The following is a 95,260-nucleotide window of genomic DNA, read 5'->3' as shown; positions in this document are numbered from 1 at the left end:
CCCCACCCCCCCCCCCCCCCCCCCCCCCCCCCCACCCCCACCCCCCACACCCCCCCACCCACCACTCAACCCCCAAAACTCACAACCCAAAAGTGAAAAGTGAAAAGTGAAAAGTGAAAAGTAAGAGGGGTAATCTAAAATAAGGGTTGATTAATATAATAAGCCCTACTAATGACTAGGGCTTAATAATTAAAGTAACAGCATGTTATCTTTTCTTTTTCTTCATACCTTGAACGGCTTTGAAGCGAGGGTTTGTTTTACAAATTACGAACACTCGGCCTCGACGTTTGACAATTTGGCATCCTGGTCGATTTTTTGCACTCTTTAAAGAGCTCAATACTTTCATAAATTTTCCTTTTATTTTTTGCTTGCAAGATTTTTGAAGCGACGATTGAACTGAGCAACACGACCATCAGAAGCAGTAATTTTCTGTTTGCCTGTGTAGAAAGGGTGAGATTCACTTGAGACGTCAATCGGCACATATGGGTATGTCACGCCATCAAGTTCTACAGTTCTATCTGTTTTAATTGTAGAGCCAACAATGAAGTATTTATCAATTGATGTATCGTGAAATGCTACTTGTTCGTAATCAGGGTGAATATTAGGTTTCATAAAACGCCTATTTGTTTTGTTATAATATCTCGAATCTTATTCTAAATGAAAACCATTTGCAAATGGGTTTTGGGTAAATTTGTCTATTTTGATGGTTTGTTGTGCAAACAAACGACTTGTCTCTAGCTATTCGTTGTAGGCCTGTTATAAATAAGGTGAAAGTTTTAAAGGGAAGCAATAATGGAAGAGCTAAATAATAACTTGGACAATACCGTGATCGACTCGCTTAAAAATAAAGATCACACTGGCATTAACAAACAGCTCGATCAATTAAGTTGTTCACATAGCGACATCATTGAGTTACTTGCTGAGTATGTAGTGTTAGCTGAGCAAGACGATGATAGCTTTGATGCTTGGTATGACGGCCTTTGTGAAGACAAATTAAAAGTATTGAAGGCATTTGAAATTATGAGAGCTCATTTAGAGTCGTGAGCTCATTTAACTGATAAATCATATTGCTTTATCAAGCGTTCAATATAACGATCTCTAATAAGCTGTTTTGGCAATAGTGGGTTGTCTAATGCAACTGAATTATTAAGTTCTCTGAGTGCAATATGGAGCACTTTACGTGTCTCTTCATCGAGTATGTCTAAGCTAAAATCTTCAGTTAAAAAAGAAATAACATACTTAAATAAATCTACAGCAACGATTTCTTCAATCTTTCCTGTTGAGCAGATGGCACCATATTTTCCTACTAAGAAATATTGCCAACTCGATTGAATGGACTCTTCTAGGTCTTCTGTAAATGAGGCGACAAGCACTTCAGGCATGCCATGCACTAACTGAGTTAAGATTTGCTGATACATATTGCCAAAATACATGTATGCCTGTGTTGAAGACTCTACACTATGCTTTATAAGTATTTGAGCCCAAGCTAAATACCCTCTCGGGTAATATTCAATCAGCTCTGTATGCTCTGTTATCCCTAAGTAAGAATTGACTTGAAGTTTATTTTCTATAACAAAACTACTAGCAGGGAACAAACCTGTTTCTTGCCACTTAAATAAGATGTCTTCATTGATTCTTGTAGACTGGCACAATTCTATAGCTTGATAAAAATTCTCATTAAAGTGGTTAAGTAAACTCATAACTTTACTGGTTAAATATACAGTGCTTGTATTTAATCAGTTATACAACCAATTTACAAGTCATTCAGTCTAAAGAAAGCTCGGAACTGTTATTGTTTTATGTAAGAATATTGGCAATTGAAATAAGAAAACTTCTAAACATGCAGATTAACGAAAAACTAAAACAAGCAAGCTTGATCACCGCGATAAAAACCCCTTATTTAGAAACTGGCGAAATTGATTTAGTAGCCTATGACAAATTAGTCGAGCTTCAAATCGAAGCGGGGGTTGACGGTATCATCGTAGGCGGTACAACCGGTGAAGGCCAATTAATGAATTGGGAAGAGCACCTAATGTTAATTGCGCACACTGTAAGTAAATACAAGCATCAAATTTTAGTTATCGGTAATACGGGTAGTAATAATACTCGTGAAGCGGTCAAAGCAACGGAATATGGCTTTGCAACGGGAATGGATGCCGCATTACAGATAAATCCTTACTATGGTCGAACTTCAGTTGAAGGTGTAGTAAAACATTTTGAGAAAGTGCTCGAGATTGGTCCAGCATTTATTTACAACGTACCAGGCAGAACAGGACAGGACTTAACCCCAGATATTATTGAGCAACTTTCGAAACATGAAAACTTTATCGGTGTTAAAGAATGTGCAGGTAATGAGCGTATTGCTCACTACGAACTACAAGGTATTGCATGCTGGTCGGGTAATGACGATGAAGCACACGATGCAAGACATTTACATGGTGCGCATGGTGTCATTTCAGTTACTTCTAATATTGTACCTAAGCAGTTTAGAAGTTTGATGAATGAATGTAATGACGATCTGAACCAGTCATTGCAGCCACTTATATGTTGGTTATTCTGTGAACCTAACCCGATCGCAATAAACACTGCACTTATGATGACAGGTGCTGTAAAACCAGTGTTTAGATTACCTTACGTATCATTAAGTAGATCTCAACAACAACAAGGCAAGCAATTAATCTCTGAGCTTTCTTCTGGTAGTTATGTAGGAAACCCGCCAGCTTTACTAGAACCAGAGTCAATTATTCTTTGTTAGAACTCACTAATTGACGTATAATCTGCGGCCTTTTAATGATTGGCCGCAGGTTTATGTTATGAATTTCAAATCTTTTAGTTTTTCTCCGCTTATTCAGCAAGCACTAGACGAATTAGAATTTCACACCCTTACTCCAATTCAACAAGCTGCTATTCCTGTTGTAAGAAAAGGGCATGATGTACTTGCTACAGCTCAAACTGGTACAGGTAAAACAGCCGCTTTTAGTTTGCCAATCATACAGAACATTTTTGAACACGCTGAGCAACATCCTAGAGCTTTGATCATAGCACCAACCCGTGAGTTAGCAGAACAAATTGCAAATAACTGCAAACAGTTCGCTAAATATACTGACCTTAATGTGGTTGCTTTATTTGGTGGTGTGAATACTGCTGGTCAAGAAGAGAAATTGAACGTCGGCTGTGATATTTTGGTTGCAACACCAGGTAGGCTTCTTGATCACTTACGTTTGGGCAGTGTAAACCTGTCTCAGGTAAAGCATTTAGTGTTAGATGAAGCTGACAGGCTTCTCGATATGGGCTTTATTACTGACATCCAAAAAGTAATAGAGCTATGTCATGAAGATAAACAACAATTATTCTTCTCGGCAACTTTCCCAACGGCAATGAAACAGTTTGCACGTCAAGTTTTAAAGCACCCTAAGTTTGTTCAAGTTACACCTGAAAACACGACAGCAGAAACGGTAAGGCATATTGTTTATCCCGTTGAGCAAGGCAGAAAGCAAGAGCTGCTTTCTGAGTTGATTGGTAAGAAGAATTGGCAACAAGTGCTTGTATTTGTGAACATGAAAGATGTTGCTGACGACATTGTTAAAGAGCTAAACCTTGATGGTATTCCTGCCACTGTGTGTCATGGCGATAAAAAGCAAGGGGCTAGACGTCGTGCTTTACGTGAGTTCAAAGAAGGCAAGGTTCGCGTGTTAGTTGCCACTGAAGTTGCTGCTCGAGGAATTGATATTGAAGGTCTGCCTCGCGTGGTTAACTATGATCTACCTTATCTTGCAGAAGATTACGTACACCGTATTGGTAGAACCGGTCGTGCGGGTCAGCAGGGCCAAGCAATTTCATTTGTTGCTCGTGAGGAAGAGCAAGTATTACTGCATATTGAAGAGTTAATTGGCCAACAAATTAAGCGCTATTATTTACCTGGTTATGAAGTAAGCAGTCGTGAAAGTCTGATTAAAAACTTAACTAAAAAACCTTCACATCAACGTAGAAAGCCAAAAACTAACCGCCCTAGTAATCAGGCAAGTGGTGAAGCGAGAGCGAAAAACAGAGCGCGTATTGCAAATGTGAGAAAACAGATTAAAGGAAAGTCTTTAAAGTTGAGTAAATAAGTTACTTTCTAATAAATTTAATAAAAAGGTTGCCAGGTGCAACCTTTTTTAATTTTTTAGAGTCTGTAATTAAATGGCATAAGCTGCTAGGCTAATTTCTTCAATTTTACAAGCTTGTTGAATTGCTTCATCCCTCGCCATGGTTTTTAAATATCTATTTAGATTATTGAAACTCAAAGGTGGGTGCTGTATTTCATCTGCCCAAATACACAGCATAAATAAAAAGTAATCACAGACAGTGATTGAGTCACCAACCAAATAGGTATTGTCATCAAGTTGTTTGTCAATGATTTGCAATATATCTTTTAACCTTGCTTGTTGCGTTCTGACAATATCATCATAAATCAAGGCATTTTGCGTATGTCTTTCAGGGTAGAAATACGTCATTAGCTCTGTCTGTAAGGTACTTGTTAAATACATTAGCCACTGATTAAAAGTCGCTTTTTGCTTTGAATCATGTGGAATAAGTGATGCTTCAGGGTGTTTTTCTGCAAGGTATAAACAAATCGCAGCGCTCTCAAATAGAATAAAATCATCATCAACCAAAGTCGGGATCCGTCCTGTTGGGTTGAGTGATAAATATTGGGCTGACTTTTGAGCCAGTTTTTTTCTGTCTACAAGTTCTAGTTGATAGGGGACATTAATTGCTTTTAAAACAAAATGAGGGGCAAGACTGGCATTACAAGGATAGTAAAACAGAGTATACATACTTCACCTATATAGTTAGAGTTTTTCGATAGCAGTGTCCTTTCAGTTAAATGGTACTTGAAAAACGTAGGTGAGATAACCAGTTTAATCAAGAAATTACTTCACTTTATAAACAAAAACGGCAACGTGAGTTGCCGTTTAATAGCTTTAAAATGCTGATTTAGTTACTGACTAAGGTGTATAGTAAATCGGCGAGTTAGGGCCTACTGGTAAGCCAAAACCAAATACCCAAACATAAAACAGAGCAACCCAACCAACAAAGAAGAACATACTGTAAGGAAGCATGGTTGCCACTAGCGTACCAATACCCATATCTTTTTTGTATTTAGTTGCAACTGCGAGTATGAGACCGAAATAACTCATCATAGGTGTGATCAAGTTAGTTACTGAGTCACCAATACGATATGCCGCTTGGATTGTTTCTGGCGCATAACCTATTAGCATCAACATAGGTACAAATATTGGCGCAGTCACAGCCCATTGAGCAGACGATGATCCTAGGCTTAAGTTCACTAATGCACACATAAAGATAAACAGTACAAAGACCTCTGGGCCAGTTAGATTTAGCGCTTGAAGAAGTGCTGCGCCATTAATTGCTAAAATAGTACCAAGGTTAGTCCATTTAAAGAAAGCAACGAACTGAGCCGCAAAGAACACAAGCACGATGTACATGCCCATAGAGCCCATAGATTTACTCATGGCATCAATGACATCGCGGTCATTCTTCATGGTACCGACAACACGACCATATACGAAGCCAGGGATCGCAAAGGTAACAAAAATGAATACTACGATACCTTTTAAGAAAGGGGAACCTGCAACTGCACCCGTTTCAGGGTGACGCAAAATCCCATTCTCAGGGACAATTGTAAGCGCTAATAGCGAAGCAACAACCAGCAATGAAACACCTGCCCACCTTAAACCAGATTTTTCTTTAGTGGTAAGTTTTTCAATATTGTTTTCACTCAGATCTATACTTGCCTCATCTGGGTTATATTTACCGAGTCGTGGCTCAACGATTTTTTCTGTAACTAAAGTACCAACAATGGCAATTAGGAATACTGAGATCATCATGAAGTACCAGTTCGCCTCAGGGCCGACTTCATAAGTTGGGTCAATCATCTGAGCTGCAGGTGTTGTAATACCAGCTAATAGTGGGTCGATAGTACCAAGTAAAAGGTTTGCACTATAACCACCAGATACACCAGCAAAAGCTGCAGCAAGACCAGCAAGTGGGTGACGACCTAAACTATGGAAGATCATTGCAGCTAACGGAATTAGAACAACATAACCTAATTCAGATGCTGTATTTGATAAGATTGCGGCGAAAACAACCATGAATGTAACTAGGCGCTTTGAAGCACCCATCACCATACCGCGCATCGCTGCAGAAAGCATACCTGAGTGCTCAGCAACACTTACACCCAGGAGTGCAACCAACACAGTTCCTAATGGTGCGAAGCCTGTGAAGTTAGTTACAAGCCCTGTAACGATACGCTGTAGACCTTCAGCGCTTAAAAGGCTGACTACCTCGATGACCCCATCAGGATCTCGTCCTTTAGCGCCTTCAGGGCGAGGGTCAATGGCGCTTAAACCAAACCAATCTGCTATACCACTGAAAATAACGATGGCAATACAAAACATAGCAAATAGCGTGATAGGGTGGGGTAACAAATTACCTAAAAATTCAACAGTTGCTAAAAAGCGATTAAACAAACCCTGTGGTTTTTGTTCTGTTGATTGTTGATTTTCAGGCTTTGTCTCAACTGCGTTCGACATAATGAAAAATACTCAATACCAAAATTGCCGCATAACCTACCACTTTTTTAATTTGAAATCATTTTTTTACTGTTAATTCACAGTAAAAACAGGACAAACACCATGACGAAAACCTGACAATTTGGCAATATAAAGCGAACTTGACATTTACTTTATTTGATATGCACATTCACTTTCTCGGCACTTCATCAGGTGTACCTAGCCAAACTAGAAATACATCGTCCACAGCAATTTCATTCGATAAAACAAAATCATGGATTATGGTTGATTGTGGCGAGGCAACACAGCATCAACTACTAAAATTTCCTCTGTCTTTTTTTCATTTAGATGCGATCTGTATTAGCCATGTACATGGAGACCACTGTTATGGTTTGCCTGGGTTATTGTCGTCTATGTCGATGAATGGAAAAAAATCAGCTGTTCACCTAATTGCGCCCAAAGAAGTAATTGCATGGTTGCACGCAACTTTTCATATGTCTGATACCAGACTCTCCTTCGATTTAATCACGCATGATATTAGTGAAATGAAAGATTCAGCTGATTTCAATTTTTGTTCTATTGAAGTCATACCCTTAAAGCACAGAGTTCCCAGCTTTGGATTTAAGGTTTCTGAAAAACTGATCCCAAAAAAGCTCAAAATTGAAAAGCTAGCAAAAGCCGGCATTAAAAGTGGCCCTCATTACAATAAATTGCAAAAAGGAGAAGATGTTTTATTTGGTTCAGAGCATCTTTTAAGTAAAGACTACACATATCAAAGCTGGCAAACGCGTCGAGTCATCGTTTGTGGAGATAATGAAAAACCGGCGCTTGTTTCTGGTTGGTGTTTTGACATTGACGTGCTAGTGCATGAATCAACGTTTACTCACAACGATCTTTATAAAGTGGGTTTTCATACTGGCCATTCAGATGCTAAAAGAGTTGCAGAATTTGCTCAGTTGCAGCAAATCCCAACATTAATTCTAAGTCATTTTAGTGTCCGGTATCATGGAGAACATGGACTTGAAAATCTAAGGCGTGAAGCTGCACACTACTATTCGGGTAACCTATTCCTCGCTGAAGACTGTTTTACTTTCTCTATAGAAAAACGAAAGTTGCATATAGCGCACTAATTTTATCTGAAAAATAGCGCATCCTTGACTTTGATATATGCTTAATGCAGATGCAATTTTGTTCAGTGAATATGCCTACTTTAAATATCAAAACACGTATTTTACTGTTTGGGGTAATTTTGAAATATTGGCATATTCGTCAATGGTACTTTTTAGTAACGTTTACTACAGCAGCGCGTTATCTAATGTCAAAGAACAAGAAATCATTCAAATCTTCAAATCTAGCGCTAATAAAATTGACCACACAATCACATTGATGGAACAAAGCGCCTACAATCTAGCACAACACGGCCTTTCTCTTTATCTTGAATACAATAAATCGAATTTTGAAAAGTCAGAGCTAAAAAAGAAGTTTAGTGCCATTTTAGAACAGCACTTTTCTTTTTTTGAACTTGCCTTAGGTGGTGGTGTTTGGTTTGAACCTATGCAAATGTTCAAAGATACAAAATATTTCGGACCTTATGTATATAGAGATGATAAACGTATACTATTTAGCTGGGAGTTAAGTGGTGAGCAGTATGATTATCATAGCCAAGATTGGTATCAGTTAGGCAAACAAGCTGCAGAAAACGTGCTTCCAGTTGTTTGGACACATCCTTATGTTGACGAAGCGGGTAGCTTGGCTCCGATGATGACAGTCGACGCGCCTATTATTTTAACCAATGGCGATATGATTGGTATGGCAACAGTAGATTGGTCATTGGCTGCACTTACTGCATTTTTAGAAACAGTGAAGATTACTAATAACTCTTCACCACTGTTAATCCATAAAGCATCAAATAGAATTATCAGCTTTCCCTTAAAATCAGAGTTGGTGATGCAAACGACACCTGATGAAGCATGGGTTAAGCCACTGTATAGCAGCTCATCAAATACTAAGTTAAATACTTCTAAAAGCTTACCTATAAACGGTAAGCTTTATGACTTGTATTTTCTAGGGACAAAAAGCGGTTTTATATTGGGTTTCTTCAGCCCGCATAAAGACATCGATAAAGAAGTGAGGGCGGTATCTCAAGTCACTTTATTGGGAGGTGCAATTATCGGTATAACTTTCGTTGTCTTAATTATTTTTATCATGAAGCATCTTTTTAAACCTTTTGACCTAGTACTTAGCCAAATTAAAGGCTCAATCAAACACAGTGCAAGATAAAGTAACCGTTCAAAACATCTTCTTATGAAGAACAAAACGAATTCACGCCAATTATTACTGAGTTAAATTTTGTCTATCAGCAAGTCAACACACATATAGCAGAAATTTATCAAGCTAACACAGCGCTTACTAAGACACAAAGTGAGTTAGATAAGCTCAACCTTGACCTAGAGCTTAAAGTCGAAACGCGTATAGATGAACTTAATTACAAAACTGAAGAAGCGTTAAAGGCACTTTCTGATTTGCAAACTATACAAAAAAAATTGCTTGAACAAGAAAAGCATTCGTCACTCGGACGATTGATTGCTGGGATAGCGCATGAAATTAATACTCCTGTTGGCGTTGCCATCACAGCTGCATCATTTGTTGAAGATGAAGTGATACATCTAGAAGAAAAGCTGCAATCATGTCAGTTAACTAAACATCAATTGGTTAAAGTCATTTCTGATTTTAAAGAAGGCTGCTTTATTCTTAAAAGTAATTTACATAGAACTGCTGAATTGGTAGCCAGCTTTAAACAAGTCTCTGTGGACCAATCTTCAGAGTTGCAAAGATTGATAGAGCTAATACTTATTTAGAAGATGTGATCCGTAAATTAAAACCAAGGTTTAAAAGCTCATCTCATAAGGTTTACCTTGAACCTAACCCAGTTGAAATTAAAGTACTTTGTAGCCCAGGTGCAATTTCACAAGTTATAACAAATATAATAGAAAATGCGCTAGTTCATGCATTTGGAAAACACGAGTCTGGTGAAGTTAATGTTTTACTGTCTCAATCAGGCAATGAAGTCAGTATTTTGATTTCAGACAATGGAAAAGGTATGCCTAGTGATGTGCTAGAGTGTATTTTTAATCCGTTTTTTACTACGAATAGAGATAATGGTGGAAGTAGTTTAGGTATGCACTTGGTCTATAACATTATTTCTCAGCAATTAAACGGGACGATTAATTGTTCGAGTATTGTTGGCAAGGGAACTCAATTTATCATCAAGTTCCCAATAAACTAAACGAATTAACGAGCGTTTGTGCTTTCGAAGATTTTGTCAGCAGACGCCGCAACAAATCCAGTATAGATTTTACCATCTGGTTTGTTGTAACGCAGTGCAAACTCATAGAAACAGCTTGGAATTGCAAACTCACCATCAGAGAATACAACATTTGCGTGATCGGCCAATGTAGATGATTGCTCTAATAGCACTTCTGGTGACCCTTTGATTTCACCACCTGAAGCATTCAATTCAAAACCAGCATCTTTTAAAGATGTATTTACCGCTTCGATAGTCTCAAAGTTCGCGAGGTGATTAATGCTTACAGTGAAGTGATTAGCACGGTATCCCCATGCAGACATCCAAGCAGCATATTCACTTTCTTCAAGTAAAGCTTTGTAGGTTTCATTACTTACTTGCCAATGCGTGCCTGAGTATAAGAAATTATCTGCAGTTACAGCACCTTCATCAATTTGATCGACCATTTCTTTAACAATTTTCTGTAAAGACTCAGAGCACTTTTCAACAAGTAATTCAGAGATGAATACTTTAGGTTTAGTTGGATCTGAATGCTCGAAGTGTTTTGCGTATAGTTTTTTTGCTTCGAAATGGTATTCACCACATTCTTTGTAACCAACCGCTAGAAAATGCGCAGCAAGCTTTTCTAAGCCTACTTTTTCTATGTTAAAAGTACGAAGTGCAATATGATCGTTAATAACGTCAGACTGCTGCGTAGAGCCTAGTAGCTCATGAACTTTAATTGCTGAAGGTGTAACTTCTAAATAGTTAGACCAAAGGTTATCAAATAGTGTGTCAACATTGTTGTGCATAATGGTTCCTTAATTTGACGGCTTAGCCGCTCAGTTTATGTATCGATTAAGCACGACACATAATCTCATACCAATTTTAATTAGTTATTTGCGTCTTAAAGTGCAAAAATTCTTACTGTATCGCCATTTTTTAGGCTAAGTGCTTCAGCTTCTTCACGAGCAATTGTGAGTAGTAACTCTTTTTTGTCTAACAGTACGTTATCTGTGAACACGGCTTTAAAATCAGAGAGCTTTTGATTCGAAATGGCATAGGTTTGTTCACAGTTGACAGAGTCGACTATTTTCACAGGAACAATATAAGACTCTTGAACGGTTCTGATATTGTCTAGTTTTGCTTCTATTGTTGGGCCAGCGTCAAATAAATCTACATAACCTCTATGCTCAAACCCTTCTTTTTGAAGGAGTCTAAGTGCAGGCTTAGTTTTTTCATGTACATGACCGATAACTGCTTGAGCCTCATCACTTAGTAAGTTCGCGTAAATAGGGTACTTAGGCATTAGTTCGCTGATAAATACCTTGTCACCTAAACCAACCAAATGGTCTGCTTGAGGAAATTCAATTGAAAAGAAGTGCTCTTGCAACCATTGCCAAAAAGGAGAATGGCCTTGAGCGTCACTTACTCCGCGCATTTCTGCAATTACAGTATCACTAAAACGACTACTTTGATCTGCCATAAAAGCAAAACGAATACGGCTTAAAAACCGACCAGCAAGACCTTTGCGGTATTGTTCGCGTAAAAACAAAGTACAGATTTCTGAGCAACCCGTATAGTCATTACACATACTCAATATTTCAACAGTGTTATACACGTTTAATGTACTTGAATGGTGAACCGTTTTACCTAAGTGATAGTGGTAAAGTGGAACTTGTGTTCCAACTGCAGCTTCAATCGCAGTTGTGCCAACAATTTCATTAGTCTTTGTATCTTCTAATACAAACAAATATCCTTCATCAAAAGGTGTCTCAACATGTTTTGAGAAACTATTTTCAGAACGTGAAATTTTATCTTGTAGTAGGTTGTCATCAACAGGCAAAGACGTGAAGCCATGACCAGACTCTATTGCTATTTGCTTTAAAGCCGCAAAGTCAGTGTTTTTTATTGGTCTTAAGATTTGCATATTAAAATGAGGGGCCAATAGACCCCAATCCTATTTTAGCCGTTTACAACATCTGCAACTGCAAGCTCAAAACGAGCAAGACCTGCTTTAATATCGTCTTCTTCGATCACAAGTGAAGGCGTGAAGCGAACGACATTAGTACCAGCTACAAGTGTCATTAGTCCATGTTTCATACTCGCAACTAAGAAGTCACGTGCACGACCTTCAAACTGCTCATTTAAAACCGCACCTAACAGTAAACCTTTACCACGGATTTCACTGAATACATTGTATTTTGTGTTAATGGCTTCTAGCAGTTCACGGAACATTGCTTCTTTTTGCTGAACACCAGCTAGAACAGACTCGGTATTTACTGTATCAAATGCAGCTTCAGCGACAGCACATGCTAATGGGTTACCGCCATAGGTTGAACCGTGAGTACCAATTTTAAGGTGTTTAGCAATATCAGTTGTTGTGATCATTGCACCTATTGGAAAACCACCGCCAAGTGCTTTGGCTGTTGTTAAAATATCAGGCGTTACATTTAAGCCTTGGTATGCATACAGATGACCCGTACGTCCTACGCCAGTTTGCACTTCATCAAAAATTAGCAATGCATTGTGCTGATCACATAATGCTCTTACACCTTCAGCAAATTCTTGCGTCGGAGAGATAATACCGCCTTCACCTTGAAGCGGTTCCATCATAACTGCACATGTATTGTCATCAATCAGTGACTTTAATGTTTCTAAATCGTTGTAATCACAATGAACGATATCAGCAGGTTTAGGGCCAAAGCCGTCAGAGTAAGCAGCTTGACCACCTACAGTAACAGTGAAGAAAGTACGACCGTGGAAGCCTTTGTTGAAAGCAATAATTTTCGACTTGTGCTCACCAAAGTTATCAAGTGCAAAACGGCGAGCAAGTTTAAGTGCGGCTTCGTTTGCTTCTGCGCCTGAGTTTGCAAAATAAACTTTATCAGCGAATGTTGCATCAGTGATTTTTTTTGCAAGTCTAAGCGCAGGTTCATTAGTCATTACATTTGATAAATGCCAAATTTTTTCACCTTGCTCTTTCAAAGCATTCACAAGGTTAGGGTGACTATGACCTAAACAGTTCACAGCGATGCCACCTGCGAAATCGATGTACTCATCACCTTTTTGATCCCACACTCGTGATCCTTTACCTTTTACAGGGATAATTTCTGAAGGGTTATAGTTTGGCACCATGACGTGGTCAAAAAGTTCGCGGTTTACTTGCATAATACTGCCTCTAATGAATCTGTTTAATAATTCTTCTTTGACTTTAAAGTCGTTGTTTTAAACATTATGTATCTCATTTATGTAAATTTGCAGTGTAAAGATTTTCAAATTGATAGATAATTAAGTCAAATCAACCTGGAAATTGGTCATTATGATTAAAACACAAGATGAAAAACTCATAGCTTTGTTACGAAAGAATGCGCGAATTAGTATTTCAGATTTAGCTAGAGAGCTAGGACTATCTCGATCAACTGTACAGAATAGACTTTTAAGATTGGAGCATAGCGGGATAATTCAGGGTTATAGTGTCGAGTTTGGAGAGCAATATTTAGCTGGCCTTGTAGCGGCGCATGTTTCAATCAAAGTTAAACAAAAACTAACAACACAGACGACAGTAGCATTAAAACATCATAATAATGTGACATCACTATATGCAATAAGTGGAGAATACGACATGATTGCAATTGTTGAAGCCCAGAGTTTACAACAGTTAAGTAGCATTCTTGATGATATAGGTGATTTAGACGGAGTAGAACGTACGAACTCTTCCGTTATTTTAGAGACAAAATTTAAACGCTAGGTTTTTTGCCCTTCAGGTAACCAAACACTCGTTCCAGTTGTTGCAATATGGTTTACATTACCGGTCAGAACTTTTGAGCCTACATTATATGATGTTTCAGGCCGGCTGACCAAATAGCCTTGTACGCAACGGATCCCAAGGTCTTTTACAAGTTCAAATTGCTCTAATTGTTCCACGCCCTCAGCAACTATTTTAAGACCAAGCTGATGGCCCAATTCACTAATTGAATTCAATATTTTTAAATATTTCGGATTCTCATTAGCCTGAGTGATAAACAGTCTGTCTATTTTGATGACATCAATGGGTAAGTCAGCTAGCGTACTAAGAGAGCTAAAGCCAGTACCAAAATCATCTATTGCAATACTGATCCCTGCTTTACGACAGGTTTCTAATTGTTGGATAATTTCTTCACTGGCTGTAATAAGTGTAGACTCGGTGATTTCTAGCATTAAAGCCGTAGGTGGTAGCCCCGTTTTATTCAAGGCTGCAATTACCCAGTTATATATATCTCTATGCTTTAATTGAATACCAGAAACATTTACAGAGATTTTAACTTTTTTCATACCAGCATTATGCCATGCGGTCATTTGCCGGCATGATTCAAGTAAAATCCAATCTCCAAGTTCTAAGATTAAGTTCGACTCTTCAGCAATTGGTATAAACTCTGATGGGGGTATTAACCCTTCAATTGGGTGTTGCCAACGTATTAAGGCTTCAAAGTAATCAATGGCACAATCTTCTACATGCACAATCGGTTGAAAAGACATATTAAAACTATTTGATGTAATGGCTAACCTTAACTCTTCGAGTAAATAGTGATATCTACGAATTTTATTCCCCATCTCAGGTGAGTAAACTCTGAAAATACCTCGACCATCTGTTTTAGCTCTATACATGGCTACATCTGACATCTGTAATAGTGCATGGGGCTGCGATGCGCTTTCTGGGTAAGAAGCGATACCGATACTGGCCCCGATTTTGACTAGCTTATTCCCAAGCACGAAATCTCGTTCAATTTCAGCTAATATGGCTTGGGCTAATTCAGTGCAAAAAGCAGGGTCACGAATATCAGGTACGAAGATAGAAAACTCATCTCCACCTAGTCGTGAAAGGTTTTGTTCAATACCATTGTGAGGGTGCGAATCTTGTATTTTAAATTGTCGAACAATATCTTTAAGTCGATTAGCAACTTGTATGAGGATTTCATCACCAAAGCTATGCCCAAACGAATCATTAACTTGTTTAAAGCCATCTAAATCAATAAATAATAAACCACATCTAAGCTTATTTTGCTCTGCGAGTTTTAACTGCTTCTCTATATGTTCTATATATGCATGGCGATCAATTAGTTGTGTAAGTTTATCCTGGTAGACATGATGATCAGATTGTTGTTGAATTTGGCCTATTTGTTCATTAATCAAACTGAGAGATTGGCTGATTTGAGCAGCAGTTGAGGCATAATTTAGGGCTTTTGTTTCAATATTGAAGCGAAGTAATAATTCGTTAATCTCAGAATTTATGCTGTCTAATGTCTGTTTTTGTCTGTGTTTTTCTTTTTGATTTCTGGCAAAGCTACTAATGACTATTATCGAAAGTAGGATTGTGATAAGCGCATAAGGAGACAAAATACTTTCTATAAATGCTTTTTTTGTATCTATCACATATAGAGTGTTATTTCGCTTAACTAATACTGAAGTCCCTGTGTCTGTCTCTATAAATTCTTGAGAAGGTAAAATGAAACGAAACCAAGGATAGCTTGGCTTTAAAATGCTTGTTTCTGATAGGGGTACCTTGCTGTCGCTATTATTAGAAATATCAATTAGAGATTTAGTGAAAAGCAGATTGAATACAAACCCAAAAATTATCACACTAAGTATAATGAGTCCTTGTAATTTAAGCTTTTTTAACATAAATGTTAGTTCCAGCAATTCCCGTGCAAAGAATCGATATTAAGCATAAATTTTATCACAATTATGGCATTTTTAAAAATAACATTTTAAAAATTTTATTTAAGTAAGCAAAACTGAATAAAATTTGATTAGTTATTTAAGAATATTCACTTTACACCTTTTGATTGATGGTCTAATTTTAAATTCTCTCTCACACATACCGCTCAACTTTAAGTTGAATTTGTTTAACACGCGCATTTTCTTGCGCAATTTAGGCTGGATTTGTCACATAAGATAAACATTCAGTTGATTTAATAAGCAAATTAGTCAACAACCTGAAATGCAGTTTATTTCAGAAGCAAGAACTTATGCGTAAATCCTTTAGGAATAAGGCAAGGCAATGCTAAATAAGCGATTTTTCAAGACAAAAGAAGAAGCTGAAATAACCTTCGAGTGTGATTATAAAGATGCAGATAAAATAGAACTTGTTGCGGAGTTCAATGACTGGCGACCTGTTGAGATGCAATTTATAAAATCTCGCCAAATATTTAAAAGTAAATGTCGGCTTCCAACAAACAAAGAATTTCAATTCCGCTACTTAGTTAACGGTGTCATTTGGGAGAATGATAATCAAGCTGATGGATATACAAAAAACGGATTTGGGTCAGAGAATAGTTTAGTGTCTACCATAAAGGAATTTGGTAAACAGAATGAATGCATTTGAACAGCTTTGCTACCTTTACGGTATAGGTGCAGAGTTTACAAAATATACCGGCGAAACAGTTCGATTTTCTAAAGAGACAAGAGAGTCGGCATTAAAAGCTTGTAATGTTGACTTTTCTTCTGATCAAAAGATCTCTTCTTTAAATTATCAGTTAGATGTAAAACCATGGCAGTCAATTGTTCAAGAAGTGAGTATTTTGAATGAAATAGATCCATGTTTGACTGTCAGGATAGCCGACGTTGATATTAGTTTCTTCGTACAATTGCAAATTAAAGAGTTTGATATCGCAATAGAGTTATCATTGAGTGATGGTGAAATCTCAGGTGAATATATTGATGACTCTGTAAGATATATAGAATTGCAGCTAAAATTAAATCTAAAACTACCTGTTGGTTATCACAAGGCATCTATTCAATTTAAAGGTAATTGCTTTACTACTGAAATATGGGTAACACCAAATAAAGCTAAGCCATTTAATGATGCTAAGCAAACAGGGTTAAATGTTCAATTATACACCTTATCATCAGAGCAAAATTATGGCATTGGTGATTTTGGTGATTTAAAGACCTTAATTAAATCGTCCGCAAGCTCAGATTTTGACTTTATACTGCTCAATCCACTTCACCTACTTTTTGAGAATGAACCTCAAAGGGCAAGCCCATATAGTCCAAGTCATCGAGGCTTAATTAACCCGCTATACATTTCAATTTTTGAATGCACTAAACAGGCTGCATTCTCAAAAATTAATAGTGAGCACATTTCTGCTCTTGAAATATTGAAGCAAGAAAAACAACAGCAATTCATTAATTATCAATTGGTATCTGAAACCAAATATAAACTCCTCAAATCGTTATATAGGCATTTTAAACATTATGCTGATGCCGAACTGCAGAGAAAGTTTCGTCTTTACTGTCAAGTTAATAGTAATTTGCTTAGCTGCTTAAAAGATGATGAAAGGGCTAAATTCTGGCAATGGGTAGCTAATATGCAATTAGCTAGTTGTCAGCAGCTGTGCTTACAGTCAGGTATGACAATTGGCCTTATCAATGATTTAGCCGTTGGCTGTGCAAAAGATGGTTTAGAATTTCAGTCAAACGAAGGTATGTTCACTCAAGATGCCGAAATAGGTGCTCCACCGGATCCATGGGCTGAAGCTGGTCAAAATTGGGGACTACCTTCATTAGACCCCAAAAAAGTATCGAAAGATAACTTTGCATATTTCAAACATCTTATTAAAGCGAATATGCAAAAATTCGGCGCTTTACGTATTGATCATGTAATGAACATAAGACGTCTTTGGTGGTGCTTTAAAGTCAATGAATCACCAAGTGGTTGTTATGTTTATTATCCATTTGAGCATCTTTTGGCTGTGTTGAAAATTGAGTCGCACCTAAATAACTGTAGCTTAATAGGTGAAGATTTAGGTGTTGTTCCCCCTGAGGTAACTTTGGCACTTGAGCAATCTGATATTTATGGAAATACCTTATTTTATTTTGAAAAATCTTGCTCTGGTGATTTTAAACATGGAAATGAATATCGTAATTCCTGCATGCTGATGCTTTCTAACCATGATGTACCCCCATTTAAAGCATGGTGGAATTATGATGATATTGAACTCAAAAATCGGTTAAAACTTAATGAGAACAATGATGTTAACACTCTAAAATCTGAACGAAATATCGAAAAACATAGAGTCATAGAGTGGGTTAATAAATCTAATATTTCATTCAATTCTTCGGCTGAAAAGGTTTACATAGAACTCGTTAAAACGCTAGCTCAAACACCACCCAAGTTATTTAGTTTGAATTATGATGATTTGGCATTTCAAACTTTCCCAGTAAATATTCCTGGTACTAATACTGAATATTCTAATTGGCGGCGAAGAGTCCTTTCGCCAATAGATGCTGTTCTTTCGCAACAAAAAGACTTGTTGAGCGAAATAAACGATTTAAGGAAATACAATGATTGATTCCATCACTTACTCTCAGTCTAATTATTCTTCAGAGGTTGAAGCTTTAAATAAAGGTCGCTTTAGCGACCCATTCTCATTTTTAGGTCCTCACTTACTTGATGATAATCAATATATTGTTAGAGCTTATGTTCATGGAGCAAGTCAATTAACTCTAAAACTAGGTCTCAAAAGTTATGTATTAGAAAAAGTATCTGATTCTTATCTTTTCACTACCATTATAAAAAAAACAGAGTTAAATGTTCCTTATACATTAAGTTCAATTTATGAAGACGGAACGCTTGGTGAGTTCATCGACCCTTATCAGTTCCCATCCTTACTTAACAGCCAAGATATGTACCTATTTAATGAAGGGACTTTAGAAAGAGCATATACTTTACTTGGGGCACACTTTATTGATTATAATGGCGTTACAGGTGTTCGATTTAGCGTATGGGCGCCGAATGCGCAATCAGTTTCTGTGATTGGTGAATTTAACCATTGGATGGCAAATCAATATTTTATGCGCAAGCATCCATCCAGCGGGATCTGGGAGATTTTTATTCCAGATTTACACGCAGACCAATGCTATAAATATGCAATTTTTGACTGCCATGGAAACAAGATAGAAAAAGCGGATCCTTTTGCATTCAAAACACAACAATCTCCAGGCACTTCTTCTGTAATTCAGGCTAAGATCCCTAAAGTTGAAATTTTAAATAATTCACAACATTCGACTATTAACCGTGTAGATGCCCCAATCACAATTTATGAGGTGCATCTTGGCTCATGGAAACGAAGAGCTGAAGAGGATGAGCGTTACCTTACTTACAGAGAGCTTGCAGATGATTTAGTTTCGCACGTAAAAGTATTAGGCTTTTCTCATATACAATTAATGCCAATTAGTGAATATCCATTTGATGGTTCTTGGGGTTATCAACCCGTTGGTTTGTTTTCACCTTCTAGCCGTTTCGGCTCAATCGATGACTTTGTCTATTTTATAGAGGCTTGTAAACAAGCAGGCTTAGGTATTTTGTTAGATTGGGTACCTGGTCACTTTCCTTCTGATCCACATGGACTGCATTGCTTTGATGGTACCCATTTATATGAGCATGCAGACACTAGACAAGGCTTTCACCCTGATTGGAATACCTATATTTATAATTATAGTCGACCTGAAGTACAGTCATATTTATTGTCTAATGCAATCTACTGGTTAGAGCAATATCAATTAGATGGTTTGAGAGTAGATGCCGTTGCTTCAATGCTTTATCTAGACTACAGCCGCGAAGAAGGGCAATGGGTGCCTAACCATTTAGGTGGGCGAGAAAATTTTGATGCAATAAACCTTTTACAAAAAGTTAATACCCGTAGTTATGCTAAAAATGACCGTATTATGATGGTTGCCGAAGAATCTACAGCTTGGCCTGGAGTAACCAATACAGTTGACCAAAATGGTCTAGGCTTTGGTTTTAAGTGGAATATGGGGTGGATGAATGACACGTTAAATTTCATGAAGCGCGAACCTGTTCATAGGCAATTCCATCATCATGAAATGACATTTTCGATGGCTTATGCATATTCAGAAAACTACATTTTACCATTAAGCCATGATGAAGTCGTACATGGAAAAGGCTCTTTACTTTCTAAAATGCCAGGTGATGACTGGCAGCAATTTGCCAATTTAAGAGCTTATTATGCATTTATGTATGCCCACCCTGGAAAAAAATTGCTCTTTATGGGGTCTGAGTTGGCACCAAGGGATGAATGGGATCATAATAAAGGATTAGATTGGTCGCTTTTAAACTCAGAAGCACATTCCGGTATTTATAAGTCAATCAAGTCTCTTAACCATATTTACAAGTCTACTCCTGCATTATATGAACTGGATCAAGATCCAAGCGGGTTTAGATGGATTGATAGTGATAACAGTAAACAAAGCATTCTTAGCTTCATCCGATATGCCGAGCAAAGCAAAAGCCATCTAGTCGTAATTGCGCACTTTACTGAGCATGTGCATCATCAATTTAGAGTGGGTGTTCCTGAAAGAGGTGTTTACCAAGTTATTTTAAATACGGATGATAATGAATACTGGGGTAGTGGTGTCTCTGCAGTTGCTCACTTGCAGCAACTCATCGAAACTCAAAATAAGCCTAGTCATGGTTTTGAACAAAGTATCGAAATCACAATCCCTCCACTTTCGACTCTTTACCTTAGCTACGTAACAGGTTAACTATGTTAAAAGTCTCTAAGGGAAGTGCCTTACCATTAGGCAGCGAAGCTTTAGGCACTGGTGTTAACTTTTCTGTTTATGCGCCTGACGCTTCAGCCGTTTTACTATGTATATATGATGAATCGGGTTATACAGAAACTGATCGTGTAGCTATGTATAAATGTGAAGGCGGAATTTGGTCTTTATATGTTGAAGGCATCTCAAAAGGAGCATTATACGGTTATCGTGTAGACGGTGATTATGATTTAAATTCAGGTAAGCTTCATAATATTAATAAGCTTCTTTTAGATCCTTATGCAAAGGACTTCAATGGCGAGTTTGTTTGGAGTGAGAGGCATTTCTGCCATTTACCAGCAGGCACTTTAAATGTAGCTGACAATGCCTTTGATATTCCTAAATCAAAAGTTGCTAATCTATCAAAATATAATGGTAAAAGACCCTTTATTCCCTGGCAGGACACGCTTATATATGAATGCCATGTAAAAGGTAGTACTTATTTAAATAACAATATATCAAAGGAACATAGGGGGAAATTTCTAGGTATTTGTTCTCCCGAATTTATCAAGCACTTAAAAAAATTAGGTGTAACCACAGTTGAACTACTACCTGTTCAAAGTTTTATAAGTGAGCAATTTCTTACTACTAAGGGGTTAAAAAACTATTGGGGTTACAATACTTTTAATTTCTTTGTTCCTCACAAAGACTACCTTGTAAATAACGATGTCTCAGAGTTTCAACAGATGGTTGAAATACTTCATAAATCTGATATCGAGGTCATCTTAGATGTTGTTTTTAACCATACAGCTGAAGCAGGGGTAGAGGGGCCGACATTATCACTGAAAGGCTTCAACAATCCAGGATACTATCGCTTAGTCGATGGCACGAGCGAATACATCAATGATACTGGCTGCGGTAACACTATAAACATTGATGACCCATTTTGTTTGAAACTTATATTAGATAGCTTAAGGCATTGGGTAGATTATTACGGTGTCGATGGGTTTAGGTTTGATCTAGCAAGTATTTTGGGAAGGACAAAAGGTGGGTTTACGCAATTTCATAGTTTTTTCCAAGCTATTCATCAGGACCCAATCTTAAGTCGTTGTAAACTTATAGCTGAGCCGTGGGATATAGGGCCTGGAGGGTATCAATTAGGTGCGTTTCCACCTCCATGGAGAGAGTGGAATGATAAATTTCGCGACATAGTAAGACAATTTTGGCAAGGTGAATATCACGTACTACCTGAATTAGCAAGACGAATACATGGCTCTAATGATTTGTTTGAACATAATCGCCGTGGCCCACTTAACTCTGTTAATTTTATTACTAGCCATGACGGGTTCACTTTATATGATTGGGTCAGCTATGAAGCCAAGAGTAACTTCCAAAATGGAGAAAATAATCAGGATGGTCATAACGAAAACTATAGCTTTAATTGTGGTTGTGAAGGCCTGACTGATAGCTCAAAAATAAATGCGCTAAGGTTAAAAAATCAAAAAAACGCACTGATAACACAATTTTTTTCTTGCGGATTACCCATGTTATGTGGGGGGACCGAACTGTCTCACTCACAATCAGGAAATAATAACGCATATTGTCAAGATAATGAGATCAGCTGGTTAAACTGGGAAAAACCTGAAGCCAAGGTTTTAACCCAATTCATATCTAATTTAGTCAAGATCCGAAACAAATTTGCAATCTATAAACATCCTTATTTTGTCCATCAGGATGATAATCATTTTGCAATTAATTGGTTCGATGAAAATGCACATCCTATGGACCCAACTAAATGGCATGACAGTAATTCTCAATTTTTAATGTGTAAATTAGATGATTACAGTCAAAAAGATTCGTTACTTTTAATACTAAATGCCAACAAAACATCTATTAATGTGACTTTACCTATTAGTACATATCCTTGGACATTAGAAATAACTTCAGAACCATCGATTAAACCAATCCAACCTGAACAATCAATTGAGATATCGGCCCAATCCAGTTGGGTATTTTCTATCAACTTTGAAGGATTAGAAAATGAGTAATAAATCAACAAAGATTCACAAGTCTGAGCCAAAAAACACTTTGCTAACTGATTTAAATGATGACCTGAACCGTCATTTTTATTACACACTGGGCAGGGATAAAACTGAAGGGTCACGGTTGTATCTTTACCATGCTCTCGCATTAACCATTAGAGATAGACTTGTCGCTAAGTGCCGAACAACAAATGAACAGCGGGCTAAACAGAAAACTAAAAAAGCGGCTTATATTTCACTTGAATTTTTAATGGGGCGAGCATTAGGTAACGCCATTCTCAATTTAGATCTAGAGCAAGAAGTAAATAAAGCGCTTAAACAGTATAGTGTAGAACTTGAAAACGTGAGTAATGCTGAACACGACGCAGGCCTAGGTAATGGTGGTTTGGGACGTTTGGCAGCTTGTTTTCTTGATAGCTGTGCAAGTTTATCTTTACCTGTAGTTGGATATGGTATTCGTTACGAATATGGCATGTTTAATCAATCTATACAAAACGGCTATCAAATTGAGCAACCAGATAACTGGTTACGAGAAGGACACCCTTGGGAATTAAGTGCGCCAGAGCAGTCCAAGCGTGTAAAGTTTTTCGGCCATGTTGAGTCGTACACAGATAAAGCAGGTCGAAATCATCGAGTGTGGGTAAATACACAGGATGTGCTCGCTGTTCCTTATGATGTGCCAATTCCAGGCTATAAAAATGACGTAGTTAATACATTGAGACTATGGAAATCAGAAGCAACTGATGAATTCAATCTAAGGGAATTTAATGAAGGTAGTTATTCGGATGCGGTAGCGCAAAAAAATCTTGCAGAGCAAATTTCAATGGTACTTTATCCAAATGATAGTAGTGAAAATGGTAAAGAACTAAGACTAAGGCAACAATACTTTTTAACCAGTGCTAGTTTACAAGATATTATCGATAATTGGATTGCTGAGCATGGAGAAAATTTCGAAGAGTTTTCAGATTTCAATGTGTTCCAATTAAATGATACGCACCCAAGTATTGCCGTGGCTGAATTAATGAGATTACTTGTTGATGATCATGAAATGGAATGGGATAAAGCCTGGGAAATCACAACCTCCACGATGGCATACACTAATCATACACTGCTACCAGAAGCATTAGAGAGATGGTCAGTGCCCCTTTTTGAGCGATTATTACCACGCTTATTAGAAATTATTTATGAGATCAACGCCCGATTTTTGGGTGAAGTTGCAACAAAGTGGCCTGGAGACAGCGATAAACAAAGAGAGCTGTCTTTAATTGAAGAGGGAGACGTGCCACAGATCAGAATGGCATATTTGGCCATTGTGGGTAGCTTCTCGGTAAACGGCGTCGCTGCACTACATACTGAACTACTTAAAAGTGGCTTGTTTAATACCTTTTATAAATTATGGCCTGAGAAATTCAATAACAAAACAAACGGCGTTACACCGCGAAGGTGGCTAGCGCATTGTAATCCTAATCTAAAATCCTTGATTTCAAACTATATAGGAACAAAGTGGGTTTCAAACTTTGACAATATAAAATCTTTAAGACGTTTTTATGATGATAAAGAATTTCAAGACAAGTGGTATGCAGTAAAAAAATCAAATAAAGAGCAACTTGTAGATTTAGTAAAGCAGCATTGTGATGTCGAGTTCGATACTAACATGCTATTCGATGTTCAAGTTAAACGTATTCATGAATATAAACGTCAATTGCTTAATATTTTACATGTCATCCATCTCTACATTCAAATTTGTAAAGGCAATACTGAGAATATGACTCCTCGTTGTGTGTTGATTGGTGGTAAAGCTGCACCGGGTTATCACATGGCTAAACAAATTATTAAATTAATCAATAATGTTGCAGAAGTAATAAATAAAGATGACAGAGCTAAGCCCTACTTAAGGGTTGCCTTTTTGCCGAATTATAATGTCACTGCAATGGAAACAATCTGTCCAGCAACAGACCTATCTGAACAAATATCTACTGCTGGTAAAGAAGCTTCTGGCACAGGGAATATGAAGTTCATGATGAATGGTGCAATTACCATAGGTACTTTAGACGGTGCAAATATAGAAATTCTAGAAAGCGTAGGTAAAGATAACTTTTTCTTATTTGGTGCTACAACAGAAGAGATTCATAGTATCCGTAATAATTATGACCCTATTAGTATTATTAATAACAGTGAAAACTTATCAGCAGTATTCAAACTTATTGAAAGTGGTCATTTTAATTTATTTGAGCCCCATATTTTCGATGACATTATAAACGCCGTGAAGTGTCCATCAGACCCTTGGTTAACAGCCTATGATTTTGATAGTTACTGTGATGCACAATCATTAGTATCTAATGCATATCAAGATAAAAAACAATGGTTAAGAATGAGCATATTAAACACGGCTTCCAGTGGAAAATTTTCGAGTGATAGAACAATCGCACAATATAGTGATGAAATCTGGCAATTAAAGTCAGATGCTAAAAAGATTACAGACAAGGAAAAATTGGAGAAGCAACATGCCTAGTTATGAAAATCGTTATATTAGTAATTTAACCAGAGAAACTTACGCTTTAATTTTAGCTGGAGGACGAGGTTCTCGTTTACATGAGCTGACTAACTGGCGAGCTAAACCAGCAGTATACTTTGGTGGTAAACATAGGATCATTGATTTTCCTTTATCAAATTGCATTAATTCAGGGATCAGAAGAGTCGGTATTGCAACTCAATATAAATCTCACTCACTAATTCGTCATGTAAATAGAGCGTGGGGTCACTTTAAAAAAGAGTTAGGCGAATCTGTTGAAATTCTACCAGCGTCACAACGCTATGGTGACGAGTGGTACTGTGGTACAGCGGACGCTGTATTTCAAAATATGGATATTATTCGTCACGAACTGCCTAAGTACGTAATGATCCTTTCAGGTGACCATGTATATAGAATGGACTATGGTGCACTATTAGCTGAACATGTAGAAACGGGTGCTGATATGACAGTATGCTGTATTGAAGTACCATGTGAAGAAGCAGCAAATACATTTGGCGTTATGACTGTTGACGATAATAATCGTGTCAGAAGGTTCGATGAAAAACCCGCTGAGCCTTCGTCAATTCCTGGAAAGGACGGTACATGCTTAGCCTCTATGGGTAACTATGTGTTTAATACTGAATTTTTGTTTGAGCAATTAAGTCGTGATGCTCAAAGAGAAGGGTCAGGTCGAGATTTTGGTCATGACATCATTCCTGCAATTATTGAAGAACACAATGTATTTGCCTTCCCTTTCAGAGAGCCTAATCAAAAAGGGCAAGCTTACTGGAGAGATGTTGGTACGATAGATTCATTTTGGGAAGCCAATATGGAGCTTGTATCGCCAGAACCACAGTTAGATTTATACGACCCAAGTTGGCCTATTTGGACTTATCAAGAACAGTTACCTCCAGCCAAGTTTATATTTGATGATGACACAAGACGTGGAATGGCTGTTGACTCTACTGTTTCTGGTGGTTGCATTATATCAGGCTCAGTTGTACGAAAATCCTTGTTATTCTCAAACGTGCATGTTCATTCTTACTGCACAATTGAAGGGGCTGTGATTTTACCAGGCGTTACAATTGAAAGAAATTGTAAGATCCGTAATGCGATTATTGACAGGAGTTGTCATGTCCCTGAAGGAATAGAAATCGGTTATGACATAAAACAAGATGAAGCCAATGGATTTAGAGTCTCTAAAAAGGGTATTGTTTTAGTGACTAGGGATATGCTTGCTGCATATAAAGAAAAGCAGAAAAAAGATATTGAAAGTAAAAAACTCTCAGTCGTTTAGAAGGCGCTTTATGCATATTTTAATGGTCGGGGCTGAAAATGACCGACTTCCAAACTGTAAAGTAGGGGGCGTTGCGGATGTAATCCGTGACATTCCTTACGCATTAAATGAACTTGGTTTAAATACCTCAGTAATTGTTCCAGATTATGGGCAAGAAAGTTTAAATAGGGAATTTGTAGCAGATATAGCAGTACCTTTTCGTCAACATCTAGAAACTGCGAGTTTATGGCTGGTTGAGCGACATGGTGGTGTAAGTCAGTATGTCGTTTCTCATTCGTTGTTTTCGGAAAATGGTGGTAAAATATACAGTGATGATGGGGCGCATCGTCCTTTTGCAACCGATGCAACTAAGTTTGCTTTTTTCAGTGCTGTTGTTTGTGAAATTATAGAACATCACCTGATTAAAGGGATCGATGTTATTCACCTGCATGATTGGCATGCAGCGGGAGTCGCTGTTTTAGCTAAGTTTAGTCCTCGATTTGTTCATCTTAAAACATTAAAACTTGTTTACACAGTTCACAATTTAGCGCTTCAAGGTATTCGCCCCTTTAATCATGATGATTCGAGTCTAGAGGCTTGGTTTCCAACTTTGAATTATGATGGACATTTAATCTGTGATCATCGTCATCCTCATTGCTATAACCCAATGAGGAGTGCTCTAGTATTGTGCGATGTAATTCATGTTGTTTCACCGACATATAAGCTTGAAGTACAAGAGCCTAGTCGCCCAGATGAGGGGTTTTTCGGAGGCGAAGGTTTAGATCATGATATGCATCAAGCTGCAGAGCAAGGGCGATTATTTGGAATTTTAAACGGCTGCGATTATTCACATAACCAGAAAAAATCTAGCAGTTATGAAGAGTATTTAAATGAAGCTGAAAATTGCCTATTTAAGTGGATGTCAAAATCATTTCAGCTAGAGACAAAACACTATATTGCTCATCAAAGAATAAATTCATGGCGTAATTCTCCCCCTAAACCATTAATTACCAGTATCGGTCGGATCACAAGTCAAAAAGTATTGCTGTTAATTCAAAAATCAAATAACGGTATTGTGTTAGATGACTTGGCGATTAAAGCAGCTGAATATAACAGCAATATTATTATATTAGGCTCAGGTGATTCTTATATAGAATCAAAATTTATGCAGGTAATGGCTCGAAGGGAAAATGTCTTGTTTCTTAATGGTTATGATACGTTACTCGGTGACGAACTATACCCGTTAGGTGATTTGTTTCTTATGCCGAGTTCATTTGAACCCTGTGGGATTAGTCAAATGTTGTCTATGCGTGCCGGTCAACCTTGTTTGGTTCATGGTGTTGGTGGTTTAAAAGATACAGTGGTTCATAACGAATCAGGGTTTATATTTAATGGGAATTCGTTACCAGAACAAGTAAATGCATTGCTTGAAACTTTTGATGATGCTATTAATTTACTATGTAATTCACCGGAACAGTACAAAAAAATCTCTTCTAATTCGTATGAGCAAAGGTTTGAATGGCATCAAATCGCTCAGCAATATCTAGAAAAGCTTTATCAAGTTTAAACCAATTGGCTGTTGTAAGTTAATTTTACATCAGCCAATTGAAGCTATCTTTGCTATAATTTTAGTAAATACTATATTTTTTAGTGCTTTGGTGTGGTTTTATAACTCACTTTTAATGCTATTATATTAGGCGCGAGGCTAAGGTTGATTATAGTAAAGGAGCTTATGCTTGAAAGTTTTTGTTGCAAGACAAGCTATTTTTAATAGGAAGAAGCAAGTTGTGGCGTATGAGCTTCTTTTTAGAGATGGCTCAAGTAATAGTTTTCCTAATATCGCTGAAGATAAAGCAACTGCAAAGCTAATAATAGATAACCAGCTTAACTTAGGTACAAGATACCTTACTTCTGGTAAGAAAGCGCTTATCAATATCGGTCCTGATTCACTAAAGCAAGAGCTCGCAACATTTTTACCTGCCAAAGATGTGATTTTAGAATTGCTAGAAACTATTGAACCGAGTAAAGAGAATTATGAACGAGTGCGCCAGCTTTTCCACCAAAACTATAAACTCGCTTTAGATGACTTTGTCTATGACGATGCTTGGAAACCATTTTTAAAGTTAGTACGGTTGATCAAATTTGATGTTATGCAAAGTCCACTTAATACACTCGGACCTATAATCAACGAGCTAAAAGAAAATAAAAACTTAAAGTTATTAGCAGAAAAAATTGAAACAGAAGAAGAGTATGAAGAAGCTAAAAAAATGGGGTTTCACTTCTTCCAAGGTTATTTTTTCGCAAAACCTCGAGTCATTGAAGAGAGTGATGTAGAGTTTAATTACACTATCGTTATGTTAATTTACACTGAAGTACTTAAACCTAACTTAAATATTTCTAAAATTGCCCAACTATTTTCACAAGATACGGCTCTTGCTTATAAATTATTGCGCTTAATTAATTCTGGTGTGTTTCCAATAAAAAGCAAAATAGAATCTATCAAACAAGCGTTAGTCTATTTAGGGTATGAGCGAACTAAAAAGTTTGTAGGCTTAATCATGACCGCGCATGTAGCAAAAGGTAAACCTACAGAATTAACACGTATGAGTATTGTTCGAGCTCGTTTTTGCGAGTTAATTGGAAACCAAGTAAAACCAAATTCGGGTTCTTCCTGTTTTATGGTTGGTTTATTTTCTTTGTTAGATGCAATACTGGATCGACCTATGGAAAAAGTAGTTGATAAGCTTCCTTTTCCTGAAGAATTGCAAAATGCATTATTAGGTGAAGCAAACTTTCACTTTTATGTTTTAAACATAGTGAAAGCATACGAGACTGGAAGCTGGTGGAAACTTCAAAAAGCTTGTCAATACCTTAATATCTCAGACGACTCTTTACCAGAGTTTCATGCGTCTGCAATTTTATGGGCAGATATGTATAAGGATAAGGCTTTTTAGCTCAAGAGTAACAAGTAATTTGAAGAAAGTTTTAAAGTAATATGTTTCTTTTTAGTTCTTATATCTCATGATAGTTTTGCGATAAAGCAGACAGTTTTGTTTGTTAACCCCTATGTTGTCGACGATCCTTTTTGGCAGAAGGTCCAATCAATTAGTCAACATGCTGCGGAACAATTAGGTTTTGAGATGCAGGTTATTTATGGGGAAGGTAACTGGCATATACAAATTATAGAACTGAAAAAGTATCTTTAGTACCAAAAACAACCTGATTTTGCCATACTTATTCTTTATCCTGGTGGCGCATTTGATACACTTGATACATTAGAAAGGTTTCAAGTTCCTTCTCTCACCTGAGAGCAAATCGTTTCCTGCGAAGAGAAATTACTGATTTCTGAACCTGGCATCAAATTCAAGCATTGGTTAGGTGAGATCTATCACTATAATTATAAGGCTTGTTATTCTCTCGCTAAAGCACTCCATGAAAAAAGCCCATAGCAAAAAATGCACAAAGCAGTCTTGATAAATGGTCATTACGCGGTTCTGAATCGGACATGCGCGCCAAAGGGCATTGGATTACTTCAGAGCTAACAATATAGAAGTTGCTCAGCAGGTTTATGCTTCATGGTCAAAGGAGCAAGCAACTGAGCAAACTAAAGGTTTAATAAATCGTCATAGCAATATATCTATAATTTGGGCTGCATCTGATTTAATGGCGATCAGCGCTCAAGATGCTTGTAATTTTTATTGTTCAGAAAACCAAAAAGTATCTATAGAAAGGTTTGATTGGCTATCACTGAGTTTAGAAAAAATTGCCAGCGGTGAGTTAAATGCCAGTGTTGGCGGGCACTTTATGATGGGGGCTTGGGCATTAGTCAGTCTCTATGACTATCAAAATAAATCCCCTTATTGGTTAAAGCACAAAAATTTATTAATTCCCATGGGGGTTATTAATCAAGATAACGTTAAAAGTTATCAGTGGATGAAAGAAGATCCTAACTGGCGTGTAATAAATTACAAAGTAACAAGCTTAGTCTTAAATAAACAAGATGAATACCAATTAGATTTAATTCCAAAAATTTGGAAGAAAAGCTAGAGTGAAGTTGTCTTATTAATTTAAAATAACATCAATACACAAATATAGAGATGTTATTTTGTCTACAACACGTTTAAATAAATACATTAGTGAAACCGGCTTTTGCTCAAGACGAGAAGCAGATAAACTTATTGATGATGGCCGAATTAAAGTTAATGGTAAAACCCCTGAAATGGGGCTTAAAGTCTCTGATTCTGACGATATTCTTATTGATAACAAACCCTTAAAAGCTAAGCCCAAACGTGTTTATATAGCCTACAATAAGCCGGTAGGAGTAACTTGTACGACAGAGAAGAAAATAAAAAGCAATATCGTAAGCGCTATCAATTATCCTGAACGTATTTTTCCTATCGGGCGCCTAGATAGGCCGTCCGAAGGCCTAATATTCCTCACAAATGAAGGTGATATTGTTAATAAAATCCTTCGGGCTGGCAATAATCATGAAAAAGAATACATTGTTACTGTAGATAAGAGCATTAACAAACGTTTTGTAGATAGAATGGCGGGTGGCCTGCCAATTTTAGATACGGTCACTAAAAAGTGTTTTGTAAAACAAACAGGCGATAAAAAATTTACGATTGTTTTAACACAAGGGTTAAATAGACAGATCCGTAGGATGTGTGAATATCTTGGTTACGAAGTAACCGCTTTAAAACGAGTTCGAATTATGAACGTCAACCTTAACGGTCTAAGACCAGGACAATGGCGTCATTTGTCTGATAAAGAAATGTCTGAAATTAATAAAGCCATTAAAGGTTCAGCTAAAACAGAAGAGGGCTCAATTGACTTAAATAAAAAAGACAAGAGCGTTAATGTAAGACGAAATGTTGCCAGAGATGCAAAGATGAAAAAAGTAGGTCAAAGAAAACAGGGTACCTTATCCCTTAACAAGCGTAAATAATCATTAAAAATGTATTTCTAATACAGCCTTCTTAAGGAAACATAGAGCTAATAAATTATTTGCTTAAATAAATATGTCAGTTGAATTTGAAACACTCGTTTTTACAATAATAGGTTCTATACCAAAAGGTAAAGTAGCGACATATGGGCAAATCGCAGATATGGCAGGTAAGCCTAATTATGCCAGAAAAGTAGGGTTTACTTTGAAATCCTTACCTAGTAACACTAAATTGCCTTGGTATCGTGTTATTAATTCTCAAGGAAAAATCTCATTTCCTATAGACAGTGATAAATATTTAGATCAGAAAAAACGATTGGAAAATGAAGGTGTGGCTTTTCTAAAAAATAGAATTAAGTTAGAAGATTTCCAATGGAATGCCTAGAAATTACTCTTAAATAGCTCGCAACGCCTTTAAATTCGCTATTTTATGAGTTTTTTAATTAAATTTGATAGTAAATAGTTGCACTGAACGGAAAAATGCATAAACATAGGTTTTGCTTAGGCAAAATTACAATAAATAGGAATTAAAAAATGAATAAAGCTCAACTAGTTGAAAAGATGGCAGCTGATGCTGAAATTTCTAAAGCCGCTGCAGCAAGAGCGCTTGAATCATTTACTGGTGCTGTAACAAACTCTCTTAAAGAAGGTAATTCAGTCGCACTGGTTGGTTTTGGTACTTTCTCGGTAAAAGAGCGTGCAGCTCGTACTGGCCGTAACCCTCAGACAGGTGCTGAAATCCAAATCGCAGCTGCAAACATTCCTAGCTTCAAAGCAGGTAAAGGTCTTAAAGATACAGTAAATCAGTAAGGTTTATTTATTTGCGAATTATATTAAAAAGGGGCATCAGCCCCTTTTTTTCCAACTTTTACTTATGCCCTTAGAGCTTTATCGCCCCTTCCAATACCGACAGCCCCAGAACGTACCAGTTCGATGATGTCACTCTCATGGCGTAACAAATCCAAGAAAGACTCAATTTTTTCTGAGCTACTAAGCAATTGCAACGTATAACTTTGTTTTCCCATATCAATAATAGAACCTTGGTAGACATCAGCAATACGAGTAATAGCCGCTCTCATGTTTTCATCACGAGCGTAAACTTTGACTAGTAGCAACTCTCGTTCAATGTGTTGTACTTCTGTTAAATCTTGTACTTTTAACACATCTACAAGTTTATTAACTTGTTTTGTGATTTGTTCAACGACTCTATCATCTCCATGTGTCGTAATGGTGATCCTTGATAAAGTTTGATCATCAGTTGTGCCTACAGTCAAACTGTCAATGTTATATGCACGTTGAGAAAATAGCCCTACTATTCTAGATAACGCACCAGGCTCATTTTCTAACAAGATACTTAATATTCTTCTCATTATGCTTTTACTCCCTTTTTGAGCCACATTTCATCTATTGCACCTAATTTAATCTGCATTGGATATACGTGTTCTTTTTCGTCAACTCTAATATCTAAAAAGACTAATCTATCTTTAATTGAAAATGCTTTTTCAAGTGCTGCATCTAATTCACTAGGCTTATCAACTTTTATTCCAATATGACCGTAGCTTTCGGCGAGCGCGATAAAGTCTGGTAGCGATTCCATGTAAGAACTAGAATGGCGGCCGCCATATTGCATATCTTGCCATTGGCGAACCATACCAAGAGAGCGATTATTAAGGGAAATCACTTTAACGGCAAGACCATACTGTAAGCACGTTGATAGCTCTTGAATATTCATCTGTATAGAGCCGTCACCAGTAACACAAAGAACTTCACTCTGAGGAAACGCCATTTTGACACCCATTGATGCAGGCAAACCAAAACCCATAGTGCCAAGACCTCCTGAGTTAATCCATTGTCTAGGTTTTTTGAATGGATAGTGTTGTGCCGCAAACATTTGATGCTGACCTACATCTGAGCATACATAGGCATCTCCATTTGTAATTTCATAAACTTTTTCGATTACCTTTTGTGGTTTTAAGACTTCAGAGCTGCTTTCATAAGCTAAACACTTTTGTTCTCTCCACTTTGTAATCTCTTCCCACCAGACTTCTTGTGCTGCTCGATCAATCTTTTCGGGGCTGGCGTTAATAGCAGTTAGCAATTGGTCGAAAACAGTAGAAAGACAACCTACAACAGGAATATGTGCTTTGATGGTTTTTGAAATAGATGTGGGGTCTACGTCGACATGTACGATAGTTGCATTTGGGCAGAACTTGTTAACGTTATTAGTTACTCGGTCATCGAATCGTGCACCTAATGCTAAAATAACATCCGCATTAGCCATTGCTTTATTCGCTTCTACATTACCGTGCATACCAAGCATACCGATAAAATTAGGGTGAGTACCGCTAATTCCACCTAACCCCATAAGTGTGTTAGTAATTGGGGCGTTTAAGGTTTCTACGAGTTCTTTAAGTTGCTCTGAAGTGTCAGATAACACAACACCACCACCAGAATAGATCACTAATCGTTTTGCATTTAAGATAGCCTCAACCGCTTTTTTTATCTGCTTGCCATGCCCTTTAACGCTTGGGTTGTAAGTACGCATATTAATTTGAGACGGCATTTTAAATTCAAATTTTAATTTCGGATTTAATATATCTTTAGGCAGTTCTACTACAACAGGACCTGGACGTCCTGTATTTGCTAAATAGAATGCCTTCGCTAACACAGTTGGGATATCTTCAGCATTTCTGCAGTTAAAACTATGCTTCACAATAGGGCGGGAACAACCGACTATATCTGTCTCTTGGAAAGCATCATCGCCAATTAAGTTCGAAGGCACCTGGCCAGATAATACAACCATTGGAATAGAATCCATGTATGCGGTTGCAATACCTGTTACACAGTTTGTCGCCCCTGGCCCTGAAGTGGCTAAAACGACACCAACTTCTCCTGTTGCTCGAGAGTAACCATCTGCCATATGGGTTGCTGCTTGTTCGTGCCTAACGAGTATGTGCTCAATATCACTTTGTTGGAACAGTGCATCATAAAGGTCAAGAACAGAACCCCCAGGATAACCAAAAATATATTCTACTTTTAAAGCTTGCAAAGCTTTTACGACTAACTCAGAGCCATTAAATTGCGTTTGTACCATCCTCATTCCTCGGTGCAATCGTTAAAAATAAACAAAAAAAAACCCCGCAATTGCGGGGTTTTTTCGTAATTCAAGTTAATACGTCCCCGCTGAGCTTTTTTGAAAGACCAGTACGAGTACGACATTTACAATTAATTTTAAATTCATAACTTGATATATAAAACTTTACTAAATTTGAACAAAAACATTAAAGGATTTTTATATGCATAAGTCAAGTTGCTTAGTACTAAAGTTGAATTATTTTTTCATTTATAGAAATAAAAAATGAATGAATTGCTTCTTTGCACTATTTTAAAAGAGTATTTTGAATAAAATAGTTGTGCTTTTTCTCTGTGTGAACATAGAGACTATATTCAATACAAATGATAATATTTTGTTTTAATTGATGTTTTGGTGCCTCTATGAAGTTAACATTATTTTTCCTATTAGTAACTTTTACACATTTCTTAAGTTTCACTTCTTATGCTATGCCAGATAAATTACGAATGGATGACGAGCGAATTATTTATTGGCAAGAAAAAAAGTTGGGAAGAAAGTTAAGTACATATGAGAAAAGCCAGCTTTTGAATTCATACATAGTTAATAGTGGAAAACTGAAGTCTGTTCCTTCTGTTTCAGTTTTTAATCAACCAAGAAGAATAAACCACTCGCATAGTAAAATATCCAGCTTTCAGAGCGTAAATGATACTTTATCAAAAGTTAATATTTTAGCCATTCTAGTTGACTTTCCGGACCTAAAATCAAGCTCGCCGGGTCTAGAGCCTGAAGATACAGATATGTTCTACGACAACTATTCTTTAGACCATTATAAAAATTTACTTTTTTCGACATCAGGTTACTTAGGACCAAATAACGAAAACTTAATGACTGCAAGGCAATATTATCAGAAGGTAACAGGGGATTATTTTGATCTAAACGGTGATGTTTATGGCTGGATAACTGTCAGTAAAAATGCCGAATACTATGGCAATCGAAATGGTACTGAGAGAGATGCTAATGTTAGCGAATTAGTTATTGAAGCCGTTGAATCACTAGTTAGACAAGGTGTTGATCTCTCTCCTTATGATCAAACTGATTTAAATGATGTAGATGGTGATGGCGTTATTAATGAACCTGACGGTGTTATCGACCACATTTTGTTATTCCACTCGAGTATAGGAGAAGAAGCGGGCGGTGGCGTGTTAGGCCAAAATGCAATTTGGTCACATCGTTTTTTTGTCACTGAGAATAACCAACCTAAGCAAATCACAGGGTCTGATCTGAAAGCATTTAATTATACAATTAATCCAATTGATGCAGGTATTGGTGTTGTTGTTCATGAATTTGGCCATGATTTGGGATTACCAGATGAATATGATTTAAAAGACATTAGTATTGGTGAACCTGTTGCTAATTGGTCTGTGATGTCCAGTGGTAGTTGGATGGGAGAATTACGCGGTTCAAAGCCTGTAATGTTTAGTCCTAAAAATCTAGATTTTCTACAAAACCGCTTTGGTGGCAAATGGGTAAACCAAACTAGCGTAAATTTAACCTCGCTTAATACATCTACAAGATTCGATTTAGCACATAGAGGCGTGCATACGGGAGAAAATAATCAAATTAAAATTAGCTTACCGAGCTCATTAGAAGATTTCATTAAACCAAACTCAGGTAATTTTCAGTATTATTCAGGAGAGGGTAATAAAATTAACAACCAGATGTCATTTTCTTTGACTTTGCCAGAAGCGAGTACGATTTCACTTCAAATGTTGAGCCAATTTAGTATTGAGTCAGATTACGATATTTTTCAAGTCTATGTTAATTCAAATCCTGTAGCTGGTAACGCGACAAAAGATAGTCACCCAACTTATCCTAATATACGTCATTACCTAGATGGAAACTCTTTTGCTGGTGATAAAGTGAGTGGTGAATTTGTTAACCTCAGTTACGATTTAAGCCAATTTTCAGGTCAACAAGCTACTATCACTTTTTTGTATCAAAGCGATGAAGCTGTTTCTTATTTTGGTATCGTCATAGACGATATAAAAGTAACCGCAGATAATAACGTCATCTATATAGATGCAGCTGAAAACAATGATACAGTTCAATTAAATGGTTTCAGAAAAATAGGGCAGTATAAATCTGGTGCTGAGCATGCCTATTATTTACAGTTAAGAAGTCATCAAGGCATTGACGAAGGCTTAAAACTGTCTCAATATCCTGCAGGTTTAACGCTTTGGTATTCTAACGAAAACTATGACAATAATAATACCTCTGAACACCCTGGGTATGGAGATTTACTTCTAATAGATACAGATCAAAGGCCTATATATAAAACAGATGGAGTTTCTCCAGCAATATCGGCAATTCAAGTCCGAGATGCTGCTTTAAGATTAATAGATCAAACAGCTGGTTTAGGTGATGATAACTTATCTCCATCAACTTCTTTTTCTGATAGAAAAGATTATAGTTTTTCTATTCAAGCCGAGTCTGGTGTGAATTTACCTCAATATGGCATTAATGTTGAACTCATCGATGTATCAGAAGATTTTGACAAAGCGCAAATTCAAATTGGCTACGACAGAACATATTCAATATCTTTTAAGGCATCAAATAAAACTGTGTTATTTAGCCCAAATGGTTTTGTGTTGGAAGAGTCTGATAGCTTTGAGTGGACGTTTTCAGATGGTCAGCAAAGTAAAGAGTTATACCCTGAAATTGAATTTGAAAGTTATAAAACTTATGACGTAACTTTTAAGCAAATTAAATTGTCAGGTGAAATTAATGAAGTTGAGTTAAGCATTAACTTAACCCGGCCACTCACAATAACTAACTTTAACGTGAGTCATGCAAACGGTGTATTAACTGGGACTGTTGATGTCGAGGCTGGTCTTGAACCATATTCAATTGAATGGGATTTTGGTGATGGTAATAAATCAACAGGTGCATCTATTACGCATACCTATGAAGTAAGTGGTACTTATACAGTAAGTGTAAAAATTACTGATGAAAATGGTGAAACAGTTACTCAAAGTAAACAATTCACTCTGACGGTTCCTTTGTCAATTGAGCCAAATCTTAGTTCATACTCTTTGACCTTGACTGCAAACGCTAAAGTGTCAGGCGGAAGTGGTAAATATCAGGTAGATTGGGATTATGGAGATGGTAACTCTGGAGAGGGTTTATCTATATCACATACTTATAATTCTGCAGGAACTTATAATGTCAGTGTGATAGTAACAGATACAGACACTAACCAAACTGAGTCAAAATCGGAGCAAATCACTATTTCATTACCGCAATCGCAAGGTTCAAGTTCAGGCGGAAGCATATATTATTTGCTACTTCTAGGTTTTGTCGCAATAAGAAGAGCTGCTAAATAGCAGCTCTAAAAATATCCAGTACAAAAGTCTCGGCAATACTCAAGCCGAGATCTTTAATGTATTACAAACGGTCGATAACAGCTTGTGTGAAATCAGTAGTACCATGGCTACCACCTAAATCACGAGTAGTTCTATCGCCCGTTTTAATTACATCAGCCACTGCATTACGGATGCGATCTGCAGTCTCACCCATTTCTAGGTACTCAAGCATTTGAATTGACGCTAAAATTACAGATGTTGGGTTTGCAAGGTTTTTGCCTGCAATATCTGGAGCACTACCGTGAACAGCTTCAAAGATTGCTGCGTTTTCACCAATGTTTGCACCAGGTGCCATACCTAAACCACCTACTAGGCCAGCACATAAGTCAGATAAAATATCACCAAATAAGTTAGTTGTAACAACTACATCGAATTCTTCAGGTGTCATAACTAACTTCATACATGTTGCATCAACAATCATCTCTGCTGATTCAATATCAGGGTAACGTTCACCAACTTCACGAGCAACTTTTAAGAATAACCCTGAAGTTGATTTAAGAATGTTTGCTTTATGAACGGCAGTTACCTTCTTACGGCCTTCACGCTGAGCAAGTTCGTATGCAAAAGTAACGATTTTTTCTGCGCCTTCACGAGTGATCTTAGACATTGCTTCAGCTTCATTGCCATCGTCTGAAACAACTTGACCTAAGCCCGAGTACATACCCTGTGTGTTTTCACGAACAGTAATAATATCTATGTCATCGTAACGCGCTTTAGTGCCTGCAAATGACTTAACAGGGCGAACGTTTGCATATAAGCCAAATTGTTTACGTAGCGTTACATTGATAGAAGTGAAACCCTCACCAACTGGTGTAGTTAAAGGACCTTTTAAAGTGATCTTATTTTTTTCGATTACTTCTAGTGTTTCTTTTGGTAGAAGCTCACCTGTTTTTTCTAACGCAGTTAGGCCTGCATCAACAAATTCGTAATCAAAATCACAGCCTGCAGCGTTAAGGATCTCTATTGCTGAGTCAATGATGCTAGGACCGATTCCATCGCCTTTAATTACAGTGATAGTTTGCTTTGCCATTGTGGTTTCCTTTATCAATATATTTTGTCACACCAAGCCAAAAGGCTACTAAATAAACATTGTAGTAAACAAAGATGTCTGGTGTGCGTTCGCTTGAAAAATTAAGCGCGTTTTATAACAATTTATACAAGCTTATGCCAGTTAGGAATGGATATTTCATATAGATTTGAATTATGTTTGCAATTGATTTCATTTATAGAATAAATATTACTCGATAACACATTGTGGGGATAACTCTAATAATGCTAATTCAAACTCTGTAGTATCTTTCCAATCAAATAAATGCAAAACGTTTTCGGTAATCTGTTTTTGCCAAGATGTCTCTATGTGAACATTGAACAAAGTTGAGATGGTTAGAAACTTTATAGCTAAAAATTCTTTATCTACATTACTTAATTGGCTTTTAGTTTTTGTTTCGGTATTCAGTAATGCTTTATGTGAAAATGACTCTGAAAAGTAACTTTTCACATAAGATTCTAAAGAATCATTCTGGCACTCTTTGAGTCCGAATAATTGGGCTATTGATATCGGTTTACTCGAAAATTCATCCTGTTCTAAATGAATAAAGCGCATTAGTTTTTCTGGATGCTGTTGCAATAAGAAGTAGATAAATGCTGTAAAAGGACATAAATAAAATTCGAACTTCTCAGCATGTTTCTTACTTATTAATAAATTGATGACCTTAGTTATGTGGGAGTATTTGCAAGCAATATCGCTTGCAAAAGGATGTGCAATATTAGTTATCATAGTTTCTAGTAGTACACGCTGACATAATAATGCGGCTGTATCTAACCCAACCATAGTAAGGCTGTGTCTTATGCTTCCAGCTTTTTGTCCTTGTCTATTGTATTGCTTTGAAGCTGAACGTAATGCAGTTTCAAGATGCTCAAAATGAGTTAGTGCTTTCTCTATCTGTTTAAAGTCAGGATATTTTGTGTTGCCAAGTTTAGAGATGGTATCCAGTTGAATGAGATTATTTTCTCGTTTTTTTTCTACCTGAGGTAACTGTTCATTAAACCAAATCTTATAAAGTAGAATGGGGTCATTAATAATCCTAGTTTTATATTTACCATGTAAAGGCTGAGAGGTTTTAATTATTTGGCGTGCTTGGTTGTCAATTAATAGAGCATAGAAGTTAACATTGTTTTGCTTAGCCAATACTAGACAATCTTCGCCTTTATATGAAACTGAAAGCCCTGCAGGATAATTGACCAGTTGTTGTGCTAAGTCGCTGAGAGCATTTTGTGCAAATTCGTTATAACAGCTTAAATAAAGAGATTTGATTGCTTGGTTTATTGAAAATGTTTTTATTTTTCGTCTAGGTGTAATTGCTTTAGCAATTCTCATAGCAATCGCTACAATGATGCTTGGATTGTCATAAAGTGGGGTAGGGTTTACACCTGTAATAGCTGTAGAATATTTCTCCAATCGAGCTAATATCCTTTGCACTTGTCCCGTTGGAACATTGCCCTTATTTAACATTTTTACTGCTAGTGCATGTCGGTTAATCACTAAACGTTCAGCTTGCTCAGATAATGATTGTCCAGCGGCGAGTTTATTAGTTTCATTACTCGTACAAATTTGGTCAGCGATAGCTGAAATAACCAAGGTTTCGGTTAATTCTTTATTAAAACGCAACGACTCACATATTGCGGTTACCAAAATAGCCTGGTTAACAACTAGGTTTGTTGTATAACCTTGTTCTTTAGCAAAAATATGTAGATGTGCATGAAATGTATTTGGTTGCTGTCTATAACATTGCACAAACCTTTCAGCTAATTGCGTAATGCTAGGATAAATAACAGTCCATTTGTCTTTATTATAATAAAGTCTTAAAACTTGGTGTGTATGTTCAAAGATCTTCTTTAATTGAGTTGGGGTAACTTTTAAGCTCACGTTAGTCCTTGCTTACTTTGTCATATTCCAATGTTGCATTATCACCCCACACCAGTAGCAATCCATTTTTAAATAAAAGACCTGTACACTCGTCTTGAGTAGTAATGCCATCAGATTTTACAAGTTGAGTTCTGTAATAAATTATCTGAAAAATGTCTTCTTTTTCTTGCGACACGTAAGTGAGATCAGGGCTACCAAGCGTTTCTAAAACGTCTTCAATTGGTACTATTGTTTTTTCATCAAGTTTGGAAATGAAACGATTATTAAAAGCTTCTCTGTCCTGCCAAATCATGGCTTGAGGATCATCTTTATAAAAATTGATCACTAGCATCACAATACTGGCATAGACAGCTAAGCCAAGAATGATATAACGAAGTATTTTTTTTATCATGATCAATCCAAGAGTGTAAACATGGCAAGTATATCAAATTAAACTCGAGTTAAAACGCCACGATTTTTTAACGATTTAATCTTAAGTTTTTTAAATTAAAACCTAGATGAATATCCGTTCTGAGGGTAACTAAGTTTTTGCTGATCACATAATCATCAAGACCCAAAGACAACTTTTTCTTTTCTGTTGGTTTAAGGTCGTTTGATTCCAAAACTTTACTAAAAGTGAAATATTCATTTAACAACTTTTGTGCAGTTTTCACACCAACACCAGAAATCCCGGGTATATCATTGGTTTTATCTCCAGCCATTGCCCAAAGTTCGGTTAGCTGTGCTTGTTCAACTAAAAACTTTTCTTTAATCTGACGCTTATCTAGCCATGTTTTTTTAAAATAGTCATAAATATCGATGTTTTGATCTAGGTGAGGTAAAAACCCCTTATCTGTAGAAATTATTTTAACTTTTATATCCGCTTTACTTGCCTTGCTGGCAAGCGTTGCGATTATGTCATCTGCTTCATCTTGCTCTGGACGGTATACTGGTATCCCAGAAGATTCGAATGCTTGCTCTATCATCAACATATTTTTAGATAACTGAGCTGGCATTGGTTTTCTGGTTGATTTGTATTGTTTGTAATAATGATAACGCCAACTTGCGGCGCCATCGAACACAGCAATTGCATGTGTTGCTGAAGTTAAATTTAAGATTTTTTGTGTTGCTGCTGAAACTCTTTGAGCTGTATTTTGGACTGCAGCTAGATTTTCTTGATTAGGTTCAATTGAAAAGATGCGCCGAACTAAGTTTAGCGCATCAATTAGTACTAAAGTATTGCTCATTTGTTCACTACATAACAAGGCGTATATTTACTGCCAGGTAATTTCATACGGCCTTGTTCTACAAATGCCTGTAATAGGGTGTCCATTTTTTCCATTAGTGATGTTTCACCATGAAGCTGGTAAGGTCCATGCTTTTTGATTTCTCTAATACCTTCATCCTTAACATTACCGGCGACAATACCTGAAAATGCTCTACGTAAATCAGCTGCAAGAAGCTCCTTATTTTGATTTAAGGATAAGTTCAAATTCGCCATGTTTTCATGAGTTGGGTCAAATGGCATTTGGAACTGGTGCTCAATTTTTAGCGTCCAGTTAAAGTAATATGCATCGCCCTGAGATTTTCTATACTCTCTAACCTTAGGCATAGTTTGCTTTAGAGTGACAGCCACTTTTTGTGGATCGCCAACAATCACTTCAAGCTTACTTAAAGCTTCTTCACCTAGTGTATCTTCAACAAATTGGCAGATTTCTTTGAAATAATCAGCTGAGGACTCTGGGCCAGTTAAAATAACGGGCAGGCATTGTTTCTGGTTATCAGGGTGCAACAATATCCCTAATAAATATAGAAGCTCTTCAGCAGTACCTGCACCACCTGGGAAGATAATAATGCCGTGGGCTGCACGAACAAATGCCTCTAAACGTTTTTCGATATCGGGTAATATTACAAGCTCATTAACAATGGGGTTCGGTGGCTCAGCTGCGATAATACTTGGCTCAGTCAGCCCCAAATAACGGTTGCTTGTAATCCGCTGCTTTGCATGGCCAATTGTTGCACCTTTCATTGGACCCTTCATGGCTCCAGGTCCACAACCTGTACAAATATTAAGCCCGCGTAAGCCTAGCTCATAACCAACTTCTTTGGTGTATTTGTACTCGACTTCACTGATTGAGTGACCGCCCCAACAAACAATCATGTTCGGGTCGGTGTTAACTGGTAATGCTGATGCATTTCTGAGCATATCAAAAACCATATGTGTAATTTGTTGCTCGTCTTCAGTAGGCTCGTGGCGTTGATAAATAAATAACAAATCACGGATAACAGAAAAGATATGTTCGTGGATACCTGTGATAATCTTTTCATCTACAAAGGCAGTTTCAGGGGGGTTGTCTAACTCAATTTTTATGCCGCGCTCTCTGGCAATGAGCTTTACATCAAAATCTTGGTATTTGTCGTAGATTTCACTGCTAGAATCAGTATGACTACCGACGTTTAATACTGCTAATACGCAGTTTCTGAAAAGTTTATACCTTTCTGTGCTTGAAGAGGCTTGTAAAAGATCAACCTCTAATTTAGAGAGTAAATTAAGTACACCAGTTGGGTTTAATTGGACTTGCATAGGCATTCTCCTTGTTAATTACGAATGCAAAGGCGGTCTCTACCATTATTCTTTGCTTCGTAGAGTGCGTCATCAGCTCTATCAAAGGCTGCTAGAGGTGTGTCACCTTTTTTAAACTGTGTCGCTCCTAAAGATACGGTTATTTGTACTTGTTTATTCTTAAATTTAAACGGAATTGCTTTGATTGTATTTCTGACTTTTTCCAGTGGTGCTTTTGCATGACTAATCGGCATGCCAGACATAATGAGTACAAACTCTTCTCCACCATACCTTGCGATAAAGTCTGCTTTTCTAATTGCTTTTTTAAGTGCTCTAGCGATAACTTGTAAGGTTTTATCTCCTGCACTGTGACCATATTGATCATTAATAGATTTGAAATAATCAACATCAATGACCACTAATGTAATGTCACCACCATGCTGTTCAAACATATGAAACTCTTGATTGAACCTATCGTCAAAAGCAGCCCGGTTGGGTAACTTTGTCAAACCATCTAGTAAGCTTTTAAATTGTTGTTCAGAAAGTCTTTTCTTATATTTATTAACTTTAGTCTCTAAAACACCAATACGTGTATTTATCTGTTCAAAACTATCAAGTAATGCAGCCTTGTCTTGTTGCTCAAGCTGTTCTCTTTTAACTAAATCTTGTCTTAATAGTTTTAATTCACCATCTACTAATTCTTTTAAATCTGAAATTGAAGTTGCTTTTTGTGTTTGTTCATTAAGTAGCTTTATTTTAGTTTCTATCTGTTTGTTTAAACCGGATAACTCCTCACTCATATGCTTAGTTGAGTTAGTGGTATTGATGATAGAAGCATGAAGTTCTTCTAACGTTTGATTTAATGAAACTAAGAACCCCTGAGCTGACTGCCTTTCACGGGCTATGCTGTTGGCAATAATTTGAATAATTGCAATTGAACAATCTAACAAGACATCGATTTCTGCAGATTGCGATAGCGTTGTTTTTATGTCAGTAACTTCTTTTGCTACATCATCTTCAAAAGTAATTTCATTCGTTAAAGTAAGAAGTTCACTGGCCAATTCAGGTTTTGACGTTGTTGCATTATCACCATCTAAACTTACTTTAGATGATAAAACCTTTTTATAAATTGTTATGAGTTTTTCAAATACAGGTAAAAACTCATAACTTACATTAACCTCTGGCAACTCTGTATCTAACAAATAACGTAGTTTACGTCGGGTATCATCAGGGATACCTTTTAATTTTTGTAATTGTTTACCAGCTTCAGAAATGGTTACAGAAAGTTTTGAATGATTTTCAGCGTTAACGATTTCTTGATTTTTAAGTGCTTTTGTTATGTTGTTGATTAGTGGTGCAAGATCATCAAAACTGACCCCTTTTGTTAGCGCTTGTCGAAATTTAGCCAGCTGATTATCAAGCGCGACATCTTGACCTTTACAACTAACCGCTAACCTAGCAGCAAAATTACTAAACGTTGTGATTTGATCTTTGTGCGCATCTTCGAGCGCAGCTCGAGCTTTGACTGCTTGTTGTAGTTTTTTTTCAATTAGCGCATCTTTATCGGTCACAAATAATCAGCCATCTATAAATTCATTAACGCTATAAGTTTACAACAATTATTCAATTTTTGAAGGCAATTTGTTTGTTACATAACATCACAAGCCTTTGTTACTGCAATTTATCTCTTTTTTTCTGTTTCATACAGATAGTTTGATATTCTCGACTCATGCCTTTGGATGATTAATAAATTTATGAATAAAATTACACTTTCTTTTCTGGCTGCTTTTGCAGCTCTTCCTGCATTTGCTGATGTGGAATATAAATTATCGATACACGAGCCTGCGCATCATCTAGGTGATGTTAAAGTTACTTTTCCGAAAACAGCTCAAGCGCATTTAGATGTACATCTCCCAGATTGGCGAACAGGTCGCTATGAAATTTTAGACCTTGCCAATGGTATTCGTTTTTTTGGTGCAAAAAGTGAAAACGGAGAGAATCTTCAATGGAAAAAGATTGATAAAAATACATGGCGTGTACATTTAAATGAGCCAACAGAAGTCAACATTTCATACCAAGTTTATGCGAATCAATTGGGCATGCGTTCTCGTCATATTGATGATAGCCACGCATTTATTGATGCATCAGGCTTCTTTATGTTCAGTGATTCATTTAGACAAGAGCCAGTAACTGTAGACCTAGATGTGCCAAAAGGGTGGCGTTCGGTCTCAGGGATGGATTTCGCTGATGACAAGCATAGTTTTAAAGCGGATAACTACGATATTTTATTAGATTCTCCAATCGAAACAGGTATCAATGACTTATATAAATTTGAAGTTGATGGTCGTAAATATGAACTCGTTATTTGGGGCGAGGGTAATTACGATGTTGGATTAATGCTTTCTGACCTCAAAAAGCTTGTTAAAACAGGCAGCCTAATTTGGCATGACTACCCGTATGAGCGTTATGTATTTATGGTACATGCGACCAGCGGTGCTCGCGGTGCGACTGAGCATTTAAACTCTACAATAATCCAAAGGCATAGAGATTCGTTTGCTAAGCGTGATGATTATATTGGTTTCATTGCAACGGCTGCGCACGAATTTATCCATACGTGGAATGTAAAAAACTACCGTCCAGCAGGCTTAGTGCCATACGATTACATTGCACCTAATTATTCTGATTTGTTGTGGTTGTCTGAAGGTTCAACCAGTTATTTAGAAAATTACTTACTATTGAGTGCTGGCATAACAACCAATGAAGAGTTTTATAAAGATCTGAATAAAACAATTTCACGTCATTTGAAAACGCCGGGTAGAGAAGTGCAGTCTGCTGCTGAAACCAGTTTTGATAAGTGGATCAACGCAGGTGGCGACCATGGGCGTAACTTCAGTACTAATATTTACTCAGAAGGGTCATTAGTGTCACTAGCACTAGATATTGACTTATTAGATAAAAGTGAAGGTAAAGTAAGTTATAGAGATGTGCATTCAGAGCTATATAAACAGTTTAAATTACCTAAAAGTTTCAATAGCCAAGATGTTCAGAATATTTTAAAGCAAATTTCAGGTCGGGATTATTCAAACTGGTGGAAAGATAATGTTGAATCACCGATCAGCATTGACTTTGATGCGCTGCTTGCAACTGTTGGCTTAGAATATACACGCCCAGACAATAGCAAAGCCGTTGCTGGTTTGGATGTGATGGCAAAATCTAATGGCGAGCTACTTATTTTAAATCATGTAGCGAGAGAAAGTTCTGCATGGCAAGGTGGTTTAACAGCCGGAGATAAGTTAGTTGCTTTAGATGGACGTCAAGTACGTAAGTCATTAAAAGAGACGCTGGCTTTGTTTGAGCCAGAGCAAGAAGTTACTGCAAGCTTTATTAGACGTCATCAACTTATGACGACAAAAGTAAAGCTTACATCTGACTTTGATAAACCTAAAAAGGTGAAAGCAGTTAATGCCCCGACTGAACGTCAGGCTAAATTGTATAAAGCATGGACGGGTGTAGAACATCCAAATGCGTTCTAATTTTCACTTTTAAAATAATAAAAAAGCCCAAGTTATTTTTTAATAACTTGGGCTTTTTATTTTTAGATGATAATTAACCAAAACCAAGGTTAATTACTTGTGACGCTGCTCAAGCGTATTAATTACATCTTTTAGATTTAGCTCGCAGCGCTGCAATAAAACCGTTAGGTGATAAAGCAAGTCTGCAGACTCATTAAGCAATTCTTCTTTATCGTTTTTCATTGCGGCTAGTGCGACTTCAACACCTTCCTCGCCCACTTTTTGACAACTACGGCTCAAGTCTTTTGCAAACAATGATGCTGTATAGCTTGATGCTGGATCTGCATCTTTGCGTTCAAAAATCACATTTTCAAGCGTAGCTAAAAAAGCCAAATCAGGTTTTGCGTCACCAAAGCAACTTGTAGTGCCTAAATGACATGTTGGTCCTTTAGGCGTTGCTAATACTAAAATAGAGTCATAATCACAGTCTGTATGGGCTTCAACGAGTTCTAGATAGTTTTCTGACGTTTCACCTTTTGTCCATAAACGCTGCTTTGAACGAGAATAGAAGGTAACTAGCCCTTTTTCGAAAGTCATTGCAATGGCCGCTTCATCCATAAAACCTTGCATTAAAATTTGCCCAGTTGATGCATCTTGGATAATTGCAGGCAGCATATCGGACTTTTTAAAATTAAGTTTTGATAAGTTATCTTTGGTTAGTTGCATAATCTAGCTGCGACCCCATTGTTTGTTAGGAATTGTTTAAGTTCGTTTATGTCTATGACGTTTTTGTGGAATACACTGGCAGCGAGTGCACCGTCTACTTGGCTCTGCTTAAATACATCAACAAAGTCTTGCATGGTACCTGCACCACCTGATGCAATAAACGGCACGTCACAAATGGTTCTTATCTCTGATAGCTGTTTGTTGTCATAGCCTTTTCGTACACCGTCTTGATTCATGCAGTTTAATACAATTTCACCAGCGCCCAAGTCTTGCACGCGTTTCACCCAGTCTTGTGTTTTATATCGAGTTCTAGATGACGCATTTGGATCGCCAGTAAGCTGATAAACAAGATATTGATCTGTTTGAGCGTCATAAAAACTGTCGATACCGACGACAACACATTGTTTACCAAATTCATCGTGCAATTCTTTAATAAGTTCAGGTCTGTGTATTGCGGGGCTATTGATACTTATTTTATCAGCACCACTTTCAAGTACTTTTGCTGCATCTGCAACAGACTTTATACCACCAGCGACACAAAACGGAATGTCGATGTGACGGGCGATTTGCTCTACCCAAGTGACATCTAATAAACGTTTTTCTACACTGGCAGAAATTTCATAGAACACCAGCTCATCAGCACCTGCCTTACTGTAAAGCTCAGCGAGTTCTAGAATGTCACCGACAACTTCGTGACCTTTAAATTTGACGCCTTTTACTACTTGACCATTTTTCACATCAAGGCAAGGAATTATGCGTTTTGATAACATGCAAGTGCCTCCTCAACTGTAAAAGCAGCATCAAGAAGTGATTTACCTAATATGACACCGCCTACACCAATTTCAGCGAGTCGTTTAATGTCTTCCAAAGAGCTTACCCCACCAGAGGCTTGTACTTTTATGTTGTTATTGTGTGCAACGATTTCTTCATATAGGGCAAAAGAGGGGCCAGTCATTGTGCCGTCTTTACTGATGTCCGTGCATAAAAAGTCAACAACTCCTAATTCCACATAAAAGTCGAGTAGGGTGAATAGGTCCTTGTCGGCATCGCTTAACCAACCGTGTGTTGCAGGTGCCCAACCAGATTCTGTTTTGTTCACATCCAGTGCAATGACAAATTTTTCAGGGCCAAACTCTTTGATCCACTCTGCAACTTGCGTTTGTTGATCTACGGCCATTGACCCAATAACAACTTGAGCCGCGCCAGCTTCAATCCATTGTTTCACATCTTCATAGCGGCGTACGCCGCCACCGACTTGGTAAGGAACGTTTAATGCTTTTGTTGCTGCTTGAATTTGTTGCCACTGTTTCTTTTGCGGATCACGAGCGCCTTCTAAATCTACTAAATGTAATTTTTCTGCGCCTGAATTCTGATAGGCAAGCAGACGCTCACCTAATTCAAATGGATAGAACTGGGCTGTGTCGTATTTACCTTGGTAAAGGCGAACAATTTGATTTTGTAGTACATCTAAAGCTGGAATTATCATGTTAACCTCTGCCTATACATTCCAATTTAAAAAGTTTGTTAAAAGCTTTGCGCCGACTTGTGCACTTTTTTCAGGGTGAAATTGCATACCTGCGTAGTTGTCTTTACAGACGATGGCAGAAAATGTTTGACCATATGCACCAGATGCTAAGGTGTAGTCGTTTACACTGTGCGCAAAGCTATGCACAAAGTAGACTTGATCTTGTGCAGTGATCCCTTGTGTCAACGCGTGAGGTTTTTCAATACTCAAATTATTCCAGCCCATATGCGGTGCAGTTAAATTGCCTACTTCGAGCTCAGTTACAGCGCCCGGAATTTTGTTTAAGCAGTCAACGTCACCTTCAGAGGTTTTCTCACACAAAAGCTGCATACCTAAACATATGCCCATCAAGGGATTTTCATATTCATCGATGGCTTGCTGCCAACCATTATCAAGCAAACGTTTCATGGCAACTGACGCATGGCCAACACCAGGAAGTATTGCTCTATCAAATTGTGCTAATTGTTCAGGAGCAGTAATAATTTCAGGGTTAGCACCTAATCGGTCAAATGCAAAACGTACAGAGTTTATATTGGCACAGCCGGTGTTTATAATGGCTATCATAAACACCCCTTAGAACTTGCCGTTAATTGGCTCGTATCTTTATGGATTGCCACACGTAATGCTCTTGAGAAAGCTTTAAATAACCCTTCTACTTGGTGGTGACAATTACCCTCAGAAACAGATAAGATCAAACTCACAGCTGCATTATCTGAGAAAGACTTAAAGAAGTGCTCGACCATTTGCACATCTAAATCTCCCACTTTTTCACGAGAGAAATCAGCATTAAGTACAAATGAGGCGCGGCCCGATAAATCAATCTGACATTCTGCTTTACATTCATCCATGGGCAGTGCAAAGCCATAACGGTTAATTTGCGTTTTTGTACCAAGGGCTTGTTTTACAACTTGGCCAAGAGCAATACCAATATCTTCAACTAAGTGGTGCTCGTCGATGTGTAAGTCACCATAGGCTTTAATATTTAAATAAATATTGGCGTGTGTTCTAATTTGATCCAACATGTGATCAAAAAAACCTAAACCGGTAGAAATTTCACCGCTAACACCTCGGTCAAGATTAACCGCAACATCAATTTGAGTTTCTTTGGTGTTGCGTGTTACTGATGCTTCACGATTTTGAGTGGTTAACTGAGTCACTATTTGCGGCCAATCACCTTCGTACAGAATACCTTGAATACACAAGTTATCAGCAAGGCCTAAATCAGTTTGACGGTCGCCAATTACATAAGATTTAGCAAGGTCGACTTTACCTGAACGCATTAATTCTGTAAGCAAGCCTGTTTTAGGTTTTCGACAATTACAGTTATCTTCATCAAAGTGTGGGCAGATCAACACGTCATCGAACTTGATCCCTTGTGATGAAAATATTTCCATCATCTTGTCTTGTGCAATATCGAAGTCTGCGGTTGGAAAGCTATCAGTACCCAAACCATCTTGGTTTGACACCATGACTAAACGATAACCCGCAGCTTGAAGTTGTAATAGTGCAGGAATAACATTTGGCAGTAGTACTAGCTTTTCTAGACTGTCGACTTGTTTATCCGTGATTGGTTCATCAATTAAGGTGCCGTCTCGGTCGATAAATAGATATGGTTGAATCATTTTTATTCCTTACTACTTAGAGGCCATTCAGCCAGTCGGTGACTTGTTGTAATTCTTGCTCTGTGCCAATAGAGATTCTGATCCAATCATCTTGATCGAATAATACAAATGGGCGCATTATCAAACCAGATTGCATGGCAACATCAATGGCTGCTTTGTCTTTTAAACGGATAGTCACAAAGTTTGCATAGCTGTCTAAAACAGTGATTACTTGCTTATTGTTTTTAAGCGCTAACGAAAGCTCAGCTTTCGCTGCGTTTAAAATTTGCACTTGGCGTTTTACTTGGGTGATGGCATCTTTACTTAATGCTTGTGCTGCAATCGCAGCAACCACAGTCGAAACTGGGTAAGGTGCGATGACCTTTCTGACAACATTCAATAATTCGCTGTTAGAAAGCATGAAGCCCGTTCTTAAACCCGCTAAGGCAAACGCTTTAGAAAGAGTTCTCAAGACAACCACATTATTGAAATCTTGTAACAGACTTACAGAAGAATATGCTTCGCAAAATTCAATATAGGCTTCATCTACAACAACAATGGCCTTATCAGACAATTCATCCGCAATTTCAGCAATTTTCTCTACAGGTAAAATTGCGCCGGTTGGATTATTTGGATTACAAATAAAAACCAGTTTTGATTGCGCACACGCTTCACTAATTGCAGTTTTATCGTCATTAATGAGTTGCTCTTGGCTCAATACATTTAATGCGACATTGTGTGTATCAGCCGTGACTTTATACATGCCGTAAGTTGGTGCAAAAATGCTGATTGAATCTTTGCCCGGCTCGCAGAAAGTTCTAACTAAAAGCTCAATTCCTTCGTCAGCACCGCGTGTCATTAATACATTTTCTTCGCTTACACCTGCATAATCAGCGTATGCATCAATCACTGCTTGCGGTTGTGGATCAGGATAACGATTCAAGTTATCTAGACTTACGTCAAAAGTTTTAGCATAAGGGCTTTCATTGGCATTTAACCAAGTCGAGCCCGTTAGTTTCATACTTTTAGCTGAGCTATACGCTTTTAGCTCATTGATGTTCTTTGGTAACAGCGTGGTGATCACATCACTCATTTACAAATTCTCCAAACGCACTTTAACAGCATTGGCGTGTGCGTCTAATCCTTCTGCATCAGCAAGCGGCAAAATCGCTTTGCTTAAATTTTCTAAACCCGAAGGGGTAATACTTTGCACAGTATATGTTCTATAGAAGTCCATTAAATTAAGACTTGAGTAGACTTTACTGTAGCCATAAGTTGGTAATACGTGATTTGTGCCAGACGCATAGTCCCCCGCAGATTCGGGCGTATAATCACCAACAAACACTGAGCCTGCATTTTTAACTAACCCGACATATTGGTCGGCTTGGTCAATTTGTAGAATAAGATGTTCAGGACCATATTTGGTAGAAACGTCAAATGCCTGTACCATGTCATCGACTAATATCAAGGCACTGTTCTCTAGCGCCGCACGTGCGATATCAGCACGCGATAAGCTTTCAAGCTGAAGCTCAATTTGCTGCTGTGTTAGGGCAATGATTTCTTCAGAGTTACACACAAGTAGAACTTGAGAGTCTCGTCCGTGCTCTGCCTGAGAGAGTAAATCAGCGGCGATAAAAGCTGGGTTTGCACGCTCATCAGCAATGACCATAACTTCAGAAGGGCCTGCAGGCATATCAATCGCAAACCCAGGTACAGACTGACTCAGCAGTTGTTTTGCCATGGTCACATAGCTGTTACCCGGGCCAAATATTTTGTTTACTTTAGGAACCGACTCGGTGCCATAAGCCATAGCAGCGATAACACCAGCGCCGCCACTTTCAACGATAGTGGTGATCCCGCAAAGCTTAGCTGCATATAAAATGGCAGGGTGGATGCGCTCATTACCATTCACTGGCGTTGCTAATACCACAGTTGTGGCGCCTGATAGCTGTGCACACACGCCTTGCATTAAAACAGAGGAAGGCAGTGGCGCACTGCCACCTGGTACATAAAGACCAATAGCATCGATGGCTTCAAATTTTAATTCACACACCACGCCCGGTGCGGTTTCAATCTTTTTAGACACCGGTTGTTGCTGTTGGTGAAACGCTTTGATGTTGCTATAAGCTAAATCAATGGCTTGTTTTAAAGATGGTTCAAGCAAGCCTTCACTTTGCATTATTTCTTCGCTCGGCACACGTAAACGAGGTTGTTCACGTTTGTCGAACTTTTTAGCAAACTCAAGTAATGCGTTGTCACCGTTAGCAATGACATCATCAATAATCGCTTGTGTTTGCTTCTCAATCAACTCACTGGCTGTAACAGCAGGTCTTTCTAAAATAGCAGCTTGTGCTGATTGAGAACCCTCATTCCAATTAAACACAGTCGTTACTCCATCATTTTTTCAATTGGCATGACGAGGATAGAGTTTGCACCAAGTGCTTTTAGCTCTTCCATGGTTTCCCAGAATAGTGTTTCGCTGCTAACCATGTGTAGCGCCACATAATCGTCGGAGCCAGCCAGGGATAATAGGGTAGGTTGACCTGTTCCTGGCAGTAGTTCACACACTTCGGTTAGTTTTGCTTTAGGTGCGTGTAGCATGATGTACTTACTTTCTTTGGCTTGCTTAACACCTTTTAAGCGCGGCATTAATTTATTGATAAGTGCCAGCTTAGCTTCATCGTTCAGTTTTGGATTTTGAATCAGACATGCATTTGATTCAAGAATAGTATCACCTTGCATTAAGCCGTTTGCTTCAAGTGTTGCGCCAGTAGAGACAAGGTCGCAAATTGCATCAGCAAGACCAGCACGAGGAGCGACTTCTACAGAGCCAGTTAGCATTACCGCGCTCGCATTGATACCTTCTCGTTTTAGGTAGCCTTTTAGAATTTCAGGGTATGTTGTTGCAATGCGTTTGCCTTCAAACCATGACTTATCTTGTGGACCAAGTTCTTGTGGCCATGCAAGTGCAAGGCGGCAATAACCAAAATCTAACTTAGACAGTTTTAGTACTTCAGAATATTGGTTTAGACTCTGACGTTCAGCTTGTGTTTCTTCAAGTACGTTTTCGCCAACAATACCTAGGTCACATACGCCGTCCATAACAAGACCTGGAATATCGTCATCGCGTACACGTAAAACGTCGATAGGCATATTGGTTGAGTGAGCAATTAGGCGTTGTTCACGTAGGTTTAATTTAACACCTAGTTGCTTGAGAAGTTCTTGGCAATCTTTTGAAAGTCTGCCTGATTTTTGAATTGCGATTCTTAAACGGTTGTTAGTACTCATAATTTATATCCTTTGTTCTAAAACGAAAAACCCCGAGGGAACCTCGGGGCGATATAAATTCTGAGTTGATTCGCCGGGAGGTTCCTTTTAGGAATAACCCACCAGCGAAATACCTGACAGGCTATTCGGGTGTATGATGGTGATGATGAATAGTTGTCAGTGTAATAAACATGTAAATTCTCTTAATCAATTTTGGTAACGTAATTAGAAAAACATATTTTACGGTTTCAGTGCAACTAAAATTTTGAATTTTTTAAAGTATAAATTATAACGGTCGATAATAAGGAGTAGGTACAAGCTTGCAGGAGGATATAATGGATGCATTTAAACCTTTGTTAAATAACATAATTAGGCTTGAAGTGTCGCATAAGCCCACCTTTTATGTGGCAGGTGTCATAGATAACAAAGTTGAAAAAATAAAACTCGATAGAGCCAAAAAAGAAGATGCGAAAAGAAAACTTAATGAGCAATCACAAAACAAAAAGCAAAAAGAAAATGAAAACGACAAGGAAGATGGCAAGCATTTAGATGTATGGGCGTAACATCTTAATCAAGTTTATGTGCTCTCGGTTGCTCATCCAAGCACTAAGCCGTACAATTGAAAAAAACTCTGCTGTAGTCACTTCTTGCAAATTAAAACGCTTTTTTCTGAAACAGGTCCTTTAGCTCTAAATATTCCTGGTTATAAACCAAGACAGCCACAAATTGATATGGCTGAGATGGTCTATGCCGCAATAGAAAATAAATCTCAGTGTGTGGTAGAAGCAGGAACTGGTACGGGAAAAACATTCGCGTATTTAATTCCTGTGTTACTTAGCGATAAGAAATCGATCATTACAACAGGGTCTAAAGCACTACAAGAACAGCTTTATCATCGAGACTTACCGCAACTTGCAAAAATACTGAATAAGGGTAGAAAAGTAGCCCTGCTAAAAGGCCGAGCAAACTATCTATGCACCTATCGGCTTGAACAGCATGTTGCCCATGTACCAACCGACGACCCTGACGTGATGCATCAACTTGCCATGGTTGCAAAGTTTGCCTCTCAAACCAATACAGGCGATTTAGCCGATTGTGTTGGCATTGAAGAAGATGCCAAGGTGCTACCTTATGTAAACTCAACGGCGGATAATTGTTTAGGTAAAGAGTGTCCTGATTACGCCGAATGCTACATTAGAAAAGCACGTATTAAAGCCATGGAAGCAGATATTGTTGTGATTAATCATCACTTATTTTTTGCTGATATGGCGGTGAAAGATTCTGGCTTTGCTGAGCTTATGCCTGACGCCGATAATTATATTTTTGATGAAGCGCACCAAGTTCCAGAAATTGCCAGTGATTATTTTGGTGACAGCATAAGCACCAAACAGCTGGTAGCTTTGATAAACGATCTGCGTTTAATCTACCGCTCTGATATTCCAGACATGTTGCAATTGGGTAATACACTCAATAAGTTAGAAACGGCAGTTGCCGATCTTCGACTCGCTTTTGCTGGTGAGAGTTCACGGGGAGATTGGCGAGAATCTTTAACTAGCAAAACCATTTGTGATGCGTTGCACCGTGTCATTTCAGATTTAGATTTCTTGTATAAAGTCTTAAAACTTTGCCTGGATAGAAGCGATAAAATTGAACACTCATTTGAAAAGGTGTTGCAGTTCAAAAACCAATTAGAGCGCGCATTTGACACTACACAGAAGGGTTACAGCTATTGGTACGAAACAACGCGACGTTTCTTAACGATCAATATCACACCTTTAAACGTCGCAAATAAATTCAAAGAAATTATAGAGCGTACCCAAGCGAGTTTTACTTTTGCATCTGCGACTCTATCAGTAAATGACTCGTTAGATCATTTTAATAAGAGCTTAGGTTTAAAGCCGAAGCATCAATTATTGGTAGAAAGTCCGTTTGATTATGAAAATCAGGCGGTGTTATGTATGCCTAGATATTTGCCGGAAACCAGTGATGATATGATGCCGCATAGCTTGGTAAAACTCGCCAAAGAGCTTATAAAGGCAGCAAAAGGACGGACATTTTTACTTTTCACCAGTTACCGAGTCATGCACTTAGTTTACGAGGGGTTAAGTACTGCTACTGAATATCCCGTGTTTATGCAGGGACAATCGTCTAAGCGGATCATTCTTGAACAGTTTATTCGCCACGGCAACGCGGTATTAATGGGCACGGCTTCTTTTTGGGAAGGAGTTGATGTACGTGGTGATGCGCTCAGTTGTGTGTTAATTGATAAACTGCCTTTTACATCACCTGACGACCCATTATTACAAGCTAGAATGAAAGATTGTGAATTAACCGGTGGTGAGCCTTTTGAAGACATTCAATTACCCCAAGCAATCATTAACCTTAAACAAGGTGTCGGTCGCTTAATTCGAGATCACAGTGATAAAGGTGTACTTGTCATTTGCGATAACCGACTAGTTACGCGAAAATATGGGCAGACATTTTTACAAAGCTTACCTAACATGCGCCGCACAAGAGATTTTCAAAGCGCATTACAGTTTTTAGAGAACATAGAATAATATGACTTATAACCTTTTAGCGTTAGATGCTTCAACTGAAGCGCTTAGCATTGCCATTCAATTTAATGGACAAACAGTTAAACATTTTGAAGTTTGTCCTCAGCAACATAGCCAAAAAGTGTTGCCTTTAGTTTCTGAGTTATTAGACAAAGCAGGCTGTAAGTTACAAGATTTAGATGGCATTGTATTTGGTCGCGGACCGGGCAGTTTTACTGGTGTACGGATTAGTGTTGCCATTGCACAGGGCCTGGCGTACGGTGCAAATTTACCGCTGGTGGGGGTCTCAACATTACAGGCAATGGCACAGCAAGCGATTGAAGAAAAAGGGCTAGATTCAGTCATCACGGGTATCGATGCAAGAATGGGTGAGATTTATTTCGCGCACTATCACAAATCTGAAACAGGGCTAGCTGAATTACACATAGAAGAAAATGAAGTGGTGTGTGCGCCAGCTGATTTACCTGAATCAATTAAAGGAATAACTGCGGTAGGAACTGCATGGGAACCTTATGCTGAGCAAGCCGCCGAATTAAATTTAGATGTCATCTCTGAAATTACCTTACCCGATGCCGCGTACATGCTAAAAATTTCAGAAGTTGAGTTTGTTAAAGGTAACACAGTTCAAGCTGCCGATGCGCAGCCGCACTATGTCAGAGATACGGTAACTTGGAAAAAGCTGCCTGGTAGAGAATAATACCCGCTATCAAGCTTATATATTTAAAAAGCCAGAACAGTGTTCTGGCTTTTTACTACTGATTATTTATCAATAAATTACTTTTCGATAAAGTGAATTAGTTTTTCTGCAATTTGCGTGTTGTTCTGTGACCCGATAAATTGCTCATAACCTTTACCATAAGCAAATACTTGTACATCGATTGCAGTATGACCGCTTGTCGTCCAGCCAGTATAAGTTGCTGTATTAATGACTTTATTGATGGCTTTGTAAAGCGCTTCATCGCCGTCTTTTCTGGCTTTTAAAAGAGAAGCTAAATCCTCTTTACTTAGCTCTAAACTTGTATGTTGATTCCATGCTGTTTTTAAATCTTCAGCTTCAAGTAGTGATTTGGTCATCGTCATTACAGACGAGTTCACTTTTTTCACTTCATCAGGTAACCAAGTGTATTTGCCATTTGCACCTAAGGTTAATCCCCCCGTAGAATGGTCGGCAGTGACAACTAATAAAGTATCAGGGTTTTGGTCAACATATGCCTTAGCAAGTTCAATTGATTTGGCAAAGTCGTGCATTTCTTTCATCGCACATGCAATATCATTTGCGTGACCGCACCAATCAATTTGGCTGCCTTCTAGCATGATAAAGAAACCTTTATCATTGTTTTTAGATATTAAATCTAAAGACTTAAACGTCATTTTTTCTAAGCGGTTTGGATTCTCATCGATTGCGTGAGGAAACGCTTTGTCAGCAAATAGACCCAGTACTGGTAATTGTTCAATTTGATTTAATTTTTTCCAATCAGACGTATATTGATAACCCGCTTTTTCAAACTCTTTAATTAAGTTTCTGTTGCTGCGTTTAAAATATTGCACGCCACCACCAAGCATTAAATCGACGGGTAGCTTTCCTGCAATTTTTATGTCGAAGTAATCATCAGCGATCTCATCATAGTTACGACGAGATTCATTATGTGCTGCGAAACTCGCTGGTGTAGCGTGATTTATTTGTGAAGTAGATACTAAACCAGTACGCATACCTTTTTCTTTGGCTATTTGAAGCACGGTTTTCAAAGGTTTTTTATGTGTGTCGACCGCAATTGCACCATTATAGGTTTTATTAGCAGTACTAAGTGCTGTTGCACCTGCTGCACTGTCAGTGACATAAGTATCATCGTCAGGGTAGGTGTGTGCCATACCAACAAGGATTTGGTCAAATATAGTGGGTTCTACTACTTTGGTATTTGGGTTGTCAGAATAATAACGATATGCAGTGGTAAAAGCTGGGCCCATACCATCACCAATCATGTAAATAATATTCTTCGGTGCTTCGGTAGCAAATGCATAACTACCAAAAGCCATTAAGCACGATGTTGTTAATGCGCTCATCGCGTACTTCATTTGAGTTCCTTATTTCTTCCCGTGTGATCAGATAGTTATCTAGCAATATCACTCGATTATTAATGAGTAATATTCAGCTATTATTTACTGATATTTTTTGCTTTTAATTTTAAGTAAGGTAAAGATATTACCAGTTAAGTGTTTTTTAAATAATGAAAATATGACAAGTAGCGAAAAAAATACGTTTAAAGCTTTAAAGCAGCTTGGTTTATCGGGAAAGTTTAAAGGAAGTGGTAAAAACTTGATTATCTGCCTTCATGGTTGGTTAGATAACTGTAATAGTTTTGCTCCGATCTTCGCTGAGGATTTGAATACGCTTGACTACACTTGGCTTACAATTGATTTGCCAGGGCATGGAGAATCTCACTGGAAAAGTCATGATGCCCACTATTATTTTATTGATTATGTTTATGATTTGAAAAGACTAATTGAAGAGCTTGATTTCAATAAAGTTTTCTTAGTGGGCCACTCAATGGGAGCCATGATCTGTAATCTATATGCCGCCTGTTATCCTGAACGCATTGCAGCTATGAGTTTAATTGATGGAATAGGGATAGTCACAACCAAACCGAGCGATACAAAACAGCAGTTATTAAACGCTTTTAAACAAAGAAAGAAGTCATCTGAGAGTTTGGACAGCAAATCGTTTAGAAGTTTTGATGATGTTGTAAAGGCAAGAATGAAGGTTTCAGAATTAGATTATGATAACGCCGAACTTTTGATGAAACGAAATACGGAGTTTGTAGAACAAGGCGTTAAACTGAAAACTGATCCACGTTTAAAACAACATTCAGGTTTCAGGTTCTCTACAGCACAAGCTTTGTCTTGTTTAGATGGTATTAAAACCCCAACACTGTTTATAAAAGCAGAGCAAGGGTACCCCATGATAGATGCTCAGCTAAAATTATTTAGAGATTGTTTTCAAAATTTGACGGTATTTGTTATGCCTGGAGGTCATCACTGCCATATGGAAAATGCAGCGCAAACTTTACAAACAATTTCATCTCATTTCGACGCATATAATGAATCTTGATTGTACATTGAAGAGAAATGTGGGAATATCGGTAAATTAGAGTTTTTGCTCAATTGTTAAAGTGCCTTAGATAGATTAAGGTTAATATTAAAATAAGAACGATAAACGAGGAGTTACTGTGGATAAAATTTGGTTAAAGCGTTACCCAAAAGGTATGCCTGAAACAATTGATCCAGAGCACTACAACTCACTGCTTGAATTATTTGACAAAAGTTTTACTGAGTACGCGTCTTTACCTGCGTACAGCAATATGTCAAAAACGATGACATATCAACAAGTTGATATTGCAACAAAAGCAGTTGCTAGCTATCTACAAAATACATTAGGGTTAGGTCGAGGCGATAAAGTTGCGGTGATGATGCCTAACTTATTGCAAACACCAATTAGTATTTTAGGTGTACTTCGTGCCGGTTGTACCGTAGTGAATGTAAACCCTTTATACACAGCGCGAGAATTAGAGCATCAGTTGAATGACTCTGAAACTAAAGCAATTTTCATCCTTGCAAACTTTGCTAATACGCTTGAAAGCGTGATTGGTAAGACAAACGTTAAACATGTTGTACTTACACAAATTGGCGACATGTTGGGCGGAGTTAAGAAGCATTTAGTTAACTTCGTGGTTAAGCGCGTGAAAAAGATGGTCCCGCCATTTTCATTACCAAATGCTATTCCTTTTAATGAAGTCGTTAGTGCTGATCCGAATGCGTATAAAGCACCAGATATTCATAGAGATGACTTAGCATTTTTGCAATATACGGGTGGTACTACTGGTGTATCTAAAGGTGCAATGCTTTCACATGGCAATATGGTGGGTAACCTAGAGCAAGTTTCGGGTTGTTTAGACAATGTACTAGACAAAGGAAAAGAAGTTGTTATTACGGCACTCCCGCTTTACCACATTTTCGCATTAACAGCGAACTGCTTAACATTTATGAAGTATGGTGGTCATAATATCCTGATCACTAACCCGCGTGATATGGCTGGTTTTGTTAAAGAGTTGGCTAAGTACCCGTTCACTGCTATCACAGGGGTTAATACTTTATTTAATGGCTTGTTGAATACACCTGGATTTTCTGATTTAGACTTTTCTAATTTGAAAATGTCGCTAGGTGGCGGTATGGCTGTTCAACGCCCTGTGGCAGAAAAGTGGCAAGCAGTTACCAAGAGCAAGCTAATGGAAGGCTATGGACTTACCGAGTGCGCACCACTTGTAACAATTTGTCCATATGATTTAGATGGTTACAATGGGTCAATCGGTTTGCCTGCACCGAGTACTGAACTTAAGATTATTCTAGAAAACGGTGATGAGGCACCGAAAGGTGAGGCCGGTGAGCTTTGCGTTAAAGGCCCGCAGGTGATGCAAGGTTATTACAACCGTCCAGAAGCTACTGCGCAATGTCTTAAAGATGGTTGGTTTGCGACAGGTGATATTGCGACTTACGATGATGAAGGTTTCTTCTATATCGTTGACCGTAAAAAAGATATGATCTTAGTGTCTGGTTTCAATGTGTTCCCTAACGAAATTGAAGAAATTGTTGCCATGCATGATGGTGTGCTTGAAGTTGCTTCCATTGGCGTACCGCATGAAATAAGTGGTGAACAAGTTAAAGTATTTGTCGTTAAAAAAGACCCATCTTTAACAGAAAAAGATATAATCAGTCATTGTCGAGATAATTTGACCAATTATAAAGTACCAAAACTAGTAGAGTTCCGTGACGAGTTACCAAAAACTAACGTCGGAAAAATTCTAAGGCGTGCTTTAAAAGATTGATAAAAACCGGCGAAAGCCGGTTTTTTTATAACCCAAGGCTTAGGAGTGAAAGTGCAGTACCAAGTCATTACAGAGCAACAACAATTAGATCAATTTGTAAAAGCGATTGGTGACGCCACTATGTTGGCATTAGATACAGAGTTCATGCGTCGTCGTACTTTATATCCTGAAGTTGCACTGATCCAAGTTTTCGACGGACAAAACTTAGCATTAATAGATCCATTAGCAGCGTTAGATTATTCTGCTTTTTGGGAAATTTTAAAATCAGCTGATGTATTAAAAATACTTCATTCACCGTCTGAAGACATTGAAGTGTTCAATAACTTCGCTGGTTTTGTACCAATGCCTATGTTCGATACTCAATTTGCTTTGCAATTATTAGGTGAAGGTAATTGTGTTGGTTTTGCAAATATGGTTAAGCAAATCCTTAAAATAGAGATTGATAAAAGTGAATCAAGGACAAACTGGTTACAGAGGCCATTGACAACGAAGCAATTAGATTATGCAGCCAGTGATGTGTTTTATTTGTTGCCTTGTTTCAATTATATTTACAAGCAAATCTCAGAAAAGGGTTTAACACATATTGTACTTGAAGAAAGCCAATTGGTTATTGAGAAACGTTCTTACGAATTACCAGATGAATTACTTTACCAAGATATTAAAAATGCGTGGCAACTTAAACCGCGAGATCTAGCTGCTTTACAAGTGCTTGCGCCGTGGAGAAGGAGTAAAGCTAAGAATAAAAATTTAGCTTTGAATTTTGTTTTAAAAGAACAAAATATGGTTGAGATAGCAAGGCGTCGGCCTACTAGCCTTTCTTCTTTGAGAAATATTCCTGGTGTAGAGGCGATGGAAGTAAATCGCTCTGGTAAAGAAATTCTAAACCTCATCGAGCAGGCGAAATCAGTCGATATAGAAGCTTGTCCTGAGAAATTACTTCGCTTGATTGATTACCCACAATACAAAAGAGCTGCAAAAGACATTGCAACTAAAATAAAGCAAGTTGCTTCGACCACAGAAATTCCTGCTGACGTATTTGCTTCAAAAAAACAAATTAATCAATTGATCAGTTGGAAATGGAAATACACTGATGAAGCAAGGAGTTTATTAATTAGGCCAGATCTACTTAAATCTTGGCGATGGGAGTTTTTAAAAGACGTTCTTGCTGAATGGCAATAGTTAAAGTTTGTCGATGAAAATAAAAAAGCCTAGGCATTGCCTAGGCTTTTTTATTAAGACTTTTCGTTATCAGGTAATGTAACGTTAAGTTCAAGAACTGCTAAATCATCTTCATTTTGTTCAAATTGGACGTTTACAGCATCAGAGTCGACCTTCACGTACTTTCTAATAACATCTAGAATATCTTGCTTTAACTGTGGCAAGTAATCAGGCGTGCCGCGTTTTGAGCGTTCATGTGCAACGATAATTTGAAGTCGCTCTTTAGCCAGCGAAGCGCTTGATTTCTTTTCTGAACGAAAATAATCGAGTAATGACATACTATCCTCCAAATATACGCTTGAATAAGCCTTTCTTCTCAACTTCTAAGAATCTGAAGTCAACGACTTCACCTAGTAAGCGATTAATTGCATCAGCGTAAGCTTGTCCAGCATCAGATTCATTATCTAGGATAACAGGTTGACCAGAGTTAGAGGCATTTAGCACTGCTGTTGATTCAGGGATCACGCCAAGAAGGTCAATAGCAAGGATTTCTTGTACATCTTCAACAGACAACATTTCACCCGCGTTTACACGTTCAGGGTTGTAGCGAGTAAGAAGAAGATGTTCTTTAACTGGATCTAACCCTTGCTCAGCACGACGTGACTTACTTTGTAAGATACCTAAAATACGATCTGAATCTCGTACAGACGAGACCTCTGGATTTGTAGTTACAATTGCTTCATCCGCAAAATATAGCGCCATCATAGCACCAGCTTCTATACCTGCAGGCGAATCGCATACAATATAGTCAAACTCTTCTTTTAACTCATCTAAAACTTTTTCAACGCCTTCCTTTGTCAGCGCATCTTTGTCACGTGTTTGTGATGCTGGAAGGATATAGAGTTTTTCAACGCGCTTATCTTTGATAAGTGCTTGATTTAAGTTTGCTTCGCCATTAATAACGTTCACAAAGTCATAAACGACTCTGCGTTCACAACCCATAATTAAATCAAGGTTTCTAAGGCCAATATCAAAGTCAATAATGGCTGTTTTGTATCCTTTGAGCGCAAGGCCTGTACCAATTGCTGCGCTAGAGGTAGTTTTACCTACACCACCTTTACCTGAAGTTACGACAATAATTTTTGCCATCTGAATTATCCTTTGACCAAAGCTGTTATTTCTAAAGATTCGTTACACTGTATTATTTGTGCTGGTTGTTCCCAATATTCACCTTGAAGTGATTCACTTAACCAATAGCTACCATTGATTGAAACTAACTCAGCTTTTAATTGTTGACAATAAATTGCCGCATCTTGTGCACCTGAAGCGCCTGCTATTGCACGGCCTCTCAAAGTGCCATAAATATGAATATTACCATCTGCAATCACTTCAGCGCCGTGACTTACTGCTCCAAGCACAATTAAGTCTCTGCCTTTGGCATAAATTTGTTGGCCTGAACGCACTGTTGTTTGAATAACTTGAGGTGGTAGATACACCTCTTTTTCTATAACCTCAGCTGAAGTATTAGATTTTGGCTTTTGCACGTCTTGACTATAGTTGAGCACTGACAAGCCAACTTCTTTAGCAGAAATGTTTTGTTGTTCAGAACCGTTACACACACCAACAGGGTTGAGTTGTAAAGTCGAAATTGCGTTACGCAGCTCAAGAAAATCAATTGTTTCATCTTGAACTTGCGAAAGATTAACTACGATAGGCGCACCCTGGAAAAATTTTGGCGCTTGTGAAATCTTTTCGTCTAGCTCTTTGCGTAATAGAGCCAAGTCGATAGTTAATAGATGTAATACAGAAAGAGTGAAAAGGTTGCCTTTCAACTCGAATGTTTGTTCAGACATATTACGCAGTTCTTATAATTATCAAGTTTATAAAATTAGAAAGAGAGAATATGAAGCATTGTACTATAGCTAGATTTAGGCTCAGCCGTTGCTCGCTAAACTTTCCAATTATATTTTTAGTCATGTTATAGTGCTGTCAAGATATAAGCAAGAATTTATAGGGTTATAATGCTAACTGCGGTATACAAAAGCTCAAAAAGAGCAGATACTTACCTTTACATAGAAAAACGTGATGATTTTAGCAAAATTCCTGAACCTCTAATGGGTATGTTTGGCACACCAATTTACGTCATGATGTTCGATTTATCTAAGAGAGAACGTTTAGGTGTTGCTGATATTGTTCTTGTTCAGTCTGAGTTAACTGAAAAAGGGTTTTATTTACAATTACCACCAAAAGAAGAGAACCTTTTGGATGAATTAAAAAAACAAAACGGAGTAGATAGTGTCTAAATTTGTTCTTCCTCTAGTAATCGCTTCGAGTTTATCATTTTCAGTCTTTGCTAATACGCAAGCAAAATTCGATGAATATGTTTCAAATTTGAAAGTTGAAGCGCTAGAAAAGGGTTATAGTCAGACCTTGATCGACGAAGCGTTTGCAACGGTTAAATTCAAAAAGAAAGTTATAAAAGCGGATAAAAACCAACCAGAAGTGGTTGAAACCCTAGAAACTTATTTACCAAAACGCGTGCCTCAATGGAAAGTTGATAGAGCCAGAAACCTATATTCAAAACATAAACCTGTTTTAGAAACGATCGCAAAAGAATATGGTGTACAAGCTAGATTCATCGTTGCCTTATGGGGACTTGAAAGTAACTTCGGTCGTATTCAAGGTGGCCACCCTGTTATTAGTTCTGTTGTTACACTCGCATTCGATGGCAGACGAGAGGCTTTGTACAAGCGTCAGCTTTGGGCTGCACTTGATATATTAAAAGATGGGCATATTAGTTTAGATAAATTTAAAGGCTCCTGGGCTGGGGCTATGGGTCAAACTCAGTTTATGCCAACTTCTTTTAATTCTTATGCCGTTGATTACGATGGTGACGGGCGAAAAGATATTTGGACGACTGAAGTTGATGCATTTGCTTCAATTGCTAATTATTTAAAACAAGCTGGTTGGAATGACAATCTGACTTGGGGTCGCCAAATCCAACTGCCTGAAAACTTTGACCATAAGTATGTCCTAAAACGAGGCACTAAGACGCGTAAACAATGGCTAGAATACTGGAAAGATTCAGAGCGTTCTTTAAGTGACTGGCAAGCTCTTGGTTTACGAAGAGCGGATGGTTCAGACTTACCTAAAGTTGATATTACAGCTGCGTTAGTTATGCCTGACGACATTAATGGTCGTATGTATTTAGCGTATGATAATTACAAAGCCCTAATGCATTGGAATCGTTCTTATTACTTTGCAACAAGCGTGGGATATTTGTCAGATAGAATTGGCTATCCAAAAATCTAGTACGATTATCATATAAAAAAGGCAGCTTCATAGCTGCCTTTTTTGATTGGGCTTAATGCCTGCAAGTGTGAAATTATTTCTTTAAAAGCTTATCTTTTAAATCTATTACTTTACTGACCGAAGAGCCTAGCTTCATGAGAGTCTGTAATTGCTCAGGTGAGAGTCTTTGCAATTCGGCTGACCATTTAGTAACCGTCTCTAATAAGTCATGGATCTGCTGCATCTGCTCTTGCGCATAAGCTTCTTCATTAGACTGAGCCGGTTCTATAATCGAATCTCTAAGCAAAGTAAGTGTCGGATCGATTTCTCTCTTTCTTCGTTCTTCAAAAACTTTATTTGCTAAATCCCAAATAGAGCCATTTGGTGAATAGTATTCTTTCCTATCACCAGGGACATGAATGACTTTAACCAGTTGCCATGATTGTAGTTCTTTGATGCCCATACTGACATTACCACGGCTTATTCTAAGTGCTTCAGCAATCTCATTTGCACTTAGAGGCTGCTCACTGATAACCAACAGACCAACCATTTGACCAATCGTTCTGTTAAAACCCCAACGGCTACCCATTTCACCACAGTGCAATACAAAGTTTTCTAATTTCTGAGATAAAATCATTTTTAAAGTTTCAATATAATTTGAAAATCAATTTAGACTTAGCAGGATTTAATTGCAAGGAAATTATTGAATAAATATGAAGGAGATCAATAAAAACAAAAAAGAGGAGCAGGGCTCCTCTTTCATTTTTACTTCAGTATATTATCTTACTGCGAACATGATTAGTCCAGGTAGTACGAAGAATGAACCTAGTACATAGCCTAACGCTGCAGGTTTATTTTCAGCGCCAATTTTTGCAAGCTTGTCAGCAAGCTGTAATGGAATCTCACGTAGTAAAGGCATACCATAGATTAGGGCTACTGCAAATACATTAAACATTACATGAACTAGGGCAATAGTGAGTGCCACTTCTGCTGCTGGACCTGTGATAGATGTAGCTGCAAGTAGTGCTGTGATGGTAGTACCAATATTAGCACCTAACGTGAATGGGTAAATTTGACGAGTTGTGAACACACCGCTACCTGCTAGTGGAATCATTAAGCTAGTAGTGGTTGAAGATGATTGAACCATTACTGTAACTGCAGCACCTGAGCTGATACCTGCTATTGGTCCACGACCGATGGCTCCGTGAAGTAAATCTTTTGCTTTGCCAACAAGAGCTGTTTTCAGTAACTTACCAAGCGTAGTTACAGCAAATAGAATCATTGCAATACCGATAACTACCATTGCAATACCTACAGCTTTGCCATCTAAGAAGCTAACTGCGTCTTTCACTAAACCTACAGCAGGTTTTACTAGTGGCTTGATGAAGTTGTAGCTTTTAAGTGAAAGGTCTGCATCACCAACAAATAAATGTGCCAGGCTAGATGCAAATTTCTCTAACAAGCCGAACATGATCTCAAGTGGTAAGAAGATTAATACCGCAAGAAGATTAAAGAAGTCATGAACTGTTGATGCTGAAAATGCGCGTTGGAATTCTTCTTTAGAACGAATATGACCAATAGAAACTAATGTATTAGTAATTGTAGTACCAATGTTTGCACCCATGACCATTGGAATTGCAATACTGATAGGCAATCCACCAGCTACTAAACCTACAATCACAGATGTTACAGTTGAAGATGATTGAACCAGTGCTGTTGCAAGTGCACCAAGTAATAAGGCAACAAATGGGTTGGTTGCGAATGAGAAAATCTCTCTAGCACCAGCACTACCGCCAGATGCTAATTTAAAACCACCACTGACTGTACCAACGGCAACTAATACCAAATAAACTAAGAAAGCAATTGCTGCCCAGTTTAAGATTTTATTGAAAAGTGTTTGCTGATTAGAAGCACTCATAATGTTCTCGTTTTGTTTATGCCTTATATGGCATTTTCATGAAGTTTTTGTTTCAGGCGGCATTAAAACAGAGAAATATTACAGAAATATTTCATCTTGGTGATTGTGTAATCATTCAAGTGTTTAATGACATTAAATTAATTGAGAACATTATAGAAACAGATAGTTACAGATTTATGATTTTACATTCATTTACAATCTGATTAGTGTGTAATCTGATACAATCCATATTTGATCCATAGTTGGTTCATAAATTGTAAATCTAAATTATTCTTATTGATTGGCAGTGATGCGGCATATCTTTTATAAACTCTCTTTTTTTATCGTAGGCTTAATGACACTGCAAGTGTATGCTGCGCAATTGTCTTTAGATAACGACACTGCTGTTCACGATTTGAAACTATATGGGGAGGTGTATTTTAACTACAAAAATGTGCCCGTTTCGCGGTCACTGGTAAAAGACAAAGAAATTTGGCACAAAGCAGATTCAATCAAGCAAAAACCTCAAATAACACCTTATAGTAAATTACTAAAACTAGATGTCAGTAATACTTCGAAGGAACAAACTTGGTATATCTCTTTTGGTTATGCAAGACTTCCTTTATTAAGAATATATGAAATATCAACTGGTTCGGTTTCAAAGGTTTTTGAGTTACAACCTAATCATAATTACTTTGATAGAAAGATAGACGACCCGCAATTATATGTACCTATAAAGCTAGACCAAAGCTCCACAAAAACCTTGTTAATTGAGTATCAAACATTTGCAAACGCACCAGCAAATATAAGATTACATAATTATTCACATTATCTAACGACATCTCAGCAAAGCACAATGGTTAATGGCGCTATTTCAGGAATAGTCTTTGCAATACTTCTTATTATATTAGTTAACTTATTTTTTAACCCTAATAAAACCAATGTGTTTTATGCGCTATGGACTTTTACATTCTTTATGATTGTCGTTGATATGGCAGGGTTCACATCAAAATATATCTGGCCGCACCTAGGCGCTGAATCAAGTAAGTTTTCGATATTCTTAATGACCACAGTCCCGATTTTACATATCTTGTTTCTTAAGAGCTTTTTGCAATTGCAAAGGTATCATAAAAAGTTAAATATAACTTACAAGGTTGTATTAGCTTTATACATTTTATTAATTCCTCTCTCTTTATGGTTAAATACTGTTTTCTTCAATTTGGTATTAAGCTCACTGATTATCCCGCTTTTTTTGTATACTGTTTCTTGGTCTTGGAATCAAAAAGCGCCAGGTATACGCGTGTTTTCATTAAGCCTATTCAATCATGTTTTATTCGTAAATATTTTTACGATTGTCGGTGCGAGTTTCGGTAATATTTTTCCCAATTTTGCAATCGCTGATTATATAAAAGTAGGCTATCTATTAGAGGTATGCTTGTTTACCATCGCATTAGCTATACAAAATAAATCTTTGCAAAATCAGTTCGTTTCATATTTACAAGAGCAAGTCGGCTCATTACAAGAAAATTTGTCAGAAGAAAAACTTCAACATGTATCAAACATCAATGAAGTTAAAATAAAAGAAGAACAATTGTTCGCAGATTTGTCTCATGAGTTGAGAACGCCATTAACGGTAATGAAAATACAAGTTGAATCTTTACAGCATAATATTGTTGATAATGTACATTTAAGTTATGGAAAATTGATGAATAAAATTGATGAACTTAACGGTTTCATTGATAACTTAATGAAAGTAACACCTAGTGGTGAAGTTTATAAAAATCCAAATATTAAAACTGTGAACATTAAAGGGCTATTATCATCAATAAAATCAATTCATGATAGCAGCAATACGTTATCTATAACGACACCTGATGTGATGACTTATGATGTTAGAGAACAAATGCGTTGTTTTGATTATGACCAAGAAGGATTCAAAATAGTTCTAGAAGAATGCTATCAAAATGCTTCAAGTCATGGCGGGGCTCAAGTAGCAGTTTCCGTGCATGTAGATAATGAAGAAGATGAAGTCGTAATAAGTATTGATAACTCAGGAAGTACCATTAATGAAGAAGATTTTAATCGTATATTTAGTCCTTTAGTTAGGTTAGATGGATCACGACAAAATGGACAAAGTCATAATGGAATGGGCCTGAGCCTATGTAAAAAAATAATAGAATCAAGTAATGGTCAAATATTTGCCGCTAATAGCAAGCTTGGAGGCTTAGCCATTCATGTTATCTTTCCATTGAAGGCTTAGACTTTTTATTACTCATGAAAATTATTCTGGTTTTTCTTATAAGGTCTGGCAAACTGAGTCAAACACCTTTAAAGGATAAACTATGTTTAAATACTCAATCCTAACTGCAACTGTACTGTTATCCCTTGCTGGTTGTGCCACTACTGGTGAACCTCAACAAACTCAAGCTGTATCCCAAGAAATTAATCATAATGACAAAGTAAACTTACTTAGTGAAGAGTACTTTAATAGTATGGTTGCACTTAGCCCGACCTCAGGTACTTTTATAGGCAAACAAGACGTTAATGATAAATTTGACTCTGCAACTACACCTGAAAGTCTTAATAATACATATAGTTTATTAACTTCATTTGAAGATAAGTTACTCCAGATAGATAGTAGTAAATTGGCTGGTCAAGCTTTGTTAAGTTATGAAATTTTAAAGCGTGATTTGGCTTTCTCTAAGCGTGGTTTCGAGTTCCCTAGCTATATGATGCCAATTAACCAAATGTCTGGTTTACATAATGTCTTTGCTGGTCTTGGCTCAGGCCAGAGTGCGCAGCCATTTAATACAATTGAAGATTATAAGAATTTTGTTAGTCGTGCTGATGGCTTTATACAATGGTTAGAAGGTATAGAATCTAACATGCGCAAAGGTATCGAAAATAATGTGGTTTTGCCAAAAGCATTAACAGAAAAACTCATTCCTCAATTTTCTGCTCATATAGTTAAAGATGAAACTCAATCAGTATTTTGGGGGCCTATAAACAGTTTTCCTGAATCATTATCAGATCAACAAAAGCAGTCTATAACTGCGAGTTACAAAGTCATGATCTTAGATAGACTCGTTCCTGCGTATAGCAAAATGACAAAATTCTTAAAAGAAGAATATTTGCCAAATAGTCGGGAAACATTTGGTTATAGCGATTTACCTAACGGTAAAGCTTGGTATGAATATCAAATCGCTACACATACTACTTTAGATATGAATGCAGAAGAAATTCATAAAATTGGACTAAGTGAAGTTTCTCGTATTAGAAACGAAATGGAGTGGGTAAAAGAGCAGTTAAATTTTGAAGGTGATTTACAAGCCTTTTTTGAGTTTTTAAGAGAAGATGAGCAGTTTTATTTTAAATCGGCAGACGAGTTAATTAATGCCTACGTGGAAGTAAAAGAAAAAATTGATGCTCGAGTTCCTCTTCTTTTTGATATAGCACCTAAAGCGGATTATGAAGTTAAATTAGTAGAGGCATTTAGAGCTCAATCTGCTGCAGGCGCGTCATATGCTTCTCCAGCACCCGACGGTAGCCGTCCAGGCATATTCTATATCAATGCACATAACTTAAAAGCTCAACCAAAATTTTTAGTAGAGACTTTGTCAATCCATGAGGCAGCTCCTGGACACCATTTCCAAATTGCTTTGCAACAAGAGGTCGAAGGGTTACCTAGTTTTAGGAAGTTTGGTGGCTATACAGTTTTCTCAGAGGGCTGGGCTCTTTACGCTGAGAGCTTAGGTAAAGAGCTCGGATTATTCACAGATCCTCTAATGTGGTATGGCCGCCTTGTTGATGAGCAGTTAAGAGCAATGAGGCTTGTTGTTGATACGGGACTCCATGCAAAGGGTTGGTCTAGAGAAAAAGCAATTCAGTTTATGTTAGAAAACTCTTCAATGGCCGAATCTGATGTGACTGCAGAAGTAGAGAGGTATATAGGCTGGCCTGGTCAGGCAGTTTCTTACAAAGTTGGTCAGTTTAAAATTCAGGAATTAAGAGATTACTGCGAGGAAAAGCTTGGTAAAAAGTTTGATATTAAAGCGTTTCATACACAGATCTTGATTGACGGCGCATTACCAATGCCAATTTTAGAGAGTAAAATTAAAAAGTGGGTTGAAGTTCAGCTTTAATCCCACCTAAAGGCCAATTTGAGTTGGCCTTTGCTTGTTATGTTCCCTTCAAGTAAAATTTAGCTGTTAGCAGTAATTTGAGAAAATAATGGGCGCAGAACAATTTTGGCAAACTAAATCGCTTGAGCAAATGAATGATCAAGAGTGGGAAAGCATTTGTGATGGTTGTGGTAAGTGTTGTCTACATTCTTTTATAGACAGTGATGAAGAGGACTTTTCAAGTACCGATCACCTACGAGAGGGAGAAACACTTATATATTCAAGTTTAGTTTGTCAGTTCATAGATGAGCAGACTTGTGCATGTACACGTTATGCAGAAAGACAAACGCTCGTACCTTCGTGTGTCAAACTTACTAAAGACAACCTGAAAGATATTTTTTTCATGCCGAACAGTTGTAGTTATAGGCGTCTTTATGAGGGCAGGGGGTTAGCTAGCTGGCACCCATTACTTAATCAAGGAAAAAAAATTAAAATGAATGAACTAGGTATTAGTATTCAAGGACGAGTCACTAAAGACAATACTGTTGATATTGAAGAAGATTTTGAAGACTACATTGTAGATTGGCCAGAATTTGATTGTGATTAATTCAAATTCAGTAAAAAGCTAGCTCTCTTTTGTCTAGCTTTTACTTTTCATAATTTATTTTAGCGGTAAATCAACCTCTATTTTCAATCCACCTAATTCGCTCTGTGATGCATTAATCTCACCCTGGTGTAAGTCAACAATTTGCCTAACAATGGATAATCCTATGCCATGACCTGGCGTTTCTGTGTTCGACATATTTGGAACACGAAATAGATGATCAAAAATTTGCCCTAAATGCTCTTTAGGAACAGATGGCGCACTATCTTGTACAGTTATCTTAAAATACCGCTCACATGCCGCAAAATGAACGTCAATCTTACCATCCTTATATGTGTATTTTTTTGCATTGCTATATAAATTTGCAATTAATTGTTTGACCCGAAATGGATCTATGTGAGCGAAAGTTTCGTTAAATTCATTACTCCCAACTGTCAGTTTTTGTTCTGAAGTCTGAGTCGCCAACTCATCATGAATATCGCTAACAAACTTGTTTAAATCTGTTTCTTGAGTCGTTAATGTAAAATTCGCAGTTTCAAGTTTAGCAAGACCTGCTAAGTCTTTAACTAAGTAGTTTAGATCTGTTAGCTTTTCACTAATTTTAGAAAGGTTTTCAGGTTTACACTCGATGATTTCATGTTGCATCGCTTCAATATGTAAGCTTGCAATGGTAACTGGGTTACTCAGGTCGTGTGCTATTTGCGAGAATAATTGGTTTCTCTGTTCAAGTAGTTTATTGAGATGCAGTCTTTGTTGTTGCTCTAAAACACGATTTTGTCTTATTTTAATGTAAATAATCAGCGTAAAGGAGACGAATACAACAAATAGAATGATGAATACCATTTGTTGATTTTGTTGCTGTGCTAACGCATTACTGATTAACAGGTTTTCTTGCTCTTTTTCAGCAAGTTTTTGTTCTTTTTCTTTTGCTTCAATCGTATTTTTTAAAAACGCTAATCTATTTGCATAATTTTCTCTATGCGCAATAGATTGTAATTCAAGTAACTTATTTTGAATCAAATATGCGTTTTCAAATTTTTTCATTTTAGAGTAAGCACGATGCATGATACTAAGGCTTGTTTGCCTTCTGCCTTTCAATGTTTCCAGATCACCAATTTCGAATGCTTGTTTAGCATAGCTGAGTGCTTTATTTGGATTATCAATTGCTAGATTTAACTCACCAAGGTGATTCCAAACAGAGGTTTTTAGATGGTAGTCTTTTTCGGTTTTTTTCAAGAAGCTTAAATTACTCTCCTCAAGTGAAAGTGCTTTTTCTAAATTACCTTTTCCAGCATAGTTTAATGCCATGTTGTGTGTTGACCATGCGACATTCCGTCTATTACCTATAGAATCAAAAACATCTATTGCTTCTTTAGCGTGTTTAATTCCAACATCATACATTCGTATCTTATAGGCTTGTTTAGATAATTTACTTAGGCTGTGAGCTATGTCTTGTTTGTTGTCTGTTTTTCTGTCTAATGCGAGTGCTTCGTGAAATTTTTTGTAGGAAAGTTGATGTTCACCAATCTTGTTGTAAGAGTCGGCTATACCATACAGAGTACTGGCCATTCTGTTATCAGACACTTCGAGAGTGGTGATAATTTGGTAGCCTTTTAACTTGTACTCTAATGCCGTTTGAAAGTCACCTAAATGATCATAAGCACGACCATAAAAGTAATAGATGGAAGATAGATTCTTTTTACTAAATTTTTCTTTGTTGTTTTTGTGATAAGCGCGAACAATATCAAGTCCTTTTTGATAATTACTTGTTCTAAGCTCTATTGATGCTTGCCTTGAAATTGCACCAGTTAAAAGTTCTATGCTATCTGATTTTCTGAAGTGATTTATCGCATTTTTAATGGTCTCACGTGCAATATCATACTCATCATTGTGATACTGAATGTCTGCTAACTTTTTAAATAAACGTGCTCTATTTATATGGCTATATTCATAGGTAGGAAAATCAAGTTCATCTTGAAGTATTTTTTTTGCTTCATCAATTTGACCCATATTACTAAGTACATCTGTGAATGAAACATAGTATTCGCATGCCGCAATTTGATCTGTCAGGCTTGCAGTATCAATCTGCCCAAAAGATCTTAGTTTTAGCTCATTATTTGGTAGCTTTTGAATTGCTTTAAGTTCAGCAATATTTGTAGCGTTTGCTTGTGAAGTTAAGAAAGCTAGGAAACAAAACAACCATAGCCTTGAGAGCATAGACACTCTAGTTCGCTCCTTGCAAAAGATTGCGTATTTTACTTATTTGTACTTAAGCTGCAATTGCAAAATATACATGTTCTATACTAAATGAGCTCAAGATTTATGAAATTCTGTCGATTATTTAGAGCGTAACACTAAAAAATTTGTTAAAAAAGAGTTGCAAAGGTTTAGTTCATATAAAAATAAGTAGGATCTCCATGCTCCAATCATTACGTTTTTCTACCAAAGTAACAGCCGCGGCGTCTTTGGTTTTAGTGATCATCCTAGGGCTTTTCACTATCAATAACTTCATTGTTATGAGAGCCCAAACACAAGAACAACTTACCGCTGTTTTGCATGAAATATCAAATTCAGTGTCACAAAATATCGCCAACTGGCTTAACGATAGGCTCAAAATTGTTGAATCAGTCGCAAAAGGCCACAAACAGACAGACACAGAAGCACAAATATTGAGACGTCTTACAACCGCAGATATTGCAGGCGAATTCAAAAATACTTATATAGGAATGCCTGATGGCACATTCGTTTTGGATGACCCTTCTATTCAGTTACCAGCAGATTATGATGCGACAACAAGGCCATGGTATAAACTAGCTGAACAAAAGCGCTCTACAGCATTCACCACGCCATATATAGATGTAACAACTAATGAGTTAACTATCTCAGCTGTAGTGCCATTATTTGAAAGTGGCCGATTAAGCGCTGTTGCTGGTGGTGATATTGATATGGCCACCATCACAGACATTATTAACGAAATTGACTTTTTAGGTTTTGGTTACGGCTTCTTACTCGATAGCGAAGGTCGCATTTTATCGCACCCAAATACTTCATTGAATGATAAGCCTATGAGCGATTTATTCGGTCAAAGATTAACATTACAAAGTGAATTCATTGAACTAGAGCTAGACGGTGTTGAAAAAATTGTGTCATTTGTGCCTATGCAGGGAATTAATAATGTCAATTGGTATCTAGGTGTCGTTATAAACAAAGAAATTGCTTACTCCTCAGTTTCTTCATTCAGAAATATGGCGCTTATTTATTTAGCCATTGGTGTACTAGCCATTGTTATTATGCTTCAAGTGTTACTTAAATACTTGATGAAACCAGTAAGAGACCTCAATGATGCCATTAAAGATATCGCCCAAGGCGAAGGAGATCTCACTCAAAGGTTAACTAGTACAAGTCAAGATGAATTTGGTGATCTATCTACTCAGTTTAATATTTTCGTTGATAAGATCCATGAATCGATTAAGCAAGTAAGAGCATCTACTCTCACTTTGCAACAATCTATAACGAGCATGAACGATCAAGCCCACCAAGCTTTGGAGTTATATCATGATCAAACAAAGAGAACTGACAGTGTTGCAACTGCGATTAATGAGTTGTCATCTAGTGCACAAGAAATAAGCAGTAATGCTCACAATGCATCTGAATTAGCTTCTGAAGCAAATAGTATGAGTGCTGATAGTCAAGATGTTCTTAATTCAAATATATCTGGGATTTCTTCACTAAGCGATAAAATGGCTAGGGCGCAAGATACAGTAACTAGCCTAGACCAACACTCAGCAAGTATCGGGCAAGTATTAGAAGTTATAAAAGGTGTAAGTGAGCAAACTAATTTATTAGCACTCAATGCTGCTATTGAGGCCGCTCGTGCAGGTGAAGCAGGACGAGGCTTTGCGGTCGTAGCTGATGAAGTCAGACAGCTTGCACAGCGTACTCAGGAATCAACTCAGGAGATTGAAAATACAATTTCTGAACTACAACAAGGTTCGACTTCCGCTGTATCTGTGATGAATGAAGCTTTAAAAGATTCATCAGAAAGTGCTTCTAAAGCAACTACTGCAGGAGAAAAGATGCAATCTGTAACTGCAGCGATAGAGGCCATTGATGGTGTTAATCACGCTGTAGCGAGTGCAACACAACAGCAAAATGATGTGATCCATAATTTAGATGCTGATATTCATCACATTAGTGATATTAGTAATCAAGGTGTAGATAATCTAAATCGTACTTTAGAAGAGTGCAAAATGTTACAAGAGCAATTCCGCACATTGGAAAGTATGCTTCTTAAATTTAAAGTCTAGAGAATTCATATTTATAATATCTAAAGTATAAAGCTCCGTGTGGGCTTTATAATCTCCAATAATTTTTTATAACCCTCATTATAAAAACTATAATCTTTTTTCTTGATATAACTACCTATATTACAGTTGTAATAAAATTGTATTTTTTGCGCAACACCACTGTCATTTTACCTATTTAAACTGCACGCAATTTCATAACAATCAATCTAAGGTGTATGCGATGAAGTGCATTAACCCTCTGCTTCTTGCAGGTGTTTTAGCAACAGCAACTGGTGTTCACGCCAATTCTTTAAATCCTGTTGTTGAAAAAAGTGCAGCGATTAATGACTCTGCTTTAAAAACTCAGGGAAAAATTGACTCTATTTCTGACTCTATGCAGTCGAAATTGCAACAATTCAAAACATTAAATAAAGAAATTGATGGTTTGATGGTTTACAACAGTCAATTAGATAAACAAATTCAAAACCAATTAGCAGAGATGGCTGACATCAATGCATCAATGGACCAAGTGTCAGTTATTGAGCGCCAAATCACCCCGTTAATGCTTAACATGATCACAGGTCTTGAGCAATTCGTTGCCTTAGATGTGCCTTTCCTTTTAGAAGAGCGTAAGCAGCGTGTTTCAAAGCTTCGTGAAATGATGGAACGTGCTGATGTGACATCAAGTGAAAAATTCCGCCGTGTACTTGAAGCTTATCAAGTTGAAGTTGAATACGGTCGCACCATTGAAGCTTACCCAGCACTTATTAACGTTGCAGGTCAAGAGCGCGAAGTCGATTTCTTACGAATCGGTCGTCTTGAACTGATGTATGTCACTAAAGATGGAAAAGTGGCGGGTATTTGGGAAAAAGAAACAAAACAATTCAAAGAATTACCAGATACAAATATCAGTCAAATCAACAAAGCACTACGCATTGCACGTAAGCAACTTGCCCCTGATATGTTAACGCTACCAATTAACGCTGCGAAATAAGAGGTCTTAAAATGAAACTTTTAAAGAAATTTAGTCAAGCTGCGATTTTAGCGACGACTTTTGGTTTGTCTGGCGCAGCGATGGCTGATGAAATTAATTTAGATACGTTACTTAAAACGTTAGAGCAAGGGCAAGTTGCTCAAACTGCTGAAAACAAAGCAAGAGAAGCTGAATTTGTTACAAAACGAAATGAGCAAGATGCAGCACTACGTAAGCTAACTTCGGATAGAAATTCTCAATTAGCACGCTCCGAACGTTTAGAAACGTCATTTGAAGAAAATGAAATCAAGCTTCAAAACCTGTCAGATACCTTGAGCAAACGCATGGGTACTTTGAAGGAGTTATTTGGTGTGCTTCAGCAAGTATCAGGCGATGCTAGCAATAAATTCCAAACGTCTGTAGTTTCAGCTGAAATTTCAGGTCGTAGCGCGTTCATGGATGAAATGGCTGCAAAGATGGGTTCAAGCTCAAAACTTGCTTCAATTGAAGACATCGAAAAGGTTTGGTTTGAACTACAACGTGAAATGACTGAGCAGGGTAAGGTTTCTCGTTACAACGCAGAAGTTATTGTTGCTGGTGGTGAGAAAGTAAATAAGGAAGTTTTACGTGTTGGTGCATTCAACTTAATTGCTGATGGAAAATATTTAACTTTCAACCCTGTCACAAACACAATTTCAGAACTAACAAGACAACCGGTTGCACGTTATCAGACTTCAGCGGCTGATTTACAAGCGGCAAATAGCGGTGTAGTTGATTTTGCACTAGACCCTACTGGCGGTTCTATTTTAGGCCTATTAGTTCAAGCGCCGAATACAGAAGAGCAGGTTCATCAAGGTGGCTCTGTGGGTTACGTGATTTTAGCAACTGGTGTTATTGCTTTACTTATCGCACTTGAACGCTTCATTAGTTTAATGCTGATGAGTGCTAAAATTCGTCGTCAACTTAAAGACACAACACCGCGTGAAGATAACCCACTTGGCCGTGTGATGAAGGTTAAAGAGCAGTACCCTGATGTTGCTTACGACACGTTAGAGCTGAAGCTAAGTGAAGCAATCCTTCGTGAAATGCCAAAGATTACTCGTAATCTAACTCTGATTAAGATTATCTCAGTTGTAGCACCTCTTTTAGGTCTACTAGGTACAGTAACGGGTATGATTAACACCTTCCAAGCAATCACGTTATTCGGTACTGGTGACCCTAAGTTGATGGCGGGCGGTATTTCGCAGGCACTTGTTACAACCGTACTGGGCCTAGTTGTTGCTATTCCAACCGTATTCTTGTACACGCTTTTAAATACGCGTTCACGTAACTTGTTACTTATTTTGCAAGAACAAAGCGCAGGCATTATTGCTGAGCGTAGCGAGAAAGGAGCGTAAACGTGGTTTTATTGCTAGATGCAATTAACGCACTACGCAGCTTTCTAGATACAGGTGGCCAGGTACTCCTGGTCATCGGTGTCCTTATCTTCGCAATGTGGTTACTTATTTTAGAGCGCTTTATTTATCTATTCGGTCTATACCGTCAACAGCGCAAAGAGGTAATCGCTAGCTGGAAAGCACGTTCAGAGCGTAATAGCTGGAATGCGGAACAAATTAAACAAGCTCAGATTTCACGTATTGGGATTAAGTTAAATACAAACCTGCCATACATTGGTGTCATGGTTGCTTTATGTCCTTTATTGGGTCTGTTAGGCACAGTAACAGGCATGATTGAGGTATTCAACGTAATGGCCATCACAGGCACAGGTAGCGCTCGTTCAATGGCTGCGGGTGTGTCTAAAGCCACTATTCCAACCATGGCCGGTATGGTCGGTGCACTTTCAGGTGTATTTGCTGTGACATTTTTACAGCGCAAAGCGAAACGTGAAGTTGAGTTGTTAGAAGATAAATTGTTGCTAGATCACTAAGTAACACGAGGTAAAGAATTATGAGAGCACCATTAGCAAAAGTTTTTCAAGAAGAAGAAGCAGAAGAAATCAACATGACGCCAATGCTTGATGTTGTATTCATCATGCTAATTTTCTTCATCGTTACAGCTTCTTTCGTAAAAGAAGCGGGTATAGATGTCAACCGCCCAGAGGCTGCAACTGCAGTTAAAAAGCAGCGTGCAAATATCTTAGTTGCGATTTCTGATAAAGGTGAAATTTGGATTAATAAACGTCAAATTGATATTCGTGCTGTACAGGCGAACATCGAACGACTAAAAGCGGAGAATCCTCAGGGTAGTGTAGTTATTCAGGCAGATAAAAAAGCCACAACAGAGTTGTTAATCAAGGTAATGGATGCTTCACGCGCTGCGGGTGCGTTTGATGTATCGATTGCTGCACAGGAATCATAGGAGCAAAGATGCGTTATTTAACCGCTTTACTGATTGCCGCTACGATCACCTTTTTCCTATTTTTAGGGATGCAGGCTTTGATCCAAAGCGGTGAAGGCGTGATGACTGATCCAGCAAAGGGGCAAGTACTTGACTTTGTAAGGTTAAAGAAAGAAGAAACTGTACAAAAGAAAGAGCGAAAGCCACAAAAGCCACCGACACCTAAAGAGCCACCTCCACCTATGGAAGCACCTCAAATGCAGGCAAACAATTTAGATGCTGCAGGCGCTGATTTCGACTTCAGTGCAGATGTTCAGGCTGATGTAGATTTAGGCGGTGGTTTGGCACTAGAGTCAAGCGATGGTGAGTATCTTCCAATTGTAAAAGTAGCACCTGTATACCCTAGACGTGCACTTTCACGTGGCATTGAAGGTTATGTCATTGTTGAGTTCATTGTGACTAAACAAGGCACAGTCAGAGAGCCTAAGGTGATTACAGCAGAGCCTCAAAGTATTTTTGATAGAGCTGCTTTAGATGCTGCGCTGAAATTTAAATACAAACCGCGTGTTGTAAACGGCGAAGCGGTTGAAGTGGCCGGTGTTCAAAACAAAATCTCTTTCCAAATTAATGGTTAGGTTTTGTGAGTGTTGCGAGGAAATATAATGAATATTAGAAAGTTAACTTTAACCGTTAGTATTGTTTTATCAGCGTCTGTTTTGCCAAGTTTGTTATCGGTTACTCCCTTAACTGGTATTAATACAGTCTATGCTGAAACTAAAACTAAGCGAGTACCGGCACTTAGAAACAAAGTGTACAGCCAATTAGCGAGAGCTCAAAAACTGGCTGATGAAGGTAATGTTCAAGAAGGGCTAGAAGCCTTAGATAATATTAAAGCCAGATCAAGTAGCATGAATGCTTATGAAGTTGCAATGATGTATAACTTCTATGGCTTTATTTACTATAACGAAAATCAGTTAGATAAGGCGATTGAATCATTTGAGAAAGTGATTTCAGAAGAACAAATTCCTGAATCTTTGAGGCAATCTACTACTTTTAGTTTGGCCCAGCTTGCTATGGCTAACAATGATTATACGAAAGTAATCACTTATCTTGATAAGTGGAAAAGTGGTAATACTAAGCCGATTGCAAATAGCTATTATGTCTTACGAGCCAACGCGCATTACTTACAAAAACAGTACGACCAAGCTTTAGAGAGCATAAACGTAGCGATTAATTTATCTGAAAGTAAAAATGAGCTGCCAAAGGAGAACTGGCTAGTTTTACAACGTGCGCTTTACTACTCACTAAACAAACCTGAGCAAGTTGTCGTTGTACTAGAAAAAATGGTTAAGATTTTTAACAAACCTGAGTATTGGGTGCAACTTGGTGGTATGTACGGGGAAGTGGGAGAAAGTAAAAAGCAACTGGCAATACTTGAGGCTGCCAAGCAGCAAGGCTTTATTCAATCTAAAAACGAAATAATGCAGTTGGCTCAAGTCTATATGTATAACGGTTTGAACTTTAAAGCTGCTGAGGCTTTGAAGCAAGGAATTGCAAACGGGAAGATTGAAGACTCCGCAAAGAACCAGGCTTTCATAGCTGAAGCTTTTGTGCAAGCAAAGGAAGATGAAAAGTCTATTCCTCATTTTAAAAAGGCAACAAGCAAAGTGAAGCATGGTAATTATGCTCAAAGGTTAGCTGAGGTGTATTTAAATCTAGAAAGATTTGAGGACGCAGCTGATTATGCCAGAGAAGCCCTTGATAAAGGCGATTTAAATTTTGAATCCAACGCATATGTTGCACTTGGTATGGCACAATATAACTTAGAGAATTTTGATGCTTCCATTATTGCTTTTGAGCAGGCTGAAAAACACAAAAAATCAGCTAGATTAGCCAAACAATGGATTAAGTTTGTTGAGAAAGAAAAACTACATTCAGAAAGTTTAAAAAAAGCACTTTTATAGTATAAAAAATCGCAACACCAAAGCCGCGTTCAGTATAGCTGGAGCGGCTTTTTCTATTTTATAATACAACATAATATTTATTGCCCTTAATCAAACTGTATTAATACTGTCATTTAACTTTATATTTTATGTAACCCAACAGTAACAAATCTCCATTACTTTATGCACCAAGCTTTTTTGCGCTTATAACGACTTATTATAATTTTGGAGATTAAAATGAAACTTTCTGGGTTTTTTAAAGCTAGCTTAATTACTTCTGCACTTGTACTTGCTGGTTGTGGCGGCGGTGATATCAACGTAACACCAACAACAAATGATAACCGTGTTGATAACTCAACAAGCAATGTTACGAACAATACAGGTTCAGATAACTCAGGAAATAATGGTGGCGGTACTACAACACCTCCAACCACTGCAATTGAATGTGCGTCATACACAATGGATGGTGTTGATTTTAAGGGTAAGCCAGATGACGCAAATAAAAATTGTGTTTATAGCCAAGCATTCGCAAGTAACGCAAAAGATATAACTGCTTCTTTCTTAATCCCTGCTTTACCAGATGGCGGTGCACACATTTTTGAAGGTGAACTATTCATCGGTGCAGATGTAGACACATCAAAAGGCGGCGTTATTGATGTTAACGGTCCTACTCTAACAATCGAAGCGGGTGTAAACATTGCCTTTACTAAGCCAGAAAGCTTTATCCGTATTGCACGTGGTGCAAACATAGAAGCAATTGGTGAGATTGATAAGCCTATCGTATTTACAAGTATCAGCGACATTGACGGTGATGATTCAACGACTGCACAAATTGGTGACTGGGGCGGTATTCAAATTAACGGTATGGGCCAATCAATTCGTTGTGCTAAAGCTGATGCTGAAGCTGGCCAGTGTAACCATAAAGCAGAAGGTATCGTTTCTTACTACGGTGGTAATGATGCAGCTGACGACAGCGGTACGTTAAAGCATGTTGTTATCAAATACGCTGGTTACGAAGTAACACCAGATAATGAACTAAATGGTCTAACGCTTAACGCAGTTGGTTCAGGTACTGAGATTGAATACATCCATGTACACAATGGTGCTGATGATGGTATCGAGTTATTCGGTGGCTCTGTAGATATTAAGCACATTGTAATCACTGAATCAGTAGATGATGGTATTGACTGGGATGAGGGTTGGAAAGGTAATGGCCAGTTCATTTTAGTTCATTCAAAAGAACATGGTAACCACGGTTTTGAAACTGATGGTGCTAAGAAAGCACCAAGTGCAGATTCTGAATTAGTAACTTCTGTTTCTTTCCCAACTATTGCAAACGCAACTGTTGTTACTAATGGTAAGGTTGATGCTGAAGCACGTAAGAACACTGGTGCTGGTATGGAAATGAAAGAGTGGGGCAAAGCGAAATTAGTAAATATGCTATTTGTTAACTCTTCTACTCAATCTGGTGCAGGTTGTTTCGACCTATTTAATGATAGAGACCAATCACATGAAGCGGGTGTTCACGCAAACGCGAAAGCTGGTGACATTTCGTTCTCAAACTCTATCTTCGCTTGTGGTTTAAACTTCGAAGAAATTAACACTGAACTTACTGGTGAATTAGCAGGTTTTGACATCGAGCAGTGGTTCTTAGCAGGTGAAATGAACAAGCTTATCGGCTTTGCCGATTTCTCAAATGTAATCGCTGAAGATGGTGTAACAACGAAAGGCACAATTACTGATAAAGATGGTAATGCGGTTGCAATCGAGTCTGCAAAATTAAATGCAGATAACTCATTCTTTGACGATGTTGCATTTATCGGTGCAATCGGTGAAGGTGCTAGTGACGAGTGGGTTGAGTTTGTAAAAGCGTCAATGGCACGTAAAAACTAATCTAAACCACGAAATAAACTGATAGGGCGCACTTTTGCGCCCTTGTTGAATCAATTTGGTTTAGAGGAATTAAAAATGAAACCAATAAAGCAATTTAAGGCAAATCTAATTACCTTATCTTTACTTTCTTTATTGGCACCAGCATCACAAGTCTTCGCTGCAGATGAAACTGCTCAAGAAATTGAAGAAGTTGTTGCTGTTGGTAGTCGTCTTAAAGGAAGTGCAAGCGCTGTTATTGAAGAACGTAAAAATCAAGCGTTCGTTGCAGATATCATGGGTTCTGAACAAATTTCTAGAACTGGTGATAGTGATGCTGCATCTGCACTTCGTCGTGTAACAGGTTTAAGCTTAGTAAACGATAAATTTATCTATGTGCGTGGCTTGGGTGAACGTTATTCAAGTGTACGTTTAAATGGTGCAATTGTACCAAGTCCTGATTTGACTCGTAATGTTATCCCACTCGATATTTTCCCTTCTAGTATTATTGAATCACTTGCAGTACAAAAAGCCTACTCACCAGATATGCCAGCTGCATTTGGTGGTGGTGATGTAAATATTCGTACTAAAAGTATCCCATCAGATCGTGTTTTTAAAATCGAAGTTGGTGGAGCATACAAAGATACTAATGATACAGGCCTTGTTTATAATGGCAGTGATGATGACTGGTTAGGGAAAGACGACGGTCTTCGCCAAATGCCAGCAGAAATCCAAATGGCATTAAATACCTATATAAACGGTTTATCTGATTTATCTGTTCGTAATATTCGTCAAGTTGAATCTAAAACGCAGGGTTCAGACATAGGTCAAGAAGCCGCAATTGCGCTTAATAAAGGTTTAATTAAAGCTTTACCACGTGATTTCGGTATGGTCGAAAAAAGTATTGACCCTGACTTCGGTGCAAAAGTTGTGTTTGGTGATCGTTTCGATGATCTATTTGGTTTTGGTGGACAACTAGGTTTCTTAACTTCTGTTGCCTATGATAATGAGTGGTCTAATAGCACAGAGTTCAACTCGGTTTTGGCAACAAAAGACACTGAGGAACTAGAGTGTAGTAAAGATACTTTCACTTGTTATTCTGCAAAAGAAGAAAAGCAGACTACCAAGAACAACATTAAACTAAATGCCTCATTAAATGTTGGTTACAAACTTGATGGACACGATATTAATGCAGGTTACATGATGCTGCGTGACACTGAGAATGAAGCGTCATATGCAATGTATCAAGAACCATCAAAGTCATTAAGTATAGAAAGTGGACAAGTTACACGTAAAAACCTGACTTCTTTTGAACAACGTGAGCTTGAAATTCTTCAGCTAAGAGGTACTCATAATTTAACTTGGTCATTACTTGATGGTGTCGGTGTAGATTGGCACTACACAGATTCAACCGCAACGACTGATATTCCAAGTGAATTAGAAGTATCTGTACGTGATTTATACGTAAATGGTCAATACTCAGAAACAGTTTATACGGGAAGTTCAGGCGGTAATCCTTATTTATACCGTTACGTAGCGATGGAAGATGAAGTAGAGAACTTTGGTTGGAACGCAAGTAAAGCTTTTTACTTTGATAGCTCTGAGTTAGAGCTTAAAGGTGGTGCTTTCTTTGTCGATAAAACGCGTGATTACCGAACTGATTTCTTAAAATATCGCTTTGGTCAAAATGAAAGCCTTTCACTTGCAGACACGCCTTCTCAAGCTTTAGGCATAGGTTCTTATTTCAGAGTTGATTCAACTGTCGATATGACTGATGTTGAGCTTCTTTTCCAAGAGCCAGCTGCTGATGACTATTTAGCTGCTCAGAAAATAGATGCTTATTTTGGTAGCTTTGATTATCTAATGGGCGAAAAGTGGCGCTTCTCTGGTGGTGTTCGTTATGAAGATTTCCGTCAGGTAGCTCTGGCATATTCTCGCTCAATTTTTGATCCAGCATTGCTTGCAGACAAACTTAGCGAAGAAGCTATTCAACAAGCGAGTGTGATGGAAGACGATTATTTTGGTTCATTCTCTGTCACATATAGCGAAAAGTCTTATCAATTGCGATTTGGTTATGGTCAAACTATTGTTCGTCCAGACTTGCGTGAATTAACACCAGTTCAGTACCAAGACCCATTAACAGATTATCGTACACTCGGTAATCCAACGCTTGAATCAAGTTACTTAGATAACTTTGATTTCAGAGCTGAGTTTTATATGGAAAATGGTGACAATTATTCAATCGGCGCCTTCTATAAAGACATAGATAAACCAATTGAAGCATTGTTAACAGAAGCGGATGGTCGTTTCACTCTAGAGTTCGACAATGCTGATACAGCTTTTGTTTATGGTATTGAAGCTGAGTGGTTGCTTGAATTATCTGCTGATGCACTAGGTGGTGCTATATTTACATCAGGTAACGTAACTTTAAGTGATTCTGAAGTTGAAATATTAGAAGCAGACAAGGGAGACCTGACAAATCTCAAGCGTAGAATGACAGGTCATTCTAAGTATGTAGCTAACTTCCAACTTAACTATGATTCACATAATGGTAATCATCAGGCATCAGTAATTTATAATGTATTTGGCGATCGTATTTTAGCGGCAGGTGTTAATGATTTTGATGATGCTTACGAGCAGCCGATCAATTCATTAGACCTAGTTTATAGTTATTATCCGAACTTTAATACAACAGTTACTTTTAAAGTGAAGAATCTATTAGGTCAGAACTTTGAAGTACAGCAAAATAACGTTGTGATCCGTGAGAAAGAAATGGCTCAACAGATCAGCTTAGATGTTTCAATGGAATTCTAATCTGAACTAAAAAGTATCAGTAAGCCCACCAAAGTGAGTGGGCTTTTTTTTAAATTCATCGAGAACACATCTTACTGATTACATTAAAAGTAAGACAGATGAAAGTTTTTAAATTTAACAAGATAAAGCTAGTGCTATTTGTTGATTTTTGTTAGTTTTAGACGTCTAGACTCACGCAATGAATCTAAATAATTTGATACAAGGTAAAAGACTATGAATAAAGTAGGACTCGTTGGTTGGCGTGGTATGGTTGGCTCCGTATTAATGGAGCGTATGCAGCAAGAAAGTGATTTTGATAAGATTGAAGCGCATTTTTTTACAACTTCTCAAACTGGTCAATTAGGGCCCGATTTTGCTGGTACTCCAAAACCATTACTCAATGCAAATGATGTCTCTGCTTTGTCTGAAATGGACATCATTATTTCTTGCCAAGGTGGTGATTATACAAAATCAGTTTATCCTCATTTAAGAGAATCAGGCTGGGCTGGTTTTTGGATCGATGCTGCTTCTGCACTAAGAATGGAAAGCGACAGTATAATTGTTTTAGATCCAGTCAATAATGATGTGATTAAGCAAGGTTTAGAGCAGGGCGTTAAGACTTTTGTTGGTGGTAATTGTACTGTTTCTTTGATGTTGTTAGCACTTGGTGGTCTATTCGAACGTGACTTAATTGAATGGGTTTCTCCAATGACTTACCAAGCAGCTTCTGGTGCTGGTGCGCGTAATATGCGTGAATTAATCACGCAAATGGGTGAAATTAATTCAGAAGTTAAAGCACTGTTAGATGATCCAAGTTCAGCAATTCTTGAAATAGATAAGCTGGTTGCTGAGAAAATAAAATCTGACTCTCTTCCTAAAGATCAATTTGGTGTACCTTTAGCTGGAAGCTTAATTCCGTGGATTGATGTGCCAATGGATTCTGGTCAATCAAAAGAAGAGTGGAAAGCGCAAGTTGAAGCAAATAAAATTTTAGGTTCAAGTCGCTCACCAATTCCAATTGATGGATTATGTGTAAGAATAGGTGCAATGCGTTGTCATTCACAAGCAATGACCATTAAATTAAGAGAAGACTTAAGCGTCGAAGAGATCGAAAGCATTCTTGCAACTCATAATGAATGGGTTCGTGTTATTCCAAATGATAGAGATATTACAGCAGAAGAATTAACACCAGTAAAAGTAACTGGCACATTAGATATACCAGTCGGACGTATTAGAAAACTAACGATGGGTCCGAAATATATTAGTGCATTTACTGTGGGTGATCAGCTACTTTGGGGAGCAGCTGAACCATTAAGAAGAATGTTAAGAATTATTATAGATTAATTCTTTTTCCAAAATTTATTAAATAAATTCGGATAGCACTCTTTAAGGGATTTAGGTTTGTTTTTAAACCTTTTTCCCTTAGGTTGAAAGTTAACTACTTGATGATATGGGAGTTCTTTACCAGTTAAATCTTCAAATAATAAACCAGGTACCAAATCAAATTCATCAATATATGGGTAAGGTAAACTGTCTTTTATTGGGTAATTATAATCGAACAGGTCATCAGGTTTACTAGTAAGTTTTATATTAAATTCTTTTCCTTGTACTAAACACCAATTACAAAAATCCAAAAAATCATATTCTGTATTACAACCACATATAATAAATGCGACTGCCCAATAATCCCAATGCCAAAGTTTCTTAAGCTTTTCTGTATAAATTGCATCAAAAACTTCGATATCATTGCTTGTTAATTTAGCTAAAGTGGATTTCAGTGATTCATTTGGTTCCTCTGGAGATTGATTTACTTTTTCTAAAATTTCCCAAAAGGTTTGTTCATTCATTTTTATAGGCCAACTAGTAAGTGAAGACAAATTTTACCATTTAACTCAACTATAGTTAATTTCTTATAATTTACGTTATGTTAAATTATAATGTTTATATATTTAAGAGCACTTTGGGTTAAAAACTTTAGTTTACATAGCCTCTCTAAATCTCTAAACTATGTCCAATACTAACCAATATCGGACTTAAAATGATTTTCCCGTTAGTTGATACTGTTAAGCAATTAAGATATATGATTGCGCATGTTGAAGATGCTACTCTTAAAACTGAATATCCACAGTTAGAATCTAAAATTACAGCGTTAAACTCTAAACATGATTTTATAATTTCAGATTATGAATTTTTATTAAAGTTTTTATATGTTTACGGAAGAAAATCTGAAGCCACATTTAATCGTTTTCGAAATGAAATTGAACGACTCTATCTATGGTCTTGGTATTTTACAAAATCATCAGTTTTCAATTTAAAGCGCGAAGACATAGAGGCCTACGTTGATTTCATGGTAAAACCTGAAAAAGCTTGGTCAACAAATTCTGTACAATGGCGGTTTAAAGACAAAGACGGCGTAAAATACATTAATGAAAAATGGCGTCCTTTTATAGAAAAAGAAAATGGTGTCAGTCAACAAACGCTTGCAGCCATGTTTACTGCGCTAAATGTATTTTATAAATTTGCACAATTAGAAGAAAAATCAGCTTTTAACTATGTGCCTGTAGTGAAAAAAAATTCTCCATATTTAGTTGTGCAATCTCAAATCAATATACCTGATACTTTAAGTGATCTTCAATGGGAATATGTCTTCGGTGTTACAAAAGATAAATGTGAAAAAGAGCCGAAATTTGAAAGGAATTTATTCACCTTAGCTTGTTTGAAAGGTTTATATCTTAGAATTTCAGAATTATCAGACAGGCCTCAATGGTCACCAGTTATGAGTCATTTTTGGCAAGATTCAGATAATTATTGGTTTTTGCGTGTAATGGGTAAAGGTAACAAACTAAGAGATGTCACTCTGAGCGAAGAATTTTTAGAGTATTTAAAAAGATACCGTATTCATAGAGGATTCGAAGCTTTACCTCGTGCAGATGATCCATCCCCTATCCTTCATAAATTACGCGGCCAAGGTGGTATGAATGTCAGGCAGATCAGGAGAATTGTTCAAGAAAGTTTTGATCTTGCAATCGAAAAATTGGACAAAGATGGATTCGATGATGAATCAGAGCAACTTAAAGCAGCTACATCTCATTGGCTTCGCCATACTGGTGCAACGCATGATGCAAAACATCGACCACTGAAACATTTATCTGAAGATCTTGGGCATTCAAAAATTGCCACTACTGACCAAATTTATATTCAAACAAATGTGTCAGATCGTGCCAAGTCAGGTTCTAAGCGAACTTTGTAATAGCTAATATTTAATTATGTTAAATTTAAAGTGGTTGAAATAAATCAACCACATTGTTCATATACTTAAAGTTTAGAAGCAATAAATTCAATTGGATGAAGTGGCTTTTTACCTTCAAATCGTTTAACTTGTGAGCGGCATGAAAAACCGGTCGACAAAATAGTCTCTATTTGTTCATTTTCTATCTTCTTTTTCCAAGAAGATTCATACAATAACTTAGACTTTTCATAATTTTGCTTTTCATGTCCATATGTGCCCGCCATACCACAACAACCAGTTGTAGGTGTGTTTAATTCCAAACCTATCTGAGAAAAAATATTTTTCCAAATTTTTGATGCTGACGGCATTGCTGTTGTTTCTGTACAGTGTGACAATAAAGTAAAGCTATTTTTACTGTTTATTTTTAGCCCGCTAAAATCAAATGATTCGAACAACTCATGTGCAAGTTTAACTTCAAAACGACCTCTATCTTCAGAGTTTAAAATTGTTTTATATTCGTCTCTATATACCATTACTAAAGACGCATCTAAACCAATCATAGGAATGTTTAATTCTGCAACTTGATTCAGAAACTGGCTTGAATTTTTTGCAGTCGTTTTAAATTCTTTAAGAAAACCTTTAACGTGTTGAGGTTTGCCATTTGGAACAAACGGCAGAACAAAAACGTTTTTTCCTAATGCTTCGATAAGTTTAATCGTTGCTGCAACAAGTTCTGCTTCATAGAAACTAGTAAACGGATCTTGTACGATTAAAACTGAATTATTTTTTTCAGATTCAGAAAGTAAATTAACTTTTTCGAAATCAAATTTGTTTTTCGTTTTTATGCGTTCAGATATTGTAGGTACACTCAAGTTAGGTGTATCTACGTAGCCAATTATATTATTAATGAATTGTTTTCCAGGGAAATTGTTTACAATAAAATTATTTAGCCTAGGAAATTTAGCCATAAGTGGCGCAGTTGCTTCAACATTTCCTACGAGCAAATCTTTAGCTGGTCGTAAATAAATACTGTGATAGAAATTTAAGAATCGTGATCTAAATGTAGGAACATCTACTTTAATTGGGCATGCTGAAGAACATGCTTTACAAGCCAAGCATTCATCCATCGCTTCTTTGACTTCATGGTTAAAGTCATAATTATTCGAACCAGAGTTTCGGTACCTTTCCCACCAGGTAGTATCATTTTCTTTATTAATTAACTGTTTTTCAACTTCGAGTAGATTAACGCCCTGCTCTTCTTGAATTCTTAACCACTCTCTAAATAATGATGCTCGCCCTTTTGGTGAATGTCGTCTATCTTTGGTAACTTTATAAGATGGACACATTGGTGTGTCATCATCATAATTAAAACACAGTCCATTACCATTACAATTCATCGCATTTTCAAAACTGTCTTTAACAGTGACATCTATTTTGCGATCAAACCAACTTCTTTTTTGTCCATCAACTGAAACAAGTGAGTTTTTACTTTCTATTGGCGTGCAAATTTTTCCAGGGTTTAGTCTATTATTTTTATCGAAAACTGCTTTTATTTTTCTAAGTTCGTTAAAAAGTTTTTCACCAAAAAATTCAGGACCATATTCACTGCGATAGCCCTTACCATGCTCGCCCCACATCAAACCATTATATTTAGCTGTAAGTGATACGACTTGATCAGAGATTTTTCTAAGTAGCTTTTCTTGCTCAGGATCACACATATCGAGTGCTGGCCTAACATGTAATACACCTGCATCAACATGACCGAACATTCCATAATGAAGATTATGGCTATCAAGCAATGATCTAAATTCCGAGATGAAGTCTGCTAAATTTTCAGGTGGAACGGCTGTATCTTCAGCGAAAGCGAGAGGCTTTTGTTTTCCTTTTGTATTACCAAGTAAACCAACAGCTTTTTTACGCATAGCATAAATTTTAAGAATTTCAGATTTGTCATTTGTTAGTTGATAACCGATAACACCCGCTTGTTTATTTTCGATAAGTGCGTCAAGTTTGTCACAAAGATTTTTAATTTTGTCATCCATTTCATTTTCGGTTTCTCCATTGAATTCAACCATGTTTAAACCCAACATTTCTTTGTTAGGTACATCTTGAATAAGGTCTGAAACTGAATGCCAGATAATATCTTCTTTTGCTAGATTAAGAACTTTACTATCTACGGTTTCTACTGATGTTGCTTCTGCATCAACTAAAAATGGTGAATTACGAAGTGCAGAATCAAAACTATCATATTTTATATTTATTAAAGTTTTAAATGGTGCAATAGGTGTAATATTAAGTTTTGCTTCTGTAACTACCGCAAGTGAGCCCTCACTTCCAGTTATTACTCTTGATAAATCAAATGTAGATAAATCGTTATTGAAAACATTTTCTAAATCGTAACCAGTTAAAAAACGATTGAGTCTTGGGAATTTCTGTAGAATTAATTCTCTGTTATTTTCGCAAGAAGTTAGTACTTGCTTATATACAGATGACGTACTTGCTTGTTGTTCTGCTAATAACTCAGCTTGTTCTTTAGTAATTTTACTTGTGTTTAATTCGGTGCCATCTACCAAGTATGATTTTAAGCCTAAAACATGATCACTGGTTTTACCATATACTAACGAACCTTGGCCAGAAGCATCGGTATTTATCATGCCGCCTATTGTCGCTCTATTACTCGTTGATAAATCTGGAGCGAAGAAATATCCATAGGGTCTTAAAAAATCATTTAACTGATCTTTAATCACACCTGCTTGAACTTTGACCCATTTTTCTTCCTCATTTATTTCTATAATTTCACGCATATGTCGTGATAAATCTAGAATAATGCCGGGTGTAAGTGATTGCCCATTAGTGCCTGTGCCTCCACCTCTTGGTCCAAATGTTAAAGACAAAAATGGATCTTGGTTGGCTGTTTGAAGTGCTATTTGTATATCTTTATTTGATTTAGGAAAAACGACAGCTTGAGGGACTTCTTGATAAATACTGTTATCAGTTGAATTAACAATACGTGTTGCATAACTGGTATCAAGATCACCAGTAAAACCTGAACTTTTAAGCTTATCTATATAGCTATTGATTAATTCATTTGCGTTATCTTGTTGAGAAATTTGAGCAATCATGACGGTTTTCACTTATTACTTATGACTCTATTGTATCACGGTAGAATGTTAAGAAAATTGAGTTTTATATTCTTTGTTACAGTTAGAAACAGAAAATTATATTTAACTTGTTATTATTTAATACAGGAGGCTGTTATGAAGAAATTTCTTACTTTGAGTTTAGGTTGTCTATTTGTAATATTAGCAATAATCTTTTTTGTTGTGCCTGGTCCTTCAATCATATTTGGTTTGGCTGCTCTAATGTGTTTTTCTTTTTATTACCCTAAAGCTAGAATCTATTTGAAGAAATTACAGCGAATTTTTAGAAATGTTTGTTACAGATTAGACAAAGTAAAATGAAAAAAGCCGGCAATTGCCGGCTTTTCAATTAGTTTGCTTTAAGTTTATCTGCTAAATACAACCAAGTTTCTAACACTGTATCAGGATTCAAAGATACAGAATCAATACCTTGTTCAACAAGCCAGGCAGCAAAATCTTCATGATCTGAAGGACCTTGGCCGCAGATACCAACATATTTACCTTTGGCTTTAGCAGTTTGAATAGCCATAGATAAAAGCTTCTTAATTGCAGGATTTCTTTCATCGAATAGGTGTGCGATTAAACCAGAATCACGGTCAAGACCTAATGTTAACTGAGTTAAATCGTTAGAACCAATAGAGAAACCGTCGAAGTATTCTAGGAACTCTTCTGCAAGTAATGCATTTGATGGTAATTCACACATCATGATTACTTTTAAGCCATTTTCACCACGTTTTAAGCCATGCTCTTCAAGTAATTGTATTACTTGAGCTGCTTCTTCTAATGTACGAACAAATGGTATCATGATCTCAACATTCGTTAAGTCCATGCCATTTCTTACACGTTTAATAGCTTCACATTCTAGAGCAAAACATTCACGGAAATCTTCAGAAATATAACGAGACGCGCCGCGGAAACCAATCATTGGGTTTTCTTCTTCCGGCTCATATTGCTGACCGCCGACCAAGTTCGCATATTCATTTGACTTGAAGTCTGACATACGAACAATGACGCGCTCTGGCGCAAATGCTGAACCTAAAGTTGCAATACCTTCAACTAGTTTCTCGATATAGAATTCAACTGGAGAAGCATAACCTGCGATCATTTCTTTGATTTCAGCTTGTAAATCAGCTGGTTGAGTATCAAAGTTGATTAAAGCTTTAGGGTGAATACCAATCATTCGGTTGATAATAAACTCTAAGCGTGCAAGACCAATACCAGCATGTGGTAATTTAGCAAAGTCGAACGCACGGTCTGGATTACCAACATTCATCATAATTTTCATTGGTAAATCAGGCATAGAGTCAATTTCAGAAGTAATTACTTCATAATCAAGCTTGCCTTCGTAGATATAGCCTGTATCACCTTCAGCACAAGAAACTGTTACTTCTTGGTTATTAGTGATTAAGTCTGTTGCGTTACCACAACCAACTACAGCTGGAATGCCAAGTTCACGAGCAATGATTGCTGCGTGACATGTACGACCACCACGGTTTGTAACGATCGCAGCTGCACGTTTCATGATTGGTTCCCAATCTGGATCTGTCATATCAGTAACTAATACATCACCAACTTGAACTTTGTCCATCTCGTCGATTGAGTTAAGAACTCTTACAACGCCAGAACCAATTTTGTGACCAATAGCACGACCTTCTGCAATAACATTAGATTGTGCTTTAAGTTGGAAACGCTCCATCACATTTGCGTCTTCATTCGAGCGCACTGTTTCTGGACGTGCTTGAACGATATAAAGTTTACCGTCATTACCATCTTTAGCCCATTCGATATCCATCGGACGGCCATAATGTTTTTCAATAATTACAGCTTGCTTTGCTAGTTCTTGTACTTCTTCATCTGTAATTGAAAAACGATTTGATAATTCAGGCTCCATATCAACAATTTCAACTTGCTTACCATGTGATTCATCACTTGAATAAACCATTTGAATTGCTTTAGAACCTAAGTTTCTTCTAACTACAGAAGGTTTACCTTTGGCCAAAGTTGGTTTATGAACATAAAATTCATCAGGGTTTACAGCACCCTGCACAACCATTTCACCAAGACCATAGCTTGATGTTACAAATACTACATCTTCAAAACCTGATTCAGTATCGATACTGAACATTACACCTGAAGATGCTTTGTCTGAACGAACCATGCGTTGTATACCTGCCGATAGCGCAACGCCACGGTGGTCATAACCTTGGTGCACACGATAAGAAATTGCACGATCATTGAATAACGATGCAAATACGTGTTTGATTGCAACCATGACAGCGTCAATACCACGAACATTTAAGAATGTTTCTTGTTGACCAGCAAACGAAGCGTCAGGCATATCTTCTGCAGTTGCAGATGAACGAACTGCGAAAGAAACATCTGCTGATGCATCACCATGGAGCGTGTTATATGCGTCGCGAA

Annotated in this window: 79 protein-coding genes (1 of these 79 only partly in view); 44 read left to right on the top strand and 35 right to left on the bottom strand. The window is 37.4% G+C overall.

Going from position 1 to position 95,260, the window contains the following annotated elements:
* Positions 1 to 205 precede the first annotated feature (205 nt).
* Both ykgO and CWB72_RS07380 read right to left on the bottom strand, forming a co-directional pair.
* Positions 206 to 346 carry a type B 50S ribosomal protein L36 gene (gene ykgO / locus CWB72_RS07385; RefSeq protein WP_138630289.1) on the bottom strand — a complete coding sequence of 47 codons (141 nt, stop codon included), beginning with the start codon at positions 344 to 346 and terminating at the stop codon, positions 206 to 208.
* Between the two features lie 11 nt (positions 347 to 357).
* The gene (locus CWB72_RS07380) at positions 358 to 612 is read right to left on the bottom strand and encodes a type B 50S ribosomal protein L31 (protein ID WP_130256199.1); all 255 of its coding nucleotides are present in this window, start codon (positions 610 to 612) and stop codon (positions 358 to 360) included.
* A 180-nt stretch (positions 613 to 792) separates the two neighbouring features.
* On the opposite strand from CWB72_RS07380, the gene CWB72_RS07375 reads away from it, so the two are divergent.
* On the top strand, positions 793 to 1,044 hold the full coding sequence (locus CWB72_RS07375) for a hypothetical protein (protein WP_138566595.1): 252 nt from the start codon (positions 793 to 795) through the stop codon (positions 1,042 to 1,044).
* A gap of 2 nt (positions 1,045 to 1,046) precedes the next feature.
* On the opposite strand, the gene CWB72_RS07370 is transcribed toward CWB72_RS07375, so the two are convergent.
* Positions 1,047 to 1,700, bottom strand: coding sequence for a DUF6058 family natural product biosynthesis protein (locus CWB72_RS07370; RefSeq protein WP_138630287.1), 654 nt, complete (start codon positions 1,698 to 1,700; stop codon positions 1,047 to 1,049).
* Positions 1,701 to 1,840: 140 nt separating this feature from the next.
* Between CWB72_RS07370 and dapA the strand changes: the two genes are divergently transcribed.
* Both dapA and CWB72_RS07360 read left to right on the top strand, forming a co-directional pair.
* Entirely contained in the window at positions 1,841 to 2,755 is a 915-nt protein-coding gene (dapA, locus tag CWB72_RS07365; protein ID WP_138630285.1) for a 4-hydroxy-tetrahydrodipicolinate synthase, read from the top strand.
* Between the two features lie 58 nt (positions 2,756 to 2,813).
* On the top strand, positions 2,814 to 4,109 hold the full coding sequence (locus CWB72_RS07360; protein WP_138630283.1) for a DEAD/DEAH box helicase: 1,296 nt from the start codon (positions 2,814 to 2,816) through the stop codon (positions 4,107 to 4,109).
* A 69-nt stretch (positions 4,110 to 4,178) separates the two neighbouring features.
* On the opposite strand, the gene CWB72_RS07355 is transcribed toward CWB72_RS07360, so the two are convergent.
* Together CWB72_RS07355 and CWB72_RS07350 are read right to left on the bottom strand one after the other, a co-directional pair.
* Positions 4,179 to 4,817, bottom strand: a complete 639-nt coding sequence (locus CWB72_RS07355) for a glutathione S-transferase family protein (protein ID WP_138630281.1) — start codon at positions 4,815 to 4,817, stop codon at positions 4,179 to 4,181.
* 171 nt (positions 4,818 to 4,988) lie between these two features.
* Positions 4,989 to 6,596, bottom strand: coding sequence for an AbgT family transporter (locus CWB72_RS07350; RefSeq protein WP_138566590.1), 1,608 nt, complete (start codon positions 6,594 to 6,596; stop codon positions 4,989 to 4,991).
* A 140-nt stretch (positions 6,597 to 6,736) separates the two neighbouring features.
* On the opposite strand from CWB72_RS07350, the gene CWB72_RS07345 reads away from it, so the two are divergent.
* The 4 genes from CWB72_RS07345 to CWB72_RS07330 all read left to right on the top strand — a co-directional run bounded on the left by CWB72_RS07345 (position 6,737) and on the right by CWB72_RS07330 (position 9,861).
* Complete coding sequence (locus CWB72_RS07345) at positions 6,737 to 7,705, top strand: ribonuclease Z (protein WP_252371506.1); 969 nt, start codon at positions 6,737 to 6,739, stop codon at positions 7,703 to 7,705.
* Between the two features lie 37 nt (positions 7,706 to 7,742).
* The gene (locus CWB72_RS07340) at positions 7,743 to 8,855 is read left to right on the top strand and encodes a cache domain-containing protein (protein ID WP_138630279.1); all 1,113 of its coding nucleotides are present in this window, start codon (positions 7,743 to 7,745) and stop codon (positions 8,853 to 8,855) included.
* Between the two features lie 242 nt (positions 8,856 to 9,097).
* On the top strand, positions 9,098 to 9,433 hold the full coding sequence (locus CWB72_RS20515) for a histidine kinase dimerization/phospho-acceptor domain-containing protein (protein WP_171037239.1): 336 nt from the start codon (positions 9,098 to 9,100) through the stop codon (positions 9,431 to 9,433).
* Positions 9,434 to 9,438: 5 nt separating this feature from the next.
* On the top strand, positions 9,439 to 9,861 hold the full coding sequence (locus tag CWB72_RS07330) for a sensor histidine kinase (RefSeq protein WP_171037238.1): 423 nt from the start codon (positions 9,439 to 9,441) through the stop codon (positions 9,859 to 9,861).
* A 5-nt stretch (positions 9,862 to 9,866) separates the two neighbouring features.
* Here the strand turns inward: CWB72_RS07330 and CWB72_RS07325 are convergent, their stop codons facing one another.
* From CWB72_RS07325 to CWB72_RS07315, 3 genes are all read right to left on the bottom strand, one after another.
* Positions 9,867 to 10,670, bottom strand: a complete 804-nt coding sequence (locus CWB72_RS07325; protein WP_138630273.1) for a DUF1338 domain-containing protein — start codon at positions 10,668 to 10,670, stop codon at positions 9,867 to 9,869.
* Positions 10,671 to 10,765: 95 nt separating this feature from the next.
* Entirely contained in the window at positions 10,766 to 11,788 is a 1,023-nt protein-coding gene (astA, locus tag CWB72_RS07320) for an arginine N-succinyltransferase (protein WP_138630271.1), read from the bottom strand.
* Between the two features lie 35 nt (positions 11,789 to 11,823).
* Positions 11,824 to 13,029: an aspartate aminotransferase family protein gene (locus CWB72_RS07315; protein ID WP_138630269.1), complete on the bottom strand. Its 1,206-nt coding sequence runs from the start codon at positions 13,027 to 13,029 to the stop codon at positions 11,824 to 11,826.
* 151 nt (positions 13,030 to 13,180) lie between these two features.
* Between CWB72_RS07315 and CWB72_RS07310 the strand changes: the two genes are divergently transcribed.
* Entirely contained in the window at positions 13,181 to 13,609 is a 429-nt protein-coding gene (locus tag CWB72_RS07310) for an Lrp/AsnC family transcriptional regulator (protein WP_138566583.1), read from the top strand.
* On the opposite strand, the gene CWB72_RS07305 is transcribed toward CWB72_RS07310, so the two are convergent.
* Positions 13,606 to 15,519 (bottom strand): putative bifunctional diguanylate cyclase/phosphodiesterase, encoded by a 1,914-nt coding sequence (locus CWB72_RS07305; protein WP_138630267.1) that lies wholly within the window; start codon positions 15,517 to 15,519, stop codon positions 13,606 to 13,608. The genes CWB72_RS07310 and CWB72_RS07305 overlap by 4 nt on opposite strands.
* A 379-nt stretch (positions 15,520 to 15,898) precedes the next feature.
* Here CWB72_RS07305 and CWB72_RS07300 point away from each other — a divergent pair, with 379 nt between their 5' ends.
* The 12 genes from CWB72_RS07300 to CWB72_RS07245 all read left to right on the top strand — a co-directional run bounded on the left by CWB72_RS07300 (position 15,899) and on the right by CWB72_RS07245 (position 31,982).
* Positions 15,899 to 16,222, top strand: a complete 324-nt coding sequence (locus CWB72_RS07300) for an isoamylase early set domain-containing protein (RefSeq protein ID WP_138630265.1) — start codon at positions 15,899 to 15,901, stop codon at positions 16,220 to 16,222.
* Positions 16,209 to 18,191 carry a 4-alpha-glucanotransferase gene (gene malQ, locus CWB72_RS07295; RefSeq protein ID WP_138630263.1) on the top strand — a complete coding sequence of 661 codons (1,983 nt, stop codon included), beginning with the start codon at positions 16,209 to 16,211 and terminating at the stop codon, positions 18,189 to 18,191. Before CWB72_RS07300 ends, malQ begins: the two co-directional genes overlap by 14 nt.
* Positions 18,184 to 20,403: a 1,4-alpha-glucan branching protein GlgB gene (glgB, locus tag CWB72_RS07290; RefSeq protein WP_138630261.1), complete on the top strand. Its 2,220-nt coding sequence runs from the start codon at positions 18,184 to 18,186 to the stop codon at positions 20,401 to 20,403. Before malQ ends, glgB begins: the two co-directional genes overlap by 8 nt.
* A gap of 2 nt (positions 20,404 to 20,405) precedes the next feature.
* Complete coding sequence (gene glgX, locus CWB72_RS07285) at positions 20,406 to 22,445, top strand: glycogen debranching protein GlgX (RefSeq protein ID WP_138630259.1); 2,040 nt, start codon at positions 20,406 to 20,408, stop codon at positions 22,443 to 22,445.
* Complete coding sequence (locus CWB72_RS07280; RefSeq protein WP_138630257.1) at positions 22,438 to 24,951, top strand: glycogen/starch/alpha-glucan phosphorylase; 2,514 nt, start codon at positions 22,438 to 22,440, stop codon at positions 24,949 to 24,951. Before glgX ends, CWB72_RS07280 begins: the two co-directional genes overlap by 8 nt.
* The gene (gene glgC, locus CWB72_RS07275; protein WP_130256177.1) at positions 24,944 to 26,248 is read left to right on the top strand and encodes a glucose-1-phosphate adenylyltransferase; all 1,305 of its coding nucleotides are present in this window, start codon (positions 24,944 to 24,946) and stop codon (positions 26,246 to 26,248) included. Before CWB72_RS07280 ends, glgC begins: the two co-directional genes overlap by 8 nt.
* Positions 26,249 to 26,258: 10 nt before the next feature.
* Positions 26,259 to 27,794 (top strand): glycogen synthase, encoded by a 1,536-nt coding sequence (locus tag CWB72_RS07270; RefSeq protein ID WP_138630255.1) that lies wholly within the window; start codon positions 26,259 to 26,261, stop codon positions 27,792 to 27,794.
* A 169-nt stretch (positions 27,795 to 27,963) separates the two neighbouring features.
* The gene (locus CWB72_RS07265; protein WP_130256175.1) at positions 27,964 to 29,181 is read left to right on the top strand and encodes an EAL and HDOD domain-containing protein; all 1,218 of its coding nucleotides are present in this window, start codon (positions 27,964 to 27,966) and stop codon (positions 29,179 to 29,181) included.
* Positions 29,182 to 29,749: 568 nt separating this feature from the next.
* A complete protein-coding gene (locus CWB72_RS07260; RefSeq protein WP_138566575.1) occupies positions 29,750 to 30,274 on the top strand; it encodes a hypothetical protein in 525 nt (174 codons plus the stop codon).
* Positions 30,275 to 30,329: 55 nt separating this feature from the next.
* Complete coding sequence (gene rluF, locus CWB72_RS07255) at positions 30,330 to 31,175, top strand: 23S rRNA pseudouridine(2604) synthase RluF (RefSeq protein ID WP_138566574.1); 846 nt, start codon at positions 30,330 to 30,332, stop codon at positions 31,173 to 31,175.
* Between the two features lie 73 nt (positions 31,176 to 31,248).
* On the top strand, positions 31,249 to 31,557 hold the full coding sequence (locus tag CWB72_RS07250) for an MGMT family protein (RefSeq protein WP_130254837.1): 309 nt from the start codon (positions 31,249 to 31,251) through the stop codon (positions 31,555 to 31,557).
* Between the two features lie 149 nt (positions 31,558 to 31,706).
* The gene (locus CWB72_RS07245; RefSeq protein WP_130254836.1) at positions 31,707 to 31,982 is read left to right on the top strand and encodes an HU family DNA-binding protein; all 276 of its coding nucleotides are present in this window, start codon (positions 31,707 to 31,709) and stop codon (positions 31,980 to 31,982) included.
* 62 nt (positions 31,983 to 32,044) lie between these two features.
* Here CWB72_RS07245 and ilvN read toward each other — a convergent pair whose 3' ends face one another.
* Positions 32,045 to 32,542, bottom strand: coding sequence for an acetolactate synthase small subunit (ilvN, locus tag CWB72_RS07240; protein WP_130254835.1), 498 nt, complete (start codon positions 32,540 to 32,542; stop codon positions 32,045 to 32,047).
* On the bottom strand, positions 32,542 to 34,266 hold the full coding sequence (locus tag CWB72_RS07235; RefSeq protein ID WP_138566573.1) for an acetolactate synthase 3 large subunit: 1,725 nt from the start codon (positions 34,264 to 34,266) through the stop codon (positions 32,542 to 32,544). Before CWB72_RS07235 ends, ilvN begins: the two co-directional genes overlap by 1 nt.
* Before the next feature lie 401 nt (positions 34,267 to 34,667).
* Between CWB72_RS07235 and CWB72_RS07230 the strand changes: the two genes are divergently transcribed.
* Positions 34,668 to 37,628 carry an immune inhibitor A domain-containing protein gene (locus CWB72_RS07230; protein ID WP_138630253.1) on the top strand — a complete coding sequence of 987 codons (2,961 nt, stop codon included), beginning with the start codon at positions 34,668 to 34,670 and terminating at the stop codon, positions 37,626 to 37,628.
* 61 nt (positions 37,629 to 37,689) lie between these two features.
* Here the strand turns inward: CWB72_RS07230 and CWB72_RS07225 are convergent, their stop codons facing one another.
* From CWB72_RS07225 to CWB72_RS07200, 6 genes are all read right to left on the bottom strand, one after another.
* Positions 37,690 to 38,697, bottom strand: a complete 1,008-nt coding sequence (locus CWB72_RS07225) for an isocitrate dehydrogenase (RefSeq protein WP_130254832.1) — start codon at positions 38,695 to 38,697, stop codon at positions 37,690 to 37,692.
* Between the two features lie 207 nt (positions 38,698 to 38,904).
* Entirely contained in the window at positions 38,905 to 40,593 is a 1,689-nt protein-coding gene (locus CWB72_RS07220; protein WP_138630251.1) for a hypothetical protein, read from the bottom strand.
* A 1-nt stretch (position 40,594) separates the two neighbouring features.
* Positions 40,595 to 40,984: a DUF3192 domain-containing protein gene (locus tag CWB72_RS07215; RefSeq protein WP_130254830.1), complete on the bottom strand. Its 390-nt coding sequence runs from the start codon at positions 40,982 to 40,984 to the stop codon at positions 40,595 to 40,597.
* Positions 40,985 to 41,051: 67 nt separating this feature from the next.
* Positions 41,052 to 41,819 (bottom strand): flap endonuclease Xni, encoded by a 768-nt coding sequence (gene xni, locus CWB72_RS07210; RefSeq protein ID WP_138630249.1) that lies wholly within the window; start codon positions 41,817 to 41,819, stop codon positions 41,052 to 41,054.
* Entirely contained in the window at positions 41,816 to 43,156 is a 1,341-nt protein-coding gene (gene ppnN, locus CWB72_RS07205) for a nucleotide 5'-monophosphate nucleosidase PpnN (RefSeq protein ID WP_138630247.1), read from the bottom strand. The genes xni and ppnN overlap by 4 nt, the downstream gene beginning before the upstream one ends.
* A 14-nt stretch (positions 43,157 to 43,170) precedes the next feature.
* Positions 43,171 to 44,706, bottom strand: coding sequence for a GGDEF domain-containing protein (locus CWB72_RS07200; RefSeq protein WP_138630245.1), 1,536 nt, complete (start codon positions 44,704 to 44,706; stop codon positions 43,171 to 43,173).
* Between the two features lie 183 nt (positions 44,707 to 44,889).
* Here CWB72_RS07200 and CWB72_RS07195 point away from each other — a divergent pair, with 183 nt between their 5' ends.
* A complete protein-coding gene (locus CWB72_RS07195) occupies positions 44,890 to 46,668 on the top strand; it encodes a M61 family metallopeptidase (protein WP_138630243.1) in 1,779 nt (592 codons plus the stop codon).
* A gap of 93 nt (positions 46,669 to 46,761) precedes the next feature.
* Here the strand turns inward: CWB72_RS07195 and hisIE are convergent, their stop codons facing one another.
* From hisIE to hisG, 8 genes are read right to left on the bottom strand one after another with little or no spacing between them, the layout of a single operon-like run.
* Entirely contained in the window at positions 46,762 to 47,373 is a 612-nt protein-coding gene (gene hisIE, locus CWB72_RS07190) for a bifunctional phosphoribosyl-AMP cyclohydrolase/phosphoribosyl-ATP diphosphatase HisIE (protein WP_138630241.1), read from the bottom strand.
* Positions 47,364 to 48,143 carry an imidazole glycerol phosphate synthase subunit HisF gene (hisF, locus tag CWB72_RS07185; RefSeq protein ID WP_138630239.1) on the bottom strand — a complete coding sequence of 260 codons (780 nt, stop codon included), beginning with the start codon at positions 48,141 to 48,143 and terminating at the stop codon, positions 47,364 to 47,366. Before hisF ends, hisIE begins: the two co-directional genes overlap by 10 nt.
* Positions 48,125 to 48,859 carry a 1-(5-phosphoribosyl)-5-[(5-phosphoribosylamino)methylideneamino] imidazole-4-carboxamide isomerase gene (locus tag CWB72_RS07180; RefSeq protein WP_138630237.1) on the bottom strand — a complete coding sequence of 245 codons (735 nt, stop codon included), beginning with the start codon at positions 48,857 to 48,859 and terminating at the stop codon, positions 48,125 to 48,127. The genes hisF and CWB72_RS07180 overlap by 19 nt, the downstream gene beginning before the upstream one ends.
* Positions 48,860 to 48,871: 12 nt before the next feature.
* Positions 48,872 to 49,462: an imidazole glycerol phosphate synthase subunit HisH gene (gene hisH / locus CWB72_RS07175; protein ID WP_138630235.1), complete on the bottom strand. Its 591-nt coding sequence runs from the start codon at positions 49,460 to 49,462 to the stop codon at positions 48,872 to 48,874.
* The gene (hisB, locus tag CWB72_RS07170) at positions 49,459 to 50,520 is read right to left on the bottom strand and encodes a bifunctional histidinol-phosphatase/imidazoleglycerol-phosphate dehydratase HisB (RefSeq protein WP_138630233.1); all 1,062 of its coding nucleotides are present in this window, start codon (positions 50,518 to 50,520) and stop codon (positions 49,459 to 49,461) included. The genes hisH and hisB overlap by 4 nt, the downstream gene beginning before the upstream one ends.
* A 16-nt stretch (positions 50,521 to 50,536) precedes the next feature.
* On the bottom strand, positions 50,537 to 51,592 hold the full coding sequence (gene hisC / locus CWB72_RS07165) for a histidinol-phosphate transaminase (RefSeq protein ID WP_138630231.1): 1,056 nt from the start codon (positions 51,590 to 51,592) through the stop codon (positions 50,537 to 50,539).
* Positions 51,593 to 52,882, bottom strand: a complete 1,290-nt coding sequence (gene hisD, locus CWB72_RS07160) for a histidinol dehydrogenase (RefSeq protein WP_138630229.1) — start codon at positions 52,880 to 52,882, stop codon at positions 51,593 to 51,595. It abuts the gene before it with no gap.
* Positions 52,883 to 52,887: 5 nt separating this feature from the next.
* Positions 52,888 to 53,787, bottom strand: a complete 900-nt coding sequence (gene hisG, locus CWB72_RS07155; RefSeq protein ID WP_138566562.1) for an ATP phosphoribosyltransferase — start codon at positions 53,785 to 53,787, stop codon at positions 52,888 to 52,890.
* A gap of 314 nt (positions 53,788 to 54,101) precedes the next feature.
* Between hisG and CWB72_RS07150 the strand changes: the two genes are divergently transcribed.
* The 3 genes from CWB72_RS07150 to tsaB all read left to right on the top strand — a co-directional run bounded on the left by CWB72_RS07150 (position 54,102) and on the right by tsaB (position 57,018).
* On the top strand, positions 54,102 to 54,329 hold the full coding sequence (locus tag CWB72_RS07150) for a hypothetical protein (protein WP_138630227.1): 228 nt from the start codon (positions 54,102 to 54,104) through the stop codon (positions 54,327 to 54,329).
* 84 nt (positions 54,330 to 54,413) lie between these two features.
* On the top strand, positions 54,414 to 56,324 hold the full coding sequence (locus CWB72_RS07145) for an ATP-dependent DNA helicase (protein ID WP_289508441.1): 1,911 nt from the start codon (positions 54,414 to 54,416) through the stop codon (positions 56,322 to 56,324).
* Between the two features lies 1 nt (position 56,325).
* A complete protein-coding gene (gene tsaB, locus CWB72_RS07140) occupies positions 56,326 to 57,018 on the top strand; it encodes a tRNA (adenosine(37)-N6)-threonylcarbamoyltransferase complex dimerization subunit type 1 TsaB (protein ID WP_138630225.1) in 693 nt (230 codons plus the stop codon).
* A gap of 77 nt (positions 57,019 to 57,095) precedes the next feature.
* Here tsaB and CWB72_RS07135 read toward each other — a convergent pair whose 3' ends face one another.
* The gene (locus tag CWB72_RS07135) at positions 57,096 to 58,394 is read right to left on the bottom strand and encodes an alkaline phosphatase (protein ID WP_138630223.1); all 1,299 of its coding nucleotides are present in this window, start codon (positions 58,392 to 58,394) and stop codon (positions 57,096 to 57,098) included.
* 97 nt (positions 58,395 to 58,491) lie between these two features.
* On the opposite strand from CWB72_RS07135, the gene CWB72_RS07130 reads away from it, so the two are divergent.
* The 3 genes from CWB72_RS07130 (at position 58,492) to rnd (ending at position 62,377) form a co-directional block, all read left to right on the top strand.
* The gene (locus CWB72_RS07130) at positions 58,492 to 59,427 is read left to right on the top strand and encodes an alpha/beta fold hydrolase (protein WP_212747880.1); all 936 of its coding nucleotides are present in this window, start codon (positions 58,492 to 58,494) and stop codon (positions 59,425 to 59,427) included.
* Between the two features lie 118 nt (positions 59,428 to 59,545).
* Complete coding sequence (fadD, locus tag CWB72_RS07125) at positions 59,546 to 61,198, top strand: long-chain-fatty-acid--CoA ligase FadD (RefSeq protein WP_138630219.1); 1,653 nt, start codon at positions 59,546 to 59,548, stop codon at positions 61,196 to 61,198.
* A 51-nt stretch (positions 61,199 to 61,249) separates the two neighbouring features.
* A complete protein-coding gene (gene rnd / locus CWB72_RS07120; RefSeq protein ID WP_138630217.1) occupies positions 61,250 to 62,377 on the top strand; it encodes a ribonuclease D in 1,128 nt (375 codons plus the stop codon).
* 53 nt (positions 62,378 to 62,430) lie between these two features.
* Here the strand turns inward: rnd and minE are convergent, their stop codons facing one another.
* The 3 genes from minE to minC are packed head-to-tail and all read right to left on the bottom strand — an operon-like array spanning position 62,431 to position 64,209.
* Complete coding sequence (minE, locus tag CWB72_RS07115; protein WP_138630215.1) at positions 62,431 to 62,694, bottom strand: cell division topological specificity factor MinE; 264 nt, start codon at positions 62,692 to 62,694, stop codon at positions 62,431 to 62,433.
* A 1-nt stretch (position 62,695) separates the two neighbouring features.
* Complete coding sequence (gene minD / locus CWB72_RS07110) at positions 62,696 to 63,505, bottom strand: septum site-determining protein MinD (RefSeq protein WP_130254810.1); 810 nt, start codon at positions 63,503 to 63,505, stop codon at positions 62,696 to 62,698.
* A 5-nt stretch (positions 63,506 to 63,510) separates the two neighbouring features.
* Positions 63,511 to 64,209: a septum site-determining protein MinC gene (gene minC, locus CWB72_RS07105; RefSeq protein ID WP_138566555.1), complete on the bottom strand. Its 699-nt coding sequence runs from the start codon at positions 64,207 to 64,209 to the stop codon at positions 63,511 to 63,513.
* A 168-nt stretch (positions 64,210 to 64,377) separates the two neighbouring features.
* Between minC and CWB72_RS07100 the strand changes: the two genes are divergently transcribed.
* Complete coding sequence (locus CWB72_RS07100; protein WP_130254808.1) at positions 64,378 to 64,659, top strand: YcgL domain-containing protein; 282 nt, start codon at positions 64,378 to 64,380, stop codon at positions 64,657 to 64,659.
* On the top strand, positions 64,652 to 65,668 hold the full coding sequence (locus CWB72_RS07095; protein WP_432760862.1) for a lytic murein transglycosylase: 1,017 nt from the start codon (positions 64,652 to 64,654) through the stop codon (positions 65,666 to 65,668). Before CWB72_RS07100 ends, CWB72_RS07095 begins: the two co-directional genes overlap by 8 nt.
* A gap of 73 nt (positions 65,669 to 65,741) precedes the next feature.
* Here CWB72_RS07095 and CWB72_RS07090 read toward each other — a convergent pair whose 3' ends face one another.
* Both CWB72_RS07090 and CWB72_RS07085 read right to left on the bottom strand, forming a co-directional pair.
* Complete coding sequence (locus CWB72_RS07090) at positions 65,742 to 66,284, bottom strand: GbsR/MarR family transcriptional regulator (protein WP_130254806.1); 543 nt, start codon at positions 66,282 to 66,284, stop codon at positions 65,742 to 65,744.
* Positions 66,285 to 66,425: 141 nt separating this feature from the next.
* Positions 66,426 to 67,565, bottom strand: coding sequence for a Na/Pi symporter (locus CWB72_RS07085; protein WP_130254805.1), 1,140 nt, complete (start codon positions 67,563 to 67,565; stop codon positions 66,426 to 66,428).
* Positions 67,566 to 67,899: 334 nt separating this feature from the next.
* Here CWB72_RS07085 and CWB72_RS07080 point away from each other — a divergent pair, with 334 nt between their 5' ends.
* From CWB72_RS07080 to CWB72_RS07070, 3 genes are all read left to right on the top strand, one after another.
* On the top strand, positions 67,900 to 69,804 hold the full coding sequence (locus CWB72_RS07080; protein WP_171037237.1) for a sensor histidine kinase: 1,905 nt from the start codon (positions 67,900 to 67,902) through the stop codon (positions 69,802 to 69,804).
* Between the two features lie 82 nt (positions 69,805 to 69,886).
* Complete coding sequence (locus CWB72_RS07075) at positions 69,887 to 71,686, top strand: DUF885 domain-containing protein (RefSeq protein WP_138630210.1); 1,800 nt, start codon at positions 69,887 to 69,889, stop codon at positions 71,684 to 71,686.
* Positions 71,687 to 71,774: 88 nt separating this feature from the next.
* Positions 71,775 to 72,272: a YcgN family cysteine cluster protein gene (locus CWB72_RS07070; protein ID WP_138566551.1), complete on the top strand. Its 498-nt coding sequence runs from the start codon at positions 71,775 to 71,777 to the stop codon at positions 72,270 to 72,272.
* A 54-nt stretch (positions 72,273 to 72,326) separates the two neighbouring features.
* On the opposite strand, the gene CWB72_RS07065 is transcribed toward CWB72_RS07070, so the two are convergent.
* Positions 72,327 to 74,486, bottom strand: a complete 2,160-nt coding sequence (locus tag CWB72_RS07065) for an ATP-binding protein (protein ID WP_252371507.1) — start codon at positions 74,484 to 74,486, stop codon at positions 72,327 to 72,329.
* 200 nt (positions 74,487 to 74,686) lie between these two features.
* Between CWB72_RS07065 and CWB72_RS07060 the strand changes: the two genes are divergently transcribed.
* The 10 genes from CWB72_RS07060 (at position 74,687) to asd (ending at position 87,814) form a co-directional block, all read left to right on the top strand.
* Positions 74,687 to 76,576 carry a methyl-accepting chemotaxis protein gene (locus CWB72_RS07060; RefSeq protein ID WP_138630206.1) on the top strand — a complete coding sequence of 630 codons (1,890 nt, stop codon included), beginning with the start codon at positions 74,687 to 74,689 and terminating at the stop codon, positions 76,574 to 76,576.
* Positions 76,577 to 76,796: 220 nt separating this feature from the next.
* Complete coding sequence (locus CWB72_RS07055) at positions 76,797 to 77,549, top strand: DUF3450 domain-containing protein (protein ID WP_130254799.1); 753 nt, start codon at positions 76,797 to 76,799, stop codon at positions 77,547 to 77,549.
* An 11-nt stretch (positions 77,550 to 77,560) separates the two neighbouring features.
* The gene (locus CWB72_RS07050) at positions 77,561 to 78,925 is read left to right on the top strand and encodes a MotA/TolQ/ExbB proton channel family protein (RefSeq protein ID WP_138630204.1); all 1,365 of its coding nucleotides are present in this window, start codon (positions 77,561 to 77,563) and stop codon (positions 78,923 to 78,925) included.
* Between the two features lie 2 nt (positions 78,926 to 78,927).
* A complete protein-coding gene (locus tag CWB72_RS07045) occupies positions 78,928 to 79,455 on the top strand; it encodes a MotA/TolQ/ExbB proton channel family protein (RefSeq protein WP_058032524.1) in 528 nt (175 codons plus the stop codon).
* A 20-nt stretch (positions 79,456 to 79,475) separates the two neighbouring features.
* Positions 79,476 to 79,886, top strand: a complete 411-nt coding sequence (locus CWB72_RS07040; RefSeq protein WP_058032525.1) for an ExbD/TolR family protein — start codon at positions 79,476 to 79,478, stop codon at positions 79,884 to 79,886.
* Between the two features lie 8 nt (positions 79,887 to 79,894).
* Complete coding sequence (locus CWB72_RS07035) at positions 79,895 to 80,500, top strand: energy transducer TonB (RefSeq protein WP_138630202.1); 606 nt, start codon at positions 79,895 to 79,897, stop codon at positions 80,498 to 80,500.
* A 27-nt stretch (positions 80,501 to 80,527) separates the two neighbouring features.
* Positions 80,528 to 81,829 carry a tetratricopeptide repeat protein gene (locus tag CWB72_RS07030; RefSeq protein WP_138630200.1) on the top strand — a complete coding sequence of 434 codons (1,302 nt, stop codon included), beginning with the start codon at positions 80,528 to 80,530 and terminating at the stop codon, positions 81,827 to 81,829.
* 216 nt (positions 81,830 to 82,045) lie between these two features.
* A complete protein-coding gene (locus CWB72_RS07025; RefSeq protein ID WP_138630198.1) occupies positions 82,046 to 83,701 on the top strand; it encodes a hypothetical protein in 1,656 nt (551 codons plus the stop codon).
* A 75-nt stretch (positions 83,702 to 83,776) separates the two neighbouring features.
* A complete protein-coding gene (locus tag CWB72_RS07020; protein ID WP_138630196.1) occupies positions 83,777 to 86,491 on the top strand; it encodes a TonB-dependent receptor plug domain-containing protein in 2,715 nt (904 codons plus the stop codon).
* A gap of 213 nt (positions 86,492 to 86,704) precedes the next feature.
* Complete coding sequence (gene asd / locus CWB72_RS07015) at positions 86,705 to 87,814, top strand: aspartate-semialdehyde dehydrogenase (RefSeq protein WP_138566542.1); 1,110 nt, start codon at positions 86,705 to 86,707, stop codon at positions 87,812 to 87,814.
* On the opposite strand, the gene CWB72_RS07010 is transcribed toward asd, so the two are convergent.
* Complete coding sequence (locus CWB72_RS07010; protein WP_138630194.1) at positions 87,811 to 88,317, bottom strand: DUF4240 domain-containing protein; 507 nt, start codon at positions 88,315 to 88,317, stop codon at positions 87,811 to 87,813. The genes asd and CWB72_RS07010 overlap by 4 nt on opposite strands.
* A 191-nt stretch (positions 88,318 to 88,508) precedes the next feature.
* On the opposite strand from CWB72_RS07010, the gene CWB72_RS07005 reads away from it, so the two are divergent.
* Positions 88,509 to 89,720 carry a tyrosine-type recombinase/integrase gene (locus tag CWB72_RS07005; RefSeq protein WP_138630192.1) on the top strand — a complete coding sequence of 404 codons (1,212 nt, stop codon included), beginning with the start codon at positions 88,509 to 88,511 and terminating at the stop codon, positions 89,718 to 89,720.
* 65 nt (positions 89,721 to 89,785) lie between these two features.
* Here the strand turns inward: CWB72_RS07005 and ydiJ are convergent, their stop codons facing one another.
* Both ydiJ and ppsA read right to left on the bottom strand, forming a co-directional pair.
* Positions 89,786 to 92,821, bottom strand: a complete 3,036-nt coding sequence (gene ydiJ / locus CWB72_RS07000; protein ID WP_138630191.1) for a D-2-hydroxyglutarate dehydrogenase YdiJ — start codon at positions 92,819 to 92,821, stop codon at positions 89,786 to 89,788.
* Between the two features lie 367 nt (positions 92,822 to 93,188).
* On the bottom strand, positions 93,189 to 95,260 hold the 3' portion of the coding sequence (ppsA, locus tag CWB72_RS06990; protein ID WP_138630189.1) for a phosphoenolpyruvate synthase. The gene runs 307 nt beyond the window's last position; the window shows 2,072 of its 2,379 coding nt (coding positions 308–2,379); its start codon lies off the right edge, out of view; its stop codon occupies positions 93,189 to 93,191.

Source organism: Pseudoalteromonas phenolica (genome assembly GCF_005886345.1).
In the GTDB taxonomy this organism is placed as follows: Bacteria; Pseudomonadota; Gammaproteobacteria; order Enterobacterales; family Alteromonadaceae; genus Pseudoalteromonas; species Pseudoalteromonas phenolica_A.
The sequence above is the reverse complement of the archived record's forward strand: the minus strand, read 5'-3'. Positions and strand labels throughout refer to the sequence as shown.

What these genes read in the sequence shown, in the direction of transcription:
- CWB72_RS07360 (WP_138630283.1), top strand. Translation starts at nt 2,814, where the DNA reads ATGAATTTCAAATCTTTTAGTTTTTCTCCGCTTATTCAGCAAGCACTA.
- ydiJ (WP_138630191.1), bottom strand. Translation starts at nt 92,821, where the DNA reads ATGATTGCTCAAATTTCTCAACAAGATAACGCAAATGAATTAATCAAT.
- glgB (WP_138630261.1), top strand. Translation starts at nt 18,184, where the DNA reads ATGATTGATTCCATCACTTACTCTCAGTCTAATTATTCTTCAGAGGTT.
- CWB72_RS07180 (WP_138630237.1), bottom strand. Translation starts at nt 48,859, where the DNA reads ATGATAATTCCAGCTTTAGATGTACTACAAAATCAAATTGTTCGCCTT.
- CWB72_RS07070 (WP_138566551.1), top strand. Translation starts at nt 71,775, where the DNA reads ATGGGCGCAGAACAATTTTGGCAAACTAAATCGCTTGAGCAAATGAAT.
- minC (WP_138566555.1), bottom strand. Translation starts at nt 64,209, where the DNA reads ATGTCTGAACAAACATTCGAGTTGAAAGGCAACCTTTTCACTCTTTCT.
- ppnN (WP_138630247.1), bottom strand. Translation starts at nt 43,156, where the DNA reads ATGCAAGTCCAATTAAACCCAACTGGTGTACTTAATTTACTCTCTAAA.
- CWB72_RS07215 (WP_130254830.1), bottom strand. Translation starts at nt 40,984, where the DNA reads ATGATAAAAAAAATACTTCGTTATATCATTCTTGGCTTAGCTGTCTAT.
- CWB72_RS07225 (WP_130254832.1), bottom strand. Translation starts at nt 38,697, where the DNA reads ATGGCAAAGCAAACTATCACTGTAATTAAAGGCGATGGAATCGGTCCT.
- CWB72_RS07325 (WP_138630273.1), bottom strand. Translation starts at nt 10,670, where the DNA reads ATGCACAACAATGTTGACACACTATTTGATAACCTTTGGTCTAACTAT.
- CWB72_RS07355 (WP_138630281.1), bottom strand. Translation starts at nt 4,817, where the DNA reads ATGTATACTCTGTTTTACTATCCTTGTAATGCCAGTCTTGCCCCTCAT.
- CWB72_RS07280 (WP_138630257.1), top strand. Translation starts at nt 22,438, where the DNA reads ATGAGTAATAAATCAACAAAGATTCACAAGTCTGAGCCAAAAAACACT.
- CWB72_RS07305 (WP_138630267.1), bottom strand. Translation starts at nt 15,519, where the DNA reads ATGTTAAAAAAGCTTAAATTACAAGGACTCATTATACTTAGTGTGATA.
- CWB72_RS07080 (WP_171037237.1), top strand. Translation starts at nt 67,900, where the DNA reads ATGACACTGCAAGTGTATGCTGCGCAATTGTCTTTAGATAACGACACT.
- CWB72_RS07195 (WP_138630243.1), top strand. Translation starts at nt 44,890, where the DNA reads ATGAATAAAATTACACTTTCTTTTCTGGCTGCTTTTGCAGCTCTTCCT.
- CWB72_RS07035 (WP_138630202.1), top strand. Translation starts at nt 79,895, where the DNA reads ATGCGTTATTTAACCGCTTTACTGATTGCCGCTACGATCACCTTTTTC.
- CWB72_RS07350 (WP_138566590.1), bottom strand. Translation starts at nt 6,596, where the DNA reads ATGTCGAACGCAGTTGAGACAAAGCCTGAAAATCAACAATCAACAGAA.
- hisC (WP_138630231.1), bottom strand. Translation starts at nt 51,592, where the DNA reads ATGAGTGATGTGATCACCACGCTGTTACCAAAGAACATCAATGAGCTA.
- CWB72_RS07060 (WP_138630206.1), top strand. Translation starts at nt 74,687, where the DNA reads ATGCTCCAATCATTACGTTTTTCTACCAAAGTAACAGCCGCGGCGTCT.
- CWB72_RS07340 (WP_138630279.1), top strand. Translation starts at nt 7,743, where the DNA reads ATGCTTAATGCAGATGCAATTTTGTTCAGTGAATATGCCTACTTTAAA.
- CWB72_RS07005 (WP_138630192.1), top strand. Translation starts at nt 88,509, where the DNA reads ATGATTTTCCCGTTAGTTGATACTGTTAAGCAATTAAGATATATGATT.
- CWB72_RS07085 (WP_130254805.1), bottom strand. Translation starts at nt 67,565, where the DNA reads ATGAGTGCTTCTAATCAGCAAACACTTTTCAATAAAATCTTAAACTGG.
- dapA (WP_138630285.1), top strand. Translation starts at nt 1,841, where the DNA reads ATGCAGATTAACGAAAAACTAAAACAAGCAAGCTTGATCACCGCGATA.
- ykgO (WP_138630289.1), bottom strand. Translation starts at nt 346, where the DNA reads ATGAAAGTATTGAGCTCTTTAAAGAGTGCAAAAAATCGACCAGGATGC.
- hisG (WP_138566562.1), bottom strand. Translation starts at nt 53,787, where the DNA reads ATGAGTACTAACAACCGTTTAAGAATCGCAATTCAAAAATCAGGCAGA.
- CWB72_RS07050 (WP_138630204.1), top strand. Translation starts at nt 77,561, where the DNA reads ATGAAACTTTTAAAGAAATTTAGTCAAGCTGCGATTTTAGCGACGACT.
- minE (WP_138630215.1), bottom strand. Translation starts at nt 62,694, where the DNA reads ATGTCATTACTCGATTATTTTCGTTCAGAAAAGAAATCAAGCGCTTCG.
- CWB72_RS07150 (WP_138630227.1), top strand. Translation starts at nt 54,102, where the DNA reads ATGGATGCATTTAAACCTTTGTTAAATAACATAATTAGGCTTGAAGTG.
- hisIE (WP_138630241.1), bottom strand. Translation starts at nt 47,373, where the DNA reads ATGCAACTAACCAAAGATAACTTATCAAAACTTAATTTTAAAAAGTCC.
- CWB72_RS07065 (WP_252371507.1), bottom strand. Translation starts at nt 74,486, where the DNA reads ATGCTCTCAAGGCTATGGTTGTTTTGTTTCCTAGCTTTCTTAACTTCA.
- CWB72_RS07100 (WP_130254808.1), top strand. Translation starts at nt 64,378, where the DNA reads ATGCTAACTGCGGTATACAAAAGCTCAAAAAGAGCAGATACTTACCTT.
- glgC (WP_130256177.1), top strand. Translation starts at nt 24,944, where the DNA reads ATGCCTAGTTATGAAAATCGTTATATTAGTAATTTAACCAGAGAAACT.
- CWB72_RS07040 (WP_058032525.1), top strand. Translation starts at nt 79,476, where the DNA reads ATGAGAGCACCATTAGCAAAAGTTTTTCAAGAAGAAGAAGCAGAAGAA.
- CWB72_RS07235 (WP_138566573.1), bottom strand. Translation starts at nt 34,266, where the DNA reads ATGGTACAAACGCAATTTAATGGCTCTGAGTTAGTCGTAAAAGCTTTG.
- glgX (WP_138630259.1), top strand. Translation starts at nt 20,406, where the DNA reads ATGTTAAAAGTCTCTAAGGGAAGTGCCTTACCATTAGGCAGCGAAGCT.
- asd (WP_138566542.1), top strand. Translation starts at nt 86,705, where the DNA reads ATGAATAAAGTAGGACTCGTTGGTTGGCGTGGTATGGTTGGCTCCGTA.
- CWB72_RS07135 (WP_138630223.1), bottom strand. Translation starts at nt 58,394, where the DNA reads ATGAAGTACGCGATGAGCGCATTAACAACATCGTGCTTAATGGCTTTT.
- CWB72_RS07300 (WP_138630265.1), top strand. Translation starts at nt 15,899, where the DNA reads ATGCTAAATAAGCGATTTTTCAAGACAAAAGAAGAAGCTGAAATAACC.
- CWB72_RS07030 (WP_138630200.1), top strand. Translation starts at nt 80,528, where the DNA reads ATGAATATTAGAAAGTTAACTTTAACCGTTAGTATTGTTTTATCAGCG.
- CWB72_RS07315 (WP_138630269.1), bottom strand. Translation starts at nt 13,029, where the DNA reads ATGCAAGTAAACCGCGAACTTTTTGACCACGTCATGGTGCCAAACTAT.
- CWB72_RS07025 (WP_138630198.1), top strand. Translation starts at nt 82,046, where the DNA reads ATGAAACTTTCTGGGTTTTTTAAAGCTAGCTTAATTACTTCTGCACTT.
- xni (WP_138630249.1), bottom strand. Translation starts at nt 41,819, where the DNA reads ATGAGCAATACTTTAGTACTAATTGATGCGCTAAACTTAGTTCGGCGC.
- ilvN (WP_130254835.1), bottom strand. Translation starts at nt 32,542, where the DNA reads ATGAGAAGAATATTAAGTATCTTGTTAGAAAATGAGCCTGGTGCGTTA.
- CWB72_RS07230 (WP_138630253.1), top strand. Translation starts at nt 34,668, where the DNA reads ATGAAGTTAACATTATTTTTCCTATTAGTAACTTTTACACATTTCTTA.
- malQ (WP_138630263.1), top strand. Translation starts at nt 16,209, where the DNA reads ATGAATGCATTTGAACAGCTTTGCTACCTTTACGGTATAGGTGCAGAG.
- CWB72_RS07270 (WP_138630255.1), top strand. Translation starts at nt 26,259, where the DNA reads ATGCATATTTTAATGGTCGGGGCTGAAAATGACCGACTTCCAAACTGT.
- hisB (WP_138630233.1), bottom strand. Translation starts at nt 50,520, where the DNA reads ATGATTCAACCATATCTATTTATCGACCGAGACGGCACCTTAATTGAT.
- hisH (WP_138630235.1), bottom strand. Translation starts at nt 49,462, where the DNA reads ATGATAGCCATTATAAACACCGGCTGTGCCAATATAAACTCTGTACGT.
- minD (WP_130254810.1), bottom strand. Translation starts at nt 63,505, where the DNA reads ATGGCAAAAATTATTGTCGTAACTTCAGGTAAAGGTGGTGTAGGTAAA.
- CWB72_RS07375 (WP_138566595.1), top strand. Translation starts at nt 793, where the DNA reads ATGGAAGAGCTAAATAATAACTTGGACAATACCGTGATCGACTCGCTT.
- CWB72_RS07245 (WP_130254836.1), top strand. Translation starts at nt 31,707, where the DNA reads ATGAATAAAGCTCAACTAGTTGAAAAGATGGCAGCTGATGCTGAAATT.
- astA (WP_138630271.1), bottom strand. Translation starts at nt 11,788, where the DNA reads ATGCAAATCTTAAGACCAATAAAAAACACTGACTTTGCGGCTTTAAAG.
- CWB72_RS07020 (WP_138630196.1), top strand. Translation starts at nt 83,777, where the DNA reads ATGAAACCAATAAAGCAATTTAAGGCAAATCTAATTACCTTATCTTTA.
- CWB72_RS07075 (WP_138630210.1), top strand. Translation starts at nt 69,887, where the DNA reads ATGTTTAAATACTCAATCCTAACTGCAACTGTACTGTTATCCCTTGCT.
- hisF (WP_138630239.1), bottom strand. Translation starts at nt 48,143, where the DNA reads ATGTTATCAAAACGCATAATTCCTTGCCTTGATGTGAAAAATGGTCAA.
- CWB72_RS07010 (WP_138630194.1), bottom strand. Translation starts at nt 88,317, where the DNA reads ATGAATGAACAAACCTTTTGGGAAATTTTAGAAAAAGTAAATCAATCT.
- CWB72_RS07310 (WP_138566583.1), top strand. Translation starts at nt 13,181, where the DNA reads ATGATTAAAACACAAGATGAAAAACTCATAGCTTTGTTACGAAAGAAT.
- tsaB (WP_138630225.1), top strand. Translation starts at nt 56,326, where the DNA reads ATGACTTATAACCTTTTAGCGTTAGATGCTTCAACTGAAGCGCTTAGC.
- CWB72_RS07090 (WP_130254806.1), bottom strand. Translation starts at nt 66,284, where the DNA reads ATGATTTTATCTCAGAAATTAGAAAACTTTGTATTGCACTGTGGTGAA.
- CWB72_RS07250 (WP_130254837.1), top strand. Translation starts at nt 31,249, where the DNA reads ATGTCAGTTGAATTTGAAACACTCGTTTTTACAATAATAGGTTCTATA.
- CWB72_RS07055 (WP_130254799.1), top strand. Translation starts at nt 76,797, where the DNA reads ATGAAGTGCATTAACCCTCTGCTTCTTGCAGGTGTTTTAGCAACAGCA.
- CWB72_RS07370 (WP_138630287.1), bottom strand. Translation starts at nt 1,700, where the DNA reads ATGAGTTTACTTAACCACTTTAATGAGAATTTTTATCAAGCTATAGAA.
- CWB72_RS07380 (WP_130256199.1), bottom strand. Translation starts at nt 612, where the DNA reads ATGAAACCTAATATTCACCCTGATTACGAACAAGTAGCATTTCACGAT.